The 115343-nt window shown below is 42.2% G+C and carries 94 protein-coding genes (1 of these 94 running past the window's edge); 52 read left to right on the top strand and 42 right to left on the bottom strand.

The window, feature by feature from the left end:
- Positions 1 to 66 precede the first annotated feature (66 nt).
- Positions 67 to 1065: a sphingomyelin phosphodiesterase gene (locus tag C1E24_RS00005; RefSeq protein WP_138477585.1), complete on the bottom strand. Its 999-nt coding sequence runs from the start codon at positions 1063 to 1065 to the stop codon at positions 67 to 69.
- Positions 1066 to 1335: 270 nt separating this feature from the next.
- Here C1E24_RS00005 and C1E24_RS00010 point away from each other — a divergent pair, with 270 nt between their 5' ends.
- The 4 genes from C1E24_RS00010 (at position 1336) to C1E24_RS00025 (ending at position 4470) form a co-directional block, all read left to right on the top strand.
- Positions 1336 to 1776, top strand: coding sequence for a hypothetical protein (locus tag C1E24_RS00010; RefSeq protein ID WP_138477586.1), 441 nt, complete (start codon positions 1336 to 1338; stop codon positions 1774 to 1776).
- Between the two features lie 460 nt (positions 1777 to 2236).
- The gene (locus C1E24_RS00015; protein WP_138477588.1) at positions 2237 to 3214 is read left to right on the top strand and encodes a DUF2971 domain-containing protein; all 978 of its coding nucleotides are present in this window, start codon (positions 2237 to 2239) and stop codon (positions 3212 to 3214) included.
- A gap of 123 nt (positions 3215 to 3337) precedes the next feature.
- A complete protein-coding gene (locus tag C1E24_RS00020; protein ID WP_206078117.1) occupies positions 3338 to 3769 on the top strand; it encodes a TraR/DksA C4-type zinc finger protein in 432 nt (143 codons plus the stop codon).
- A gap of 233 nt (positions 3770 to 4002) precedes the next feature.
- Complete coding sequence (locus C1E24_RS00025; RefSeq protein ID WP_138477590.1) at positions 4003 to 4470, top strand: DUF6841 family protein; 468 nt, start codon at positions 4003 to 4005, stop codon at positions 4468 to 4470.
- Between the two features lie 11 nt (positions 4471 to 4481).
- On the opposite strand, the gene C1E24_RS00030 is transcribed toward C1E24_RS00025, so the two are convergent.
- Complete coding sequence (locus tag C1E24_RS00030; RefSeq protein ID WP_138477592.1) at positions 4482 to 6095, bottom strand: methyl-accepting chemotaxis protein; 1614 nt, start codon at positions 6093 to 6095, stop codon at positions 4482 to 4484.
- A gap of 157 nt (positions 6096 to 6252) precedes the next feature.
- Here C1E24_RS00030 and C1E24_RS00035 point away from each other — a divergent pair, with 157 nt between their 5' ends.
- From C1E24_RS00035 to C1E24_RS00045, 3 genes are read left to right on the top strand one after another with little or no spacing between them, the layout of a single operon-like run.
- Positions 6253 to 7332, top strand: a complete 1080-nt coding sequence (locus tag C1E24_RS00035; protein ID WP_138477594.1) for a porin — start codon at positions 6253 to 6255, stop codon at positions 7330 to 7332.
- A gap of 14 nt (positions 7333 to 7346) precedes the next feature.
- Positions 7347 to 7760 carry a phosphate ABC transporter substrate-binding protein gene (locus C1E24_RS00040; RefSeq protein WP_138477596.1) on the top strand — a complete coding sequence of 138 codons (414 nt, stop codon included), beginning with the start codon at positions 7347 to 7349 and terminating at the stop codon, positions 7758 to 7760.
- A gap of 17 nt (positions 7761 to 7777) precedes the next feature.
- The gene (locus C1E24_RS00045) at positions 7778 to 8968 is read left to right on the top strand and encodes a porin (RefSeq protein ID WP_138477598.1); all 1191 of its coding nucleotides are present in this window, start codon (positions 7778 to 7780) and stop codon (positions 8966 to 8968) included.
- A 404-nt stretch (positions 8969 to 9372) separates the two neighbouring features.
- On the opposite strand, the gene C1E24_RS00050 is transcribed toward C1E24_RS00045, so the two are convergent.
- Positions 9373 to 10248 (bottom strand): TetR/AcrR family transcriptional regulator, encoded by an 876-nt coding sequence (locus tag C1E24_RS00050; RefSeq protein WP_171040701.1) that lies wholly within the window; start codon positions 10246 to 10248, stop codon positions 9373 to 9375.
- Between the two features lie 123 nt (positions 10249 to 10371).
- Here C1E24_RS00050 and C1E24_RS00055 point away from each other — a divergent pair, with 123 nt between their 5' ends.
- From C1E24_RS00055 to C1E24_RS00070, 4 genes are all read left to right on the top strand, one after another.
- Complete coding sequence (locus C1E24_RS00055) at positions 10372 to 12033, top strand: ABC transporter ATP-binding protein (protein ID WP_138477602.1); 1662 nt, start codon at positions 10372 to 10374, stop codon at positions 12031 to 12033.
- 186 nt (positions 12034 to 12219) lie between these two features.
- Complete coding sequence (locus C1E24_RS00060; RefSeq protein WP_431188308.1) at positions 12220 to 13416, top strand: alpha/beta hydrolase-fold protein; 1197 nt, start codon at positions 12220 to 12222, stop codon at positions 13414 to 13416.
- 63 nt (positions 13417 to 13479) lie between these two features.
- On the top strand, positions 13480 to 14262 hold the full coding sequence (locus C1E24_RS00065; RefSeq protein WP_171040703.1) for a substrate-binding periplasmic protein: 783 nt from the start codon (positions 13480 to 13482) through the stop codon (positions 14260 to 14262).
- 81 nt (positions 14263 to 14343) lie between these two features.
- On the top strand, positions 14344 to 14562 hold the full coding sequence (locus C1E24_RS00070) for a TIGR02450 family Trp-rich protein (protein WP_138477606.1): 219 nt from the start codon (positions 14344 to 14346) through the stop codon (positions 14560 to 14562).
- 64 nt (positions 14563 to 14626) lie between these two features.
- Here the strand turns inward: C1E24_RS00070 and C1E24_RS00075 are convergent, their stop codons facing one another.
- Positions 14627 to 14857 carry a helix-turn-helix domain-containing protein gene (locus C1E24_RS00075; protein ID WP_138477608.1) on the bottom strand — a complete coding sequence of 77 codons (231 nt, stop codon included), beginning with the start codon at positions 14855 to 14857 and terminating at the stop codon, positions 14627 to 14629.
- Complete coding sequence (locus C1E24_RS21145) at positions 14854 to 14976, bottom strand: hypothetical protein (protein WP_276609808.1); 123 nt, start codon at positions 14974 to 14976, stop codon at positions 14854 to 14856. Before C1E24_RS21145 ends, C1E24_RS00075 begins: the two co-directional genes overlap by 4 nt.
- Positions 14977 to 15286: 310 nt before the next feature.
- Between C1E24_RS21145 and C1E24_RS00080 the strand changes: the two genes are divergently transcribed.
- Positions 15287 to 16030: a substrate-binding periplasmic protein gene (locus tag C1E24_RS00080; RefSeq protein WP_171040705.1), complete on the top strand. Its 744-nt coding sequence runs from the start codon at positions 15287 to 15289 to the stop codon at positions 16028 to 16030.
- A gap of 145 nt (positions 16031 to 16175) precedes the next feature.
- On the opposite strand, the gene C1E24_RS00085 is transcribed toward C1E24_RS00080, so the two are convergent.
- Complete coding sequence (locus C1E24_RS00085) at positions 16176 to 16790, bottom strand: PKD domain-containing protein (RefSeq protein WP_138477612.1); 615 nt, start codon at positions 16788 to 16790, stop codon at positions 16176 to 16178.
- A gap of 242 nt (positions 16791 to 17032) precedes the next feature.
- On the opposite strand from C1E24_RS00085, the gene C1E24_RS00090 reads away from it, so the two are divergent.
- The 8 genes from C1E24_RS00090 (at position 17033) to C1E24_RS00125 (ending at position 33598) form a co-directional block, all read left to right on the top strand.
- The gene (locus C1E24_RS00090) at positions 17033 to 17674 is read left to right on the top strand and encodes a hypothetical protein (RefSeq protein ID WP_138477614.1); all 642 of its coding nucleotides are present in this window, start codon (positions 17033 to 17035) and stop codon (positions 17672 to 17674) included.
- Positions 17675 to 17696: 22 nt separating this feature from the next.
- Positions 17697 to 19415, top strand: a complete 1719-nt coding sequence (locus C1E24_RS00095) for a hypothetical protein (RefSeq protein ID WP_138477616.1) — start codon at positions 17697 to 17699, stop codon at positions 19413 to 19415.
- 51 nt (positions 19416 to 19466) lie between these two features.
- Positions 19467 to 21518, top strand: a complete 2052-nt coding sequence (locus tag C1E24_RS00100; protein ID WP_138477618.1) for a hypothetical protein — start codon at positions 19467 to 19469, stop codon at positions 21516 to 21518.
- Between the two features lie 2 nt (positions 21519 to 21520).
- Positions 21521 to 22039: a DUF1566 domain-containing protein gene (locus C1E24_RS00105; protein WP_171040707.1), complete on the top strand. Its 519-nt coding sequence runs from the start codon at positions 21521 to 21523 to the stop codon at positions 22037 to 22039.
- 3 nt (positions 22040 to 22042) lie between these two features.
- A complete protein-coding gene (locus tag C1E24_RS00110; protein ID WP_138477622.1) occupies positions 22043 to 23932 on the top strand; it encodes a calcium-binding protein in 1890 nt (629 codons plus the stop codon).
- 50 nt (positions 23933 to 23982) lie between these two features.
- Complete coding sequence (locus tag C1E24_RS21150) at positions 23983 to 27096, top strand: PKD domain-containing protein (RefSeq protein ID WP_138477624.1); 3114 nt, start codon at positions 23983 to 23985, stop codon at positions 27094 to 27096.
- Between the two features lie 29 nt (positions 27097 to 27125).
- Positions 27126 to 29231 carry a Hint domain-containing protein gene (locus C1E24_RS00120; protein ID WP_138477626.1) on the top strand — a complete coding sequence of 702 codons (2106 nt, stop codon included), beginning with the start codon at positions 27126 to 27128 and terminating at the stop codon, positions 29229 to 29231.
- Positions 29232 to 29419: 188 nt separating this feature from the next.
- A complete protein-coding gene (locus C1E24_RS00125) occupies positions 29420 to 33598 on the top strand; it encodes a M4 family metallopeptidase (RefSeq protein ID WP_138477628.1) in 4179 nt (1392 codons plus the stop codon).
- 56 nt (positions 33599 to 33654) lie between these two features.
- On the opposite strand, the gene C1E24_RS00130 is transcribed toward C1E24_RS00125, so the two are convergent.
- Both C1E24_RS00130 and C1E24_RS00135 read right to left on the bottom strand, forming a co-directional pair.
- Positions 33655 to 35775, bottom strand: coding sequence for a methyl-accepting chemotaxis protein (locus C1E24_RS00130; RefSeq protein WP_138477630.1), 2121 nt, complete (start codon positions 35773 to 35775; stop codon positions 33655 to 33657).
- Positions 35776 to 35917: 142 nt separating this feature from the next.
- Entirely contained in the window at positions 35918 to 37624 is a 1707-nt protein-coding gene (locus tag C1E24_RS00135; protein WP_138477632.1) for an alkaline phosphatase D family protein, read from the bottom strand.
- Between the two features lie 419 nt (positions 37625 to 38043).
- On the opposite strand from C1E24_RS00135, the gene C1E24_RS00140 reads away from it, so the two are divergent.
- Positions 38044 to 38958, top strand: a complete 915-nt coding sequence (locus C1E24_RS00140) for a diguanylate cyclase (RefSeq protein WP_138477634.1) — start codon at positions 38044 to 38046, stop codon at positions 38956 to 38958.
- Here C1E24_RS00140 and C1E24_RS00145 read toward each other — a convergent pair.
- Positions 38955 to 39353, bottom strand: a complete 399-nt coding sequence (locus tag C1E24_RS00145) for a YbaN family protein (RefSeq protein WP_138477636.1) — start codon at positions 39351 to 39353, stop codon at positions 38955 to 38957. The genes C1E24_RS00140 and C1E24_RS00145 overlap by 4 nt on opposite strands.
- A 185-nt stretch (positions 39354 to 39538) precedes the next feature.
- Here C1E24_RS00145 and C1E24_RS00150 point away from each other — a divergent pair, with 185 nt between their 5' ends.
- The 4 genes from C1E24_RS00150 to C1E24_RS00165 all read left to right on the top strand — a co-directional run bounded on the left by C1E24_RS00150 (position 39539) and on the right by C1E24_RS00165 (position 45407).
- Positions 39539 to 40390, top strand: coding sequence for a D-hexose-6-phosphate mutarotase (locus C1E24_RS00150; RefSeq protein WP_138477638.1), 852 nt, complete (start codon positions 39539 to 39541; stop codon positions 40388 to 40390).
- A gap of 176 nt (positions 40391 to 40566) precedes the next feature.
- Positions 40567 to 40821 (top strand): hypothetical protein, encoded by a 255-nt coding sequence (locus C1E24_RS00155; RefSeq protein WP_138477640.1) that lies wholly within the window; start codon positions 40567 to 40569, stop codon positions 40819 to 40821.
- Positions 40822 to 40935: 114 nt separating this feature from the next.
- Positions 40936 to 43809 carry a TolB family protein gene (locus C1E24_RS00160; RefSeq protein WP_138477642.1) on the top strand — a complete coding sequence of 958 codons (2874 nt, stop codon included), beginning with the start codon at positions 40936 to 40938 and terminating at the stop codon, positions 43807 to 43809.
- 182 nt (positions 43810 to 43991) lie between these two features.
- On the top strand, positions 43992 to 45407 hold the full coding sequence (locus tag C1E24_RS00165; RefSeq protein WP_138477644.1) for a sensor histidine kinase: 1416 nt from the start codon (positions 43992 to 43994) through the stop codon (positions 45405 to 45407).
- Positions 45408 to 45498: 91 nt separating this feature from the next.
- On the opposite strand, the gene C1E24_RS00170 is transcribed toward C1E24_RS00165, so the two are convergent.
- Positions 45499 to 46665 (bottom strand): tetratricopeptide repeat protein, encoded by a 1167-nt coding sequence (locus tag C1E24_RS00170; protein WP_138477647.1) that lies wholly within the window; start codon positions 46663 to 46665, stop codon positions 45499 to 45501.
- A gap of 199 nt (positions 46666 to 46864) precedes the next feature.
- Between C1E24_RS00170 and C1E24_RS00175 the strand changes: the two genes are divergently transcribed.
- On the top strand, positions 46865 to 47476 hold the full coding sequence (locus tag C1E24_RS00175; RefSeq protein ID WP_138477649.1) for a PQ-loop domain-containing transporter: 612 nt from the start codon (positions 46865 to 46867) through the stop codon (positions 47474 to 47476).
- Positions 47477 to 47494: 18 nt separating this feature from the next.
- On the opposite strand, the gene C1E24_RS00180 is transcribed toward C1E24_RS00175, so the two are convergent.
- The 5 genes from C1E24_RS00180 to C1E24_RS00200 form a co-directional block, all read right to left on the bottom strand.
- Entirely contained in the window at positions 47495 to 48718 is a 1224-nt protein-coding gene (locus tag C1E24_RS00180) for a sensor histidine kinase (RefSeq protein WP_138477651.1), read from the bottom strand.
- Positions 48719 to 48721: 3 nt separating this feature from the next.
- The gene (locus C1E24_RS00185) at positions 48722 to 50050 is read right to left on the bottom strand and encodes a sigma-54-dependent transcriptional regulator (RefSeq protein ID WP_138477653.1); all 1329 of its coding nucleotides are present in this window, start codon (positions 50048 to 50050) and stop codon (positions 48722 to 48724) included.
- A gap of 66 nt (positions 50051 to 50116) precedes the next feature.
- Positions 50117 to 52579, bottom strand: coding sequence for an ABC transporter permease (locus C1E24_RS00190; RefSeq protein WP_138477655.1), 2463 nt, complete (start codon positions 52577 to 52579; stop codon positions 50117 to 50119).
- A complete protein-coding gene (locus C1E24_RS00195; protein ID WP_138477657.1) occupies positions 52576 to 53268 on the bottom strand; it encodes an ABC transporter ATP-binding protein in 693 nt (230 codons plus the stop codon). The genes C1E24_RS00190 and C1E24_RS00195 overlap by 4 nt, the downstream gene beginning before the upstream one ends.
- 9 nt (positions 53269 to 53277) lie before the next feature.
- Positions 53278 to 54534, bottom strand: a complete 1257-nt coding sequence (locus tag C1E24_RS00200) for an HlyD family secretion protein (protein WP_138477659.1) — start codon at positions 54532 to 54534, stop codon at positions 53278 to 53280.
- A gap of 278 nt (positions 54535 to 54812) precedes the next feature.
- Between C1E24_RS00200 and C1E24_RS00205 the strand changes: the two genes are divergently transcribed.
- On the top strand, positions 54813 to 55100 hold the full coding sequence (locus C1E24_RS00205; protein ID WP_138477661.1) for a hypothetical protein: 288 nt from the start codon (positions 54813 to 54815) through the stop codon (positions 55098 to 55100).
- A gap of 254 nt (positions 55101 to 55354) precedes the next feature.
- Here the strand turns inward: C1E24_RS00205 and C1E24_RS00210 are convergent, their stop codons facing one another.
- A complete protein-coding gene (locus C1E24_RS00210; protein WP_138477663.1) occupies positions 55355 to 57871 on the bottom strand; it encodes a zinc-dependent metalloprotease in 2517 nt (838 codons plus the stop codon).
- 281 nt (positions 57872 to 58152) lie between these two features.
- On the opposite strand from C1E24_RS00210, the gene C1E24_RS00215 reads away from it, so the two are divergent.
- The 5 genes from C1E24_RS00215 to C1E24_RS00235 all read left to right on the top strand — a co-directional run bounded on the left by C1E24_RS00215 (position 58153) and on the right by C1E24_RS00235 (position 65824).
- The gene (locus tag C1E24_RS00215) at positions 58153 to 59313 is read left to right on the top strand and encodes an efflux RND transporter periplasmic adaptor subunit (RefSeq protein ID WP_138477665.1); all 1161 of its coding nucleotides are present in this window, start codon (positions 58153 to 58155) and stop codon (positions 59311 to 59313) included.
- 10 nt (positions 59314 to 59323) lie between these two features.
- A complete protein-coding gene (locus C1E24_RS00220; RefSeq protein WP_138477667.1) occupies positions 59324 to 62473 on the top strand; it encodes an efflux RND transporter permease subunit in 3150 nt (1049 codons plus the stop codon).
- 164 nt (positions 62474 to 62637) lie between these two features.
- Positions 62638 to 63189, top strand: a complete 552-nt coding sequence (locus C1E24_RS00225; protein ID WP_138477669.1) for a hypothetical protein — start codon at positions 62638 to 62640, stop codon at positions 63187 to 63189.
- 75 nt (positions 63190 to 63264) lie between these two features.
- Complete coding sequence (locus C1E24_RS00230) at positions 63265 to 65328, top strand: S9 family peptidase (RefSeq protein WP_138477671.1); 2064 nt, start codon at positions 63265 to 63267, stop codon at positions 65326 to 65328.
- Positions 65329 to 65398: 70 nt separating this feature from the next.
- Complete coding sequence (locus C1E24_RS00235; RefSeq protein ID WP_138477673.1) at positions 65399 to 65824, top strand: hypothetical protein; 426 nt, start codon at positions 65399 to 65401, stop codon at positions 65822 to 65824.
- Here C1E24_RS00235 and C1E24_RS00240 read toward each other — a convergent pair.
- Positions 65792 to 66265 (bottom strand): Dps family protein, encoded by a 474-nt coding sequence (locus C1E24_RS00240; protein WP_138477675.1) that lies wholly within the window; start codon positions 66263 to 66265, stop codon positions 65792 to 65794. The genes C1E24_RS00235 and C1E24_RS00240 overlap by 33 nt on opposite strands.
- 296 nt (positions 66266 to 66561) lie before the next feature.
- On the opposite strand from C1E24_RS00240, the gene C1E24_RS00245 reads away from it, so the two are divergent.
- Positions 66562 to 66771: a hypothetical protein gene (locus C1E24_RS00245; protein ID WP_138477677.1), complete on the top strand. Its 210-nt coding sequence runs from the start codon at positions 66562 to 66564 to the stop codon at positions 66769 to 66771.
- Positions 66772 to 66784: 13 nt separating this feature from the next.
- Here C1E24_RS00245 and C1E24_RS00250 read toward each other — a convergent pair whose 3' ends face one another.
- On the bottom strand, positions 66785 to 67390 hold the full coding sequence (locus tag C1E24_RS00250; protein WP_130255403.1) for an alpha/beta hydrolase: 606 nt from the start codon (positions 67388 to 67390) through the stop codon (positions 66785 to 66787).
- Positions 67391 to 67509: 119 nt separating this feature from the next.
- Complete coding sequence (locus C1E24_RS00255; RefSeq protein WP_138477679.1) at positions 67510 to 68046, bottom strand: YaeQ family protein; 537 nt, start codon at positions 68044 to 68046, stop codon at positions 67510 to 67512.
- Between the two features lie 152 nt (positions 68047 to 68198).
- Between C1E24_RS00255 and ylqF the strand changes: the two genes are divergently transcribed.
- Positions 68199 to 69143: a ribosome biogenesis GTPase YlqF gene (gene ylqF / locus C1E24_RS00260; RefSeq protein WP_138477681.1), complete on the top strand. Its 945-nt coding sequence runs from the start codon at positions 68199 to 68201 to the stop codon at positions 69141 to 69143.
- A 622-nt stretch (positions 69144 to 69765) separates the two neighbouring features.
- Here ylqF and C1E24_RS00265 read toward each other — a convergent pair.
- Positions 69766 to 69951, bottom strand: coding sequence for a hypothetical protein (locus tag C1E24_RS00265; protein WP_171040699.1), 186 nt, complete (start codon positions 69949 to 69951; stop codon positions 69766 to 69768).
- Positions 69952 to 70332: 381 nt separating this feature from the next.
- Here C1E24_RS00265 and C1E24_RS00270 point away from each other — a divergent pair, with 381 nt between their 5' ends.
- The 4 genes from C1E24_RS00270 to C1E24_RS00285 all read left to right on the top strand — a co-directional run bounded on the left by C1E24_RS00270 (position 70333) and on the right by C1E24_RS00285 (position 75373).
- Positions 70333 to 71634 carry a GntP family permease gene (locus C1E24_RS00270; RefSeq protein WP_138477685.1) on the top strand — a complete coding sequence of 434 codons (1302 nt, stop codon included), beginning with the start codon at positions 70333 to 70335 and terminating at the stop codon, positions 71632 to 71634.
- Positions 71635 to 71722: 88 nt separating this feature from the next.
- On the top strand, positions 71723 to 72511 hold the full coding sequence (locus C1E24_RS00275) for a TIGR00266 family protein (protein WP_058031343.1): 789 nt from the start codon (positions 71723 to 71725) through the stop codon (positions 72509 to 72511).
- 193 nt (positions 72512 to 72704) lie between these two features.
- Entirely contained in the window at positions 72705 to 74792 is a 2088-nt protein-coding gene (fusA, locus tag C1E24_RS00280; RefSeq protein ID WP_138477687.1) for an elongation factor G, read from the top strand.
- 188 nt (positions 74793 to 74980) lie between these two features.
- Positions 74981 to 75373: a hypothetical protein gene (locus C1E24_RS00285; protein ID WP_138477689.1), complete on the top strand. Its 393-nt coding sequence runs from the start codon at positions 74981 to 74983 to the stop codon at positions 75371 to 75373.
- A 52-nt stretch (positions 75374 to 75425) separates the two neighbouring features.
- Here C1E24_RS00285 and C1E24_RS00290 read toward each other — a convergent pair whose 3' ends face one another.
- The 12 genes from C1E24_RS00290 to C1E24_RS00345 form a co-directional block, all read right to left on the bottom strand.
- Positions 75426 to 78410, bottom strand: coding sequence for an ExeM/NucH family extracellular endonuclease (locus tag C1E24_RS00290; RefSeq protein ID WP_138477895.1), 2985 nt, complete (start codon positions 78408 to 78410; stop codon positions 75426 to 75428).
- A gap of 145 nt (positions 78411 to 78555) precedes the next feature.
- Entirely contained in the window at positions 78556 to 79566 is a 1011-nt protein-coding gene (gene hemB / locus C1E24_RS00295; RefSeq protein ID WP_138477691.1) for a porphobilinogen synthase, read from the bottom strand.
- Positions 79567 to 79575: 9 nt separating this feature from the next.
- Positions 79576 to 81411, bottom strand: a complete 1836-nt coding sequence (locus C1E24_RS00300) for a sensor domain-containing diguanylate cyclase (RefSeq protein WP_138477693.1) — start codon at positions 81409 to 81411, stop codon at positions 79576 to 79578.
- Between the two features lies 1 nt (position 81412).
- The gene (locus tag C1E24_RS00305) at positions 81413 to 82201 is read right to left on the bottom strand and encodes a TatD family hydrolase (RefSeq protein WP_138477695.1); all 789 of its coding nucleotides are present in this window, start codon (positions 82199 to 82201) and stop codon (positions 81413 to 81415) included.
- Positions 82201 to 82695, bottom strand: a complete 495-nt coding sequence (locus C1E24_RS00310) for a hypothetical protein (RefSeq protein WP_138477697.1) — start codon at positions 82693 to 82695, stop codon at positions 82201 to 82203. Before C1E24_RS00310 ends, C1E24_RS00305 begins: the two co-directional genes overlap by 1 nt.
- Complete coding sequence (gene tatC / locus C1E24_RS00315; RefSeq protein WP_138477699.1) at positions 82692 to 83438, bottom strand: twin-arginine translocase subunit TatC; 747 nt, start codon at positions 83436 to 83438, stop codon at positions 82692 to 82694. Before tatC ends, C1E24_RS00310 begins: the two co-directional genes overlap by 4 nt.
- A 12-nt stretch (positions 83439 to 83450) precedes the next feature.
- The gene (gene tatB / locus C1E24_RS00320; RefSeq protein WP_138477701.1) at positions 83451 to 83783 is read right to left on the bottom strand and encodes a Sec-independent protein translocase protein TatB; all 333 of its coding nucleotides are present in this window, start codon (positions 83781 to 83783) and stop codon (positions 83451 to 83453) included.
- Positions 83784 to 83788: 5 nt separating this feature from the next.
- On the bottom strand, positions 83789 to 84019 hold the full coding sequence (gene tatA, locus C1E24_RS00325; protein ID WP_138477702.1) for a Sec-independent protein translocase subunit TatA: 231 nt from the start codon (positions 84017 to 84019) through the stop codon (positions 83789 to 83791).
- A 57-nt stretch (positions 84020 to 84076) separates the two neighbouring features.
- Positions 84077 to 85678 (bottom strand): ubiquinone biosynthesis regulatory protein kinase UbiB, encoded by a 1602-nt coding sequence (ubiB, locus tag C1E24_RS00330; protein WP_138477704.1) that lies wholly within the window; start codon positions 85676 to 85678, stop codon positions 84077 to 84079.
- Positions 85679 to 85688: 10 nt separating this feature from the next.
- Complete coding sequence (locus C1E24_RS00335; RefSeq protein ID WP_138477706.1) at positions 85689 to 86291, bottom strand: ubiquinone biosynthesis accessory factor UbiJ; 603 nt, start codon at positions 86289 to 86291, stop codon at positions 85689 to 85691.
- An 8-nt stretch (positions 86292 to 86299) separates the two neighbouring features.
- Positions 86300 to 87055, bottom strand: coding sequence for a bifunctional demethylmenaquinone methyltransferase/2-methoxy-6-polyprenyl-1,4-benzoquinol methylase UbiE (ubiE, locus tag C1E24_RS00340; RefSeq protein ID WP_138477708.1), 756 nt, complete (start codon positions 87053 to 87055; stop codon positions 86300 to 86302).
- Positions 87056 to 87176: 121 nt separating this feature from the next.
- A complete protein-coding gene (locus C1E24_RS00345; RefSeq protein WP_138477897.1) occupies positions 87177 to 88160 on the bottom strand; it encodes a GGDEF domain-containing protein in 984 nt (327 codons plus the stop codon).
- A 319-nt stretch (positions 88161 to 88479) separates the two neighbouring features.
- On the opposite strand from C1E24_RS00345, the gene C1E24_RS00350 reads away from it, so the two are divergent.
- The gene (locus tag C1E24_RS00350; protein ID WP_138477710.1) at positions 88480 to 90249 is read left to right on the top strand and encodes a DUF885 domain-containing protein; all 1770 of its coding nucleotides are present in this window, start codon (positions 88480 to 88482) and stop codon (positions 90247 to 90249) included.
- A gap of 360 nt (positions 90250 to 90609) precedes the next feature.
- On the top strand, positions 90610 to 92559 hold the full coding sequence (locus C1E24_RS00355; RefSeq protein ID WP_138477712.1) for an alpha/beta hydrolase family protein: 1950 nt from the start codon (positions 90610 to 90612) through the stop codon (positions 92557 to 92559).
- A 69-nt stretch (positions 92560 to 92628) separates the two neighbouring features.
- Here C1E24_RS00355 and speE read toward each other — a convergent pair whose 3' ends face one another.
- The gene (gene speE / locus C1E24_RS00360; RefSeq protein ID WP_138477714.1) at positions 92629 to 93489 is read right to left on the bottom strand and encodes a polyamine aminopropyltransferase; all 861 of its coding nucleotides are present in this window, start codon (positions 93487 to 93489) and stop codon (positions 92629 to 92631) included.
- A gap of 310 nt (positions 93490 to 93799) precedes the next feature.
- On the opposite strand from speE, the gene speA reads away from it, so the two are divergent.
- From speA to C1E24_RS00385, 5 genes are all read left to right on the top strand, one after another.
- Complete coding sequence (speA, locus tag C1E24_RS00365) at positions 93800 to 95680, top strand: biosynthetic arginine decarboxylase (protein WP_138477716.1); 1881 nt, start codon at positions 93800 to 93802, stop codon at positions 95678 to 95680.
- Between the two features lie 112 nt (positions 95681 to 95792).
- Entirely contained in the window at positions 95793 to 96659 is an 867-nt protein-coding gene (locus C1E24_RS00370; protein ID WP_138477718.1) for an acyltransferase, read from the top strand.
- Between the two features lie 30 nt (positions 96660 to 96689).
- Positions 96690 to 97589 carry an acyltransferase gene (locus C1E24_RS00375; protein ID WP_138477899.1) on the top strand — a complete coding sequence of 300 codons (900 nt, stop codon included), beginning with the start codon at positions 96690 to 96692 and terminating at the stop codon, positions 97587 to 97589.
- Positions 97586 to 98761: a mechanosensitive ion channel family protein gene (locus tag C1E24_RS00380; protein ID WP_138477720.1), complete on the top strand. Its 1176-nt coding sequence runs from the start codon at positions 97586 to 97588 to the stop codon at positions 98759 to 98761. The genes C1E24_RS00375 and C1E24_RS00380 overlap by 4 nt, the downstream gene beginning before the upstream one ends.
- A 267-nt stretch (positions 98762 to 99028) precedes the next feature.
- Positions 99029 to 99811: a substrate-binding periplasmic protein gene (locus C1E24_RS00385; protein ID WP_240721906.1), complete on the top strand. Its 783-nt coding sequence runs from the start codon at positions 99029 to 99031 to the stop codon at positions 99809 to 99811.
- Between the two features lie 3 nt (positions 99812 to 99814).
- On the opposite strand, the gene C1E24_RS00390 is transcribed toward C1E24_RS00385, so the two are convergent.
- From C1E24_RS00390 to C1E24_RS00410, 6 genes are all read right to left on the bottom strand, one after another.
- Complete coding sequence (locus tag C1E24_RS00390; protein WP_138477722.1) at positions 99815 to 100180, bottom strand: nuclear transport factor 2 family protein; 366 nt, start codon at positions 100178 to 100180, stop codon at positions 99815 to 99817.
- A gap of 32 nt (positions 100181 to 100212) precedes the next feature.
- Complete coding sequence (locus tag C1E24_RS20875; RefSeq protein WP_171040709.1) at positions 100213 to 100377, bottom strand: hypothetical protein; 165 nt, start codon at positions 100375 to 100377, stop codon at positions 100213 to 100215.
- Positions 100378 to 100419: 42 nt separating this feature from the next.
- Positions 100420 to 100740: a helix-turn-helix domain-containing protein gene (locus tag C1E24_RS00395; protein WP_138477724.1), complete on the bottom strand. Its 321-nt coding sequence runs from the start codon at positions 100738 to 100740 to the stop codon at positions 100420 to 100422.
- A 9-nt stretch (positions 100741 to 100749) separates the two neighbouring features.
- Positions 100750 to 101181, bottom strand: coding sequence for a hypothetical protein (locus tag C1E24_RS00400; RefSeq protein ID WP_138477726.1), 432 nt, complete (start codon positions 101179 to 101181; stop codon positions 100750 to 100752).
- 227 nt (positions 101182 to 101408) lie between these two features.
- On the bottom strand, positions 101409 to 101753 hold the full coding sequence (locus C1E24_RS00405; protein ID WP_138477728.1) for a rhodanese-like domain-containing protein: 345 nt from the start codon (positions 101751 to 101753) through the stop codon (positions 101409 to 101411).
- Positions 101754 to 101757: 4 nt separating this feature from the next.
- On the bottom strand, positions 101758 to 101946 hold the full coding sequence (locus C1E24_RS00410; protein ID WP_138477730.1) for a YgaP family membrane protein: 189 nt from the start codon (positions 101944 to 101946) through the stop codon (positions 101758 to 101760).
- A 127-nt stretch (positions 101947 to 102073) separates the two neighbouring features.
- Between C1E24_RS00410 and C1E24_RS00415 the strand changes: the two genes are divergently transcribed.
- Genes C1E24_RS00415 through C1E24_RS00425 form a run of 3 tightly spaced genes read left to right on the top strand, consistent with a single transcriptional unit; the run spans position 102074 to position 106708 of the window.
- Positions 102074 to 102376: an ArsR/SmtB family transcription factor gene (locus tag C1E24_RS00415; RefSeq protein ID WP_138477732.1), complete on the top strand. Its 303-nt coding sequence runs from the start codon at positions 102074 to 102076 to the stop codon at positions 102374 to 102376.
- Positions 102376 to 105666, top strand: coding sequence for an efflux RND transporter permease subunit (locus C1E24_RS00420; protein WP_138477734.1), 3291 nt, complete (start codon positions 102376 to 102378; stop codon positions 105664 to 105666). The genes C1E24_RS00415 and C1E24_RS00420 overlap by 1 nt, the downstream gene beginning before the upstream one ends.
- On the top strand, positions 105650 to 106708 hold the full coding sequence (locus C1E24_RS00425) for an efflux RND transporter periplasmic adaptor subunit (RefSeq protein ID WP_138477736.1): 1059 nt from the start codon (positions 105650 to 105652) through the stop codon (positions 106706 to 106708). The genes C1E24_RS00420 and C1E24_RS00425 overlap by 17 nt, the downstream gene beginning before the upstream one ends.
- A 67-nt stretch (positions 106709 to 106775) precedes the next feature.
- On the opposite strand, the gene C1E24_RS00430 is transcribed toward C1E24_RS00425, so the two are convergent.
- Positions 106776 to 107453, bottom strand: coding sequence for a nitroreductase family protein (locus tag C1E24_RS00430; protein WP_058031312.1), 678 nt, complete (start codon positions 107451 to 107453; stop codon positions 106776 to 106778).
- Between the two features lie 142 nt (positions 107454 to 107595).
- Here C1E24_RS00430 and C1E24_RS00435 point away from each other — a divergent pair, with 142 nt between their 5' ends.
- The 4 genes from C1E24_RS00435 to C1E24_RS00450 all read left to right on the top strand — a co-directional run bounded on the left by C1E24_RS00435 (position 107596) and on the right by C1E24_RS00450 (position 114178).
- Entirely contained in the window at positions 107596 to 108477 is an 882-nt protein-coding gene (locus C1E24_RS00435) for an ABC transporter ATP-binding protein (RefSeq protein ID WP_138477738.1), read from the top strand.
- Positions 108478 to 108488: 11 nt separating this feature from the next.
- Entirely contained in the window at positions 108489 to 112058 is a 3570-nt protein-coding gene (locus tag C1E24_RS00440) for an ABC transporter permease/M1 family aminopeptidase (protein WP_138477740.1), read from the top strand.
- A 180-nt stretch (positions 112059 to 112238) separates the two neighbouring features.
- Positions 112239 to 112901, top strand: a complete 663-nt coding sequence (locus tag C1E24_RS00445; RefSeq protein WP_138477742.1) for a fumarylacetoacetate hydrolase family protein — start codon at positions 112239 to 112241, stop codon at positions 112899 to 112901.
- A 149-nt stretch (positions 112902 to 113050) separates the two neighbouring features.
- Positions 113051 to 114178: a hypothetical protein gene (locus tag C1E24_RS00450; protein ID WP_138477744.1), complete on the top strand. Its 1128-nt coding sequence runs from the start codon at positions 113051 to 113053 to the stop codon at positions 114176 to 114178.
- Positions 114179 to 114219: 41 nt separating this feature from the next.
- On the opposite strand, the gene C1E24_RS00455 is transcribed toward C1E24_RS00450, so the two are convergent.
- Entirely contained in the window at positions 114220 to 114885 is a 666-nt protein-coding gene (locus tag C1E24_RS00455; RefSeq protein ID WP_138477746.1) for a TorF family putative porin, read from the bottom strand.
- A gap of 242 nt (positions 114886 to 115127) precedes the next feature.
- Positions 115128 to 115343 carry the final stretch of a hypothetical protein gene (locus C1E24_RS00460; protein WP_138477748.1) on the bottom strand. It continues 951 nt past the right edge of the window, so only the last 216 of its 1167 coding nucleotides appear in the window; the start codon falls outside the window, past its right edge; it ends in the stop codon at positions 115128 to 115130.

Below are 115343 nucleotides of genomic sequence, written 5' to 3' on the forward strand. Positions count from 1 at the left end.
TGATTTAGTTGCGCAGAACAAGTGGACAAACAAGGAAGCCATTGAGGGCTTCCCGTTATTATTAAATTAAAATTCAAAGTTAACTTGAACAGGGTAGTGATCAGATAGCTCGTTATAGTAACCATCATGATAGTAACGACCTGAGGGTAGGTTCCAATTTCCGCGAAGGTAACGCCAATAAAAGTCACGCTCAGTTTTGGGGTAACGTACTAACATTTCTGGGGTATTGGTAGGTTGCTTATGATCTGCATGCCAAAGTACATAATCGAGCGTGTCGTTATATTCTAAGCTGTAGTCGAAATAGTAGGCGTTAGCTTTGGTAAACCAGTTGTGTTTTGCAGAGTAAGAGCCAACTTCAGGTGTGTTGAAAATAAGACGGCTGCGAACCACTTCGAGCATATCTGTAATTTCAGATTGCTTGCTCCACTCTACGTTCATATCACCACCGATAATGACCGGCTCAGAAGTGGGAATTTGCTCGCTCTGAATGAAGTCTTGTATTTCTTGTAATTGACCCATTCTCACAATATGTTCAGCTTCTGTGTCGCCATCATGCGTTGCTTGTAAATGTGTGCCAATAAGGTGATAACGTTTGCCATGTTTTTCTATTTCAACATAAGCGAACCCTTTGTTTGCTAAATAGTCCCAACTATCAGTCAGGCTGTTATTAAACACATGGGCTTTTTGCGTAATGATGGGGTACTTAGATAAAATTACCACCCCACCGCGGATCACAAAGGGGCTATTTGAGCAGTTACCCGTTAAGCTTTGCCAACCAGTACCGCTACAGTCTTGGCCAACATTGGGAGTTTGATAAGGGTAAAGTTGAGCGAGTTGCGCTAACGCAGCTTCGGATTCTTTGCTAAACGCTTCACTGGTAAGAATAACATCAGGACTGTCGTTTAATTGAGAGATGACATTTGGTAAACGCTCTGCACGATTTGCTTGATCCCAATCTTGCACGTTCAATTGCATAATATTATAAGCCATCACTTTAAGTGTATCGGCTTTGCTGTGTGCGCTGAGTAAAGCTAAAGCACACACAAAGACACGCAGTAATTTCATTTTGTTCTCCGACAATTTCGGTTGTTTAAGTCCTCCCTGACGTCAGCACAGTCCAATTGCTAAAGTGAATACTCAAATAGAGCAAAAACTTCAGCGCTAAAGTAGTGTTAAAGAATGTCGGTTTAATTGCGTTAAAGTGCCTTTTTTATGAAGCTTTTTTTGTGGTTATGTTGCTGGTTTAAAAATGCTTACATGAAAGTGCGGTTTGATTTATGAAATCGTCTGCGCGGCCGATAAATAGAAACAACTCTCTCGAATTAAGGAAAGCCCATGCGTATCGGCAACGCAATGCCAATTCATCTTAATGCGCCTACCAACGCAAAGGACAAGGATGTTCAAACTGAACAAGTTGAAAAAACGGAAGAGGCCGCAGATAGCCAAGATGAGTCGATCCATATTTCAATGGAAGGTCGAAAAAAACTGCAAGAAGAACCTGAAGACCCTAAAGATAAGCTCCCGCCACACATAAAACAAATGATCGAAGCCATTGAGCGATTGATCGAAATGATTGAAGCTGCTGAAGAAGCACTCGCTAAGGCTAAAGAGGTCGACTATCCCGATGATGAAAGCAAGCGCGATGCATTAGATATGCATCAGAACCAGATTAATAGCCTCGAGTTTGCCCGTCACGATGCCATTAAAGGGTTACAAGAAGCAATGAAAGAGGCCGGAATTTCTGAACCGGGTATCATTGCCGAGTTAATGCGTTAAGGGTTCAAGGGCCTGCATCGGATAACTAAAATGTCGTGTTATTTTTGGATGTCTCCGGTTTTTAGTGGACATTCAAAGTTGCTGCTGAGATTGGTGTGAGTCTGATTTTGCTTAAGCGTAATGTTCAAGTTAGTTTTTCAATTTTGCATTTTGTCGCGTTGGCGACGGCAACCAAGGGGCGGCTGCCGCCGACCGCCCCTTGGAACCCCACGGCGCCCTTCTATCTCACTGATTCCTCAAAGTATGCATTGATATGAACGTAAACGGTGAGAATAGGCCATCCATGGCCTAGCTCACCTTGTAGCGCATCCATGCGCTGACATTACTCATCAATGCATACTTTTCGGGTGAGATCGAAAGGGAACTGGTGGTGCCTGAAAGAAGGGTTTTGTGCTTGTTAGAGTAATAAGTAGTCATTAGTATGCGTATACACCAATAATAGTTTGGAAGGATTAGAAAATTGAATAAAACCAGTCGTTTATTATGCCACTACACTTCAATTGAAGGATTGGCTGGCATTGTAAAAAACAAGCAAATCTGGGCTACTCATCCATATTACTTGAATGATGCAAGTGAATTAAAAGGAGCTTTTAGCTATATTTTTGAAGAAAAAAATGCAGAGCTTCATTCGAGGGTAGAAAGTGATTTAGTAACTCTCTTCAAGCAAGAGCTATTAGCTGAGGGGCAGTTACAATCCTTGGCTAATGATATTCCTCGACAAGCTAGAGCTGAGCTAATAACACGGTCTAACAGAATAATTAAAGAGCTGAAAGATAATATTAGCGAATTTGTTTTTGTAACTTCATTTACAAACTCAAGTGGTATTGACAGTAATTATCACTGGATGACTTATACACCAGAAAGTACAGGTTATTGTTTAGTTTTTGAAGAGTCCTATATTGAGAGCTTGGCTTTTAAAGATACTGAAATGACACTGCAAAGCATTGAATATATTGAAAGTTACCAAGAGTCACTCCAAATAATGGCAGAAAAGATTAGTGAATCTATTTTCCATGAATATAGGACATTAAATAAGTTTACTGAGGGTGAGAGTAAAAAAGTTTATGAGAAAGAAATTGAAAGTATCAGGCTCGAAATGACGAAAGTGATCAATAAATTATTGGCTCTTTATAAACCAGAAGCTTTCAAAGGAGAACTAGAAAGTAGGTTAGTTTCTCTTAAATTGCCAGATAGAGGAATTAATATCTTATCTGATAAAGCATTGCCAGGAATTGAATTCAGATATTCTAACAATGGAACTTTCATACCTTATCAGCCAATACCCATTGATCCAACTAAAATTAAGAAAGTTATTATTCGTTCTGACTCTCACATAGATTTGAAAATTAAAAGTTGTGAGTTATTCCTTCAAAAGGAATTAGGAGAAAATTGTCCAGAGGTTGTAGCAAGTAAGGCGACATTAAGAACTAGTTTGTAACAACTCCCGAAAGCAAAATAATATAAATTAACCTTTTGCTATCTCAAAAACTAAAACCTGCTACATTTGTTATGTTATAACAATTTAAAGTGTCGTGTTGATTTAACAGTCGTGGTGAAGTTTATGGAAACAATGAGTGCAGTGTCTCTTGCTGAGATGGAACAAAAAATTATTAATGCGCCAGAAGATGAGTATATGAATGACGAGCAGCTGGCGTTTTTTAGACTGAAGTTAGTAGAGCTTCACGATACGACGCGCGAGCGTATTCGAGAAGCGAAAGAGCAAATGCTGAATAAACCTGATACTACAGATCCGCTAGATAAAGCGGCTTGGGAAGAGCAATCTAGTTTATTAATTCGTATTGTCGAGCGTGAGCAGCGCTTGTTGCCTAAGATCCAACAATCGCTTGAGCGTATTCGTCATGAAACTTATGGTTTTTGTCTTGAGTCTGGTGAGCCAATTGGCATTCCCCGTTTATTGGCGAGACCAACTGCTGAATACAGCATTGATGTTAAATCAGTGATGGAAATGAAAGAGCACTTACAGAAAGATTAAAGTAGCCTTATAACGATGCCGTGGTGCAATTTTGCACCGCGAATTCTTAAAACCTCTTCACGACGACCCGAACTTCCTTTGCTAACATCAAAGTGTTTGCAACAAGAAGAAAATTTAAAATGCGCTACTTATTTATTATTTATATCAGTGTTTAGGCTTTGTTTTTTGTGTCGAGTGTGAGTGCATATCAAACGCAAAACGAAGCTGAAATTGAGTAGTTGTTTGCCAATTATATGGCGAAATATAACCACTATATTCAGACTGGGGAGTTACAACATGCACCGGGTTTGTACCATCCGCAGGTGATGCTAGTGTCTGATAAGCGGGTACCAAATGTGGTTACGGAGGCGCAGTTGTATAGCCAAATTGAAGTGTTTTTAGACTCACTGAAAAAGCGCGGTGTAAGCAAAGTGAACTGGCAAAAAGTCGACATTCACTTATTAAGTAACAATATGGCCCTTGCCAGCAATGTGGCGATTCGGTACAACAAACAAGGTGAAGTGGTCGATAGAGTGGGCGCGAGTTATACCTTGTCAAAACACGATAAAGGGTGGCGTATTGCTGCATTTTCGGTACACCCAGTTGATAATGCCTTTGTATTTAATTCAATAGTAGCGAGTGAAGATGGAAAGTTAGAGCAGATTGCCTGCTGTACAGGAAAGTGCAAAACATTAATGTTTTGCACTGTTTTATTTCTTTAGCCTAACCTGGATCACAGATTAAATTGTCCGGTTGCATTTTTAAGTTTGTCTGACAATCCATGTAAGTTTGTTGCAACATGGCGAACCTCTTCGAGAGAGTCGAGAGTGGACTGAAATGACGCATGCATATTTGAAACATTATCAACAACGATAGAAGCAACAGATGTTTGCTCTTCAGTTGCTGTGGCAATTTGCGCATTCATTCCATTTATAGCTAGAATTTGCTCTGAAATCTTTCGAACTGAATCACCCGTTTTTTCGGCATTTTCTGAGTTTTGCCTAGCTTTTTCCATCGCAGTATTCATCGCAATGACAGACTCATTTGCCGCAGCAGTTAAAGTATTTAGTAGATCTCTGATCTCGCTTGTGGACTTTGCTGTTCTTGAAGCGAGTTCTCGTACTTCATCTGCAACAACTGCGAACCCCCTTCCTTGCTCTCCTGCTCTAGCAGCTTCAATAGCCGCATTTAATGCAAGTAAGTTGGTTTGTTCCGCAATTGATGTAATCACATTGAGGATCTGTTCCACATTCTGAGTATCGTTGGCTAATTGATCTATGGTTGCTGAAGCTGACTCTATCTCATCTCTCAGCATATTTGATTGCTCTACAGAACTATCGATTTGTTTTGCACTAATCTCAACTTCTTTTTCTGCTCTGGTAGCTGCTTCAGCTGCAGTCGCAGCTGAGTTAGATATTTCACCTACACTTAGCTTCATTTCTTCCATTGATTGACGAACAACTTCAGCATCTTGTGATTGTTTATTGGTTGCACTTTCTGCCTGCTCCATTCCTTGCACTAATCGATTGGAGCTTGTGATTAATGGCTCTACAACAGATACGACATTCTCTACCGAACCTTTGAGAAGGGCAATAAACCCATTGAAGTAATGAGAGACTTGGCCTATTTCGTCATTGCCGCGTACTTTAAGGGTGCTACTTAAACTGCCGCCACCATTTGCGAGCTGTTTTAATGAATTAGCAACTTCTTTTGCTGATTGGCTTATGGCTTGAGCAATGTAAATTGCCAGTAGTGTTGAAAGGATAATCGCCACGGCAATAATACCAAGTGTAAATCGAATAGAAACGCTCGAACGCTCTAAAGTATCGTTTATAAGAAGTTGAAATCTTTGATCGGACTTAGCCTGAAAGTCTTCAAAGTGGCTAACTAACTCCTCATATTTCGCCGTTTTTGATTGTGCTTTTTGCTGGATTTTAGAAAAGTCTATTGTGTCATTAATCATTCCCTCTGCTATTTCTTTAGCTATTAAGTTGTACTCATTTAATAAACTTACATTTTCGGAGCTATTACCCTGAGGCGATAGTATGGAAAGCTTTTTTAAGTTCTGCTCTATTTGGTCGCTTGTTTCTTGTGCTTTGGTTATGAGTTCTTCATCGCCAAATGTCACAGATTGGGTGTAAAGCTCATCCAAGTTTTGCACTAAATACTTGTTAGCAGTCGCATATTTGACGACTTCGTAGCTGACATTAGCTATTTCATTGATTGACTTTTCATTATCAACCATGGTGTTTCTGCTGATCATTAAGATAGCAATGAGTAACACGATTGTTAAAACAGTAATGAGGTGTATTTTTTTATTAATACTTAAGTTGCTGAGATTATTCATTGCCAATCTGATTCCTTCTACTGAATTCATTTTGAATGCAATTGTTAAATGTCTCTTTCTTAATTGTTGCCTATTTTTTCGATAAATCTAGATTTTCTCTATATTTCACTATACTTATTTTGCAATTAATGCAATTCACGTAAATTAGGATTTAACAATGTATAGAAAAGTAATATTAGGTTGTGCATTGTGTTTTAGTGCTCTGCCGAGTTATTCAGAAGTACATATATCAGGCTTCACAAGTATCAATGCGGGTAAAGTACTCAGTGGCTCAGGTGTCCCCCATTATGGAATTAATGAGGCAACCTTTTTAGCTGATTACCCCATAGTTAGCGTTTATAACGAAGATGTTTCGTTTAAACCCGAATCATTATTCGGTCTTCAAGTTAAGGCCGATTTGGGAGAAGGGTTAAGTGCCACTGCGCAAATTGTATCTCGGGGGGCAAATGACTTTGAGACCAAATTTGAGTGGGCCTACCTTTCCTACGAAATCAACGATACATGGACAATTCAGGCCGGGAAGAAACGCTTACCTCTTTTTTATTACTCAGATTTCTATGATGTTGGTTATGCCTATATTTGGATGAGAGCGCCTGCTGATAATTATACCTGGCAAATCTTTAACTATAACGGAGTCAACGTTTTATACAGTGGTGATATTGGAGACTGGTCTTTGACAGGCAATATTTATTATGGCCGAGAAGATGATAAAGAAAACAAGCTGTTATCGGATTTCTTTTTTCAAGAACCAACAAGAGAAATCTGGAAAGATATACTAGGGGGAGTGCTTCAAGGTAGTAATGATTGGTTAGAGTTGAGAGCGACAGTTATGACTTATACCAACCAGCGTTTTCGTTCTGGAGAGCCTGCACTTTGGAATGGCAAAGATGAACGTGATGGTACCTTTTACGGTTTTGCAGCCAACGCAGATTTTGGTGACTTATTTGTATTAAGTGAGCTGAATCGCTTAGATCTAGATGGCAATCTAGATACAGTGATGTTAACACTAGGCTATAGATTTGATTCATTGACTCCTTTTATTTCCTACTCTGCATTTGAACAAAAAGATGGTGATGATGGTGAAGATCACAACACAACGTCTGTCGGCTTGAGATGGGACTTTCACGCTAGTGCAGCATTTAAAATTCAATATGACGAAGTAGAAGATAATTCGACTTCTCTAGCAGTAGCAGGTGATAGTAAAGCTATCACAATCGGTATTGATATGGTGTTTTAATGAGGACTTTAAAAATGAAAAACCTGATTGTTTTAATGGCATTATTACTCGTCTCTTCTTTCGCTGCCAATGCCGGAGTAGACGTAATAGTCCACCCTTCAAATGCTAATGCAATTGACGCTAACACAATAAAGAAAATATTCACTGGTAAGGCTAAATCGTTTGCAGATGGTTCTAAAGCGCTGCCACTTACACAGGGTGATAGTAGTGCAGTGACTTCTGAGTTTAATGAAAAGGTACTTAAAAAGTCCTCTAGCCAGCTAAAAGCTTATTGGTCAAAGTTAGTTTTTACTGGTAAAGGTACGCCCCCAAAAGAAGCGAGCAGTGATGCGGAAGTTTTAAGTCTAGTCGCTAACAATCCTAACCTCATTGGTTTTGTAAAACAGGGAAGTGCAGATGGTAGCGTGAAAGTCATTCAATCCTTTTAAACACAAGGATACATCTTATGAAAAAGGTCTACTTAAGTTTATTAACTTGTATGATATTTATACCATTCTTTTCTCAAGCTGAGGTAAGAATTAATGGCTTTGCGTCAATTTATGGTGGTAAAACGCTTGATAATGATGAATCAATATATGGGTATAGTGATGACATTGACTGGCAGAATGGAAGTTTGTTTGCGGTTCAATTGAGCTCAGATTTATCTGAAGGATTATCTGCTACTGCACAAATATTAGCGCGTGGTAACAATGACTTTAATGCTGAATTTGAATGGGCGTATTTAACTTACAGTATCTCTGATAACGCTCAAATCAGCACTGGTAAAATGAGGATCCCATTTTATCGATATTCGGATTTTTTGGATGTTGGTTATGCGTATAGATGGGCAAAGCCACCTCAGTCAGTTTACAACCTCAATTTTTCAACCTATGAAGGTGTTAGCTATTTATATACAAGTTACCTATCTGAATGGGACAGCAGCTTACAATTAATATATGGTGCTGTGGATACTGAATTTAGTGCGATAACAGACTCAGATAAAGGGCAGTTAAAAGATACTTTTGGGGTTAACTGGTCTTTATCAAATGATTGGTTTACGGCTAGGTTGGCTTATTTAGTCACTGAGACGACGATTGATTTGAGTGGGAGTGCTGAACTCAGTGCATTAATAGGGGGCTTGCAAGCTTATGGTCTAACTGGGCAGAGCAATAATATTGAAGTTATGGAAGATGACTCATATTTTGCGGCTGTAGGTATCGGGATCAATTACGAAAATATCTTGCTTGATGCGGAATATACTGAGTTTGAAATAGACAATAGTATTTTCGCCAAACAACAGCAGTACTATATTTCATTAGGGTATCAGTTTGACTCAGTTACATTGAGTCTGACATATGAAAATAATGATGACGAAAATAGTCGGGATCAGTTTAATCAAGTTCCTAGAGCTATTACTGGTCCCAATGGTATTGAAATACCTGTTGTAGTGCCAAATTCTGAGCCAGCCATTTATCTTCAGGATTTAACAAATTCGGCACTGGCTTCTCAGCGAGCCAGTTCAGATACTTACTCTTTTGCTTTTAAGTATGACTTTCATACTTCGGCTACTTTCAAAGCACAACTAACTAAGTTAGAGGATGATATAACAGGGGTTAATACTGGTTTGCTTATTTTTGGGGTTGATTTAGTTTTTTAAACGGAGTTGTTTTATCAATGGTAAGTAATTGTTGAGGTGATAGCTCTAAAAGCTTAAGTAACCAGACGGTGTAATTTTTAGTGTATAAAAGCCGAGTTGTTTGTTAACTCGGCTTTTTGTTTTTTGACCGAAATTTAATGGTTAAATCTAGGCTATGGTGTAGGTTCATAATTATATTGATGGCTATATAAACTGTTTTTAGTGGTTAAAGCAAAGTTGTCTGTAAAAAAGCTCACCATGTATTTAACCGATTGGATTATCTACTTGATCCGCTGTGCACTCTTCTAAGGAAGTTAAATAGATGCAGTTTGTCAATAAAAGAATAGAGTACCTGAATGTAAGTTAGCTGCTAATAGGCAGCTAACTCTGGCACTGTTAATTAATTTAGCTTGAATATTAGTAGTTTAACCAAGTTGTAGGTCAAGCAATGGCGCGAGTGCATCAAGTTGTTTATTGAGTGCATTAAACTGGCGCAGGTTCGCTAGGAGTGCGCGTTGTAGTGTTTTGTTTGCTGAGCTTTGCTCTAGTTCTTGTTCTAATAAACCGAGCGTGTTGTAAATTTCTTCTTCAATTGCATTATCTTGGCTTTGTGCAAACTGTTTGATCTCTTCGAGTAAATCTTTAATTGCTTGCTGCTGCATAAACTTACTATGCGATGGCAATGGCATCGGAAAGTTCTCTTTAGTCAAAAAAGGAGTGACCGACTGGTCAATTAGATTGTTGGCGATGCTTTTGATATTAAGTTGAATGTATTTTGCACAATGGTTTAGTGAAAACTTGGCTTCGTCGAGTGCTAAAAAGATGGTGTATTCTTGTAATAACGCATTCAACATGGTTGTTACATCAAGCAAATGCGGCTCAATGGGTTGGCCAAAGCTTTGCAAAATAATTTTTTGCTGCGTCATGTGATAGTTCACACGTAATTGCTGCAACATTTCAATGAGCTCTTCATTTAGCGTCATTTCATCGCTGTTTAAAATCGCTTTTAAAAAATCGCGTTCTTTTACGACTTCCCCTAGCTCTAGTTCAATATAGCGTTTGATCAGGTTGTCATTATCTTTATGTGTCGAGTTGAGCAACGCATCAATTATGTTTTGACGCATTTCGTCTGTTTGCAGCAATAATGCTTTAACAATATCGTTTTTGCTTGAAAAGTAAGAATAAATAGAACCTTTCGCAATATTTGCATGCTCTGCAATCTTGGCAATGGTGGTTGCTCTAAAACCATTTTCAATAAATAAGGTTTTAGCTGTCGATAAAATTAAATCGCGTTTTGACACAGTAATTTCCTCAAAGAACTCACCGTATTCTCACACATGATTATAAATATAACAATTAGTCACTTGAAAATGACTGGTTGGTCATTTATATTTTGACCATGATTTCGTTTCAGGAGAGAAGTAATGAGTCAAAGTGGTGGTGAGTTAAAAAACTTATGGCAGATTTTAAAGCCGCATAAGCCAAGCAAGATGCAATTTGCAGTGTTGTCAGTGTTGGTTGTCGTTACAACGGTGCTCGAGTTATTGATCCCATGGTTTTCGAAAAACTTAGTCGACTCTATCTCAGTCGATGGCGTTGCGATGTCGGTATTAATGACACTTCTGGGTATTGTGCTGATTAGTGCTGTGTTTGAAGGGATTTTGACATGGTATGGCGCCAAAACAGGTGAGCGTATATGCACCAGCTTGCGCTATAGTCTTATTGGTAAGTTATTGTTTAGTAAAGTTGAAGCAGCGTCAGATAAACACAGTGCTGAATACGCAACACGCGTTGTTAACGATACCTTAGAAGTTAAAACGGTGCTGGCGACTGATTTTATTAGTTTATTTGCGGGTGCTGTATCACTTGTGGCGGTTGTCGCTATGATGTTTTATCTCGACTGGCGTTTAACTCTGGTTTTATTGGCCTGTGTATTAGTCGGCTTTTTAATTATTTTGCCTTTATCTCTGATGATGAGTGGTATTGGTAAAGCCATTCAAGCTGCTCAAGCAAAGCTCCTGAGTACGTTAACTGAGTGGATGCGTCATCACACTCTGATCAAATCTCATAATGCGCAAAGCCCTTTGCATCAAGAATCAAAAGCATTACTAGAAACCTGTATGGAGCACGAAGTTCGAGGAGCTAAAATCATGGCAATGATCAGCCCGACCATTAACTTGGTGCTGATGATGAGCATGGTCGCGATTTTAGGCTTTTCGAGTTATTGGATGCAGCAAGGTAGCATGACTTTAGGCACAGTTACCGCATTTTTAATGTACTTATTTGGTTTAACTTTTCCGCTTGTGGCACTGGGTGCATTCTTCAGTAATTTATTCAAAGCTGCGGGTACGGCAACTCGATTGCAAGACATCGAACAGTTAGCGCAGGAGCAGCTTCAGCAAGGTGAAAACGTCAGCAGTGCGAGTGAAATTCAAATACAAGCACTGAATTTTGAGCGCGATGAGAAAGTGATTCTAAATAATGTTAGCTATCAATTTGATGGGCCGGGTTTATCAATAGTAACCGGTGAAAGTGGCTCAGGAAAAAGCACCTTGATGTCGCAATTGCTTGGTTTTTATGATGATACAAAGTCAGCGATATTCATTGATGGCAAACGTTTAGATGACATTGATTTATATTCTTTGAGACAAGCAATTGCGTGGGTCGATCAAGAGCCGAAATTATTAAATACCAGCATTAAAGAAAACCTGCTATTAGGTTTGTCTGAGCAACCGAGTGATGATGCAATTGAACAAGCGCTTGGGCAAGTTGGGTTATCGCAATGGTATGAAAAGATTGGTAAAGATCTCGAACAGGCCGTGAGCGAGCGTGCGCAGATTTTCTCTGGAGGTGAAAAGCAGCGATTTGCTATCGCCCGTGCGCTATTGCGCAATGCCAAAGTGTTATTGATGGATGAACCAACATCGGCCTTAGACAAACACAATAGTACAGAAATGATGACTTTGATAAGAGCTATCGCAAAGGAGCGACGTGTCATTATGATCAGCCATAACAATGCTTTTCTACAGCAAGACGACGATCATGTACATATTGCAGAGGGCGCGATTGTAAAGACTGCAGCTTAAGTTCATATACAAGTTAATTTAGATGTGAAAAGCGGTGTGGATAGTGTTATTCAGGCCGCTTTTTGTTTTTTTATTTATTTAAGGTTAGCTCGGCTATTTTTATTAGTTAGGGATTTTTTACTTTCTTTTGTACCCCAAGTGTTGATATGTTGAACGAGTAACCACTTTATTTTTAAAGGATTAGTCGTGCATTTACTTAAACCTTTGGCGCTTTCTCTTAGTTTAGCCTTGTCTTCAATTGTCGTTTCTCCGCTGGCGCTTTCTCAAACTTCGGCAACCGAAGAACGAGCTGATTACACTCAGTTTACTCATGTATTTAAATCGAACATTTTAAACGAAGAACGCACAGTCGTTGTTCAACTACCAAAGAGTTATAAAGTTGAGCCTGATAAAGCCTATCCGGTCATTTACCGTTTAGATGGGGCGGGTAATTTGCCATTGATCACCTCAGTGCTTGAGCGTTTACAAAACGACAATGCCGCTCCAGAAGCCATCATAGTGGCAATAGAAAATACCGACAGAATGAGAGATCTATTTCCGACCGTGAATGAAGAGCCACAAGGTCCTGTTGGGTTAGGGGGAGGAAGTAAAAAGTTTTTAGACTTTTTTGAAAAGGAGCTTATCCCGCTTATCGACGAAAAGTATCGCACCCATGATTATAAAATTATTGGTGGTGCATCGGCTGCAGGGGTATTTGCACTGTATGCGATGACCGAAAAACCAACCCTCTTCCAAGCACATTTAGCTTACAGCCCAGCGGTTTGGTGGAATTATGGCGCTGCCGTTAATCGCACAAAAGCGTTTTTAAAGAAAAACAAAACCCTCGATACTTATCTTTATATGAATATTGGTGAGGAAGCGGGTGTAATGCGTGAGCGTTATGACGATTTGCAGCAGTTTATTAAAGACAATAAACCTTTCAAATTGTCTTACGTGAGTGATGCGTTTGATGGTGTATCTCACAATCTAACGTCTGCGGCAGGGGCGTTTAATGCTTACCATAATCTATTTATGGCTAAGCAAATGCCGTTGAAGAAGCTAACTTACGACATGGCTTCTATTGATGCGTATTACAAGAAGCTCTCTGAGCAATGGGGTGAGCAGATCACACCACCAGATAATGCAGTTAGGCAGTTAGGCTATCACCTAATTGGCATGCGCAATTACGATAAAGCTATTCAGGTATTCGCCCATAATACTAAGCTGCACCCCAACTCTGTCGATGCTTGGTGGGGGTTGTCTTATGGTTATGAGCAAAAAGAAGATAATAAAAAAGCGTTCGAGTTTTTAGAGAAGGCCGTGAAGCTTGCTGATAAGTCATACCCTTATTACGACATGCTTATGAATACACAAACTCGGCTTAAAGCTGCGGCTAACCTTTAGCATTCAAGGCGGTCGTTACAAAGCAAAATGACGATTGCTGGTTATACTCAAAGGATGAGAAGTTTGAGCAAGCAAATAATGAAATTGTGTCTGTTCTTTTATTGCTGTTTAATTGCTTGCTCGGCATTGGCTGAGAGTCCTCGCTTATCGGTGGTGTTTGAACATAACCCGCCATTTCAAACCATTGATGAACACAATAAAGGTCAGGGCCCCATAATTGACTTTGCAGAGCTATTAATTGCTGTCGCAAAAGAAAATGCAGACTTCAGAGCTGAATTTAATGGTAAGCCATGGGCTCGTATTATGGAAAGAGATGCTTACCACCCAAACATTCTTATTCTCTCTATTTCTAAAACACCACAGCGAGTACCAAACTTTATCTGGTTAACGCAGGTTTACACCGGGCAGCAGTATATCTGGAAAGTTAAAGGACGAGTTGACCCAGAGGGTAGGCCATTACAGGTTGCTGTTGAGCGAAACGCCCATAAAATGATGAGTATTAGACACCATTTCGGTGAAGATAATGTACACAAATCTCTCAACTCTGCTCAAGCATTGCATGCATTATTGAAAGGGCGTGTCGATCGCTTTGTCGGCACTGTATTTGCTGTATCAGGGAAATTGGAGTCGCTTGGTCATAATATGAGTGAGCTACAGCGTTTGGCTAAATTTGACGATACGGGATTTGCTAGCCAAGGCTTGTCGTTTGCTCTAACACTTGACTCAGATGAACACATAGAGGAGGCACTGCGTAAAGCGTTGCAAGATCCTAAAGTGGAGCAAGCAAGGGCCAAATTGCAAAAACAGTTTGAAGCGTCGGAGCGCCAGCTTATGGCAGGATATTAAGGCCTTATCGTCTCAGGCTGATCAGTTTGGCTATTTAAAGCGTAAACACACTCATATTCTAGAAAAGCACACCTTAAACTTATGCAACACATGCTAACCCCGCGCAAACTATTAAACAGTAAATGGACCGCCGTTCACCCGCAATCAAAAGAAAAGCATTTTATGGTGACAAGTGTTGAGTTTGATGAAGAAGGTCGCGTGATTGAATGCATCATCGAAGCGGTAATGACCAAGCGCGAAATAGAAATTAACTGGCGCGATCTAAAAAATCCAAAAGTGTGGAAAATGGGTTGGAAATGAGTGAGAGAAAAATAGCGAGTAATCGTCGACTCGCTATTTTACCTAACGTTTGGAGGAGTTAGGGTTAGGCAGTTTGCTGGGCGAGCCGAGAATCTATGTTGGCAATATTTGCCATTAACTGTTCTCTGACTCGCTGCAGGTGTTGTTGTCGCTGTTCAGGGGCTTGCTTGGCAAAACGTAGTGCACTGTATAGGCTGCGCTTTGAGACTTGATATTTGTCGGCGGCTTGTGAAAGGCTCGATTCGCCGATCATCACGCTTAGCATGGCTTCGTGTAAGTCTATTTGTTTACTCATTTTGCTTGCTCCTTGGTGTTTCTATTTACTTGCTTCTCTTCATGGATAGGCCAAATACTCATATTTGCGTACCAATCTAGGTGCCAAATTAACCGCATGGTTTGAATCAAGTTGTGCATATGAAAACCCCTGTAATAACTGCTTTGCTCCTAATGTATAGAAAGAGTTATGCCACAGTTTCAAGTTGTTGATTTTAAATGGCTTGTTGTTTTCTCATAAAGAGCTGGTGCACTATTTTTGTGAGGGGTAAGGTGAGTTTGCACTATTTTGAACGATCTATTCAGTTCGATGCTGGTTCTTGTAATGCATGCAAATTAGCGGATAAAGTGCTCAGTATGTGCCTATCTAGGAGATATTGTCTTTAAGATAGAGGTTATAAATAAAGCTGACTATGCTCTTAATATGGTTGGCTTGCAATGTAGAGCCTTAATGTTGATTTCAAAAAAAGTTAATGTGTTTTATTTGCTTATTGCTTTGTTTTCGCCCGCTTCTTTTGCATGCGAGCAAACATTTCGCGTGAGTGTTGCCGATGCTTGGCCTCCTTTCTCTTTTAAGAAGGGTAATGATTATCAAGGTATAGATATTGAGATCGTCGAAGCTGTCTTTTCTACAGCGGGTTATTGTTGGCAATATGTGAGTTACCCTTCTTCAAAGCGAGCTTTAAAAGAGTTAGAACTTGGCAACGTGGATATGCTATTTGCAGCAACAAAAACGGACGAACGCTCTAAATATGCGCATTTTTCTGTTTCTTATAGAGAAGAAGAAATGATGGTGTTTTCTTTACTAGGAGCTAAAAACGTTGACTACTTTTCGATTAAACATCTATTCGGAGTGAGTCGGGGTAGCGTATATGGCCGAGACTTTGAAGCGTTTAGAACGTTTTGCCCTGACTGTGTAGTGAATACTAATACTGTATCAGAGCGTTTTGGTATGCTCAGATCAAAGCGAATAGATTATGTTATTGAAGAAAGAATAACGGGTATGAATTATATAAAAACCCTCGGGCTAGATGGGATAAAACTTTTGCCTCAAGCGGTTCACTCTGAGGGCTTAAAGTTCATGTTTAGTAAGGCTCATATTAAACCTGAGCAGCTTCATAAAATTGATCAAGCAATACGCTCAAATAAAGAATTAATACAGTCAAAAATCAACTCGACTTACCTGAAAAAGTAAGTTTAGAGGAGTTTGGTAGTACAAAAAATAAACATTTCAAGTAATGAGCATGTCATATTCGGCAAATTTGAATTTTTTTCACTTAGGCTTTTTTCACTAAAAAAGGGCTTTTTAGCCCTTTTAATTATTTTGATATTTAGAATTTTTAGCTTTTTAGCTTACGCCTTAACCCTGTAATGAATAGTGCTGGAAGCACCCAGAAAAGCGATCCTCCCCCTCCATCTGACTGCTTAGTTTTATCTGTGGGTGTGGTTGGCGTTGGGGTTGTATCTGCGACTGAAACTGTATAAGAAAGTGTATCAGTTGTGACCTTTCTACCGTTAAAAAAGCCACTTACAGAGAGTTCAAATGTCCCTGTTTTTTCAGCTGTAAATGAGTAGCGACTACCACTGTGTTCGTTACCTTCCTGAGTGGTCCAAATATAGCTCAGTTGTAACGGTTGTGTTGTTTCTAGCTCTGTTGTAAATGACAGATTTTCACCTACTTTGGCTGTATTTTCGCCTAAAATTATGAATTTTTTAATAGTGGGTGATACGGCATCAACGAGGTGTTGTTTGCTATAACTCAGCTTGTCATTAACAAAAGCTTTCAGTGTGACTTGATAAAAACCAGGGTGTTGATATTCATGATTAGGGTTGGCTTCTGAGCTCGTTGTACCATCACCGAAATCCCATTGGTAAGCCGTAATTTCGTTACTTAAAACTGAGGGGGTGCTGAGTGATAAAATTAGCCCTAAAGCAGTACTCGAAAGTGCGCGCATAATTTCTCCTTTTTCCTTAGAGATGATTTTTTCGTTACTGAAATACCTATTAGATCTTATATCAAAGTTTTCAATAAAACACCAAGTTCGAGCCTGTATATACAAATATTAAAGTTTAATTAAATGTTAACTTTTTTGTTTTTTGAGTGTTGCGAATGGATCTCAAAACCGATAATAATATTTATAGAGCGTCTACTCAGTTATCTGTCATAGGCTCACTTTTGATTCAAGGAATGGTGATTATGAAAGTTATTTTAGGAACGTCAGCGGCGCTCATTGCGGCCGTTGCGCTAGCTATGCTTTTGCCTGAGAAAGCACAGCCACAACTCAATAAAAAGTCTACTGAAGTTATTCAAGATACAGCTATGCCTGATATTCTTGATGATTCTTCATTGTTGATAAAACCTGACTCTACGGCCAGTGAAGCGATTGTGAGATCACAACCTTCTGAGCCAGAAAGTATTTTCTCATGGCCGATAAGGCCACTCGAACAACTCCATGATAAACGTGAGTTGGAAAACGAGTATGCGTTCTTAAAAGAGCGTTTGGAAAGTGCCGAGGCGGTCGATTTGGTTAATAACAATAAATTAACAAGTGAAGATGTCGAAGCACTTCGAAACACCTTTTCACACTTAAATCTGATTACGGAACGTTTGATCGAAATTGAGTCTCAAGAGGCTCACCAAGAGTTCGAGCAACGTTACGGACCTGACGCATTTGCAGATGATATGGCTTTCGTAAAAGAGACCGTAAAACAAGCAATTGCAGAGCGGAAAAATCGTACAGCCAGAGAACGTGAGCTGGCTGAACCAAGGGTTGAAGCAGTAAACGTAGAACAAGATGTTCTACACGTCATAAACCGAGTGGAAAACACTCAAAAATAAAACTTATCTAAGGATGAAAACAGTGAAAAAGACGCTTTTAACTTTGGCGGTACTTTCTGTGCCTGTCACCGCAATGGCGATGCCTAGCCTACGTGATGATTGTCAGTTTAGTAGCCCAATTCAATCAGGTGGTGCTGATATTTTATTCAGCCAAAACTGTAAAACAGCTTACGTTGCGCCGCCAAATACAGGCAAAGTAACTTTATCTGGTTATCATGAAACTCAAGGTACCGAGTTTTGTGGCAATTTAGATAACGCGAAAGCAACCTACGATCAGTCACAAGCGCGTTCAAAAACGTGGCGTGACAAGTCTGAAGCATTGTTGCTTCAGGTTGACCCACTTATAGATGAGAAAATTCAAGCAAACGCGGATTTGTTAGAACTGAAAGGCAACATCGACTATTGGGTGTTTGAAGAGCTTAAAAACAGCTATGAAATGACGCTACTAGCGTATAACGGCCGTTATGACGACTATAAGTTCTGTTTACAAGATGGTTTGTTAACACGAGAAGAGTGTCAACAAAACCTACGTGATACAGTCCAAGCCTACTCTGATGCAAGAACTGAGTATAATCGCTACCGCAGCGATAACCGTGTTGCATTGGCAAAAATCGATGGTCTGAAAGCTGATATTGTTCGTTTAGACGAGCAAATCGTTGCGCTTGAAGAGCGCGTCATTAAGTATGACGACTATGCGATGAACATTGAAAGCCGTGCAACGTACAACTACATTGATCTAGCAAGCATTTATGGTGCAAACGCTAAGATGCTTTATACCCTAGATTACGACAGCTATGTAGACGGTATTCGCGCTCAGAATGCACATATTCCACAGATCACGTCTTGGAAGCAAATGCCATTGGTGGGTGCTGAGTTCTTCACCAATATGAATCCGGACTTCATTAATACAGCTGATCCAAATATGGGTTCACTTAAAGATTTAACGCCTATTCATACTATGAATACAGCACAGAAGCTAATTAGCTTCCGCCCAAAAGGCTTCTCTAGCTTATATGAGTCAATGGATGGTGAAGATAAGTCAACAGAGCCAGGTGCATACATGAATAACATCGACCCTAACGATGTTGATGCATTGGTTTATGGTAGCTTTGGTTCAGCTAGTTCAAACCTTGCAATGAACCTGTTTGGTGCTTGTCCTCTTAAGAAAGAAGGTGTTACAGGCACACAACTAGCGGCTTCGTTTGATTCATATGTGCAAACAGGTTTGCGTTTACAGTGGTTAATCGAAGTACCATTCGGCTATAAAGCACAATACAAAGCACACAACATCTTAAGCCAGTTTTCGTCGAACAAGTCGAGCGGTTTCCTATTCTGGAAAAAGCGCAAGTCTAGCTTCTACGAGTGGGCTAAAAACACGCAAGATCTGAAGATTGAGTTCATCGATCCACCTCTATCACGTTACTGGACTGAAGAAATGGAAGAAACAGTACGTGAGTCAATCATGCGTCGTATTGCATTTGGGGTACTAGATAGTGTTTATCCACGTATTTCAGCTGCACCACTTAATGATGCAGAGCACCAAGCTTGGTCTAAAGGCGCACAACAAATTGGTTGTAGCTTCGGCCCTTACGGCTGTGCAATTGGTTGGGTAGTGGGCACGCTAGATAACCGTAAAAACTACTCTCGTTTTTATAGTGATAAGAGCCGCTACTACACAGAAGAGTCAACCAAAGTGACTTATCTTCCAAAAGAGAAGTACCTGACTTTCTCTGCTCAATAAGCACCATCGCTAGGCCAACTTAGGTTGGCCTTTCCAATAAGGATTAGATATATGTTGCGTTCTATTTCGGCAGCACTGGTGTGTGCAGCCTCAATTTCAGTGCAGGCATTTGAAGTTCAGTTGCCTCAATACATTTCTCCGGGAGAGCAAGTGGTGTTGAGTGCAAGCCCAATTGCCCAATACGACGAGTTTGCATGGCAGTCTTCTAGCTTTCATGCGCAATTGCAAAGTTATGGCGAAAAACAACAGTTTGCTGTGTTAAAACTGCCGAAATATGCCAGCGATACTCAAATCAATATTTATACCTACGCCCTACAAGGATGGAGTTACGAAACAAAGCAGAACTTGATAGAAGTGCGGGCAAACAAGCCAAAACTTCCTAGTTCAATCGCCATTTCAGGTCCGAGTACTTTGCTGTTAGATCAACCCAATGTACTTTCTTTGCAAGGCGTGGCGCCAAATACCCGTATTAGTTGGCAAGCCGTCGATGACAATGGTAGTAATCAAGGCGCAGTACTTCAAAGTGTCTCTGATAATCAGGTGGAATTGAGTTTAGATTCTGCTGTATTTCAAAGTGAAAGCATCAATGTACTAGCGACTTTGAATGTATCTGGGTGGCAATACCAGGTGACTAAGTCATTTAATCTAGATGGGCAGGTCACACAGCCAAACTTAGTCATTAATACACAGAATACTTATCAAGAACATAAAAGTGGTCAGTTATCAGCGCTGGTTGAGCATACCTCGCCAGATGATGAAGTGACCTACCAATGGCGGGTGATTAATAAAGGGCTTGCCGAAGCGGTAACGCTTAGTACGAGTAATCAAGCGCAAACAGACGTGTTAGTTGAAGGCATTGAAAAGGTAAGCAAAGTCACGCTTGCAGTGACAGCTGAAATTAATTCGCTCGATAAAACGGCGTCTTTAACCAAAGAGTTCGATATTACAGTGACGGCGAATAAAGCGCCTAGTCTGAACTTTACGACTTCTAAGCCACAACTGTGGGATGGAGAGTCTATGACGGTGGTGGTTGAAGCGACCGATCCTGAGCAAGATACAACCACGCTGACAGTCGAGAACTTAACGCCTGATTTCATCTCTATTAGCAAGAAAAATACGAACTACTTAGTCAAGGCAAACGCAGTTACAGCTGATGCAATGGGCAGGATTAAACTAACGGTTGAAGATCTATGGGGTAATCGTAGTTCAGAAATATTAGACGTTAAAGTTCGTCGCTTACCTAACATTCACTTTTCTCATAAGCACCGTTTATATGCGAACAGCCCTGGTTTATTAAAGGCAGAGATAGATATTCCTGTAAACCAAGTACAGGCCGTCGAATGGCAGCAAGTGTTGGGTGAGCCTGTGCAATTAAACAAAGTCGCTGAATTTGAAGCGAACTATGTCGCCAATGAAGGGGGGACAGATTTGAGTTTCACTCTTAATTTAACCCTTTCACCAGATGTGGTGGTATCAGCACAAACCCAGATCAACGTTTTAAGCTCCCAGCGATTAAATGACACAGGGGATGTGTCTTACATAGATAAAAATGCACGCTGGACACTGGATAGCCTGCAAAGTTTGGCAGGACTTGATGCGTTAATAGGAAGGGATGCTTCAGAGGTTTTACTTAAGCAAGGAGCTGGACCACAAGGCTTTGACTTTGATTTTCTATCTGGCAGTGGCGCAGTTTTACCGGCCTTTTCAAGTCAAGCAGCTTGTCTTCGAGATAATCACACAGGGTCAGTTTGGTTATTAAAAAATCAGCAAAACGGTGACCTGCAAACGAAGAAAAACTTAGTCGAAATAGCCGCTGATATTACTGCGTTAAATCAAAAGCAGCGTTGTGGTAAGCAGACTTGGCTGTTACCCAGTGCACCACAGTTACTCTCTGTGCTGAGTACAAACCAAAGTGAACATACTTTTTATTGGCTAACAGGATCTGAGCCAGCACTTGGACGCGTGTTTTCACGTCTGCAGCTTTTAAGTTCAACTGAAGACACGGGACAAAACTATATCGTTAATTGGCACCCAAGCACTTTAGCTTCTTCATGGGCAAGCAATCAAAATGCCTACCAATTCTTACTGATGGCGGGAGAGTGAATATGAATAAAGTAATTCTTATGGCGACCCTGCTGGGTACTATGAGCTACTTACCTAACTCTATAGCACAGTGTAATGATGCTTCAGAAGTGGCCAGATATAGCCCTGTTTTGGAACAAACCATTACAGATTATAAATTTGGTTTGATGTGGAGTGCATGCGCAATTAGTCCGACGTCAGGGGAATGTATGTCTGACAGTGAAGTGCGCTCAAGAATGACGGGGCTCAAGGCGGTTCAGTTTGCTGGTGAATCCGTCATAGGGGGTCACACAGATTGGCGTTTACCGAACTTAAAAGAGGCGATGACTCTATTTGGTGGGTGCCAGGATTTTACCTATGCTGCGCCATTACAAATGGGTAAATATCAGCGCCGTATTTGGACTGCAACAACTGACTCAGGTCAGTCTGAGCCCGCATTAAAAACCATCGCGATGGTTAATGGGCAAATAGTGTCATGGCGAGTCTCAAGTAGTGCTGCATCGGTGTTTTTAGTTCGAGATATTAGCCAAGGAGCTCAGTGAACTATGTTTATTACGACTTTATTGAGTCTGGGGCTTTCGGCTGCTCCTGCGCAGCTCAACACTCGACACTTTAGTATGCCAACCAGTTTGCCGGCTTACTTGGCATATAAGGCGACGCTTAATGCAGTCACTGGCACCGACGGTGATGATACTTTACGCGGTACGAATGGCGATGATGACATATCAGGTTTAGCCGGAGACGATAGGTTATTTGGTGGTCAGGGTTTTGATTCCTTGTTTGGTGATGAAGGTAATGATTCTCTTTATGGTGGCAGTGGTGAAGACTACTTACTTGGAGGAAGTGGAGATGACTTACTGCAAGGCGGACAAGACAATGACAACCTTCGAGGCGGGCAAGGTGCTGATAACCTGCTAGGTGAAGAAGGTGATGATGAACTTTATGGCCAAAGTGGAAACGATACCCTATCTGGTGGCCAAGGACGAGATCAACTCTTTGGTGATGAAGGTGAGGACGAATTACGAGGCGGCTCTGAAGATGACACATTAAATGGTGGAGATGCCAATGACCGACTATTTGGTGAAAGCGGCAATGATACTTTAATAGGTGATGGCAGTAGTCATCTCGGGCATGATTACTTAGATGGTGGTGTCGGCAATGATACGCTCAGCGGTGGGGCTGGGAATGACGAGCTATTTGGTCAATCAGGCAATGACACCTTATTTGGTGATGAAGGTAACGACACCTTAAAAGGTGGAGAAGACAATGATGTGCTAAATGGCGGTCGTGGCACAGATTTGCTGTACGGCGAGTTAGGCGATGATGAGCTCTACGGTGAAGATGGCGATGACCAACTCTTTGGCGGAGATGGTGCAGATACACTAGACGGCGGCGATGGAAACGATTTGTTGCAAGCAGGCGATCAAGATGACTGGCTGTTTGGACAAACAGGCCATGACAGACTGTATGGTGGCAAAGGCAATGATATGCTTTTTGGCTATGATGGTGATGATCATTTATACGGCGAAGAAGGTGATGACATCATTGATGGGGGCTGGGGGAACGACACCTTTTACGGCTCTTTAGGCATAGATCAGCTCGAGGGAGCTGAAGGTGACGATTTATTTCTCATTACTAATTTAGGTTATGGTCGTCACACCATTATTGGTGGTTCGGGCCAAGATACCATTCGACTCGCTGATGGTGAGCAGCATTTCACCCAATTACATACCAATATTCAAAGTGTCGAAATCTTACAAGGCAATGCGTTAGATAACCAACTGGTCCCTGCGCAGGGTATTGAGAAAGTTGAAGGTTTAGCCGGTAATGACACGTTAAGTGACAGCGCTGGTAGTGAAGCTCTTTATGGCGGTTTAGGCAATGATGTGTTGCATAGCACAGCAGGGAGTGACGATTTATTTGGTGAACAAGGGAATGACACCTTTTTTATTTCTTCTAGTTTGACGAGTGCATATGGTGGTGAAGGCAATGATGTTTTTTATCTTTCGTCTTCGGTCAATGTAATTGATGGTGGGACAGGGCAGAACCGTATCGAATTACAGAATGTCGCATTTGCTGATCTTAAAGCGAGCGTCAATATACAGTCTATCGTTGGTAATGCACTACCAAATACCCTAAAACATGGTTTATCTTCTACTGAAAAGTTATCGAATGACACTGAAATCGTTATTTCATTAGGTGCAGGAATCGATAGGTTTTTACCTGGGGTGATTGCTGATGATAGGCAAGATCTTACTTACACCCTAAGTTCCCAAACTGATAAAACCATACTCTACACAGGGCAAGTTACTTATCAACTAGACAGTGATGTTGAGTTCATTTTGTTTGAGCAAATCAAACAGGGGTACATCGCCAAATTCTTATTGAATTTGAAAACTAAAAAAATGGCCGTTATCTCTGAGCAACCAATTTAACCCGCATCATTTCTAAAAACTTAGTCAAAACTAACTAAAAGGATATTTTTGTGAAGTACTTAACGACAGTCGTGCTAGGCATACTGGGGGTTAATGCCCCCAGTTTCGCGACACAATATTATGCTGTACCGGCTTTGACCGGCAATGCCAACATGGGTGTTAATTGTATTCATGCACCGCAAACGATAGACAGTTCAGGCGTTGCAACAAAGTGTAAGCAGTTGACCGTACCTAATAACCCTCGTATCGCAGCACAATTTCCGGTGCCGCCAAAACATTACACAGTTGAATTTAATAACCCTGATTCACCTGTATTTAGGGAGTTCAATGGTTATCCAATGGTCATTGAGCACAGCTCAGGAAAGTGCTTCTTGCGAAATGAGTTGGTTAATACGGTTGAGCCGCAGCGTAACGTATTACCTAGTGAGTTCACAAGCTTTGAATATGATTGTCCGACAGGACCTGAAGAAAGCTTTGATACCAGTCGTTTACTTTATCAGTATACGGTAAGTGGCGCATTCCAGCCGCAAAATGATGCGCATTTATTTGCTTCAGTGACGATGCAAATGGCAGCTCATTATTTTGCTGAGCTATATCCTCAGCAAGCTGAGCTATGCCCTGAGTGGGGTGGACAATACTGCTTAAAGCAACTCCAACAACGTGTCGGTTATAGCGTTGAAGGGCAAAAATACTCCAGCGATTGGGATGGCGAGTTTGTAAACCTTGCGGAAGGCGGCAGTGTTGTAGGTCAATTTTCTCATGCCAGCTCCCTCGATATTGTGGCTCATGAGATAGGACATGCACTGCTTTCTTGGAATAGTGAATTGCTTTACCAAGGTGAAGAGCCATCAGCTGTTCAAGAAGCGTTTTCGGATATGACGGCACTTGCTGCGAGAGATTACTATATTCGCCATATTGATGGGGGAGCTGCAAACTCATTCTTGCAAAGCCCTATGGCGCTCGCTTGGCAAAATAGTACGGAGAAAATGTGGTGGATGGGCACAGGCTTTAATTTTAGTGGTAATCCACTCAGATATATTGCTCAGCCTAGATTTGATTTAATCAGTATTGATGATACTCGTGACTTAGCCGAGGCGAATGGTCCGCACCAAAAAGCAGGGGCTTTAAATAAGTTCTTTTATTTACTCGCAACTTCAGAACAATGGAGTGTTGAGCGGGCTTATAAATTGGCACTAAAAGCTGCAAATAACTGCTTCAGAAGAGACAGTGGCATTAATGAATCCGGTCTGTGTTTTCAATCTCAAGCTGACTATGAAGATAAAGCACTCATTGGTGAACTGTTAAGACAAGTAGGTATTGTATCTTGGCAGTCTCAAAACGAACATCTTGCATTTGATATTGAGCGCCAACTAGATGAGCTTCGCTTTTCTGTAACAGATAACCGATTCAGCAATAACCAAGTTAAGCGCTTCAATGTGTCAATTGATGGCGTGCCTTATCTCGCTTGGCAAAAAAATAGTGGGCAAGGTAGCTTTAACAAAGTAAAAATTGGTCGACTATCTGTACCATTGGGGGCTGCGCTCGTTGAGTTAGAAATACAACTATCTAATGGCCAAACCTTATCTGCAGCTCGTCATGTTTATAGCGCTGATCAAGCTCGTTGCCAACCAATGATAATTGGTGATGCAATGACAAACTTACGCGTGAACGCAGAGCAGTTGAATGTAACAAAAGCGTTCGAGCAATTAGCAGTAAATACAGAGTTATATAGCCAAGATTTGCTAACACTTGGTTTTAATACGCACTTAAACAATAAAGTGGTCTCTGTCTTTGCTGATTTAGATAGAGACCGTGTATTTGAAGATGACAACAATAGTAATGAGCTGATTTTTATCCAAGCTGATAGTTCAGAAAGGGCTTCATTTAAGCTTTTAGGTGCAGAGCAAATTAATGAAGGGCCTATGCTACTCAGGGTGCGTATAGATGACAAGCAAAAAGGCGCATGCGAAGTTGCTAATGGCTCACAAGTTGTCGATTTAAAAATTACCCTAAAATCAGGTAGTAATCTTCAAAGCGTTGATTTTTCTTCGCAGCAAGTGAACGACCAAATAACTTTAACTGCACAAGCAACAGGACAAGGCAGCCATACATTTAATTGGTACTTTAACGGTAACCTAGAAGCCGAGAATACAGATACTTTGAACCGCGCTTTTACAGCTGAAACGCTAGTACAGGTAGACTCTCTCCGTGATGGGCAGGTAGTTGCAACGCAACAGAAAAAAGTACAGCCAGTTGCGTCTCTGGACTTAAAAATTCAGTGTGCTGTTGAAGGAACGCAATGTCTGTTTTCAACGCAACACTTACCATTGCCAAACTCAGTCTCAGCAAGGTATTTTTGGCAATTTGGCGATCAGGTCGATACCAAAGATACAAGAACGGATACAAGTAATTTCATCTTTGATTATCAATCCAGTGGTCAATACAACGTAAGTCTGACGGTATATCTAGATAGCCTGAATGCACAGTTTACGACTAGCACAGTCGTGAACATTGAGACTGTAAAACCAGAGGTTGTGTTCAACACCACTGCAGATCCTCAAGATCCGATGCGAATTCTGTTTAGTGTGGAAAACATCGACCTTTATAAAAAGGTATTCTGGTCTGTTGAACAAAAGCGGTACGAGCAAAGTGACCTAACGAGAGACTGGGAATATACCTTTAATGAAGCTGGCACTTACCCTGTGCTACTAACGGTTATATATCCTGATGACACTCCAAAAACGATTCGCAAAGAAATCATAGTTGAGCCAGCAGCGCCTGTTACTCAGCCTAATTTACAAATTCTATCGATACATACAGATGTGATGAGCTCATGGTCCTTCTGGAGTTGTGATACGAACTATGCGCGAGACGTTTTACCTGATTCAGAAATTAAGTCGGCTTGTAACAATGCTCAAATTAACTCTGTGCTCGTCAATACAAACCTTGAAGACATAACGTTACTGAGATCTGATTATTGGGTTGACCGAAATAAAGATGGAATCTTTAGTCAAGATGAAAAGAACACGAATCTCTCTTTTAAGTTTGATGGCAGTCGTGTTCCTGTATGTGTAACGGCATACACCCTCGAACAAGCTGGATCTTCTTCAGCCTGTATTGCCCCTGAAGGGGGTGCAACATTTAACTTTTATATAAATAAATAAGATAACTTTTAAAATTTTAAGGAAAAAAGATGAAATTCAATCTACTGGCTTTGGCCGTTAGCTCGACATTGGCGCTGGGTAGTATCACTACACATGCACAACCAATCGCTCAAGATGCAGTAAAGGTATCACTTGCTTCAAATATGCAACAAGATGGCGTTCAGTATCTTGATCCAGATAGTGCAGAAGCGCGCGCTGAGCTTGCAGAAATGTTTGCTGATGCAGGTTGGACGCCACAAAACAGCCCTCAATTATATAAAGAGTTGCACACCCCTCAAAAATTAGTGAGCAATGACTTGTTCGCAACAGCAAGAACCATGAATACAGCATTCTCTACTCAGAGTGATAAAGAGCTAGAGTCACTGTTTAGCCATTTAGGTTTTAATATCGTGCAAGAAGGGAGCACAAAACTCTTTAAGGTGCGTTTGCTTAACTCCGAGCCTAAGTCGACAAAAATGACTGTCATGACAATCCGTCTCGTGAATGAGAAAGGCGAGCAGATCACGACTAAGCAAACTTCTCGCTTCTTCGGCGATGCTTCAGCTTCGGCATCTAGAAAGCTGATTGGTGGTGAAGCAACATTGGAAAGTGCATATGATTATGTAAAGAGAGCTAAAGCTATTTACGGTGAAGGCACAGCTTACGTGTTGTTCAATGATGGTACTAAGGTCCTGAAAAAGGGCAAAGTGAAGTACGATAGAAATGCTATTTTAGGCATGTTGAGCAAAGAGCTTGGTCGCCCGATGACGAATAAGAATACGCTGGTCAGTGTTAAGCCTTTACCTCCGGTTAAGCCAATCATTATTGGTCCTGTTGAACCAGATCCTGTCTTCTTACGCGCAGAGCAAGCGCATGAGTTTAAATATGCAGAAAAGGAGTCATTTCAAGTCGCAAGTTTCGCAGCAAATAACTTTTTTGATCATGTTGTAAATCATCCAAAAGATTGGAAGAAGGCTGACGGAAGCAATAAGAATGTGTCAGGGCAAGATGGAAAGATCATGGTATGTTTGAACCGTGATTATGGAGATTGTGATTACCCCATGATCCAAGCGGGTGGTGACTATAACAATATTCCACATGTCACAATTCCATTCCAAGGGCAGATCACGTTACCAACTTATATTTCTAAAGTGCTATTTAAAGAAGACGGTGTTTTAGAAAATAACAATGTGCAGCCAACAGATGTCATGATCCAAGGTAAAGATAGCTTTGTTGATAAGCTGTCTAATCATACTAACCATGTCAGAAATAGCTTTAGTCAATACTTTAACATCAACTACACCTTCGATGCTGATACTTGGATGCCAATGTCAGTGCTGTCATGGAATATCCCAAGAGATAAAGGTGTATTTGCGAAACCAGGCATCTTTGAACGTCGTCAAGACGCTTATTGGATCTTAAATATCGCAATAGAAGAAAACTGGATGGGTAGCCCAAGTGATGCTGAATTATACTTTGGTATTTCGGGTGATGATTACAACGCAGAAACAGGCTACAGCTCTTATATTATCGCTTCTACCGAAGCGCCAGCATTACCGCAAAGTGGTGCTGTATATGAACAAGCCCCTCTTCAGTTTTCTTATAGCTGTTTAGCTGAAGGTTCATTAATTCTAATGGCGGATGGCACTTCTGTTGCGATAGAAACTTTAAATATTGGTGACTTGGTTACGGGCGCAAGTGAGTTCTCTCCAAAGAAAAAAGAAACCTTACGCATTGCTGATATTTCTGTGGGCGTTGAGCATTTACCTATGATCCAGCTTACGACTGACGAAGGACAAGTTTTAACTTTAACAGAGTCGCACCCAGTACTGCGTGAAGGCGGACAACCTGTTTGGGCGCTCAATGTAAAAGAAGGCGATAAAATTCAAGTTAATGGTGGCTTAGCGACAGTGACGGGTTATGAACAAGTAGACTATAAAGACAATGTATATAACTTGAAGCTTGAGCGAGTAAATGGCGATTCTGAGCAAGGTGAAAGCTTTGTAATGTTTGCTAACGGCATCTCTGTCGGTGACTTAGCGATGCAATCAGAAAATGAATTTAATACGCATAAAGAGTCTGTCGAAGATGTCTTAAAGCGTTTACCAGTAGAGTGGCACACCGATTACTTAAATAGTTTGAGTACTGATAAGTAAATAAGCCCAGGAGAGTAAAGCCGACTAACGTCGGCTTTTTTCATACTGCGCAACTGCCCAAGTTCTCTGAAAATTACATGCATTATTATGATTTTTCACATTAGATCGTTCATTTTAATCAAAATATGTTAGTTATTAAGGTACATAGTATGTAAACTGGGTGTTATCACTTATAAGGAGATTAATTAGTGAAACGTCATGCTTTGATGGCATTGCTTATGCCGTTGATTTCAACTGCTTCAACCTTTTCTTTTGCAGCAGAAAATACGCACTTCGCCGTACCCGCCATGATGGGTAATGCCAAAATGGGCTTGCTATGTGCTCAGGCGCCAGACCTTCCAAGTCAAGACTGTCAAACTGCTGTGATACCAGATACACCTTTAACACAGGCGCGGTTTCCGTATATCCCTGAGCAGTACAACTTATTTTATCGAGATGAGAATAGCCAGTTGTTTTCTCAATACAGTGGTTATCCATTTATTGTAAAACACGAAAGTGGCATGTGCTCTTTAGAAAACCCGGGAGTGGTTACACGTCAAAACGCTGTGAACTTTCCTGTTTACAGTTACAGTTGTGACGGTGCAGCACAAGAAAGTGCTAACCTCTCTCGTCTCAAATTTAACTACTTCGGACAAGGTGATTTTCAAACCGAAAACGATGTACATTTTTATGCTGGCATTACCATGGACATATTGCATCAGCAGTTTGCCCTTATGTACCCAAATTCAGCAGAAGCATGTTCAGCGGGCGCTGATTATTGTTTAGAGCAACTCAGCGTAATTGTCGATGGAGATACGACTTTTCGCACCAGTAGCTGGGATGGTGAGCATGTTTTGCTAGATAGGGGCATGGCGACAGGCGGCTATTTTTCTCATGGTTCTTCATTAGACATTATTGCTCATGAAACAGGCCATGCAGTACTGACTTGGAACTCTGATATTTCATTTGAGTTCAAGGGAACCGCTGCTATTCAAGAAGCGTTTGCAGATTTAACCGCAGTCCTCGTGCGGAGCGAGTTTTATAAAAGACTTCAGACCGGCGGTGAACAAAATTTTATAGAGTCTGATGCACATCAACAGTTATCGATTGATGGTACTTTTTACTATGCCATGGCTTGGGATAGTTTTATTGGCAACAAAGCGCTGCGTTATCTTTTCTCGCCGATGACAGATGGCGCAAGTATTGATGATTGGCGTGATATAGAAACTGAAACGCCTGGCCCGCATTATCAAGCGGGTATTTTAAATCGCTTCTTCTACCGCCTGTCAATTTCGGATGGCTGGGATATCGCAAAGACATTCCGTTTAACCATGAAGGCTGCGCAGTCATGTTTCACTGAAGATACCAGTTTTGAGCATGCCGCATTCTGCTTGATTGATGTTGCTGATGAGCAAGACAAAGCCAGAGTGTCGGCTAAGTTGCAAGAGGTTGGCTTAATCCCCACAAATAGCTTAGCTAACAACCTCGATTTTTCTATTGAGCGCTTATATACCTCAATTAACTATGTCTTAGCAGAGTCAGAGCAAGCCGAGTTAAGCGCTGTGAATATTAGCCTTAATGAGCAGCCTGTGTATCAGTGGCAAGCGAACTTAAATACACCGTCACAATTCAGCGCAATAAAACAAGCGCAACTTAATTTAGAGTCAGGCGAACATTTACTCTCGATTGAAACGACAAACACACAAGGTCAGACTAAAACAGGTCATCGACTTTTGAGTATTTTTTCAGACCCTCTGTGTAAGCCAGACACCGAGAATGTGCTATCAAATCAGTTAAGCATAAATGGTGAAGACTTTGTTTTGGATCAAGGCTATACGTTCTTGGTGCCACAGAACGCATGGTATCAGCAGGCATTAGGCGAATTTCAATTCCACAACATGCCCACGGATAAAGTAGTATCAGTATTTTATGATTTGAATAGAGATCGTCAGTTTTCAGACGATGAAAATGTACTCAGTGCCACGGAGTTTGATACTGCCATTTCTTTACCTAATGTTGATACTGTGCCCGGCGATATGTTAGTGAGATTACGCATTGATGATTTAGCAGTAAGTGCATGTACAGCGAATGAATTAAGTCAGTCTGTTGGCTTGAAAGTACACATTGAGGCGGGCACACCCAGTACGCCGATAGATTTTAGCTACAAGCAAGTTGAACAAACATTACATCTAACTGTCTTGCCAAGCTATGGTGAGCAAGCTATGTTTCGTTGGATTTTACCTGAGCAAGTTATTGAGCAAACTGACATTAAGTTAGAGCGAGAAGTGAATACACAAGGTGCATATGTTGTATCGCTTGAGCATGTTGAGAATGACCGCGTGCTTAGTAGAGCTGAAAAGCAGATTGAACTGATTGCTGATCCTAATTTGGCTATAACATGCGAAGCGCAAGGTACACAATGTGAGTTTACCGTGAGTCATAATTCATTGTCTGAGGCTGTTGAGTATCAATGGACATTGGCAGGAGAGCAAGTTACTAGGCAAGATGCTCAACCATTCAGTTATGACTTTGAAGCATATGGTGTGTTTAATGTGGCACTCTCTATGATGACGATAGATGGCAGAGCCGAGTTTTCAACCGAATCGCAAATAACTTTGGAAGAGGTATTGCCAGAGTTAGATCTCATTATTGGAAAGCAAGAAAATAATACTATTACTCTGCTAGCAGACAGTGAATTAGGAAAAGGCTTTACTTTAAATTGGCTTATAGATGGTCAGTTGCAATCTAGTCATGAAAAAGAAATAACTCATGACTTTACAACGGCGCAAACAGTTACCTTACAGCTACTAAAATCAGGTGAAGTTGTGAAAGAGGTATCTAAGTTAGTTACGCCAATGACAATGCCGAACCTAACGATCCAGTGTGCGCTAACAGGCACCCAATGTGAATTGTCAGCGTCTCATGATTTGCCAGATAATAACCTTACTTATCAGTGGCAATTAAAGAATGAAACGATTACCAAAACGTCAAAGGACGCATTTCAATATGACTTTGCCGGTTATGGTGAGTTTGCGGTTTCTCTTACTCTTCAGGTGTCCGACTCGAATGCGGAGTTTACCTCAAGTGAGGTCATTAAAATTTTGCCTGAGCTAGGTTTAGTTGTAGGGAAACAAATTAATAGCACTATTACTTTGCTAGCAGACAGTGAATTAGGAGAAGGCTTTACTTTAAATTGGCTTATCGATGGGCAGTTGCAATCTAGTCATGAAAAAGAAATAACTCATGACTTTACAACGGCGCAAACAGTTACCTTACAGCTACTAAAATCAGGTGAAGTTGTGAAAGAGGTATCTAAGTTAGTTACGCCAATGACAATGCCGAACCTAACGATCCAGTGTGCGCTAACAGGCACCCAATGTGAATTGTCAGCGTCTCATGATTTGCCAGATAATAACCTTACTTATCAGTGGCAATTAAAGAATGAAACGATTACCAAAACGTCAAAGGACGCATTTCAATATGACTTTGCCGGTTATGGTGAGTTTGCAGTTTCTCTTACACTTCAGGTACCTGACTTGAATGCGGAGTTTACCTCAAGTGAGGTAGTTCACATTCATGAACCAGAGCCAATTCCTGAAGTGAGTTTTAATGTCTCTCAAATTAATGACACTTTTTTCTTCTCGTTGAATTCGCCATTGCCTACTTTATATGAAGTGACACTTGTGATTGCAGAGCAGGAGTATGTACTAAACGAGGGTAAATTAGACCTCGTATTACCGAATGAGATATCTAGCTATACTTTTATCCTTAGGAAACATGGGCAAGCTATTGATCAGCAAACAGTGAGCTTTATAAGAGAAACAAACCCTAATTTGGACTTTGTATGTGCTGCCGAAGGTCTAACTTGTCAACTAACAGCGACACACAATAGCAACATATCAGTCAAAGCATATGTGTGGTCTTTAGTTGCGCAGAAAGAGTCAATCAGCACTTCTGAGCCTTATTATGAAATACAATTTACTGAGGCTGGAACATACGATGTAATGTTAACTTTGGTAACTGTATCTGGTGCAAAGTTTACACATCATCGCGCAGTCACTGTTGAAGAGCTACCTCATGAAAAGATCAATATTTTGTTTTCTCAGCATAATGCGATATTAAAGCTAGAAGTGAGCAATGAAGATAACTTGGGTGATCAGTATCAACTTGTTTGGTTGTTAAATGGAGAGCAAGTTACTTCACAGCAACTTGAAAAAGAGTTAACAACTCTGGCGACTGATTACATGGTGAAGTTACAGGTATTTATGGCAGGAAAGCTTGTAAAAGAGGTCTCGCAATCTATATATGTTTATGCTGATATAGGTCTTGATTTTACTTGGCAAAGCAACACAGAGAAGCCGCTAAAGTTCTCTTTCTCAAGTCTTTAAAAAATAAAAGGGTCACAATTGAGTGACCCTTTTTAATGAGCGAATGTAGAGAATACTTAAGTTCTAAGTAGCCCTAATTGACTGTTCTTGTGTTCGACCAGTTTCATCAAGTCTTGTGCAGCATCTTCAATCGTGTCAGCCAATTGCGCGAGCTCTGCTGCCGCATCTGAAATCCCTGTCATATTTGCACTTAAGTCTTCGGTTACCGCGCTTTGCTGCTCGGCAGCGGTCGCTATTTGCGTAACTTCATTTGAGATATCATCAAGCGCTTGCACCATTTCACTCATTTGTGCAGCGGCGCTGCCACAATGGGTCATGGCATCACTGGCTTGTACAACTGAGCGCTCAATGATGTCTTCAGACGTTTTGACTTCATTTTGAAGATTATCAATGAGCTGGCTGATTTCATTGGTTGAGTCTTGGGTTTTTGAAGCCAATGATCTGACTTCATCGGCAACAACAGCAAAGCCGCGGCCTTGTTCTCCCGCGCGTGCCGCTTCAATGGCAGCATTTAAAGCCAGCAGGTTGGTTTGCTCTGCGATTGAGCGAATTACATCAAGAATTTGTGTAATGTCGCTACTGCGAATGGCAACCGCATTGATAGACTCTTTGGCACTGGCAATTTGATCAGACATCACCTGTACAGAGTCAGATGCGGCAGAGATGCCGCGCTCACTTTGCTTTACCTTTTCGTTGGTCGCATTGGTTGAAGCAGCTGCATTTTCTGATGAACGGGCGACTTCGCTAGCGGTAGCACTGAGCTCATTGATGGCGGTTACCACACTGTCGATTTCCATATGCTGCATGTTTACTTTGGCTTTAATGTCCTCTGCTGCCTGCGAGGTTTTGGTTGATTGTTGGTAAGAGTTGTTGGCGAGCCCTTTTAAGTCATTCACCATATTTCGCAGTTTCTGTGTGAACAGATTAAAGCCTGTTGCAATGGCGATGAGCTCTTCATGTTGTGTGACATCGAGCTGCACGGTTAAATCGCCATCGTTACTTGCAAGATTCTCTACTCTGTCTTTGATGTTAGTTAGTGGGTCGATAATGGTCTTTAAAATAGCCACAGAAAGGGCCAATGCGATAATCGATGCGATCACCCCAATTAATATCATGCTGGAGCCGACGGTCGCGGTATCTTCAGCTTGCTGCTCTGCTAACTCTTGGGCACTGGCAAGTGCCAGATCTTTCGGTAATTCAATGACCAAGCTCCAAGTTGTATTGGCGACCTTAATTTCAATGGGCATAGTGAAAACGAGGTTACTGCCAATTTCGAGTTGAGTTTGTTGTTTACGGTTGTCCATAATGGTTTTGCCCGCGTTACCCTGCAGAGACTCTGTTAAGGGGCGCGCAAGCTTGTCGTAGTGGCTTGAGCCGACGACTAACCCTATATCGCTGAGAATACTGACTTTGGCTTGACCGTTATAAAGCGATTTAGACACTTCTTCGGTGAGAGTCTGAAAACGTGGCAGGTTTATATCAACCCCGACCAAACCGATAAAGCGACCATTGGCAACCACTGGTACGGTGAGAGAGGTCATTAACTCAGAATTACCGGGTGTGATTTCATACAAGTACGGCTCCATAATACAGGGCTTAAGGTTGTCTTTGGCGCACAAATACCACTCACTTTCTCTAAAGCCAAACTCATTGCGGGCATTAAGGTATTTTTCGCCTGGATCTTCAATTTGGTGTTGCGTGAATTTACCCGGCGCATCACGGGTAATATACACCTCTAAGGAGCCAGCACCTGGGACTGAGTGGGTTTGGCCTGAATTGCTAAATTGACTGTCTTTACCGTCGTAACCGTTGGCTTCGAATTGTGCATAGATTGACGACACCCCTTGGTTTTTTTCTAGTGCACCCAACACCATTAAATATAGGCTTTGTCTTGAAATCGGGTTTTGTTCTGCTGTTTTAGCAATACCGCCAGATAGGCTATAAGGAATTTGATACTCTTTATTGATATAACTGCTGACTTGCTCGGCATACAGCCTTGCTTTCGCGGTCAATCGAGCATTAATTTCACCTAATACAACACCTTGTACACGCTCACTTTGTACCTGATTATTATTGTTGAGCTGAACCCAACTTATCGTGACCAATGAGGCGACAAGCAACACAAGTGTGATGGAAATAAAAGCGATTAGCTTAATCTTAATAGAGCGCTGATTCATATTCCTACCGTTTTAATTATGAGATATTCGTTGCAATTACGAGGTATTACTAAATATAGACAATTTATGACTTTTTGCTGGCAGAGTTGGAGCCAAAAGAAGGAGGAAGATTAGCTAAGTGCCTAATCTTCCTTGTTGAGAGTTATAGCGTCTTCTGGATTAGGTTTTTATTCTCAACCCCAAATACTTGGCTATGTACGTCGCTGATGAAGTGCCATTGACTGTCAACATTATCAGATGTAAATGTCAGTGTCATAAAGCCACGCTGGTGGATGTTGGCAAACTCTAGGTCGTCAACTAAGAGTTCAAGTACCTTGGCAAACTCGCTGACCTGTGACTCTGGCAATTGTAGGTAATACTCTAGACCAGGGGAGCTCACTGATGGTGTCGCAAATTCATAACCACATACATCACCTTGTGCTGTGCATAATTTGCCAGACCAAGCGTTATGGGTATCGCCTGCAAGGGTAACGAGGTTTTTGTTTGCGGCTTTAGCTGTTTGTAATAAGACTTCACGCTCTACAGGGTACCCATCCCATGCATCTAAGTTATATGGTGCGGTAAAACCGATACGCATTTTATCTTGCTCAGTTAAGGTAGGGTCAGATGCTTGAGTGCGTGCTTTTAATTGCGCCAGTTCTGTCATTTGTGAAGCGATCGCAGGGCTTGGGTTAGCCATGGCAACCAGTAACTCTGCTGGAAGCATCATCTTTGTCATCAGTACTTGTTGGCCAAGTACTTGCCATTTGGCATCTGAGGTTTTGATATTGTCAGTCAGCCAAGTTAGCTGCTGAGTTCCAATCAGTTGTTGATCGGGAGAAACCAGGTCTGCTTGGAAACTTGCAGTATCTAACTGCCCCGATGTTGGGTCAAAATAGTTCTGATAATCAAGCGGTTTTACGCGGGCTTCATGACGTGTGTCGAGCATGTAAAGGGATACCAAAGAGCCGAAGTCAAATTTGCGATAAAGACTTTCTGTTTGACCTGTAACGTATGGTCGGATAGGCATCCATTCGTAATAGGCTTTAAGCGCGGCCATCTTTCGCTCTGTAAACATGCCTTCATTATCGTTATGATTTTCAGCCCCATCTAGATAGGCGTCGTTGCAGACTTCGTGGTCGTCCCATACAGCTATGAAGGGTGCTTTTGCATGTAAGGCTTGCAGGCCAGTATCTGTTCTGTAAAGCGCATAACGTTTGCGGTAATCGGCTAGAGAGATGAGCTCGCTTTGGTTATCTTCTGGTAGCATTCGACCAAGCTCAGTCGCTTTGTCAGTGGCGTATCCACCCATGCCATATTCATAAATATAATCGCCCAAATGTAGCACAGCATCTAGGTCTTGCATTTTTGCTGCTTCAGCATAGGCGTGAAAATAACCCGCTGGGTAATTTGCGCATGACATAACCGCCAACTTCACCTGCGATACATCTGTTTCAGGTAAGGTTTTAGTTTCTCCCATTTGTGATGGGCTCTCGTTGGCTTTGAAACGGTAATAGTATCGGGTATTGGCTTTCAGCCCTGTTAAGTCTACTTTCACCGTGTAATCGTTTTTCGCTAATGCAGAAAGTGACTCTTTAAATTCAATATTTTCAAATGTCTTGTCTAGAGATACTTCTAAGCTAACATTGACATTATTAGGTGCACCTTCAGGGGTAACTCGGGTCCACAAAATGACTCTATCACTTAATGGGTCACCACTTGCTACACCGTGATCAAACGCAACGGCAAAGTCATTATAAGATGGACTTGAGTCATTGTGGCCACATCCAGTTAAAGATAAAGATACCGTGGCAGCGCCGACACCAGCTAATGCACTTTTGATAAAATTGCGACGTGAAAGCCCTTTCATGAGTTGTACCTCTTTATTGTTATATTTCAGAAAAGAGGCGATGTTAGAGAAGAGTTATGACATTTTTACGACTGGTCTTACCTTGTAATAAGTTATTCATGCTAGTGTCATATTGTGTCGGTCTAAACTTATTAATATATTGATTTATATAATTTTAAGTTATGTATTTAAGTGTTTGTTTTAACTGAAAGCCGTCGATTAAAATGAGTTTACATATTTAGGCTGAGCGAAAAACCACTTGTTGGGCTAATATTGTTTAGCTAAGTATCTACCTTTTGATATTTAAGTTGTTTTAATTCTGGTCGATAAAAGTAGTAATTGATTGTGCGCTTAGTTGTTGGTGTCATAATTTGTTCAGCTCAGTTAAGTTAAAAGCTGCAAGGTGTACTCCTAGAATTATTAAATGGAAAAGTTAAGTTATGTTTAAAGATGTCAGTGACCTTGCCAGTTGTGAAGTGTTAATTGTTGATGATTCTGAGCTAATGCGCAGGCTACTAGTGGGGTGTCTGCAAGAGATATGTAACGTAAAAACAGTCGAGTCAGCCGAAGAAGCAATTGCCTATTGCCAAGAAGAGCAGCCAGACTTAGTTTTGATGGACTGGGTACTAGAAGGCATGTCAGGGCTTGAAGCCTGTAAAAAAATGCAATCAACACCTAAGTTATCTGAAATCCCGATAGTATTTGTTACCTCTAACGCTAATGAAGAGAGTCAGTTGCAATGTTGGGAAGCGGGCGCTGTAGACTTTGTGCCTAAGCCCATTGTACCGAAAACTCTACAAAACCGTGTAAAGACGCATCTTAAATATAAACTTCAAGCTGATATTTTACGTAACTATTCTTTTATTGATGGCTTAACAGGTATTTATAACCGACGTTTCTTTGATACCGAAGTAGAAAGACTAATAAAGCAGCGTCATCGTGTAGCTCATTCACTTTCTATGATCATGATTGACATCGATTTCTTCAAAAAATATAACGATCATTACGGGCACTTAGCGGGTGACGATGTTCTTAAGCAAGTAGCAGATAAGTTAAAAGAAATCGTCAGAAGACCGCTTGATTCTGTGTGTCGCTATGGCGGTGAGGAGTTCGTGATACTGTTACCTGATACGCCTTTGCAAGGTGCGAAGATTATTGCCAAAACTTTGGTACGAGCTATTGAAGGTATGGCGCTAGAACACAGTCAATCTGAGCATAGTGTAATAACCATTAGTGCGGGCGTTGCATCTGCCACCAAAGCATGTGCCTCCGTTGAATCGCTGATGAAAAGTGCAGATGATGCGCTTTATGACGCAAAAGGTTCCGGTCGTAATACCTATAAGTGCGCAGACTAAATACTGACAGGCGGTGTAGAAGGTTTAGACAAAATATAAATCATCACCGCCACTTCGATACTTGCAACCAGTATTAGCACCCATAGCGCGGGTTGGCTGTATAGCAAAATCATATACCCAAGTAGCATACCTAAACCTGCTCCCCATTTTCCTTTGATAGGAATAACTTGATGATCATGCCAAAGTCTTAATGGCTCACCAAACTTAGGGTGTGTAAGTAGCCAATTGGCGAATTTAGGTGAAGAGCGTGTGAAGCAGGCGAGCGCGAGAATAAAAAAGATGGTGGTTGGCATAACAGGTAAGGCCATACCCACAAAACCAAGACCAACAAAAATGATACCAGCAGCATGCAGCCAAAAGCATTTATTAAAGAGTTTAAGACTACTTTTGCTCATTAATTAATCTCGCCAACATGTAATATTTTAAGCTTATCACAGAGTTATTAGTTTGCGAGTTTTTCAGCAACATTGAAGCATGACGTTTGCGTGAAGATGCTTCATTTGGACGTTTATGTGTTTACTCTGAGTGGGGTTTTTCGGTAATGTAGCTGAGATATCAAAATTTTGAAGTTAGGTGAATTATGGAACTTTCAGCATCAGTTTCTATCCAGCGCACGGAGTCTGGACTCGAGTATTTAAATGTCGACGGTCCGCGTTGTAGTGCTAAAATCTTTTTACAAGGTGCACAACTGACAGAGTTCACGCCTGTTGGCAAAGGCAATTTGATCTGGGTGTCAGAAGATGAAGACTATCTAGAGGGCAAAGCCGTTCGTGGTGGCATTCCTATTTGCTGGCCATGGTTTGGCGTGCACAGCGACCCTGATTGGCCAATTCATGGTGTAGCGCGCAAATTAATGTGGCGTGCAGAAGAAGTACATGAAAGCGATGAAGCCATTGTGATTAAGCTTTCATTACCTATGACTTTGGTTGATGAAACCTACTGGCCGCATAAATCTAAGCTTGAAGTTGAATTTCATTTAACAGAACAGTTAAAAGTGAGCCTCACTAATATTAACCTGGGTGATACTGCATTTACTTTAACTCAAGCACTACATACTTATTTCCCGACACCAAATATTGAAGCGACGACTGTGGATGGCTTACAGGGCTCGAAGTTTATTGAATTTGGCGAAGGCCCATTTGATCAAAATGAAGTTGTTGGTTTCGCTCGTGAAACAGACATGGTGTATACCCAAGCAGCACCGGTTCAAGTTATTAGAACGCCAGACGGAAACATTGAAGTGGGTCGTGAAAGCTCTACTTCTTGCGTGCTTTGGAACCCGTGGATTGAAAAGTCTAAGCGTTTAAGCAACTTTAGAGATGACGAATATAAAACCATGCTGTGTCTAGAAGCGGCAAATGTAATGGATGACGCTGCTACCGTTGAGCCGGGGCAAAGTCATACTTTGACAACGACATTGCGCTGGGTATAAACCCTTTTCATAATAAGTTCTAAATGTGTAAACACATTTCAGAACGAGACAATTAATTTAAAAAAGCTGCATTGCGTGATGTGGCTTTTTTTACAAATCAAAATTGATAATGATTCTTATTTGCATATAATCCACTTTAAGGATGGTGTCTGACACAGTACAAATAAGGAAGGGTGATGATCTTTGTTTTAAGTTTAGCTGTCGTTGCATTAATGATAATGGCGTTAGTCAATATCAGAGCGTACACACCGCTATTTAAATATCTGCATCATATTGCGACTTGGTTAGCCGCGGCAATCATAGCCAGTGCTATGTTTTATATGGGATTAAGTATGTTATTAGCGGTCACAATGTTTGTTGTGGCTGGTGGTATTTTGGCGTTATTTATCACTTTGGCAAAGCCAGAGCAGGGCGAGAATAGCTTTTTCTGAATCCCCTTGGTTTTGGTTACATAACACCATGTTACAATTTCATACGGCTTGCCTACATTCTTAACAATGTGATTCCCTTATGCTTTACGCATATTTGAGAAAGGATCACGGAACATGCATTCAGTTATGAAAAAAGTCGCCCTTGGCTCACTCATGTCTTTGTCGAGTATGAGTTATGCCGCGCCGATGTGGCAAACCATAGAAACCGAACATTTCAATGTGCATTACACGCAAGGACATAAGCGCTGGGCAGAATCTGCCGCACACGAGCTTGAGTTAGTTCGCGATAAAGTACTTGAGCAGCAAAATCGCAGCCTAGGAACCAAAGCCGATGTAGTGGTCTTTGACCCTTATCATGGTGCAAATGGCTTCGCGATACCAAGTACCGATCAACCTCTAATGGCGTTATTTACCACGCCACCGCAATCAGACACCGTGATCTCTAACAGCAGTGGTTGGCAACAGCTATTGATTTTGCATGAGTACATTCATTTGGTGCATTTATCTCAACCTAATCGCAGTTCATGGCGACAAACACTTCGTGATGCATGGGACCCATACGATATCGCGCTTGCGATCATGCCGCGTTGGGTGGCAGAAGGCTATGCCACCTTGATGGAGTCGAAAATGACGGGGCGAGGTCGTTTATTTGATAACTACACTGAAGCCCTCCTCACAGAATTCGCTCGCCAAGGCGCATTATTGCCTTATTCAGCGCTCAATAATGGTAACGACAGTTATTTGAGCGGCTCAATGGCATATTTAATTGGTGTGCGTTACTTGGCATGGCTTGAAAAGAACTACGGTGAGCAGACTTTAGACGCTGTTTGGACACGTATGCAGGCAGTGGAATCTCGTGATTTTGATGAGGCGTTTAAGGGCGTATTTGGCGACCACCCTGCAAAATTATATAAGCGCTTTGTCGCGGAGTACACTTATCTGAGCATGGCTTCTGCGCAAGATTTGCCCGAGTTGGATACTAAGTTATGGCATGACTTTAAGTTTGACGCTAAAAACCTGCGTTTATCGCCGAGCGGTGAATTCATTGCCGTCACTGAGCGTGATAGCAAAGGTCGCACTGAGCTTAATATCTATGCGACCAAAGACAATGAAAAAGCTGAAAAAGACTTTAATGAAAAGCAAAAGGCCTTATTTGCGGCAGATCCTAAAGATGTAGCTGATAATGCGCCTGAGACCTTTGGCCGAGTAAAAAAACATACACTCACGCCAAGTAATTTTTCTGGCATTCGCTATGCGCGTTGGAAAGACGAGAATACTCTGTATTTCGTTGCATCGGTGCAAAAACCAAATGATCAGCATGCAGTACAAGGCGAATTATTTCAGTGGACGCTCGATGATAACCAAGTCACACAGCTAACTGAAGATGTGGGTATTCGTCGCTTTGCGATAGATAAAAACAACAATGCCATCGTGGCTGAAAAAGTACGCTACGGTTATTCACACTTAGTGAATTTAGAGCTCAACAATGGATCTGAAACCGTACTTTCAAGCAACCAGCTTGGTGATACATATGATTATCCTGAGATCTCTGAAAACGGCAATAAACTGGCCTATTTAAAATCAGGGCTGAATCAAAATTGGCAGTTGTATGTGCGAGATATGCAAACACAAAACAACTTTCAAGTACCCACCCCAAAAGGTTATCAATTCTTAACTCAGCCGAGCTGGTCCAAAGACGGTAATACCTTGTTCTACGTAGCCGGTGTAGAGGGGGCGATTAATCTATATGCTTATGACTTTAGCACGCAGCAGTTGTTGCAGTTAAGCCAAGGCCAGCATGTGGTGAGTTTTCCACAGCAATTAAACGACAGTGAATTGCTGTATTTAGGTGTTTCTTCAGAAGGTCCAGATGCTTACACACTGGAGATTAATAATACTGCAAGTTTGGTCACTGAGTTGAGTAACACTAAGCAAGCTCCTAAACTTTCAAATGCAGCTGTTCAACTTGATGATGCCCAGATTTACCAACAGCCATTGCAAAGTAAACCCTATGATAAATGGGAACACAGTGCATCCATGACCTTGGGCTCACAGTACCACAGTGCCAGTACTGAGGTATTACATCTGGGTGTGAAAGGATCTGACTTCCTAGAAGAAATAAGCTGGCATATTGGGCTAAGCAAAAGCTTAGGCGACAGCACTCTAGTTGGTGGTTTTGCCGATGTAAAAATGCAACAAGGTAATACCGCGTGGCAGGCAAAGGCGTTTTCGTTTGAACTAGATACCGCAGCGCAAAGTCGTGGGGCAGAGGTCGTTGCAATGGCACCGCATACGCTGCAACAAACAGGGCTTAGCGCACAGGTTAGCCATAGCTATCGCCAAAATATGCTGTCATTGACTGGCCATGCTGCCGTACATGCGAGTGAACTAGACACAGGCTTAGGAAGCCAAGACGAACGCTGGCTTCGCCTTGGGCTTGAGCAAAGCTGGCAATATGACAAACAGGCATTTGCGATTGGCCAGCAAATTAAAGCCCAGTGGCTAGACGGCAAATCAGGTGAGACGGACTGGCAGGGCTACAATCTCGCTGCGTCAATATTCGGTAAAGCGTTTCATATACCTTTGTATATACAAGCAGAGCAAGTGAAACGAGAAGATACATTATTGAATTTAGGTGGCTTTAGATCGAGCCTCATAGATCAAAATGTCATGGCAAATACTATTTATAAACCAGATTTACCTTTTTTTGCTGGTGTTGCTGAGCGTTATCAAGGTTATGGTGGTGGTGTGGCCATGTCAGAAGGTGCGCCTTGGCTTTACTACCAACAGCACCAATTAGACCACCAAGTGTTTGGGCAAAGCTATGGAGTCAAATGGACCACCTGGTTTAATGGTCGCGATTGGAGCGCAAAATTCGCCCCTGCGGGGATCAGTGATCTACGTATCGACATAGGCTTAAGTCGAGTTGAAAGCGAGCGTTTTGAAAACGAAAACCGCGCATGGCTTGGACTGTGGTTTGATTTGTAGGAGTTAATGACTTGTTGGGTTATTAAAGCAGGCTTCTTTGGTAACCCATCTTATAAGGCTATGTTTTATAAATAGTCAGCTTTTAGTTTTGAGTCATAATTAACATTCCAAAGTTGTTTCCAAAAAAGGGGGCTGCTTGAATTATACTATTGCGATAAAGGAACTAATCTAGCAATAACGGTATGGATAAGTCACTCGAAGCAATATTATTTGAAATTAGCCAAAGCCCAGAAATTGATAGTGGCGATCTTAAAACGGCTGGTAGTTTAATCATTCAAGCATGCTGTAAAGGGTTAGATATATCACGCACCTCTATGTGGTCAGTAGATGAAAGCGGCGCAAAATGTCACCTCCTGATTGATAATGGTGAATTTCAAACATTCGATAACTTCTTTTTGAGCCGCCAAGCATTTCCTATTTACTTCCAGAATCTAGATAACGAGAGGATCATCGCTGCAGCTGATGCGGTGAACGATAAAATCACTTTTGAATTTTCTGAGGTCTATTTAAAACCTCGTAACATTGCTTCTATGCTAGATGTACCAATACGCCGAAAAGGTAAAATGATCGATATCATTTGCTGTGAACATCAAGGTGAGCACCTCAAGCATTGGCAAGATGATGAACTGATATTTGTATCTACTTTGGCTGAGCTGTATGGACGGGCGAACAATGCACACCGTAGTTTGCAATATGAAGAAGCGTTACGCGACCTTAATGCAGAGCTCGACAGTATTGTGAAAAAGCGCACAAAAGAATTAGAAGCCACCATTTTTGAACTTAAGCAAGCGCAAGAAGAGCTCGCCGAAAGTAAAAAACTGGCTGCACTTGGAGAGATGGTCGCTGGCATAGCCCATGAAGTTAATACGCCTTTAGGTGTTGCGATAACCGCGGCGAGTTTATGTGCTGAAAAAATGAGTGCAGTCAGTATAAACCTAGAGAATAAGACATTGACCAGGCCAATGCTAAGTGATTTTCTGAGTGATTCTAGTGACGCGCTCAAAATAGTATTAGCAAACCTTGATAGATCCGCGCATCTAATGAATGATTTTAGAAACGTCTCGGCCAACCAAATTAATCCCACTCGTGAAAAAGTCATAATAGAAGAGTACATTGGGCAAGTATTAAATACGCTTAGCCCTAAGCTGAAAAAACACAAAGTGCAGGTTGAGTATCACATTGCAAGTTGTCACGAACGCTTAACTTACCCCGGCTTACTGGCGCAAGTCATCTCGAATCTTGTAAATAATGCCATTGAACATGCGTTTAAGGCCGATCAGCCAGAGAAAAAGTTAGAAGTGCTAGTCGAAAAATCAATGGACCATATAAATATTCATTTTAATGATAATGGCAAAGGCATTAGTGAGCAGCACTTAGCGCATATATTTAATCCTTTCTTTACTACTAAAAGGCATGACGGTAATACCGGTCTGGGTTTATCAATTTCTTATAATTTACTGAAAAAGCAATTAGGTGGAAGCTTAAGTGTCTCTTCAAAAGAAGGGGTAGGTAGTCAATTTACGATTTCATTACCAGATATATTGTTTAACAGGGGTTGCGCAGAGAATGTGAGTTGTGAACCCCAAACGACCTCTTAAGCATATATGCTTAATTGAACAGTCTTATTTATTATAAGTTTCTTTAAACTCTGCAAGCCCAGCAATTGCTGGGCTTTTTGATTATAGAATACTAAAGCATAAGCTCCAGTGATTTTAATTTCGCTTCGTATATCCCGGTTTTTTCTTGAGAGTCAGACATTTTGATGGCTTTTTCTAAAGCTTCTTTTGCGAGGTCATGATCATTTTGTAGATAGTGGGTCTTGGCTAATTCGAAGTAAGGTTCAGGTAGATAAGGGTGTTGTTCAATGATTTTATTTAGGGTTTTCTTTGCTTTTCCAAAGTGTTTCTTTTCTAAGCTTTGTTTTGCAATTAGCAAGAAATCAAATGGCGTTTTGGCTGCTTTTTCAAGTTCTTCATTAAGTCTTTCAACTAAATCGGTATTACTCTGTTGAGCGGCTAAAAATCGATATGACGCAATGAGATTACTACTTGTTAAATTATGCTGTATAGCAAATTGAAAAAGCTGTTCAGCTGTTTTGGTATCTCCTGCGCGGCGGTGCAAAATGGCTAATAGGTTAATTAGCTCAGGGTTTTTAGGTGTGAACTTTAGAGCTTCATTGATGAGTGAGTAGCTTAAATCAAAGTGTTCATCTATCAGCGCATTTGTAGCCAAGTTAGAATAATACTTAGACAGAAGGCTTGAGTATGTCGCATTGCCAAGATAAAACGTATTTTGTTGGGGGAAATAATCTACAACTGTGCCAGCTCTTAAAATTTGAATCCAATCCTTATCTTTTTCTTCTGAATCTTTGGGGGCATAAAGTTTAGTATTGAAGTGCGTAGAGACAATAAGAAGATCTTGTTCTTTTTTGAAAATAGGATATGTAGATACTTCTCTAAAGCCAGTCTCTACACCTGCGACGTTCGCGTAGGCTTGGGTTAAGATAGCTAGGCTAACACAGTTTCCTTGTTGTTTACTCTGAGACTCGCTTGCAGTTAAGGTCTCTCCGTCATATGAGAAGTAACCCATTGTTCTGTCTAAGTATCTCTCAATAGCTTTGTCAGCTCTGAGCCCTTGAGAAATATATTCATTATACTCGGCCAGAAACTTCGACTTTTCAGCTTTTGGAAGTGCGAATATCTCTTCTTCGCTAGGTACGGATATAAGCTTGAATAAATTAGGGTTTACAAGTGTTAGGGGAGAAGGGGTAGATTCTTTTTCGGGTTTAGGTGCTGGCGTCGTGTTACACCCAGTAAAAATAAAAGTGATGAAAAGAAACATAATTAAATAACGCAAAATACAGCTCCTTGTTATCTGTCAATTTAGCTTTGCACTGCTCAATTTCTATTCTTACCTCGTATGCTTGTATTTGTAAAGTTATTCACTAAAATGCGCGCCCTCTTTCAATTATCAATAAAAACCAGTGTTTTACATCGTGTTTTATTGATGGTTACGCCTTTTTTACTTGTTCACAATATCGTTACAGGAGCCTGCGTTGTTCGACTATTTGCCGATCGTCTCATCCCTCATTTTAGTCTTTAGCTTTTGGCCTCTAATTAATAAAGTACGCCGTAACCGCAGTGTGTCAGGGCTGTCACTGATGATGATGAGTTTTGGTGTGGCACAGAGTAGTTACTTTATTGCTTACAATTTGTTTTTTGACCGCTTGTTTATGGTGTTGCCATTTGTGGTGACCGGTGCTTTGAGTGCGCTGATCTTATATTACTTTGTGCGCTATAACTCAGATGAAAAGCAACGTAGACAGCTGGCGATAATGCTGCTGTGCTCGGTACTGCCTTTTGGGCTGTTATTATTACCCAATACCGATGCGGCAAGTTTGTTAAATGGCCTAACCTATGTGGGTTTAGTGATGAGCTCAGTCAGAGTTATGCCACAAACTTATAAAACGATTAAAAGTGGAGATGTGTCGAACTTGAGTGCTCGCTACTTTTCGCTGCAGTTAATTGCTGGTTTAACCGGGTTGAGTGCAGAGTTACATATGGCGCAAGTGAGTGTGGCGCATGTACTCACGTTTGTGATGATCTTACTGACCAATGCTGCGCAGCTGGCGTGTATTCATTACTATCGTCGCCCGGCACTGGCCTAACCTCCCGCATAATAAAGGTCAAAGTGGCAAGCGTATTGTCACTTTTGCACCGTCTTGGTGGTTACTCAAAGAGAGCTCACCACTATGTCTCTCTATGATGTCTTGGCAGATAGTCAGACCAAGCCCATGTCCTGATGGCTTGGTGGTGTAAAGCGGTGTGAGTGCATTGTTTAAATTGGCAAAACCCGGACCGTTATCGCAGACTGTGATCTGTTGCCAACTGCCTATGACTTGATTTTGTATGGTGACTTTTGCGTCTGACTCGGCCGCTTCTTTGGCATTCTTAATTAAGTTAATCAGCACTTGTTCTATTTGTATTGCATCAGCAATTAAATTACTGGCGCCAGAGTAGTACAGCTCAACATTTTGCTCATCTGCGCACGCTTGAACGACACCTTGTAAATCGAAGTGTTGGGCATGGGGCTCTGGTAACCGACTGAGGCTAGCGTAACTTTTTATAAAGCTCAGCAGTGACTCGCTGCGGTTTTTGACTCGAGTCAGAGCTTGGCGAGTTTGTGACTCAGGCAGTGGATCGTACTCTAATAAAGTCTCAGTCATCGAGCTCATAGGGGTCAGTGAATTAGTGAGCTCGTGAGACAAAATACGAATTAAATCGGCTTGGCTCTGGCGCTTGGCTTTTTGTAATTGCTCACCTATAAACAAAGCGCTTACCAGCGTGTAACCTTGCTCTTTGAGCTTAAATAGCTGTAATTGCCATTGTTGGTTGAAATCAGTATGACAAACATTATTTTGTGTGATCTTAAACCCAGTATCAGCTTGTGACATGCCGGTTAGTAACGGCTGGTTTATTGCTTGATGCATGCTGTGGTTAAAAAAGCACAGCTTTTGATGCTCATCGAATACCGCAATCGGTGTTGGCCAGCTTTGCAGCAGTGAAAAAAATAATGGTTGTTGCTGTGCTTCATCTTGATGAAATAGATTGCTCAGTTGCATGCCGAGTTGCGCGATGGGGGTGCTGTGATCGGTAAAATTTAAACTGAGATTGGTTTGCCCTTGTTGTTTAGCATTCACAAAGGCTTGTAGTTGTTTTATGGGCTCAAACCAAGCTAAATATATGCGGTAGGCCATGTAACTAAACAAGTAAGCTAAGACAGAAAATACGCTGGCAGTGAGTAAAGCATCGCTGCTCCATGTATAAAGTAAAGCACTGCTCAAAGTGAGTAATAGCAGTACACAAGCAGTTAAGAGCGCTTTTACTTTGAAAGTTTGAGTATGTCTCATGGCTTACTCTGGCAAATCGATTTGATATTTTTCTAAGCGACGATAAAGCGCATTACGTGAAATACCCAATACCTTGGCAGAGGCACTGATCTGCGACTCATTCGCAGCAAGCACATCCAGAATACGCTGTTTTTCGAGTGCTTCTAAGGTCATTGCTGGCACTTCAGAGGTTTGCTCTGAATGCGTCGTTTCAATCAACAAGTGGGTATCATCAATGGACTCGTTTTGACAGATAAGCACTGCGCGTTCAAGGGTGTGGCTTAACTCTCTGACGTTGCCCGGCCAGTCATGCGAAAGTAGTCGCTGGCTGGCAGTTTGGTCGAGAGTCGGTCGAGTCTTATTATATTTTTGACTGTATTTATCAATGAAGTATTCGGCAAGAGGCAAAATATCCGCTTGTCTGGCTCGCAGTGGTGGCAAGGTGATAACAAAGGTATTGAGCCGATAATATAAGTCTTGACGAAATTGCTGTTTAGCAATGGCTTGCGGAATATCCTGATTGGTTGCTGCAATTAAGCGCACATCAACTTTGCTTGGCGCACTCGCGCCCAGTGGCGTAAATTGCCCAGTTTCTAATACTTGTAGTAATTTGGGTTGTAAATGAATGGGCAGTGCCCCTATTTCATCCATAAATAAGCTACCCGACTGGGCTTGGCTAAATGCCCCTAAACGGTTTGTCTTGGCATCGGTAAAAGCACCTTTTTGATGACCGAATAGCTCGCTTTCGAACAAGTTATCTGTGATGGCCGCCATATTTAAGTTGATTAAGGGAGCTTGGCGACGGTGGCTGAGTTGGTGAATACGCTGCGCTAGTTGTGACTTTCCTGTGCCGTTTTCACCTAAAATCAGTAAATTTGCGTCTGTTTGTGCCAGTTGGTGAACCAATTGCTCAATTTGCTGCATTTTCTCAGAGTGTGCGATCCAAGCCGAAGCGCTGTCACTTCGCACTTTGGTAGGTTCAATATGTCGAGCGATCTGTGCCAATAAGGCATCTTTACGCCACGGCTTTTCAACAAAGTCTTTTGCGCCGAGTTGCATGCCTTTTACGGCAAGTTCAATGTTTGCCCACGCGGTCATTAAGATGACCGGAATATTCAGTGCGGTAAGCTCCGGCAGTAAGGCGAGGCCTTCTTGGCCTGAAGTGGTATCACGAGAGAAGTTCATATCAAGCAAAATTAAGTCGGGGGTCAGACGCGTTAATACTTGTTGGCAGGCAAATGGGTTTTCGGCTTCAACAACACGGAAACCGGCTTGCTCGAGTAATAAACTGAGCGCGAAACGTATGTCGTCATGATCATCGACAATTAAAATGCAGGGCTTCGATATGGGCATGAATATATGTACTTCTTTCTAGGGCGGCTACCATAGCCGCCCGGTCCTTGATTAAGAGAGTTGGTATTATAACTCTCTTAGTGCGCGCATCGGGTCGGCATTGATAATACGCCAAACAACCCAAGTAATGGCTGAGAGTACGATAGCAAGCAAGGCAAAACCAAACAAGCCCAGTGCCGTCCAAGAAAGTGCTGGCAGACTACTGTGGTTTTGTTGAACCACGCCGTAGCTAATACTTGATAACGCAATGGCAATGCCTGCGGCAATCAGTAATAAAGGCGTGATGCTTTGCAAAGTGCGCTTCAGTAATGATACTCGGGTTGCCCCCGTTGCCATTCTGATGGCCAGTTCAAAACGCTTTAACTCACTAAAGCCAACCGCCATGGCATTTGAGCCGACAAAAGCCAGTAACAAGGTTAATACGCATAAACCTGAAATAAAGTAAAAGCGAATGCGATCTTGCTCGATATGTTTGTCCCAAATTGACGCCAGTGAGTCAAAGTGTAATTGTTTTACCTTTGGATGTGCACTTAACATGGCGGTTTTCAGCTCTGATTGCTTGAAGGTGTGCCCTTCAGGCAACTGCATCATGATGTAAACTCCGGTATTTGCAGTATTTATAATAGGTGCCATTAGGGTTGGGTAGCCTAGCCCTTTGCTGACAAGACTGAAGTGGTCGGCAATCACACCAATGATTTGCAAGGTACCTATTTGTTTGCCAATGGCTGATTCAATCGTACCATCCTGAGATAATTGCAATGCTAAAGGTTCATTAATAATGGCGACTTGCGCTAATGAAGTTTGTTCTTCTGCTGTTATGTTGCGACCCGCTAGTAACTTTAACCCAAACGCGTCGACATAATCTGCGCCAATGTTTTTGTACATATATGTGATTTGTTCGTTAGTATCTTCATCGAAATTCATCGAAATCATCATATTTGAACCAAATGGTTCACTTTGAGAGTCGAGAATTTTGAGTTGAGGTTGAACGTTTTGAGCTGCTGACGATAACTGTGCTTTGATATCTAGAATCTCTAAGTGAAGACGCTGCTCTTCAGCACGTCTTAGCTGTTCTTCTGAAGGTAGTGGGTCACCTTGTCCCTCGAAATCAACTTTTACCATCATGGTATTGCCTGGTGTAAAACCTAAATCGACGTTCACCTTGTTGTAAGTGGCTTCGGCCAAGAGGGCTGTACCTGTCATGATCAATGCGGCTGAGCTTAGTTGTGCGATAAATAAAGCTTTTGTCAGCGGGCTCATTTTGCCAGCATTCACCCCTTTGTTAGAGGTATTGATATGTTGATTCAGCGCCGTCGAGTCGCACTGAAATATGGCAGACAGAGAGAAAACAGCATTGATGATCAAGACAATGAAGATGGCCATACTCACAGTCACAAGATCTAAATTTACCAGTGAAAGCATTTCGATATTGCCACCACTGATGATAGGTAGGGCACGAATAAGCCAAGCACAGGCAAACAGGCCAATGAGTGCAGAGAATAAGAACAGGGGTAGACTTTCTAAAAAGGCAATGATAAATAAGCGCTTTCTCGGAGAGCCGAGGCATAGGTGCGTGGCAAACTCTTGCTCGCGCTGTTGATAGTGAGACAAGAACAAGTTGAATAAGTTTAAGCTCGCCATGAACAGTAATGCAGACACTGAGATAAATAGAAAAACAATCAGTGTGTTTTGATCTTTCATTAAATGTGCGCGATAAAGTTCAACTTTGCTAGATGTGCCCATTTGCTCTAGCATGCCTTTGTAGCTTGCTAATTCAGTTTCGTATTTTGCGAATAAATGCTGCCAAAATTGGGTGAGCATTTCTTCGGTAAATACTTGATTTTGCGTTTTAATGAAGAGTTTATTTGAGCCGCCAAATTGGTTCGACGGGGTATCAGCTAAGTGACTCGCTAAATCAAAGAACTGCCACGTTTGCTGCGAAACGATATCATCCATACTATAAAACGAGCGAAAATCAGCGAATACTCCACGAATAAGCAACTGGTTTCCCTCTAATTCTAATTGTCGACCGACCACATTCGCGCTGCTGGCAAAGGCGTTACGCCACAAGCTCTCAGATATCCACACTGCACCCTCTTGATTACTTAAGCTTGGCATTTCACCAACTAATAATGGCGTATTGGCGATCACCGTTTGAAAGTTATTTGAAGCAGTGAGCTTAGTAATGGCAAGGTTTTGATCGTTGACCTGTACAAAATTGGCGCGGGCATGCAAGGTTGCAACCTCACCAAACTGCTTATAATATTCGGCAAATTCAGCGGCACCGTGGCGGTTAAAAATTGAGATTTTAAAGTCTTCTGAGACTTGAACCTGCCTATCAACATGATAAATATTTTGCTCGTCTTTGATGTCTGGCAAAGGCTTAAAAATTAGATTGCTACTCATAGCAACGACTGTGAGTACGGCGGCTAAGGTTAAACTTAATGTTATTAGCACAGGCAGGGCTAATCTTGGTTTTGTGATCAGCCTTTGCACCCCATGTTTCAGCGCGCGTTGGTAAATACTCATGCTACCGCCTCCTGTTGCTCGACTAAGACTTTGCCATCAAATAAACGAATTTGGCGTTTCGCCATACGACTATAACGTTCGTCGTGTGTCACCATCACAATGGTGGTACCTTGGCGGTTGAGCTCTAATAACAGCTGCATCACGGCATCACCATTTTGACTGTCTAGGTTACCTGTTGGCTCATCCACCAGTAGCAGATCAGGTTCACCCACTAAAGCACGTGCAATCGCAACACGCTGCTGTTGTCCGCCAGAAAGCTGGCTTGGTGTGTGATCTAAGCGACCTGTCATATTAACGGCGGCAAGTTGTTTTTCTACGGCGGATTTAATGTCTTTTTTGCTCGCGCCACGATGTTCAAGGGGCAATGCCACGTTTTCGAATACAGTTAAGCTATCGATCAAATTAAATGACTGGAATACATAGCCAATATGCTTATTTCTGACTTGCGAACGCTGATCGACGTTGAGGGTTTTTGTGTCTATGTCTGCCAACACATACTGACCGTCAGATGCGGTATCAAGTAACCCTAAAATACTGAGTAATGTCGATTTACCACAGCCTGAAGGACCAGAAATAGCAATGAATTCGCCTTCTTGAATGTGTAACGACACATCTTGCAACGCATGCGTGTTTACTTGTCCTTGCTGATAGATTTTGTTGATGTTGTTAATGGTCACTAAAGTTTTCATGTGCGTTCCTTATAGTTTGTCGTTATCAAGCGCAAGCTGACTGAAATTATGCCACTGACTGAGATCAGATGTGATAACTATGTCACCGACTTTTAGGCCTGAGTGAATGAGAAGGTATTGTTCGCTCAGCTCACCAAAGCGAACTTGTGTTTGTGTAAGCTGTGCTTGCTGAGCTGTTTTTTTGTAAAGCGGTTGCGTGCCTAAAGGCGAGAGGCCCGGGCGCTGTGCGATATAGAGCGCATTTTCAAGGTGTTCTAAAAACACTAAGGCATTAACTGGCTGTGCAGGGCGTAAGTTAGCGGGCGCGCCTTCAGTAAAGTGCACTTCGGCAATGATAAAGCCGTTTTCAACCACTGAGCCGAGTTGTTGTACAGTGCCCGAAAATGCCCCTTGTTGATGTTTTAAGTTAACTTGCGCGCCCAGTTGTACGCGTTCAGCAAGACGTTGGGGAATATTAATTCGCGCCATTAACTGAGACTTAGAGCCAACACGTGCCATGGCCTGACCTTGAGATACGCGTTGCCCAAGTTCAATATCGAGCTGCTGTAAAGTACCTTCGATGCCTGCTGTGACGGTGAGGTTTGCCACTTTATTGGCGATGAGTGTCACTTGTTTTTGCTGTTGATTAAGCTGTATTTGTTGTTGCTCAAGTTCAAGTTTGTGCATTTCTTGCTGCTTTTCGAAACGATATTGCGCGAACTGCAATCGTTTCTGCAGTTGCGATAAACGTAGTTCAGCACGTTCTAGTTCTATCTTGGCGGCGATCCCTTGTTGCGCGAGTCTCTGGTTTACATCTACATCGAGCTGTGCAGCCTGAATTTGGCTTTGCATATCGGCCAGATCGGCTTGAAAGTTCAGTTGTTCGTTTTGCTTTTGTAATTTAAATGCCGCGAATTCTGAATGCATACGTTCTAGTTGTGACTGGCTTTCAAAGAGCTGTTGATCAAGGTCTGGATTACTTAACTTCGCGATGATGCTAGTGGGTGTGACCTCTGCACCTGCACGTATAAAGATTTCTGTAACCTGTGCGGTTTCGGGCGCACTGATCAAGCGCTCGTAGCGTGAAGCATATTCTCCGAGCACAGGAATTTTAATATCAAGCGGGCCTTGCTGAACTGTGGCGGTTTCGAGCTCAGCGGTCTTTAAAGTTGGTATTGACGGGCTATTTAGCCAGAAAATTAGCAATGCAAAAGTCATTAAACCCGCGGTTAGCCAAACATATTTATGTTGTTTGGGATTGCGTTGAGTGGTTGTCGAAATATCCATGTAAAACCTGCATATAAGTAACTATGCTAAAGGTTAAGGAAGTCTTGTGCCAAAAATCAAAATCATTAATTATCAATCTCTTGCGGTTTTTTGTGAGTGATTTTTAGGTGGCGTGTGTGCGGTAGCGAACAAGGGTGTTCGATTTCGGGCAACATCTGATTTAATAGTCGGGTATTTACACCTTGTTGCATTTTAAATTGATTATGATTTTCGAATATTGGGACTAACCGCTATATTAGGATGAGTTAAATTATTACCAAGATTGGGGTGAAATGTTCGTGTTGATTAAGACCTTACTTTTTAAATTGTTTAAACAGCAGGCCAGCAAAAAAGTGGCGGGTATTGTAGTTGAAAAAGCGATGCAACAAGGCATGGCATATATGGCGAAACGCGGCGAGCAGACTGAAGATGACACCATGTTGCTTGCTGCGGCGTTAAACAGCTTGGCCAATAAAGGGCTAGAAGATGGCGTTTATCCACTTGAGTGTGGGCAAAAGCGTTTTAATGTGACCATTCGAAGTCAAGGCATAGTGGCTATTCAACCGATCGAAGCCAGTAAAATGTAGTTGTTGAAGCTGCAGATTATTTAGAGCATATAAGTGATACCAACCCTCAATAATACTCAATCATTTTGAGGGACTAAAACTGACGCTAGCTTCGTTAGAAATTTTTTATTTAGAACAACTAAATTGCAAAATTTTCGCCTTGCTATCGAGCAGTTTTCCTTGCCTCAAAATAGATCATTTAATTAAGAGGATTGGTATAAAAAGGCCAGCATAAACTTCGCTGGCCTTTTAACATCACAATGCAAACTGAGTGATTAAGCGTCTAATGCTTTCTCGATTAGGCGCTTAATGTAAGCATGATGTGCTTTAGTCGCTGTGTCAGCGCCCCAAGGTGCACTCATGTCATTAATTTGTTGCAACTGATATAACGCTGCTGCTTTAGCAAGGTTGTCATATCGGCTTGGTTTACCAAGGCCTGCAGCTTTGATTAAGCGATTTACATATTCAACCTGTAGGTTTTGGCTGAATGTGTTTACTTCTTTGCTCTTCACAAAAATGCCAGCAGTTAAATCAGTCATAAAGTCGTTTAACGCGTACTCATTACCGTATAGTGCCGTGTCAGATAAACGCTGTAACACATTTGGGTGTAACAGTTGGTTTAGCACTGACTTTTGCATGCCTAATACCATTTTGTGCGCTTTCGGATCTTCGTTCTTACCATAGTGGTTGAAGCCACGACGCTGTTGCTGCATGAAGTTATACAGAGGCTGCATGTTCGCCAATACGTTTGGTGCAAACACTTTGTCAGCTAGTGCTTGCATCGCTTCTTTTTGGCGCGCCAGCGGTACCGGTGTGAATGGTTTTACATCATCAGCTGTGCCTACTACGTTACGTTCAACATACACGCCACCAATTTGACGAGAGATCACGTCAGCTTGGCGCTTATATTGGCCGAATAGAACATTTGCGGAGGTTAACAGCTGTTGATGTGATTCGCCTTGTACACGTGCTGTATCAGTTAGCTTGCCTAGTAGGCTGTCGATAAGCTCCATGCGGTCAACACCATAAGCCACTGGGTTAGATGATAAGTCACCTATCATCACACGCGGATCAATATGACGACCTGGTGCACGCATATCGTCTGCGTCATTACCAAATGTTAGTTTTGGATCGTTTGAACGAGATAGAATTGCTTCAAGGCGCTTTTCTTCTGCATCAGTTGTGCTTGCTGCAACGCTGTAGCCGTATTCAATTGCCCAATCATCGTAAGGACCCGGACGAGTTTGGAAGATATCGCCTTGTTTTTTACCAAGCGGAGCAATGTTCGCAGGTGCATAATCCATTACGGAACCGGTCACGATACCTTGTGTTAGGTTCTTATCATGTACTTCGTTTTCATCCCAGATGATAGACGACTTCATGTTGTGGTTAAGACCCAGTGTGTGGCCCACTTCGTGTAATATAAGTTGCACAAGGGCTTGGCGAAGCATTTCTTTACGCTCGATATCGCTGCCCGTTGATAGGCTGGCTGTCATCATTTCGCCTTGTAGCTCATGACCTAATGAACAGTTCATCGCATCATGTTCGGCTAAATCGGCATTGCTGTGGCTCATTGCACCTTGGCTGTAAAGTGTGTCGTAGATCCAACGGTTCTTCATAAACACATACTCAAGCATGATATCTGAACCTAAAATCTCACCCGTTAATGGGTGCGCAAGTGCAGGACCGTAACCGCCGAAAGGAGGGCGAGGTGATGATGTCCAACGTAGCACATTGTAGTTAATGTCCCCGGCATCCCACTCTGCATCATCAGGTTGCACTTTTACAACTAATGCGTTTTTGAAACCGATTTTCTCGAATGCACTGTTCCAAGCCAATACGCCGTCACGGACTGTGTCACGCCATTCAACAGGTGTGGTGTTTTCAATCCACCACACAATTGGCTCTACAGGCTCAGATAATTCAGCATTTGGATCTTTTTTCACTAAGTCCCAACGCTTGATCACGTCATTGTAAGGTGTCCAATCAGGTGATGTCATCACATCGAATTGGTTTGTGAAGTAACCAATGCGCGCGTCGTCTTTACGTGGCTGATAATCGTTTTTAGGTAGCGCTACAAAGCTATGTTGAACTTTGACAGACACAGAACGTGGATCTGTTACTGCAGCAGAACCACGCACACTTGGGTTCGGGTTGCTAAACACATAATCAACAACAATGTCTAAGTTGTTTGAATATGGACGCTGTTTGATGATGCGAGATTTCTTGCTATCAAGCTTGCCCACGTTGAAGCGTTTGCTAGCATTTTTATCACCAGCGCGCTTCCAAGGCGATACTTTGTGTAGTGATTCACTTAAGAAGATTTTGTCGGCTTTAAATGCGATCTTACCATCTTCTTGTTTTTCAATTTTTACACTCGCCAGTACCGCTTCACTGATGTTTGCTTCGCTTGCACGTGCTAGCGCAGTGTTTTCTTCAAACTGGTAGCGTGGTGTTTTACTGATGATATCGATGCGGTTGAAATGCTGTCTAAATTCAATCAGTTTAGTTTCGCGGTAGCTACCACGAACATGGCCAGCATCCGTTACACCGTCAACGGTATGTGCAAAATAAACAAAAGGGGTATTTAATTGGCTTTCTTCTAAAACCAATAAGTGCTCACCTGTTTTCTTATCTTGGTAAAGCTCAAATACGCCTTTGAATGCGGTTTTGTTTTCAATCAGACTGGCAATGGTCTTTTCTTTTTTATCTTCTTTTTTCTTATCGGCAGCAATGGCTGCTTGGCTAGCAAAAGTCAGTGCTAGCGCAATTGAAAGGGCAGTTTTTTTCATAAGTACGCTTGTTAATTTTTCTTTGGATTTTTTAGTGTACCGAATATGACTTATAAAGCCATATTGATGCGATTGATGACATAGTTGGGTCAGTTTGAATGTTGTTAAGGTTTTGATTTTTATGGTTTTTGATTTTGTAACATTGTATGTAAAACCAAACACCTGCTATTCATCGTATTAGCTGTAACAGATTCTTACAAATGTCACATTTTTCTTGGTATTAATCTTGTTAGTATAGAAAGTAGAGAAGGCTAGAAAATTTTTTAATAGGTGAAATCGTTATGCAAACGAAGGTACTAAAATGGATATTCCCTGTCGCAGCTATTGTTGTTGGGATGATGGGCGCACAGGGCATCAATGCTTTGGCAAATGAGCCGGATGCAAAGGAGCAGGTAGATACCAGACCTGTTGTTGCTGTAGAAGCGGTTTCAGCACTTGACCATCAAGTTGTCATTAACAGCTATGGTGAAGTTCAACCTTTTGAAAGTACTAGGCTTTCAGCTCAGGTTTCAGGCGAAGTAGTCGCTTGGCACGACAACTTCGTAACCGGTGGCATCGTCGCCAAAGGCGAAGTGTTACTGAGCATTGAAAAAGACAATTATGAAGCGGCTGTCTTGCAAGCAGAGGCAGAAGTAACACGCGCGGAAGCTAAACTTATCGAAGAGCAGGCGCTTGCCGATGTGGCAGCCGATGAAGCAAAACGTTTCCCAAGTAAAAAACACACCGACTTATTCCTTCGTAAACCGCAACTTCTGAGTGCCCAAGCCGCTTTAAAGTCAGCTAAAGCAGCACTCAAGCGTGCACAACGAGATTTAGACAACTGTGATGTAGTTGCGCCTTACGATGCGTTAATTGTTTCTCGTGATGTGGGCTTAGGTCAGTTTGTCAGCATGGGTAGCAGTATTGCACAGCTAAATAATATTGAGCATGCGGAAGTGATCATTCCGGTTGCAGGGTTTGACAGCGCTTTTTTACCAGAACGTATTGAGGGCTTAGATGCGACTATCACTCAGACGGGCTTAAACGGTTTTACCCGCTCTGCAAAAATTCACCGTGATTTAGGTGTGGTTGATAAAGCAACACGTATGGTCAATCTGGTTGTTAGAATTGCAGATCCATATGGATTACAGACGCAGCAGCCACAAGTGAAATTTGGCTCATACGTACAAGTAAACTTTTCTGGTAAAACGTTAAATAGTATCTATCGCTTGCCGCAAGATTTGGTCAATAACAACACAGTATGGTTGTTAAATAGTGAAGGCCAACTTGAATCTCGCAAGGTGCAGGTGATCCGTGAAGAAGGTGAGTACTTCTACGTGAGCACAGGTCTAAAAGACAACGAAAAATTAGTGACTACTTTACCTGAATACCCGCAAACAGGAATGTCAGTAAAAGTTGCTGGTTCAGATTCATCTAAAGCTGAAACCACAGACAAGCTTTAAGGAGTAGCAGATGAGTCAAGTTGAACTTGAAAAGCAAACAGGCTTAATTGCTTGGTTTGCGAAAAACTCGGTGGCGGCCAACTTATTGATGGTTTTCATCATCATTATTGGTTTGTACACCTATAACACCATTCAAAGACAGATGTTTCCGAATGTAGAGATTAACTACATTACGGTTGCGGCAAACTACCCGGGTGCTTCACCGCAAGAAATCGAAGAAAGTATTCTGATGAAGATTGAAGAGGCCTTGAAAGATGTCACTGAAATCAAAGAAGGTGTGTACCGCGCAAACCGAAATGGCGGTAGCGCGACATTAGAAATCGATCCAGACGTTGAACTAACTGACGTGTTAGACAAGGTAAAATTGCGTGTCGATGGTATTGCGACTTTCCCTGCAGCGATGGAACCGGTCACCATTAATCAAATTGAATTTCAGCAACAAGTCATAGAAATGACTTTATCGGCTGATTTACCGTTGACCGAATTAAAGCCGATGGCAAAGCGCATTGAGGATGAGTTATTGCAACTCAACAATGTGTCATTGGTGGACGTGAGTGTCCCTTTAGACGAAATCGCCATTGAGATTAAACCGGATATGCTCCGTCAATATGGCTTAACCATTAATGATGTGGCAAGCACCATTCGTAACTATTCGGCTAACTTTTCAGCAGGTCAGTTACGTACTGACTCAGGCATCATCTCGGTTCGTATTGAAAACCAGTCTTATAATGGCGACGAGTTCCGTCAGCTACCGGTAAAAATAGGTGCGCATGGCGGTAAAGTACTACTGCGAGATATTGCAGAAATCAAAGACGAATTTACCGAAGGTGAGCGTTACTTCAAGCTTAATGGTAAGAACGCTGTATTTATTTCTGTAAAGGCAACCAAAGAGCAAAACATGGTACCGGTTGCCGAGTCGGTTAAGAAGTTCATTGAGTTGAAGAATCAAGAGCTACCAGCGGGTGTTGAGCTTAAATCATTGGTTGATATGACTTATTACTTAAATGGTCGTCTAACCATGATGAAGAGCAACTTATTACAAGGTATGTTCTTAGTGGCCTTAATGCTGTTCTTGTTTTTACGATTTAAGCTAGCAATGTGGGTAACCATCGGTATTCCGGTATGTTTCTTGGGTGCGGTAATGTTAATGCCAGTACTGGGTATTACCATTAATGTGACCTCATTGTTTGCCTTTATCATGGTACTGGGTATCGTCGTTGACGATGCGATCGTAATCGGTGAGAGTGCCTACACAGAGGTAGAGAAAAAAGGCTCAGGTGTTCACAACGTGATTGTGGGTGCAAAACGCGTTGCTACGCCAGCAACCTTTGGTGTACTGACAACTATGGCTGTATTTGCGCCACTCATGTTCTCGACAGGGCCTGAGAGTGCCAACTTCATTAATATCGCCGGTGTAGTTTTGCTGTGTCTGTTCTTTAGCTTGATTGAATCTAAACTGATCTTGCCTGCGCATATCGCTGCGATTAAGTTTAAGCCATTAAAAGAAGATAGCTGGCGTCATAAGTTTAATACTAAGTTCTTTGGTTTTGTGAATGGGCCTTATCGTCGTTTTGTGAAACTCTGTGTAGAGTGGCGCTGGACTGTGTTATGTGCTTTTGTTGGTATGTTCATCGCAAGTATTGCTTTGAGCAGCAGTGGTATGTTGCGTACCTTGTTCTTACCAAAGATCCCACATGATTTCCCAAGTATTAATATCACCATGAATGACAATGTGTCTGATGAACAGACCATTGAGGCGATTAGAAAACTTGAAGCTGTGGTGCTGAATGTAGACAAGCAAATTCAGCAAGAGTATGGCGCATCTATGTTACGTGATGTCATGGTATTTAACCAAGGTCGCACTGAAGGCCGTTTACTTGCGCCACTTGTTGATGAAGAAGACCGTCCGTTTAATACCTTTGAATTAACGCGTCGTTGGCGTGAACAACTGCCTGAAATTGCAGGCATGAAGTCAATCCAAATCGACGATGAAGTGATAAACATGGGTAGTAACGGTGATTTCGGTTACCTATTATTTGGTTCTGACATAGATACGCTGAATGCGGCGGGTCGCCAATTAATCAGCATGCTACAAACTGAAAAAGGCATCTTTGATGTGAGTTCAACCATTGACCCTGCAAGTAAAGAGATCCAGCTAGCGCTTAAACCTGTTGCTTATGAGCTGGGGCTAACTTTACGAGATATTGGTTCTCAAGTAGGTGCAAGCTTCTACGGTGGTGAAGCGCAGCGTGTGATCCGTAACGGTGAAGAAGTTCGTGTAATGGTGCGCTACCCGAAACTGACTCGTGAAGCGTATTCTTCATTAAAACACACCGTGATCAAAACGCCGCAAGGTCGTGAAGTGATGCTAGGTGATGTTGTTGAGATCTCTGAAAAACCGGGTATCAGTTATATTCGTCGTGAAGACGGTTACCGCACTGTGTATGTGTACGGTAACATCGATGAAGAGGTTGTAGAGCCTAATGCTGTTACTAAACGCATTGATGATGAAATATTACCTGAGCTTATTAAGGCATTCCCGTCTGTTAAAACTAAGCTAGGTGGTGCGATTGAAGAGCAGCAAGCACAAACGAATGAGCAAATCGTATTCTTTATTATTGGTATGCTATTAGTTTATATCTTATTGGCAATTCCGCTTAAGAGTTACTCTCAGCCACTGATTGTTATGTCAGTTATTCCGTTTAGCTTGGTCGGTGCGTTATGGGGTCACTTAGCATTTGGCTTAGATTTAAGTCTGATGTCACTTTACGGGATCATTGCCGCAGCGGGGGTTGTTATCAATGACTCGCTGGTAATGACGGATTTTGTAAACCAATCTCGTAAAGCGGGTCATTCATTAAAAGAAGCGGTTATTGAAGCCGGTTGTGCAAGATTCCGTGCGATCACGCTTACATCAATCACAACTTTTGTGGGCGTATTGCCGATCATGTTTGAAACCAGCTTACAGGCAATGTTTGTAATTCCAATGGCCGTGTCTCTGGGCTTTGCCGTTGTATTTGCGACATTAATCACACTATTACTGGTACCGTGTCTGTATATCATACTGACTGATATTCGTAATATATTCGGTAAGGGTGGAAGTTTGATTAAGCGTGCTGGTAATGCGATTAAACCTAAAGGTAAGGTACAAAATATCTAATATCTTATTTTAGAGAGTATCTAGGCCAGCATATGCTGGCCTTTTTTATTTAGAATATGAGTTTATGTACAAAAGTAGTAGTTGTTTTTTATTTTGTAGTTAAAAGGTTGAGTTTGGGGTGTCGCTAGCTATAATTTAGGTTCGTTCTTTATTTTGAGATAGTTATGTTTAGGCGCCCATTGATACTTGATGAATGGCAACAAATATCAGTATTAAAACAGAATCGTCATTTATATGTTGGCGATAATGTTACTGCGCATTTTTTTACTCAAGAAGGTGAAGTCGAAGCGTTTCAGCTCACTTTAGACATTGCTTACAATGCAATGCAAACATCACAGTATTGGACCCGAGAACTGGCAAACCTCATTAATTTTCATCTTCCCCTTGTGAAGGTGGGTAAAAAAGCCTTATTAGGTTGGGAAGTGGGTTACGGAGAGTTGCCTGTCTTTAGCCACCCAAGTAGTGGTATTACCGAGTTCGAACTCAGCTACCAATGTACGGCTAAGCCGAAAGCGCGAAATAGTGAAGCGCACACGCAAAACATCTATCCTCAGCAACCGCAAAACTATCAACCAGGTACCAAAGTATGGCATCCAGCAACAGGGCGTTTCTACAAGTGCAAAGCTTGGCCATTTAGTGAATATTGTCGTGATACCAGCGGTGACTTCGAACCAGGAATTGGCGCTTTGTGGGAAATGGCTTGGGAAGTGTGTTGAGGTATATCGCATTCCCTTTTCAGGTAGTTTGACTATGGTACACTGCTGCTAATTAACTTATTTAAGGAAAGGCAAGTGAGTCAGTCTATTTCAGCCCCAATCGCAAAAAAAATCCCCCATGTTTTAGAGACGCATGCAGAGCAACGCGTCGATAATTATTATTGGATGCGCGACGATAATCGGCAAGACCCAGAAATATTGGCGCACTTAGAGGCTGAAAACGATTACTTAAAAGCGGTAATGGCACCCCATGATGCTTCAAAAGATCAACTGTTTGAAGAAATGAAAGGGCGCATTGTAAAAGACGACAGCTCAGTGCCAGTAAAGGATGGCAAATACTGGTATATGAGTGAAGTGGCGGGTGACAACGAATACGCGTTTCACTATCGAGCAGACAATGCCGAGATGCAAAACAAACAATTGCTGCTGGATGTAAACGAACTTGCTGCGCCTTACGAGTATTATGACATTGGTGACATGGCGGTCAGCCAAAACGATGAGCTGATTGCCTACAGCGAAGATACAGATGGCCGACGTATTTACAAAGTTAAGTTTATCAATTTAAAGAACGGCGAATATCTGTCTGATGAGTTAGAAAATACCGAAGGGCAAGTGGTGTGGGCCAATGACAATCGTACGGTTTTTTATGTAAAAAAAGACCTACAAACCCTACTAGGCTTTCAAGTGTTCAGGCATGTTCTGGGTACCCCTCAATCAGATGACGTACTCGTTTATGAAGAGCAAGATCGTCAGTTTTATATGGGCTTAGGAAAAAGTCGTGACGATAGCCAGATCTATATTTATCTAGCAGCAACTGAAACATCTGAACAGTGGGCGCTAGATGCTAATAACCCTGAGCAGGCATTTGAGTTATTGTGCCCGCGTATAGAAGGCCATGAATTTGGTATTGATAAGTTTGAAGGTCAGTACTTTATTGTTTCAAACCACCAAGCAAAAAACTTTAAGCTCTGTACAGCAAAACTAGAAGATATCGCTAATATAGCAAATTGGCAGACGCAGATTGCACACAGAGACGACGTACTGATTGAAGGGTTAGAGCTTTTCAATAGCCACTATATTGTGACTGAGCGTTGTTTAGGGCAAACGCGTTTTGTTGTGCATGACTATCAGGGCGGCAGTCATACGTTGGCATTTAATGATGCGTGTTATAGTGCGAATATGGGTAATAACCCCGAGCCAGAATCGACAGCCGTGCGCATTCATTATTCAAGTCTGACTACGCCGAGTAGCGTGTATGAATGCGACCTAGCCACAGGTGAAAAGCAGTGCTTAAAGCAGCAGAAAGTACTCGGTGGTTTTTCAGCTGATGACTATGCTTCTGAGCGCTTACACATTACGGCGCGAGATGGCGTTAAAGTGCCAGTCTCTTTGGTATATAAAAAATCATTATTCAAAAAAGATGGCTCTAATCCTATGCTGCAGTATGGTTATGGCGCTTATGGCATCACCATAGACCCAAACTTCTCGAGTAATACCCTGAGTTTATTAGACAGAGGGTTTGTTTATGCCATAGCGCATATTCGCGGCTCTGAAATGTTAGGTCGACAATGGTATGAGCAAGGCAAAAAAGCCCATAAGCAGAATTCATTTAATGACTTTGAAGATGTTACCCGTAGCCTTGTTGAGCAAGGTTATGCTGATCCGCATAAAGTCTTTGCTTCTGGTGGCAGCGCGGGCGGTTTGTTAATGGGGGCAGTGGTAAACCAAGCGCCACAATTGTATTTGGGGGTAGGATGTCATGTGCCGTTTTTAGATGTGCTCACGACCATGCTTGATGAGTCAATCCCGCTGACAACGAATGAGTATGACGAATGGGGTAATCCAAATAACGAAGCCGATTATCACACTATTAAGGCATATTCACCTTATGACAATTTGCAGCCGCAAGCTTACCCACATATTTTGGTTACGACAGGCCTGCATGATTCGCAAGTGCAGTATTGGGAGCCGATGAAGTGGGTGGCGAAATTACGTGAAACTAAAACTACAGACTCTTTATTGTTATTCAGAACGGATATGGGGTCTGGCCATGGCGGTGCAAGTGGTCGTTTTAAGCGCCTTGAGGAAATTGCCTTAGAACAGGCATTTTTTATTAGTCTGCTTGAACAGGCGTCATGATAAGACGCTATACTTTTAAATGTCTAAGATGGGTTGTGACATTCACAGCCTTGTTGTAATAGGGGTGAAGATGAAGTTTAAAGCACACGGTTTATGGCGTGTTCATATTGAAAATACGACGATTTATGTTGCCTTGAAAGGGGGCTTTAACCGTGAAGGTGTGATTGATTTTCAAAGTGATATCATTAAGCGTGTTATGTCAGAGCCGACGCCGTGTGACAGTGCTGTACTTAATTTATCTGAATTTGAAATGGGTACTCCTGATAGCTTAGAAGCAACGAAAGAGTATTTCGAAGGGGTTAAGCAGCGAGGTTACAAGTGGGTTGACTATATTGGCGTTAACCCAATTGCACAATATAACCTAAAGCAGTTGTGGCAAGGGGCAAAAACAGAGATTTGCTTTTACCCCGATGAGCAGGCCTATATAGACGCTAAGCCTGAGCATATTAAGCCTTTAACCGAATTATCCCAGATACGCTTTGAGCATCCACACTAACTTTTCTTGCTCTTTAATATAGTCGCTCATTAGAGCGGCTGTACCTTCATCTTCTGCATCACTTGCAAGGCCTAAAATCTCGCGTTGCTGTTTTAATAATAGCGTGAAGCCATTCAGTAATGTTGTCACCGCTTCATTACCATCAGTGATATTTTTCGCTTCTTGAATTTCAGCTTGCTCTAAGTAATCGCTAAATGCATGTAAGGGCTGACCACCTATGGTTAAGATACGCTCAGCCAACTCATCTACTTTTAGCAGTAATTGGTCATAAATTTCTTCAAATTTTAGGTGTAACTCGAAGAAGTTTTTGCCCTTGATATTCCAATGAAAGCCACGGGCATTCATGTATTGAATTTGGTAATTACTTAATAAGCCATTTAGTTTTACTGCTAGGTCTTTACTTGCTTGTGTTGATAAACCGATATCGCTGAACTGTGTCATGTTATTTACTCCTGTTGTTTGCATGGGTGTAGTATGGGGTATGTGCTTTGATTGGTCTAACGGGATAAAACAATAACTGTAATTCAAAAAAACGATTGACTGGATGCTATTAATCTATGGAATAAAGCTTGCCAACATTAGCTGGTTTGTTTGCTTTTTGACCTGTAAATTGATCTATAACAAGTTGGTGATAAGGGGTATAAATACCAGAAATAGAACTTGATTCAGGTCAATAATCACACAGGCATGACGCGCATAATGGATCTGTAAACAGACAAAAATCAATGGGTGTCATCATGGAATTAAAAACACAATCTCAACATAAAGCAGAAATCACCGTTGTCGTTATCGCGTTACTGGCATTTGTCGTCGGTCTTGTTGGTCATTTAGCAGGTGCGAGCTTCGCAAACTCTGATGCGTTTGGGTATATTGCAGCACCAATCCCACTGATCACAGGGATTATTGCATTTGTGGCTTATAAAATTGCAGAAAAAGGCGATCACTAAGCAAGTGCTTAAGTCACTCAGAGTCAGTTAGAAGTGACAATACATAGTCGGTGACTTTACGTGAATAAATCATACTGGTATGGCTAACATGAAATACTTTGTGTTCTGCCATACCCTGTAGTTTTGTCTCTTCTAATAATACTGTGCCATCAGAGCTACTGCCTTTTTGCAAAATGGGCATCAGCCCCAAAGGTAAATCACCTGCAATGCTGTAAAGCCTTGCCTTGTAAGGCCAATCTTGGTTGTCTGAGACCAAAAACTCCACACTGTTTTTTAAAAAAACATCGAGCCCTTTTTCATGCATTTGCTTGGCAAATATGCTGCCTTTGTGGGGCGTGCCTAAGGTGATAACCTTCTCAACCTGCTCACTGGTTGCTGAGTGGTTATCTAAGTATGCACGCGCAATTAATCCGCCCATTGAGTGGCAAACTAGCGCAGCGCTATCATTGCCAATAAAGTCATCGATTTGAGAGAAGATCTCTGATTTATCTGGGCTAAGGGTATTGTAAGTAAGATTTAAGATCTCAAACTGATGTTTTTTTAGTTTGTTGCACAATGGCTGCATCACGAAGCCAGACATATAGAGCCCATGCAGAACGATGATTTTATGTATTGCCACTGTGCCTCCAATTTAAGTCTTCCCTGTTTCGTCGAGCATACTTTAACAAGCGAAACTGAGTCGGAGCTTAATTAATCGTTGAAAACCAATTAAAGTTCAAGTTTTGCCAATGATGATAACTATTTCCAGATGGTAGGGATAATGTGCACACTTTGTTCTTCATCGCTCACCCAAATTTCACCATCTTGCACTGTCATGGTTAAATTCATACCACGTTTTACCATCGTAGCAAGTTGTGACGTGGCGTCATACGGTAAACTGATAACCGATAAGTTATCGTGGCTATAAAGCTTAGGCTGATTCTTTTGCCACCAAATCTCTTGGTTGTTTTCGCCATAACAATAAAGCACAACATCTTTAGCACGATTACAGGCTTTCTTAACGCGCTTTTCATCAGGCAGACCCAGCTCTATCCAAAGTTCAATCTCTTCATTATAGTTTTTTAGCCAAACTTCAGGTTCATCATCAGCACAAAGCCCTTTGGTGAATTCCAAACGTTCTTGGTAGTGAAGCGCAAATGCTAAAATGCGGATCATCAAGCGCTGTTCATTTTCAGATGGGTGTTGCGCCACCGTTAGAGAGAGAGTTTCGTATACGTGTTTATCCATATCGCTCAAAGCGAGTTGCGCTTTGATGATGGTCGATTTTAAAGCCATTGTCTTCGTTCATGCTAATAAGAATGGCAGCAGTATACATGAGCAAGTATGTTTAAATACGATTTTATCAACGAGGTTGTTTAGTGTTTTTGCTGATTTTTGCGTAAAATAGCGCAATCAATTTTTGTCGAACAGAATTTAGGAGCGCAAGTATGGCCATTCAGTGGTTTCCTGGGCATATGAACAAGGCTCGCAATGAGATTAAAGAGATCATGCCGCAAATGGATGTGATTATCGAAGTTTTAGATGCGAGGATCCCGTATAGCAGTGAAAACCCAATGGTGTCTGCGCTTCGCGGTGATAAGCCGGTCATCAAAATTATGAATAAAGCCGACTTGGCTGATCCTGAGCTGACTAAGCAATGGATGGACTATTTTGAACAAGAAAGTGGTGTAAAAGCCATTGCGTTTGGTCATGATAAAGGTGCCGAAGTTGCTAAGGTCAACGAACTTTGTAAAAAGCTCGCCCCACATAAAGTAGGTGCTGATAAGCAACTAAAAGCCATGATCATGGGTATCCCTAATGTAGGAAAGTCAACTTTAATTAACCACCTTGCAGGTCGTATCGTGGCTAAAACTGGCAATGAACCTGCGGTGACCAAGTCTCAGCAGCGTATTCGTCTAGAAGATGGCATCATGCTGTATGACACACCTGGCATGTTATGGCCGAAAGTTGAAAATGAAAACTCGGGTTATCGTCTAGCGGCGACTGGTGCAGTAAAAGATACGGCGATGAACTACGAAGAAGTCGCCAGCTTTACCGCCGAATACTTGCTGAGTGCTTACCCAGAGTTGTTAAAATCACGCTATAAGATTGATGAGTTGCCAGAGCAAGATTGGGAGTTCGTCGAAATGGCGGGCCGTAAACGTGGTTGTATACGCGGTGGCAACCAAGTTGATACTCACAAGATGTCAGAAATCTTAATCAATGAATTGCGAGATGCCATTATTGGTCGTATCACCATGGAAACACCTATCATGCGTGATGAAGAAGAAATTATGGTTGCTGAGCTGCGCGCTGCGGCTGAAGCGAAAAAAGCGGCAAAAGAGGAAGAGAAAAAACTACGCAGGGCAAGAGCGCGTAAGAACCGCCGCTAATATCTCCTTATATATTGCAGACATAAAAAAAGCCCGTTCAGGGCTTTTTGTGTTTCATATCTACCGTCACCGATATGAGCAATGTAGCAAGTAAAATGTGTTTGGAGAAAAGTGAAGATATCGCGAGGGGCGTTGCGATATCTCACTCCCTACCATGGCTTTAACGTGGCAACACGTGTTTCGGGTCGAGAAACAAATTAGAGTAAAGTTCACCAATCTTAATAAATGCTCGATCATTCTTGCGAGCTAAATACTGTACTAACTTCGTCGAAAACTTTTTATATAGAATAACTATATTACAAATTTTTCTTCTTGTTATTACAGCATTACCCAAAAATGGTTAGCAAGCGCAATAACCGCTCTGGCATTTATGCAATTGGTTTAACAAAGTAAGCCGTCAATCTCGCTTTGTTGAGATTGATTATCAATTAGATTGCCGAGTGTGTCAATAACCTTTTTGAAAATAATTCTCATTTATTTTTGAGTGTCTAAATTCGGGAGTTGCAGGCATAAAAAAAGCCCAATTATGGGCTTTTTGACTTTTCATATCTACCGTCACCGATATGAGCAATGTAGCAAGTAAAATGGGTTTGGCCGCCAACACATGATAACAAGGGGCGCGTTACAGTGTGTTATTGGCCAATGCTGTTAACGTGTGTGCATCACGAATTCTGGGTCGAGAAACAAGATTCAGTAGCGTGCCTTCTTGTTGAGATTGATTATTAGTTAGATCTGGGCGAGTGTCAACAACTTTTTGAAAATAATTCTCATTTAGATCTTTTCTGATGAAAACATGAAACTTAGACATAAAAAAAGCCCAATTAAGGGCTTTTTGACTTTTCATATCTACCGTCACCGATATGAGCAATGTAGCAAGTAAAATAAGTTCGGCCGCCAACTCAGCAAAAAACAGGGGCGTGTTAATTTGAGTTCTTGGCCTACAATGTTAGCGTGTATGCATCACGTATTCTGGGTCGAGAAACAAGATTGTGTATCGTGCTGTCGTCTTGTTGAGATTGATTATTAGTTAGAATTGTAAAGGTGTCAATACTTATTTGAAAATAATTCTCATTTAGTTTTGGGCGAAGTTGTAAGTACGTTTTACATACTGAGCTGTGTACTTTTCAGACTGAATCTCCTAACGTGTGGTTAACTGTTAAATAAAAATAAAAAATGAACAGGTGACACTATGTTGAGTTCAATGGGTCTAGCACTTGCCCTTATTGCTTTAATTGTATTGACGCTTAGGGGTGTGAATTTATTTATTTCTGCTCCTTTGTGTGCTGTGGTTGTGGCGTTATCGAGTGGCCTACCTTTATTCCAAATCAGTGATCAAGCAAGCTTTGTATCGGGTTACATGAGTGGTTTTGCAGGCTTTGTACAAGCTTGGTTTTTGATGTTCTTGCTGGGCTCTTTGTTTGGTAAGTTGATGGAAGACAGTGGCGCGGCAGATGCAGTTGCTCGCTATATTGTTAACAAGCTAGGTATGAAGTATGCGGTGTTGGCTGTTGTACTTGCTTGTGCTTTGCTCACGTATGGTGGCGTGAGTGTTTTCATTGTGGCATTTTCGGTTTATCCCATGGCACTCAGTCTATTTAAAGATGCGAACTTGCCTCGTCGTTTTATTCCTGCGGCATTGGCGTTTGGCTCTGTCACCTTCACCATGACATCGGCAGGCTCCCCTGAAATTCAAAACTGGATCCCAATTAAATACCTAGGTACGTCACCTTATGCTGCATGGCAAGAGAGTTTGGTTATTGCCATATTTATGGCGGGGCTCGGGTATGTATTACTGCAATTTATGATTAAACGTGCCATAGCAAATGGCGAGAAATTTGAGGCGCGAGATAATGACCCTGAAGCAACACGCAACAAGCTACCAAATCCTATTACGGGTGTGATCCCTTTGTTGGTCGTGCTGGCACTGTCTTTTACCTTACATGAAACACTGCAGCAAAATGCCTTAATTGTGGCTTTACTCGGTGGCGTGATCAGTCTATTTATTATCAACTTTAAATACTTTATTAATATTGAAGTTGCGGTGAATCAAGCAACAACAGGCGCTTTAGTTGCAATAGGTAATACGGCAGCTGTTGTTGGCTTTGGCGCAGTGGCTAAGCTAACCCCTGCATTTCAAGATGCCGTTGTTATGATGACGCAGATCCCCGGGCATGAACTGATAGGTGCTGCGATAGCGGTGAGTGTCATTGCCGGTTTAACCGGCTCTGCATCTGGTGGCCAAGCCATTGCTTTACCTTTGGTGGCGCCACATTATATGGACTTGGGTGTTGAGGCTGATGAATTGCACCGCGTAGTGGCTATAAGCTCAGGCGCCATTGATACTTTGCCACATAATGGTTATGTGGTGACAACCATACGTGCGATTTGTGGAGAAAAACATCAAGACGCCTATTGGCCTTTAGCTATGCTCACTGTGGTCGTGCCGTTAATTGGTTTGGCGTTGATCTTAGGGTTATTTATTGTTTTTTAACTTTGCTTACAATTTAAGGCTGTTAAAAGTGGTGTTTTTAAGCGCAAGATAACAGTTACAACCATGTTCAATCTAGAAGGATTACACAATGCGATGTCATGAAATTGATTATGAAATAATCGGCGAGTCAATGCAGATGGTCGAAGTTGAATTAGACCCGCGAGAAACCGTTATCGCGGAAGCTGGCGCAATGAACTATATGGAAAGTGGTATTGAGTTTGAAGCCAAAATGGGTGACGGCTCAGAGCCTGAACAGGGTTTCATGAGTAAGCTGTTCAGTGCAGGTAAGCGGATGATCAGTGGTGAGTCACTATTTATGACACACTTTACGAATAGTGGACATGGTAAAAAGCGCGTCGCATTTGCCGCGCCTTTCCCTGGTTCCATCATACCTTTGGATATGGCTGAGCTTGGCGGTTCTGTTTATCTTCAAAAAGACTCCTTTTTGTGTGCCGCTCTAGGCACCAAAGTCGACATTGCATTCCAACGCAAATTAGGCGCAGGCTTTTTTGGGGGCGAAGGCTTCATTCTTGAGCACTTGCAAGGTGATGGCATGGCCTTTGCGCATGCAGGCGGTACGGTCATCAAAAAGCAACTCAATAATGACACATTGAAATTAGATACAGGCTGTGTGGTTGGTTTCAGTGAAGGTATTGAGTTTGATATTGAGCGCGTTAGTGGTTTAAAAAGTATGTTTTTTGGTGGTGAAGGGCTATTTTTAGCGACTTTATCGGGCACAGGTACTGTGTGGATCCAGAGTTTACCTTTCTCAAGGTTGGCCGACAGAGTGATCCAACATGCACCAAGTCAAGGAGGCAGCCGTCAAGGTGAAGGCTCAGTACTTGGTTCTATTGGCGACATAATTGATGGCGATTAACCTCAGAAACCCTTTTATTTAAGCGCTGTTCGGCCTCATTCGATTTAAATGTATCGAGTGAGGCTTAATTCTTTTCAAGAAAAATCACTTTTTAGCAAATTGTCTGCATTTTAGACGATATCTAGGATGATGTTCACCGAAAGAGGTGGTATACTCCCGCCGAATAATTTTCTACTTTAAATAGAGTAAAACAATGGCAGATTTATCGAAATACAGAAACATTGGTATTTTCGCGCACGTTGATGCGGGTAAAACTACCACCACTGAGCGTATCCTAAAGCTTACTGGTAAAATTCACAAAACTGGTGAGGTTCACGACGGTGAGTCAACTACTGACTTCATGGAACAGGAAGCTGAGCGTGGTATTACAATCCAGTCAGCAGCTGTAACTTGTGAGTGGAAAGGCCACCGTTTAAACGTTATCGATACTCCTGGACACGTTGACTTCACAGTTGAAGTATACCGTTCACTTAAAGTACTTGATGGCGGTATCGGTGTATTCTGTGGTTCTGGTGGTGTTGAGCCACAGTCAGAAACTAACTGGCGTTATGCGAACGAATCAGAAGTTGCACGTTGTATCTTCGTAAACAAACTAGACCGTATGGGTGCTGACTTCTACCGCGTAGTTGGTCAGGTTGAGAAAGTACTTGGTGCTAACCCACTAGTTATGACTCTTCCAATCGGTATCGAAGACCAGTTCACTGGTGTTGTAGATGTACTTACTAAAAAAGCATACATCTGGGACGAGACAGGCCTTCCTGAAAACTACGAAATCACTGACGTTCCAGCTGACATGGTAGACAAAGTTGAAGAATACCATGAGATGCTAGTTGAGTCTGCAGTTGAGCAAGACGACGACCTAATGGAAGCGTACATGGAAGGTGAAGAGCCTTCACTAGAGCAAATCAAAGCTTGTATCCGTAAAGGTACACGTGACCTTGCTTTCTTCCCAACTTTCTGTGGTTCTGCATTCAAAAACAAAGGTATGCAGCTAGTACTAGACGCAGTTGTTGACTACTTACCGTCTCCAACTGAAGTTGATCCACAGCCTCTAACTGACAAAGACACAGGTGAACCTACTGGTGAAGTAGCAACTGTTTCTGCAGAAGAGCCACTAAAAGCGCTTGCGTTCAAAATCATGGACGACCGTTTCGGTGCACTTACGTTCATCCGTATCTACTCTGGTCGCATGAAGAAGGGTGACACTATCCTTAACTCTGCAACTGGTAAAACTGAGCGTATCGGCCGTATGGTTGAGATGCAAGCAGACGAGCGTAACGAACTGACTGAAGCACAAGCGGGTGACATCATCGCGGTTGTTGGTATGAAGAACGTTCAAACTGGTCACACGCTATGTGATCCTAAGCACGAATGTACACTTGAAGCGATGATCTTCCCTGATCCAGTAATTTCTATCGCTGTTGCACCGAAAGATAAAGGTGGTAACGAGAAGATGGGTATCGCGATCGGTAAGATGGTTGCAGAAGATCCGTCATTCCAGGTTGAGACTGACGAAGATTCAGGTGAAACTATCCTTAAAGGTATGGGTGAATTACACCTAGACATCAAGGTAGACATCCTTAAGCGTACTTACGGCGTTGAGCTAGTTGTTGGTCAGCCTCAGGTTGCTTACCGTGAAACTATCACTACAGAGATTGAAGACAGCTACACGCACAAGAAGCAGTCTGGTGGTTCTGGTCAATTCGGTAAGATCGATTACCGCATCAAGCCAGGCGAAGTTGGTTCAGGCTTCAAGTTCTCTTCATCAGTTGTTGGTGGTAACGTTCCTAAGGAATTCTGGCCTGCAGTTGAGAAAGGCTTCGCATCAATGATGCAAGAAGGTGTTCTAGCTGGCTTCCCTGTATTAGACGTTGAAGTTGAACTATTCGACGGTGGTTTCCACGCAGTTGACTCATCAGCAATCGCGTTCGAAATCGCAGCAAAAGGCGCATTCCGTCAGTCTATCCCTAAAGCGGGTGCACAACTTCTTGAACCAATCATGAAAGTTGACGTATTCACGCCAGATGACAACGTAGGTGACGTAATCGGTGACCTTAACCGTCGTCGTGGTATGATCAAAGACCAAGAAGCTGGCGCAATGGGCGTTCGTATCAAGGGTGAAGTACCTCTATCTGAAATGTTCGGATACATTGGTCACCTACGTACTATCACGTCTGGTCGTGGTCAGTTCTCAATGGAATTCGCTCACTATGCACCATGTCCGCAAAACGTTGCTGACACTGTAATCGCAGCTGAGAAAGAGAAAAAAGCAGCTAAGTAATTAGCCCTTTTTATCTGATTTTAAAAACCGCTTGTTTTACAAGCGGTTTTTTTATGCCCGCAATATCTCATTCTATTTTCGTATAAAACATAGTTGAAAAAGGGACACTGGCTAAGTATTATGCCGATTCTTCAAATAGTGTAACTATTTTAGTACCAGCTTTGTGATACGTATAATGGAGTCGTGTTGTGCACACTGTGGATTTAAATTCGAATAAAATATTGCTTCTAATTAGCTTCTCGTTAGGTCTTTTTTGTTTATTGCTCGTCAATTTTGAGCTAGTGACATTACAACCACTTAAGTGGTTGGGTTTAGTTTTGGTGTCATGTAGTGTTATTGTGGCAACGCTTCAGCAAAAAAATAAGCTGTTTGTGCACATTGATAAAGCGGGTATCAGTTATGGTATTGGCTTTACAGTGAGATATATTCACCAAGAGTCTATTGAGTCAATTTCATCTCACACAAGTTTATTTGGAGATGTGCTGACGGTAAGAACTCGAGATAAAAGCGTGGTCCGTTTTTACGCTTGGCAGGTCAGTGAGGCTGATTTGTCAAAAGCAGAGCGTTTACTGGCTTTATAGTTTTTATAAAAAATGCGCCCTAAGGCGCATTTTTTTATGTTGTTAATACAGACTACTTACGGCGACGACGTAAGAAAGCGAACGGTGTCGCAAGCAAGCTTAACCAGGCTAAGCTACCGCTGTCGTCTTCATCAATATCAAGGACATTAACCGTCACTTCAACTGCTTCTGATTGGTTACCAGCAGCATCTTCAGCTTGTACTGTGAATGTGATTGAACTATTCGTTTCAAAATCAAGCTCACCCGCGACCATTAATTTACCTTGTTCGTCGATCTTCACAAGCTCTGTGCCTTCAATCATCAGCTTCGTTACCGCAGTGTTATCACTGAACTCTAACATACCAATCTCTGAGTCCATCTCGGCGTTTTCTTCGATTTGGAAAGTTTGATTAGCAGCAATTACTGGGCTGGTATCATCAATATCAAGGATGTTCAGCGTCACCTCAACCTTGTCAGATACATTACCCGCTGAGTCTTCTGCTTGTACTGTGAATGTGATTACGCTATTCGCTTCGTAATCTAGTTCACCTGCAACCATTAACTTACCTTGCTCGTTGATCTTTACAAGCTCAGTACCTTCAATCATAAACTTAGTAACTGGTGATAAGTCAGCATCGGCATCAGTAAATACTAATGTGCCAATTTCCTTATCCATTTCAGCATTTTCTTCGATTTGGAAAGTTTGACCAGTAGTAATGACAGGGCGAGCATCAACTGTCTTGATTTCGATAACAACCGGGTCGTGATCTGATGAGCGGTATGCATGATCAGCATAGTAACTTGCTAGCTGAGTGTCAGACTTATACTCAGTGTTATAGTCAAATACCGCTGGCTCATCCGCATTAATGTGCCAATCAGTTGCGTCTGTTACTTTCTTCAGAAGGCTAGCAGATGCTACAGCATGGTCTAGGCTACCTAGGCGGCCAGAGAAAGTATAAGAGTATCCGAAGTTATCGCCGTCAACGTGGTTCATTACATTTGCTAGGCCTTTGTCTGCAAATGCTTTAATAGGATCTTCCATCGCATACGCATTCATGTCACCAACAAGAATGATATCTGCATCTTCATTGCCTGTTGGATAAGTCATTAGCCAATCAGCGAACTTATTAGCCCCTTCAGTACGAATTGCATTCCAGCAGCCTTGGCCATCGCCTAAGTCAGCATTATCGCCTTCAGCGCTACGGCAGCTGCCTTTAGATTTTAAGTGTGCGACTGCAACAGTGAACTCTTCGTTCGTATCCAGTTTTCTGAAGCTCTGTGCAATTGGTGGACGGTTGCTATAATCAAATGGTGCGTCAGTTGTAAAGCTTGCCGTGCCAGCCTCTTCAACAACGTCTTTACGATAAATGATCGCTGTTGTGATGTCGTCTGTACCAATCTTTTCTGCATTGAAATTAACGAACGCATAGTCACTGTCAGATTCTGCATTAATTGCCGCAACCAAATCGTCAATTGCACTCAGTTCACCAAACCCATCGTTCTCGACTTCCATTAAACCGATAACATCAGCGTTTAATGCTGTGATAGCAGAAACAAGTTTAGCTTGTTGGCGCTGTAATTCTTCTTCGTTATCTGCACCACGAGGGGTAGGGAAGCCAGCGCCTTCACCATCACCATTGAAGTAGTTTAATACGTTGAAGCTGGCAATACGAAGATCACCTTCACCCTTTAACTCAGGTGCTTCAGTACGCTCATTGCTGCTTACAAACTCAAGATCAACTGTTGGGTGAATACGATACTTGTTGAAGCTATAACCAACAACACCGGTTACGCTATTTACTGTGTCACCTAAGCGTAAGCTGTTGTAAGCACTTAAGCCGTTCTGCGGGTATTTAGGATCAAGGTTTTGTTTTGTAGAGCCATCATCTAGAAGGATTTCTTTTAATTTATTTTGTGCTTCTACCGCATTAGCTGCATCGCCAGGAAGTGCAACTTGCGTACCTTGATAAAGACGCTCTGTACCAAGCGCAACTTCGCCATAGCGGCCTAAACCGTATGTGTTATTTACATAAAGCTGCTGGTCAATGGTAACTAGCATACCTTCAAAGGCTTCTAAATCATCTAACGCGGCTACTGGTAGCGTAAGCGCTGCTGCTGAGATATCAGCTGTATCACAGCTCTCTGCACGAGTTACATTGCCAATCTGCGTCGCACTGTAATACTCTTGCACAGTACCTTCTAAGCGCACAATGTCACCAACTTTTACATCTAACTCTGAGTAGTAAACAAAAATACCTTCAGAGGTCTTTGCATCTGTATCAACATCTTTTTCTAATGATTGAACAAAGAAGCCTTTTAATTGGTCGTCAGTTTGTAGGTCAGCAGTTACGACCGCTTCAATAATAACCACTTGGTCTTTAAGTGGGCTTTCGTCAGCATCACCTTGAATCGCATTAATCGTAGTATATGCGTCGTTACATACAAGCGGCTTAATAGGCTCTGGTGTATCACCACCGTCACCACCATCAGTAGCGCCATGGGCACCTATACCAGAGAAATCATTTTGGTCGAATTGCTCCCACTGTTCACTTGGGTTGAAAGCAGACGTCGCATCTGTTCGGCCTGAAGTGATGCTTGCTTTACGGCGTAGGGTTTTGTTGGCTGTTGTTACACCGCCCTCATCCCACGCTGAACCAGGATCAACACCCAACTGACCAAAACTATCAACAATTGAACCGTCTTTAGTAAGTACTAATGCATCATCACCGTTGAAAAAAGTAATGGTTGATTCTGTATTGGCTTTTGCTTTTAATTCATCAACCGCACTGCTATTTACAATAACGTAGGTTGCGTTTGCTGCGAGTGTGCCGGTTAAAGCTAAGGTGTTATTAGGTGACGCTAGATCACCGTTACCATTTGAATAAAGAGAGATGCTGTAGCCATCTAGTGAGAGTTCAGCACCAGAGGTGTTGTATAACTCTACAGCTTTATTGCTTGAACTGCCTTCTACATATTCAGAGATAATAATATTTGCTTGCGCAGGAGCTGTTGCGGCAGCCACTAATAGAGCAAGGGGTTTTAAGCTTGTTTTAATCATTTTGTTCCCGTGTATATTTTGATTATTAGCTAAATGGGGACATTAGCCTACGCGGGATATGTTACATAAAAATGACAAAATGTTAATCTTTGAGGTAAATAAAGAGCGAAAACTCTATGCTTTCACTCTTTATTAATTGTGGTTTTTATTGCTCTTTTAACCAGATGGCTGCTTGCTTAGCGAAGTAAGTCAGAATGCCATCAGCACCGGCACGCTTAAAGGCCAGTAACGATTCCATAATGCATGGCTTTTCAGCAAGCCAGCCGTTATCAATCGCAGCTTTATGCATGGCGTATTCCCCACTTACTTGATAAGCGAAAGTTGGTACACCAAACTCGTCTTTTACGCGACGTACCACATCTAAGTAAGGCATGCCTGGTTTAACCATCACCATGTCGGCACCTTCTTGCAGGTCTAGTGCAACTTCACGAATGGCTTCGTCTGAATTAGCTGGATCCATTTGGTAGTTCTTTTTATCAGCGCCTTTTAAGTTACCTGCAGAGCCGACTGCATCACGGAACGGACCATAGTAGCTTGAAGCATACTTCGCTGAATACGCCATGATGCGTGTATGGATGTGACCTTCAGCTTCAAGCGCTTCACGAATGGCACCGATGCGGCCATCCATCATATCCGAAGGTGCAACCACATCGGCACCCGCTTCAGCATGTGACAGTGCTTGTTTTACTAAGATCTCTGTGGTGATGTCGTTCATCACATAGCCCGTTTCATCAATGATGCCGTCTTGACCATGTGTCGTGAATGGGTCAAGTGCCACATCGGTGATCACGCCAAGGCTTGGACACTCAGCTTTTAAGGCGCGCACTGTTCGCTGTGCTAATCCTTCAGGGTTATAGGATTCTTCCGCATGGAGTGACTTTTTATCAGCAGGTGTCACTGGGAAGATAGCTATTGCAGGCACTCCTAATTCGACTAGCTCTTTTGCTTCTTCTACGAGCAAGTCGATAGATAACCTTTCGATGCCAGGCATAGATTCAATGGCCTCACGGCGGTTTTTCCCTTCAAGTACAAAAACTGGATAAATCAGGTCATTCACGGTTAACTGATTTTCACTCATCAGGCGACGAGAGAAGTCATCACGACGCATGCGGCGCATACGAGTATAAGGAAATAAATCTAATCCTGATTGAGCCATTCTATTCTCCTAAGGCTGATAGATTCTAACTTGGTTACGGCCTTGCTTTTTAGCTTCATAGAGCGCTTTGTCAGCAAAGTCGGTATAAAGATGTGGTGATTTAGGGTCGATAGCAATGGCACTATAAACGCCAGCGCTGAGCGTCAGATTGACGATTGCTTTATCGAGTTTTAATTGGAATTCGTCAACGGTACTGCGGATCTGCTCGGCAATTTGTTGTGCACCTGCAAGCTCGGTGTTCGGTAGTAACATGACAAATTCTTCGCCGCCATAACGAAAGACTTCATCTGAAGGGCGCTGTAAGTGCGATTTGATGATATCTGCAACGACGCAAATGGCTTTATCGCCACTTAAGTGACCATAGGTATCGTTAATTTTTTTGAAGTGATCTATGTCTAACATCACGACACTTAATGTACTTTGTTCACGCCTTGAGCGCCTTACTTCCATTTGTAGGCGTTTATCGAAATAACGACGATTTTTAATTTTAGTGAGTGGATCTTCGATGTTGATCTGTTCAAGCTCACGGTTTTTATCTTCAAGCTCTCGCAAAGTGACCTGTAATTCGAAGGTGCGTTCATCAACAAGTGCTTCTAAGTCAGCTTGTGTTTGTTCTTGTAGTTTAAGTTTTTCATTAAGCAGAACATCTTGGGCTTGGCTATGGGCCAATTTAGCTTGTTGGGCCTCGACCTCAAGATCTCGTTCAGAAATAAACTGTCTTACCAGGGCAAAACTAAGAATTAAGCTCACAATGAAGTAGCAAAAATAACTGACAGGGGTGCTCAGTTGCGGCCCTGAAAGAAAGCCTAATTCAAAACTGACTTGATGCACTAGTGCAAAAAGCATGAAAGCAAACATGCTAATAAAACAAGGTGAATGCTGTTTGTAAATCACCCATTGGCTAATAAATACCAGCATAAGTGCTGTAATCACCACAAAGCTGAGGGTATAACTTGATGCCAAGGCAACATCAATTGGCAATAGACCTAGAGCAAGTGTGAGTATTGCAATCACAGTATATGTATAGCGCTTAGGTGACGAAAGAAGTACTTCGAGCTTTGGTACTTTGATGTAAGGTTTCAATAAAGGAATTAAGGCGCTACTCGACAGCAGGATCAGCAAAGGCTGTGCGTATTGTTGTAGCCACTGCCAATTGCCATACAAATAGCGATAGCTAAAGCCGTAGAGGTGAATGTTGAGTAACCAAAGTAAACTCACAAATGCTGTCGCATAAAGAAAGTAAGGTTTTTTGGTAAATGAGAACAGCACCAAATGCATCAGTGCTAGAGCAATAATAAAACCGGCAAAAATACCGTAAATCAGATTGAATTTGCTTTTGTACTTTATATATTCAATAGGGTGCCACAGGCTCAAAGGTACATTGATGGCACCCGAGTGTTCAATATTGAGATATAAAATAGCATGCTGTTGTGCTAGAAGCTTGATGGGCACTAGTTGTGCCTCATGCTTTATTGGCCTTTTTACAAGCGGCAGTGCATCGCCTAAGGCGAGTGTGATAATCGAGTTATCCTGCGTGGCAATGTAGGCGGTAACCTTATCGAGTAAGATATTATCGACACTTAATAACAAGTCGATGTCACTCACAGAGAGATTCTTTAGAGAGACTTTAAGCCATAGTGGCTTAGTGGTTTTGCCTAAGTTAAGTGGCTCTGTGGCTTCATCTGTCCAGTTAACGCTTTTTTCAATTAGTTGTTTTAGGTTTTTGCTGTCATCTAACGTATAAGCGTATGGCAATTGTTTTTGATAGCGAAAATCATTGCCTACCTCTAATGCCGAGCTAAAAAATGAGCTGAAGAATAATAAAAATGGCAGCAAGATACGCATATTACTTGTCCCTATCAGACAAAAATAAGCGTTGAAAGTTATTGCGTGTGATCTCTGAAATATGCTCGATTGTTTGCCCTCTCAGTTCAGCTGCGACTTTAGCTATTTCTTGCAAAAAAGCGGGTTCGTTACGGCGAGATTTTGGCTTAGGCTTTAAGCTACGAGGTAGCAGATAAGGCGCATCGGTCTCGAGCAAAAGCCTGTCATCTGGGATCAAAGGCAATAGTTTTTGCAACTGTTCACCACGGCGCTCATCACATAACCAGCCAGTAATACCAATCATTAAACCGAAGTCTAAATAGAACTCTAGCGCGTCTTGTTCTCCGGTAAAGCAATGCAGCACGCCTTTGACTGAAGTGCGCTCTAACTGCGCACGCATGTTATCAAAGGCATCTCTTTCATGAAGGTATACAGGCATATCAAGCTGCTGAGCGAGCAGTAGATGTTGCTCTAAAACTGCATTTTGGCTTTCGCGAGGAGAAAAATCACGATTAAAATCGAGGCCACACTCTCCAATTGCAACCACTTCACGATGTTCGGCCAAGGCGCGGATCTGCGCCACAAAATCTGTTGGTGCATCTTTCGCATCATGAGGATGGATCCCTGCTGTACTCACGAAATCATGCTGCTTGGCAAGCGACAAGCTTTCATGACTAGATTGAAGACAGCAACCAATCAACAACATATTGTCTATGCTGGCATCATTAGCACGTACAAGCATCTCGCCCCTGTCTTTATCGAACTGACTGCTGGTTAAATTGATACCTGCATCGATGAAACGATTATGCATTACTGAATACGTTTAACTTGTATGAGGCGGTTGGTACTTGCTTTTTTCATTCTGAAAGAATCAAAAACACCACGGATGATAATGACTTCATCGCCCTCCTTAGCCGTAAATCGGTCTGAACCCTTTTGCTTCCATATTTGGTCATTGCTCAAAGTGAAAGTACGTTGTCCTCTCGGGTTCTTTGTTATTTTTACAACCGTAGAGCGGATCTCATCTAGCTTTTTAGCCGCGGCTTGTTTGCTTTTCTCTAGCCCAAATTCATTAGCTTTGTTCTGAGGTTTTTCAGCCACTTTTGGTGCTTTAGCTGGTTTATTCTTTTCGGTTTTCGTTACTGATTGAGAAATTTTCTTGCCGGCGATGACTTTGTCATAACACATTAAGCGCTTTAAATCGTTTTCTACTAGGCTGCACGCCTCTAGGGCTTGCACATTAATCTGAGAGGCATAACCAGACGCAGAGAGTAACAAAATCGTTGTCATTAGTATTTTTTTCATAGCTCTTCTTCCTGTTGTTCAGTTGTTTTTTTTGTATAAAAAGCCGCTAATATAAGACCTAACTCAAATAACAATAGCATAGGTAATGCGAGTAAAGTTTGCGATAGAACATCTGGCGGTGTTAAAAACATCGCAACAACAAAAGCACCGACAGCAATATAAGGACGCTTTTCTCGCAAGCTTTGTGTTGTTGTTGCACCACTCCAGCATAACAACATGATAGCCACGGGGATCTCAAATGCGACACCAAAGGCAAAAAATAACTTTAAGATAAAGCTTAAGTAGCTACTGATATCAGGAGAAAGCGTCATCATCTCAGGGCCGACACTTGTAAAGAACCCCAGGATGATTGGCATGACAACGAAATAACAAAAAGCAATACCTGAGTAAAACAGCACAATACTCGACACCAAAATGGGGATCAGCATGCGCTTTTCATGTTGGTAAAGACCGGGGGCGATAAAACTCCACACCTGATGCAAAATGAAAGGGATGGCAGCAAACAAGGATATAAACAAGGTTAACTTAAACGGCGCGAAGAAAGGGGCCGTCACATCAGTTGCAATCATGGTGCTGTTTTCAGGCAGGCTCTGTACAAGCGGATCAGCGACAAAAGCATATATGTCGTTAGCAAAGTAAACTAAGGCAATAAATATCAATAAAATACTGAGTAACGCTTTCATTAAGCGATTACGCAACTCAATTAAATGGCCAATAAACCCGCTTTGAAGCGATTCGGACATAGTGGGTGCTCGTTATTTCTGATTATCGTTTTTCTGTTCAACGGGAGAGTGTTGAACGGGTTGTTTATAGCTGTGTTGCACTGACTCTGCGGCTTTTTTAAGCTCTTCAACTGACTCTTTTAGTGCTGGTGCTAAATCTTCCATATTTTGTTGCTCAGCCTTTTTAAGGTTATTGTGCAACTCATGAATTCGCAGCTCTTCATTGACTTCAGCTTTAACAGAATTAGCCACTGATTTAATGGTTTTAATCCAGCGGCTGACAGTTCTAATTGCGACGGGCAGGCGTTCAGGGCCCAACACAACGAGGCCGACGATTAAGACGACCACTAATTCCCACATACCCATAAGGGTTAAACCTTATCTTTTTGCTTTTCTTCAGCTGCTTGGGTTTGCTGTTGGCTGTTGTCTTTAAGTTGCTCAGGTTTGCTGTTTTGGTCTTCATCAGAAACGGCTTTTTTAAAGCCTTTTACTGCATTACCTAAATCGCCACCAATGCCGCGTAGTTTTTTAGTACCAAACAAAAGCACAATGATCGCTAAAACAATCAAAAGTTGCCAAATACTAATTCCACCTACACCCATAATGACTCCGTATGAAAGATTAAATAAAAGTTGATTATACGCTCAGTGAGCAAAATATCACCCTGTTTTACGCCACGCCGCTAGAAACGCGCCGATTGATGCAATTAAGGTAATGGTGCTCAAGGTTGTCTGTGTTGCTAAAAAGCTGAGACCAGACACAATTAACAAGCTAGAAGCCAGCATTCCCAATAAAATAGGCTTTTGAGAGCTTACTACAGGCTGCACGGTATGCTGCTTTTTTTGTTTCAGATTTTGATAGATTAAATCTGGTAGTTCAGGCATCTTTTCTGCCCAGAATGGTAAGTTAGCATACATTTGTTTCAATACTGAGACAGGGCCCACTTGTTCTTTGACCCAATTTTCTAAGAAAGGTTTCGCTGTTTGCCAAAGATCGAGCTGTGGATAGAGCTGTCGACCTAACCCTTCAACATACAATAAGGTTTTTTGCAGCAATACCAGCTGTGGTTGTACTTCCATATTAAAACGACGTGCCGTGTTAAATAGATTAACCAACACATGGCCAAATGAAATCTCAGCTAGGGGTTTATTGAAAATGGGCTCGCACACCGTACGAATGGCAAACTCAAACTCCTCAACGCAAGTATCGGCGGGCACCCAGCCCGAATCAACATGTAACTGCGCAACTTGGCGATAGTCGCGGTTAAAGAAGGCAATAAAGTTTTCTGCTAAATAGCGCTTGTCTTCTTTATTCAGGGTGCCAACGATGCCGCAGTCGATGCCAATATATTTTGGGTTTTCAGGGTGTTCACGAGAGACAAAGATATTACCAGGGTGCATATCGGCATGGAAAAAGCTGTCTCTGAATACTTGGGTGAAAAAGACTTCAACGCCACGTTCAGCGAGTAATTTTAAATTGGTATTTTGAGCTTCAAGGGCGTCAATATCTGATACAGGAATGCCGTATATGCGTTCCATTACCAGTACATTTTTGCGTGAGTAATCGCTGAATACCTCAGGAATATATAGTGCGTCAGAGTCTAAGAAGTTGCGTCTTAGTTGCAGGGCATTTGCCCCTTCACGTTGCAGGTCGAGTTCATCTAATAAAGTTTTACGATACTCTTTCACTACTTCAACGGGACGAAGACGGCGTGATTCACCAATAAACTTGACGATGACTTTGGCAACTTGCCCCATTAAAGATAAGTCGGCATGAATTTGTTTTTCGATATCAGGGCGAATGACTTTTATGACGACATCCTGAGTACCTGACTCAAGTTCTAGGGTTGCAGTGTGTACTTGGGCAATTGATGCAGACGCCAACGGGGTTTGCTCAAAATTAGCAAAAAGCGCATCGATGCTATTAATCTCTAACGCTTGCTCAATGAGTTCTTGTGCCTTGTGGCCTTCAAACGGCTCTACTTTGTCTTGCAGTAGGGCTAGTTCGCGGGCGATATCATCAGGCAGCAAGTCACGACGTGTAGACAGCATTTGCCCAAACTTGATCCAAACTGGGCCAAGAGACTGTAGGGCTAGGCGAAGGCGATACCCCAGAGGTTTATCTTTATGCTGATTTTGCAGCCAAAATAAGCTATTTCTGGCGGCTTTTGCAAACCAAGGGAATTTGTCTTTCGGTATGAGGTCGTCAAGGCCGTATTGCAGAAGGGTTTTTGTAATATGATACAAACGCGATGCAGACAAAATAGCTCCCTTAGCGATTTAAAAGTTGTTCAATACGTTGTTCGAGTTGCGCAGCATGTTGTTTTATAGCGCGTGTATGTTGTTTAAACTGTTGCAATTCTAATGGGTGAATCGCAACTTTCAGCTCATCTTGCATAAGTTGCGTGAAAGTGCCGACAAAGGTTGTGGCACTGTGACTTAAACACGCTTTGGTTTGTTGGCCTTTTTCGACGATGAGTTGTGCTGGGGCATCTCCGATGTAAGCGGATAGATGTTCAGCCCAATCAATGTCTAACTTGGCAAAAGCACCGCTATATGCCTGTGCTAAGTGCAAGTCACCTTCTAAGTCCAGTTTGTCCTGACGAATAAGTTGTGTCATGACACTGGGATCTTTGAGCTCAGGTAAGGTCTCTAAGTGTGCACTAATCTTACACTCAGCTTGCTCTTGGTAGTTGTTGAACAGCATAAACTGTCTACCAGTGAAAGTGAGCGCATAGGTCGTATGCCAGTCCCTAATCTCGACGGCAAAGGTTTGATGCTTAACCTGATCAAGCGCTAGTTTTAAGCTAGGCTCTTTGTCTAAAAGCAGATTAAGCGCATTTTCAATGGCTGCGCAAGCAAGCGTCGTCAGCATAGTTGTTCCTAGTACTTAAAGCCTCGGTGCAATGCGACGATGCCACCTGTCATATTTTGATACGTTGCTTGTTCGAAGCCCGCGTTTTCCATCATGCCTTTAAGTGTTTCTTGATCTGGGTGCATACGAATAGATTCCGCAAGGTAGCGGTAAGATTCGCTGTCATTGGCAACCAATTTGCCCATGTTTGGCAAAATATTGAAAGAATAGAAATCATATAGCTTCGAAAGCGCTTCATTATCTGTTTTAGAAAATTCTAATACCAGTAAACGACCGCCCGGCTTAAGAATGCGGTACATAGAGCGAAGTGCTGCGTCTTTGTCTGTAACGTTACGTAAACCAAATGCGATGGTGATCACATCAACACTGTTATCTGGGAATGGCAGTGCCTCGGCATTCATTTGCACATATTCAATGTTGCTCACTAAGCCTAAATCACGCAGTTTGTCACGGCCCACTTTTAGCATAGAGTTGTTAATGTCGCCTAAGATAACTTGACCTGTATCGCCAACCAACTGGCTGAACTTTGCCGTTAAGTCACCAGTACCGCCTGCTAGGTCTAAAACGCGATGGCCTTTACGTACACCTGCACAAGCAATGGCTTGGCGTTTCCAAAGGCGGTGAATACCAAACGACATAAGATCGTTCATGATGTCATATTTGGCCGCAACGGAATGGAATACATCGGCAACCATAGAGGCTTTTGCTTCGCGATCAACGGTTTTGTAACCAAAGTCAGTGGTATTGTGTTGCGACTCTTTCATCTTTGCTTCTCTAATTGTTTGGCATTGAATTTTCAAGCCATAGTGTACTTGATTGCGGCTAAGAGGTGCAATTTATAACAGATGAATTTGCGCTTGTTTCTGTAAATTTAGGCTTTGTTTGTTACAGGGCAATAAAGGCGGATTGCCTTAGAGAATGTGCCTTATGTGCTGCATGTGTTGCTTTGCGCGCTAGGGCATTGAAGTTCTCTTCGTCGTTGCGTTTGGCAATGCCGAAAGATAAGTCTACTTTTGGTAGGTTTTTATCACTTTTTGAGCTGACAAATTTAAGCTTTTCTACACCGACGCGGATCTTTTCAGCGATGATATTCGCGGTTTCCGGTTCAATGTCCGACATCAATACGACGAACTCATCTTTTGCAGTGCGACCTGGTAAACCACTTTCAAACACATACTTTTGGATCTTTTTCGCCACACGGTTTAACACGACTTCACTAACTAGGTCACCAAAGTCTTCAGAAAACTCATGCAGGTTATTGATCTGAATGGAGATAGCACACAGAGGTTTATCTTGTGTGATCCACAGTTGCGCTTGTTGATTTAAGTAATGGCGTTTATACAAACCCGTTTGCACATCAATCAGTTGTTCTTTACGAAGCTTAGTAAGTTGCTGTCTAGCCTCACGATGCATTAAGCGGGTTTTCTGAAGTGTTTCTTTGAACTTTTTATGCTGCTGAAGAATAACATCAGTATGCTTGGCCAACTGACTCAATGCATGTTTGGTCTTTGCGATATTATGTTCATCTAGACTGTTGACGCAAACGCTTACTTGCTCTGCAAAATTGGTAATACTACGCTGAGATTGTTGTGCTGAATTAGCAAGGTTTGTTACCACACCATCGACGTTTTTCAGCATGTTTGCTTCCATGTCATGGTTGCGGTTCAGGTGTTCAAAGTATAGCTGTTCGATAAAGATGCTATCAATGTTGTGACCCTGCCTGATGGCATAGTCTAAGGTTTGATTGAGTTCGTTATGAGACTTGCTAATGTAAGTGTAAGCGACTTGGTAATTGAGCGGAGTTGGAGGTAAATGATGCTGCTCTAAGAACACGCAGACCTTAGTCATTTTCTCTTGAGCTACTACCATTGGATCATGAAACATGATGTTACTACCGCATACTAAATCAAACAAAATATTAGCAACCTCCCTATGAAACACTGTGATCCATCACAACTGTCCCAGACTACTTTTTTTCTGGTTTTTTGCAAAGGAAAAAATGCCTCAAAGCAGCAAATATAAAGATAAGAGGGATTTTTTGATTGAAATACGAGCAAAAAGTATGAGTTTCCAACTTGGGAGCAAAGTGAGGACCGAGCTTGCTGTTTGTTTAAGCTGGTCGCAATTTATTGCATCAGTGCTTTTAGAGTCTATAAGGTAGTGATAAATCAGTTACAGGATAAAAAAAGTGAAAAATGTTCGACCAACTCGCTTGTTAAGTGCCTGTGTCCTTTCGGTCACTTTAGCGCTATCGGGCTGCCAACTTACTAGTCAGTCTTTAGACACTCAGTTCACGCAACTAACTCAGCAAATAGAAACTTATCGCGGTGAAATTAGCCCTTATTCTCGCCAAGGTTTAAATGCGGAGTATTTATTGCCAAACTTATCAGCGACCGCGTTGGCAGAGCAAAATAAACAACGAGTCAACTTTTTAGCGCAGTTAGACCGCATTGATGTGTCGCGATTAAGTAGTGAAAATCAAATCAATCACACCATTATTCGTGCTCAGGTGCAGAATAAGGTCGACGAATACCAGTTTAACGCACATTACATGCCGTTGACTTCTGAGTATGGATTTCATTCAAGTCTCTCATTTATGGTTCGGGGCCATGATTTCAGTAAGAAGGCTGGCTTTGAGTTATATCTAAAACGTCTTTCACAAGTCCCTCGATTTTTTCAGCAAAATATTGCTTGGATGAAAGAAGGGATAAAAGTCGGCTTAACTCAGCCACAGGCCGTGCTTGTTGGCTATGAAGAGTCGATTTCTGCTTATATTCCTGAAAATATCGAAGAATCTGAGTTTTTTGCACCATTTAAAGCAAATACTGCGAAATTAAATAATGCTGAATGGCAGGCTTTGCAGGCACAGGCGAAACAAGTCTTGTCAGAGTCGGTTATTCCTGCATACCAGAACTACTTCACATTCTTCACAACGGAATATCGTCCAGCAGCGCGTGAAGAGATTGGTATTAGCAGTACACCGAATGGCAAAGCCTTCTATGCTAATCGCGCTAAGCATTACACCACTACGGATATGACCCCAGAGGCAATCCATGAGCTAGGTTTGCAAGAGGTCGCCAGAATCCGTTCAGAAATGGAGCAAATCATCAAGCAAGTAGGCTTTGAAGGTAGCTTCGCTGAGTTTGTGCACTTCTTACGTACCGATCCGCAGTTTTATGCCACAACGCCAGAACAGCTGTTAAAAGAAGCCTCTTTCATTGCTAAAAAAATGGATGCACAACTGCCTAAGTTGTTCCACACATTGCCACGTCGTCCATACGGTGTTGCCCCAGTACCAGCGAGCATTGCGCCTAAATACACAACGGGCCGTTATTCAGGTGCACGTAAAGACGATGAAGCAGGCTTTTATTGGGTAAATACTTATGCACTTGATAAGCGCCCACTATATGTTTTAGAAGCGTTAACACTGCATGAAGCAGTACCAGGCCATCACTTACAAATCGCTTTAAACGCAGAGCTAGACTACTTACCAAGTTACCGCCGTAATGCCTATATCTCAGCATTTGGTGAAGGTTGGGGCTTATATTCTGAATATTTAGGTCTAGAAGCGGGCTTTTACCAAGACCCATACAGTAACTTTGGTCGTTTAACTTACGAAATGTGGCGCGCAGCGCGTTTAGTGGTTGATACTGGTATGCATATGTTTGGTTGGAGCCGAGATAGAGCAATGAAGTTTATGCAAGATAATACGGCTTTATCGTTACATAACGTAAAAACCGAAACCGATCGCTACATTTCATGGTCAGGGCAGGCATTGTCTTACAAAATTGGTGAGTTGACGATTAAGCGTTTGCGTAAAGAAGCTGAAACGCGCTTAGGTGACAAATTTGATATTCGTGAGTTCCACCACCAAATTCTACGTCACGGTTCAGTACCGCTATTTGTATTAGAAGAACAGATCAATCAATACATAAACGATACATTGGCACAATCTTAGTTATTCACCTTTATATGAAGGCCCTATATTTCTACTAGGGCCTTTTTAATGATGACTTTGTTGTTACACAGCATAGAGTACTTACCTTAATGACTAGTCAGTCCAAAATCTAGTAATTCACAAAGCTATTTAATCTCTTCTAACACCACTAAATTTGAGTTTTAATCCCTCAAAATGATTGAGCATTGGTATTAACTATGAGTGCTTTTCAGGTTTAGCCTAAATGAAGTTTGCTGATGGTTAAGAATAAGCGGTGCTCTACTTCGAAAAAAATGAAATTAATAATGACATATTTGTTTACAATTTGAATACAAAAACTTTAATGGTAAACTGATATTTTTTAAAAGGAATGAATATCAAATGAAAAAAGTAATTTATGGGACATTGATATTACTGTTGTTATTTGGGCAGTCAATCGCTGCAAAGCAAATACCAATAGAGGCATTTAGTGCTGGATCAAAGTATTCCCAAGTTAGGCTCTCGCCGACTGGGGAGTACTTAAGTTTTACTTCTGAAGTAGAGGGCCGAGATAGCCTTGTGGTTATAGAGTTAGCTACTAATAAAATCATTAATCTAGTTAGGTTTAGTGGCAATTCTGAAGTCGGCTACTACGAGTGGGTTAATGATGAGCGTTTAGCACTTCAGAAGTTATATCTAAAAGGTTGGACTGACCATCCTTTATATTATGGCGAGATTTTTGGTATCGATGCAGATGGCTCGGGTGGTAAATACTTGGTTGGTTATCAAGGCGAGATGCAAACAGGCTCTCGTCTGAAAAAAGCGACGCCTTTATACGGCACTTCATACATTTTAGACCCATTAGTCAATGACGAAAAATATATGTTGGTTTACACGATCCCGTGGAGTGCCAGCAAAGAGCCCGCAACCGTTGTTTATAGGGTCAATGTGAAAACGGGTGTGCGAAAAAGAATTACCCGCTCTCCTTCAAGAATGGCCGCCTTCCTAACTGACAATCAAGGACATGTGAGAGTGTCGTTGTCGACAGATGATTACATAAATCAAACCATTCACATTAGAGATAACAATAAAGATGATTGGAGAGAGTTTAAGCTCAATGCAAATCTTACAGACATTAGTCTGCATGCATTTGATGGTAGTGGCAAAAAGATCTACATCACAGCGTCTGAATCGGGAGAAGCAGAGGGCGTTTTTGAATTAAACCTAGGGTCTGGCAAGGTGAAAAAATTACTTCAAGACCAAGAAGTTTCACCTAAGAAATTATGGGTTGATAATGTCAATCATGAGCTTTTTGCTGTAGAGCTAGAGCCCGGTTACCCAACTTATGCCTTTGTTGATAACACGGCAAAAATGACTCAACGTTTAAAAGACTTAATACAGTCTTTGCCAGGCGAGCAAATTCATCTGGTCAGTACAACGGTTGATGCGACTAAGTCTATTGTTCTTGCTCGTAGTGATATTAATCCGGGTACTTACTATTTGTATCATGCTGATAAAAATCAGTTACAGTTTTTATTTAATACAAAGGAAGGTATTGACCATCGTTTGATGGCAGAAACTAAGCCTGTTTCATTTAAAGCGAGAGACGGCCTTGAAATTCATGGTTATCTTACTTTGCCTTTCAATAAAGAAGCTAAAAATCTACCACTAGTAGTAATGCCTCATGGTGGTCCACATGGTCCGAGAGATTGGTGGGGCTTTGACTCAGATGCACAGTTGCTTGCCAATCGTGGCATCGCCGTTTTAAAAGTGAACTTCAGAGGTTCAGGTGGATATGGTCGTGCATTTGAACATGCAGGTCACCAAAAGTGGGGGTCAGCAATTCAGCATGACATCATAGATGCGACTAAGTATGTGATTGAACAAGGCTACGCAGATCCTAAAAATATGTGCATCATGGGCGCCAGTTTTGGTGGCTACTCAGCACTACAAAGTTCGATTATTGAGCCAGATATGTTTAAGTGCGCGATTGGTGTTGTAGGTGTTTATGACCTGCCATTGATGTTTGAAGAGGGTGATGTTGCAGAGCGCAGTTCTGGTCAAAGATATCTAACTCAAGTGTTGGGTACAGATGAAGCAAAGCTTAAAGCTTACTCGCCTTCTTATAATATCGACAAATTAAAAGCACCAGTGCTTATTGTACATGGTGGTGATGACGAGCGAGCGCCGATTGAACAAGCTGAATCTTTGGTTGATGCTTTAAAGAAAGCGAAGCATCCTTATGAATACATGTTATTAGAAAATGAAGGACATGGTTTTTATAAGCCGGAGCATAGAGCCGATTACTACAAGCGTGTATTAGCGTTTCTTGATGAGCACTTAGTGCTTTAATTTCGAATTAGCAAAACACATAAAAAGGCCCGAGTTAATCGGGCTTTTTTATTGCTGCAATGCTGGCTATTACTTTTCGAACGCTCGCTTCATAAAGTTAGGCGTTGCCAATGCGCCATGATGAATACCGACATTGTAATATTCAGTATCGAAAGTTGCAGTTTCTACATCTTGCTCACGGAAACCAGCGAACTGTTCACCTTTACGCGCCATAGTTGCCGACCATAAACCGCTTGGGTAGATTGGTTGTGGGAAAGGCAGTGTTTGTAAATCTGTAAAGCCGACGTCTTTCATTGCATCGCGCATTTCTAATAGCAGTGGCATATGCATCAGTGGAGATTCACTTTGCTGGATCATGATGCCGCCTGGGCGCAGTGCATTTAAACAGCTTGTATAGAAAGCGTGGTTAAATAAACCTTCACCAGGGCCCACAGGATCTGTGCCATCAACAATGATCACATCAATTGACTCTGGTGTCGCTTCACGCATGTACTTGATGCCATCATCAAACATCACAGTTGCACGAGGGTCGTTATTTGACTCACATAATTCAGGGAAATACTTCAGTGACATTTGAGTCACTACTTCGTCTATGTCGATTTGCCTTACTGTTTCAACACCAGGGTGTTTCAGTACTTCACGTAATGTACCGCAGTCACCACCACCAATGATCACGACATTTTTAGGTGCAGAGTGTGAGAATAGCGCTGGGTGGCTCATCATCTCGTGATAAAAGAAGTTTTCACGAGTACTTACCATAGTACAACCATCGATGATCATCAGGTTACCAAAATCAGTTGTTTCAAACATCTCAACTTTTTGGAAAGGAGACTGAATTTCATCAAGCTTTTTATTAATGCGTAAAGAGAACGCACTGCCATCGCGATCACTGATCTCGGTAAACCAACGGTTTGCTTCTAAATTCGACATAAGAATTAAATCACACTGTAAATTGTTAACGGCGCATTTTGCCAGCGCCTGAGTTTATGCTCAATCTTTATTTAATGATGTTGGGGCAGTTTTTTATACTTCAATCTTCCCCTGTGTTTTCCATTTTTAATTTGTGCCGTATTACTGTGAACTGCAACTAAAAACACCTATTTCTATACGTGGTAGCGTTAAAAATAGAGTGTTATCTTATAGCTTAGCTGCAACTGAGCAAAATGAGTAAAAATACAGTCGCAAATGCGCAAACTGCATATTAAAATGCATGTTTTGCTAGTTTGTTTAAGAGGTCGAGATGACTTGGGGTTTAGATACCGCGCGAGCAACATATAACGTAGCCCATTGGAGCGATGGCTATTTCGATATCAACGAGCAGGGTGAGCTGGTTGCATTTCCTGATAAGTGCCAAAGTAAGGCACCGATCTCTTTTACACAATTAACTGAAGAATTTAAAGCACAAGGTTTAACTTTACCTGTGCTGGTTCGTTTCACCGACATTCTGCAAGACAGAGTCGATACCATGACTAATGCGTTTGCAAAAGCATGCGAACATAAAGGGTATCAGGGCGACTACACGTGCGTTTATCCAATAAAAGTAAATCAGCAGCGCTCGGTCGTAAGTAAGCTGCTTGCTCATCCAAGTGGTAAAGTGGGCTTAGAGGCAGGTTCGAAACCTGAGCTGATGGCTATTTTAGGACTTGCAAAACAACCGATTAAAATCGTGTGTAACGGCTACAAAGATAGTGAGTTTTTACGTTTGGCATGTATTGGTCAAGCGCTGGGTCATCACGTAAATATCGTGGTCGAAAAACTGTCTGAATTAACCACTTTATTGAAAGAAATTGATGACTTAGGCATTGAGCCTGCGATTGGTATTCGCATTCGCCTCAATTCGGTTGGTAAAGGCAAATGGCAAAATACCGGTGGCGAAAAAGGCAAGTTCGGTCTTACAGCAGGTCAGGTGCTTGAAGCAGTAGAGATGCTAAAAGCCGCGGGCAAGTTGCACTTAATGCAGTTGGTGCATTTTCATATCGGCTCGCAAATTGCCAATATTCGTGATATTCAACGTGCGCTGATTGAATGTGCCCGCCACTTTGCTGAGCTTTCTAAAATAGGCGTGCCACTTTGCACCGTTGATGTAGGCGGTGGTTTAGGTGTTGACTATGAGGGCTCTGGCTCACGTAGTGCTTGTTCTATGAACTACACGGTTGATGAATATGCGAAGAACGTGGTGTCAGCATTTGCGGATGTATGTGAGCAACATGGCTTAATGCAGCCTGCAATTATCACAGAATCTGGCCGAGCACTGACAGCACATCACGCGGTATTGATCACAGATGTGATTGATGTTGAAACAGCCCCTAATCAGGTTGAAGTAAGTCAACCTGAACCCGATGCGCACGCTATTCTGCAAGAGCTATATGGTGTCTATCAGCAAGTGTCGCCGCGTATGGCACTTGAAAGCTACCATGATGCAATGCATTTATTCAGCGAAGCGCATGGTCAGTATGTGCATGGCTTAGTGAGTATGTTGCAGTGGGCACAAATCGAGCAGCTATACTTTACGATTCTACATAAAGTGCGCAGTGCGTTAGATAGCAAATCGCGTGCGCATCGCGAAGTGTTAGATGACTTAAATGAAAAGCTGGCCGATAAGCTATTTGTTAACTTCTCTTTATTCCAATCGCTGCCAGATGTGTGGGGTATTCAACAGCTATTCCCTGTGATGCCAATTGAAAACTTGCATACGCCATTGACTCAACGCGCAATCATTCAAGATATTACCTGTGACTCTGACGGTCAGATCAGAGAATATGTTGAAGGGACCGGCATCGAAGCGAGTTTGCCAATTCCGCAATATAATACTGGCGACCAATATCATATAGCGATGTTTATGGTCGGCGCATATCAAGAGATCTTAGGTGATTTACATAATTTATTTGGTGATACCGACTCAGTACATGTTGAAATGACCGAAAGCGGTTACCAGTTAACCAATGCCATTAAGGGTGATAGCGTCACTGATGTATTGAAGTTTGTGCATTATGAGCCTAGCTCGCTTGCAGAGAACTTCCAGCAACTAGTATCTGGGCTGACTATTCCTGAGTCGCAAAAACAGCAGTATTTAGCTGAACTACAAGCGGGTCTTGAGGGCTATACGTACTTCGAAGACTAGTGCGAGTTTTAGCCTCCGCTTTTGTGTTTGCGTAAAAAACGGTATTATTCACACGCTATATGGCGATATAAGGTATATCGCCATACTTGTGTTGTGGTAAAGGAAGTCATTCATGTCGTTTTTTCGCAGTATCTTTAGTTTATTATTCTATTGTTTGAACACCTTGTTTTGGTGTGTCCCAATTTTTGCTTTTGGGGTGATCAAGCTGATCCCAATAAAACCACTACAGACCTTATTTGGCGCGTTAGCCAAAGGCTGCGCCAGCAATTGGGTTGCCTGTAATAGCCTTATCCAAAACCTTTTCACTCCTTATAAAATAGAGCTAACTGGGCTAGATACGTTAAAGCGTAAAGACTGGTATCTGGTGATTGCTAATCACCAAAGTTGGGTGGATATCTTAGTGCTGCAACGCGTACTACATAACCGAATTCCATTCTTAAATTTCTTTTTAAAGAAAGAGTTATTGTATGTGCCATTTTTGGGCATCGCTTGGTGGGCGCTGGATTTTCCATTTATGACGCGTAGCAGTAAAAGCCAGTTAAAGAAGAACCCCAAGCTTAAAGGCAAAGATATAGAGACCACGCGCAAAGCCTGTGAAAAATTTAAAACCATGCCAGTGAGCGTAGTTAATTTTGTCGAAGGCACACGTTTTACTACGGATAAGCATACGCGTCAGAAAAGCCCGTTTAAGAATTTACTTAAGCCTAAAGCAGGCGGCATCGCCTTTGTAATGCAAGCTATGGGCGAGCAAATCAATCAAATCGTGAATGTCACCATTCATTATCCAGATGGTATACCGACTTTTATGGATTTTGCCTCAGGTAAAATGAAGCGTGTGCAAGTCCATGTAGAAACACAAGGCGTCGATGACAAACTGATTGGCGACTACAGCGGTGATAATCAGTTTAGAGTGCAGTTTCAAGCGGAGCTTAATACGCTTTGGGAACAAAAAGACGCTCAATTAGAAAAGCTGAAATAGGCTTTGGAGATGCGTGTGCTAGTAAATGTAATGCAATTAATTAGAGGAACAGTTGCTACAGCAGTTTTAGTGCTTAATACCGCATTGTGGGGCACGCTGATCTTTTTACTTGGGCTGGTGAAATTGTTAGTGCCCTTGGCGCTGGTTTCTCATGCGCTGCATGGTTTTTATCAATGCTGGTGTCGTGGCAATTACTTTGCGCTCAAACTCAGTGGCGTGCAGTTTTCGACAGATATCGCACCTCAAGTGAATGCGCAGGGTTGGTATTTACTTGTTGCAAATCATATTAGTTGGTTAGATATCATTGTTCTCACAGCAATCGATGCCTTGCCTGCACCCAAATTTTTCTTAAAAGACGAATTAAAATATGTGCCGCTGATTGGCTCTGGTGCTTGGGCTTTAGGTATGCCATTTATGAAGCGAGCAAGCAAAGCACAAATCGCGAAAAACCCCAAGCTAAAGGGCATGGACGTGGCGCGCACACAAAAAAGCTGTAAGAACTTTAAACATCATCCTACAACAGTGATTAATTTTGCTGAAGGAACGCGTTTTACCACTAAAAAGCATAACAGACAGAGTTCGCCCTTTAAGAATCTCTTGAAGCCAAAAGCAGGCGGCACGGCCTTCGCTCTTCAAGTATTGGCTGAGCAGTTAGATGGCTTGATCAGCACCACTCTTGTTTACCATTCAGACAGCCAGAACATTTTTCAAAGCTTTATGTTAGGCAAATTATCAGCCATTGATGTTAAGCTAGATTTTGTGCCATTAGCGCAAGTACCGCAGGGTGATTATCAACAAGATAAAGCCTATCGCGTCACTTTTCAGCAGTACCTAAACGCACAATGGCAGAAAAAAGACACGCAGATAGATATATTATCAGCTCAGCAAACCAGTAGTAGCGCGACAGAGAAGGAAGCTTCGCAACTATGACAGACATACATTTGACGCAACTGATAGAGCCTTGGTTTGATAGCTCAATGGCGTCACAGTGGTTGACCCATACCGTGGCAAACCTGATTGGTTTATGTGCACTTTGCTTGTTGTACTTAGTGACTCGTCGATTGGTCTTACCTAGTCTACAGAATTTGATTACGCGCTTCTCTCCTAGTCGTATTGGGCAGTTGAGTCCACAACTTAGTAAGCTATCAGGACGTCTTTCGGCACTCATTTGCTGTGTGCTGTTTTTAGGCTTTTTTGAGCGGGTATTTGTTGCACCAGAGTGGCTATTTGCCATTGGCAAAGTGGTGGGGCAAATTCTGTTAGTGATTATTTCGGGTTTGCTGTTTAGTGCCTTTATTAATTTGGGTCATGGCATTTATCAGCAACTGAAGTTTGCCAAAGAAGTGCCGATCCAAGGCCTAGTGCAGGTTGCTAAATTAATCACCTTTATCGTTTGTGCCATTTTATCAATCAGCCTGTTAATTGATAAATCACCAACTTATATTTTGTCGGGTTTTGGTGCCATTGCGGCGGTCACGCTATTGGTTTTTAAAGACACCATTTTAGGCCTAGTGGCGAGCATTCAAATAGCAGCCAATCGTCTGGTGAGCATTGGTGATTGGATCCAGGTCGATGCTTTTGGCGCAGACGGCGAAGTACTTGATTTAGGGTTGAATACCGTACGTGTGCGTAACTGGGATAACACCATAACGACTATCCCTACCTATCAGCTTATCTCAGACTCATTTAAGAATTGGCGTGCGATGCAGCAATCGTCGGGCAGACGGATAAAGCGCCCAATCTATATTGATATGCACAGCTTGCAAACTTGGTCAGAAGAACAGATTACCAGCAAAGCGAACGAATTAGGTTTTGAGATAGACGCAGGTCAACCCCTGAGTAATGTGTCTGTGTTCCGTAAATATGCTGAGCATTATTTAAGAACTCACCCTAAAGTCAGTAAAGAGTGTGTGCTTATGGTACGCTCTTTAGCACCCAGTGAAAAAGGTCTGGGGTTAGAAGTGTATTGCTTTAGTAGCAACACTCAGTGGGTGCCTTATGAACAATTGCAAGCTGAGGTTATCGAGTACTTGGTTGCTAAGTTAGCTGATTTTGAGCTAAGACCTTTCCAAGCAGTCACGGGCCAGTTAAAACTTGACTAACTTAATGCCTTGCTAATACTTATAATTGTTTGAAAGCGGGTGTGTTCTTAAAAATGATTGAATTGACCACTTATTTAAAGAGTCGGTTGATATAATTTTTTAGCATATTGAGTCGTAAAAAAATTGTCATAAAGTGCATAATTTGAACTGTGCATATGGTACAGTGCGCCTGTTGCGCTATACGAAGTAGTATAGTTTTTTTGTGGCATTTGATACGGAGTTAGAAATCACGCAAAGCAATAGGGAGGTGAATAGAGGTAATTTGATTTGACGAAATATACAGCTATCACAGTTTTTTTCTTGTTGTTTGCCCGAGTAGCTTGGGCTGATCACACCATACATGTGGCTATTGACCACGCCCCCCCTTTTAGTGAAATAGATAGTCAAGGTGAAAGCCAAGGCTTGATCATCGATATTGTCTCAGAATTACTGAAAGACGCTCACCCAGACTACAAAATTAAACCCGTCCCATGTCCGTTTTCTCGTTGTGTACGTATGCTTGCCCAAGGGCAGGTTGATGTCATGGGCGGCCTGATTAAAACCAATCGCCGTGAACAAACCATGGCATTTGTGCAACCACCTTACATGGTCTTGTCTTCTTCTTTTGTTTTTTATGCGAATAAAAACAGCGATATTGAAGTGAACAACTTTGATGAGTTACATGGCAAACGTATTGCGGTAATGCGCGGAGGTGCTTATTACAAAGAGTTTGATGAAGATAAAACACTTAATCGAGTGCAAGTGAATTCTGAGCATGTGGCGTTTGATTTACTACTGAAAGGGCGGGTTGATTTAGTGTTGTCGGTTGAAGAAACCGCAGAAGTGGCGATGAGAACATTGAACCAGCCATTTGAGCAATTAAAGAAAGTGAATTATCGCCATACCAACAACATCTATGGTCATATGGCGTTTAGCCAACGCTTTGCAAAAACGCCGTTAGCAATAAAGCTGCAAAGAAAAATGATAAAGCTGGCTAAATCAGGACAACTCAATAAATTGGTTGCCCCATACCAGTTACCGGCTATTCCATCAGCTTTAATCAAAGAGTAACCATCAGCGGCCCATAAAAGTCACGCGTTTAATAAGGCCGTCAATCACCTCATAAGCGGCTATCACGGTTACGCTGCTGTCTATTATATTTGCATCTTCACTGGCTGATTCAGCCAGTTCGTGGTCCACCAAAATATTGCCCTCTACCATGCGTTTTAGTGAACTGGCATTAAGATATTTCAAAGAGGCGAACTTCTGACCATATCGTTCAATCAGCTTATCTTTACCCTGATATTGTAAGCCACCAGGGAAGGCATGAATTTCAACATCATCATGATATGTCGCAGCAAAGGCGTCGATATCACGGTTGTTATAGGCGTCGAGTTGTTTATCAACGATGGCAATGGTAGTCAGCTCAATGTCTGTCATGAGATCCTCAGAATTAAGGTGTCAGGTTTAGGCTAAATGTCTTTTCTCGTTTTTAGTGTACCAGTTACGGCAAACACTAAAGCGGCACACAAAATAATGATGTCAGCATAAAAAGGTGGCGTCTGGATGCTTAGCAAAGTCCCAACCGTAGTCAATAACAAGCTGCTTGTGTAATAGCTCATGATGATTCTGTCCATGATCTACTCCTTTATATATTGATGGTTACTGTACAGGTCTGTTTAAGCAATGAATAAATACAAAATACCTGCGCCCACAAGCCCACCAAGTAGGGCCGCAGCACCTAACATTATTAAATGTAGTTTCATATTTACTGTAGTTTGGTTGCCATTGGTTTCTTCAACATCATCGAGATTGATCAGAAATGACTGCTTTACTTCGAATACTGCACACAAGCTCATCATGGTTTCACGGCTGGCAACGCCTTCTTTTTCAACCCGTTGAATAGTACGAAGGCTCAAGCCACATGCATCTGCCAATGACTGTTGGGTCCAATTTTTGTCATCTCTAAGCTGTTTTATGGTTTTTGGATTTAGTTGCATGACAGTCTCCTAAAGCGAACCGCCAAACCAGCGACCAATGAAGTAACCTACCGCAGCGAAAGCAGCACCAAAGACTAGGCCGTAACAAAAGAAGGTGGCAAATGCCTTCATCATAAGTTTTGGGTTTTGTTCAAATGGTTTTAATGCTTTTCTGCCAACTATTTTTTTACCTTTTAATACCAGGCATTCGGTTTCAGAAGTGAGCATATTGATAACGTCAAAGACAACAGTCCAGTTATCGCCTTCATATTCAAAGTTATGCTTACTTTTATAGCCTAAGTTACGTTTTTCAGAAATCAATTCATCATTGATATAGACATATTCTTTGCCGTTTAAGAAATTGGCTTTACAGGCGATTTGGTTATTCCCATCTTGAAAATAAAGTTCAAAAGGCAGTTTCTTAGGTAGTGTTTTTTCTTCGTTGTTGATGCTATGAGTCATGGTGCATATTCCCTTAGTTGTTTTGATTAAGTTGGGATAAGCATATTAGGTACGCCAGTATAAAGCGCCGACAGCAATATGTCAGTGCCTTTTTTGTCATAAGACAGTGAGTGTCATACTTTCTAACTTGTTAATTTATATAATAATAAAAATATTTTTAAGGAGAGGTGTGACAGTGTGGTGGCAGAGTGAAAGAGCGCTTTGCACAGAGAGCAAAGCGCAAAAGGTTAGAAAATATTGCAAATATCGTCGGCTTTACAGGTGATCACCGTCACATTTTGATAGCCAATGCGAGTTAGTTGCTCTGCGGCAAATACCGCACGGCCGCCTGCAGCGCAATGCACATAAATGGGTTTTGCGGCATCTTTCACGATTTCAGGTAATTTAAATTCTAGTAAACCGCGTGGCACATTGATGGCACCGGTTGCTGCTTTTTGCGCGTGCTCTTGAGGCTCGCGCACATCAACAAGTACGCCTTCATTGTCTTGAATCTCTTGTTTTGCTTGTTCAGCGGTAATGCAGCGCTGGTTAGGACGAACTGTTTTTAATACATCTTGAACAGGAGTCAACATTGAACTATTCCTTAATACCGAGTCGTTTTAAAAAAGTGATCATCGGACACCAAAGCGTGAAAGATGATTGAATTAAATTTATAGCAATAAATACCGTAAACCACACAAAGTTTTCGTGTACGAAATAGGTTAACAGTAAAGAAATTAACACCATAGTGCCGGCAATTAAGCGCAGTAAAGGATGCATAGTCATAGCTCACCTCAGAGATTTAAAAGACTTCCTTTTTATCTTATTAGAAAAACCTAAATTAGCAAGTTCTAATATTAGACTTTTCTAATATATGGTTTATACTTGTTGCAAATCGACCATGGGGACATGTATGCAAATTGAAGATATGGCGCATAACGCAGAGCAAGCAGAGCAATTATTAAAAATGATGGCGAATAAAAACCGCCTGATGATTTTATGCAGCTTGTTGCAAGGTGAAATGAGTGTGACGCAGTTAAATGAATCAGTGCCTTTAGCGCAATCAGCACTTTCTCAGCATTTAGCCGCTCTGAGAAAAGCCGAATGTGTTGCCACACGTCGAGATGCGCAAACAATTTACTATCGTCTTACCGATCCTAAGGTTGAGGCGATTTTGCAGCAGCTTTATCAACTCTTTTGCCAACCGGGTGAATAATGATGGTATTCGACAAAGCCATTTCGGCAAGCTTACAAGGTCGTATTCCCATAGTGATCTTGTTCTTATCGCTGGTAGTGGGGGCTATGGCCTTACAGTTTACACCGCGTGAAGAAGAGCCACAAATTGTGGTGCCAATGCTCGACATTCATGTGCAGGCCCCAAACATAGGTGCCCCTGAAGTCGTGCGTTTGGTCACTGAGCCACTCGAAAAGTTATTACTACAAATCCCCGGTGTTGAGCACGTTTACTCTACTACACAAACAGGGCAAGCGGTTGTGACGCTGCGCTTTCATGTTGGTGAAGACAGAGAAAACGCCATTCTCAATACCTACAGCAAGCTTTATGCACACCAAGAGCAGATGGCACCGGTGATCAGTAATTGGCAGATCAAACCTATTGAAGTGGATGATGTACCAATTTTAATGTTGGGCTTGTACTCACAAGACCCCCGTTTATATGGCGACTACGAACTCACGCGCTTTGCTCAAGAGCTATCCAACCATCTGCAACAAATTCCTAATACCAGTGCCATTGAGGTGATCGCAGGTCGCACCCGTCAAGTGCAAGTCGATTTAGACATCAGTGCGCTGTCAGCACACCAAACCACGCCTTTAGATGTATTACATGCACTGCAAGTGTCGAATCAATTGCAGCAAGTCGGTCATCTGGTTACGGGCAAACAACAAATTCAACTTCAAGCGGGTGATGTACTTCGTGATGTAATGCAAGTGGCGAGTCTGCCGGTGAATGTCGTAAACGGTCAGCAAGTATTATTAAAAGATGTTGCAACAGTCACCGATGGCCCAAGCGAGCCAAATCAATATCAGTGGTTGGCCATTGATGATACTCAGCAAGATTTGCCTCTTGTCACCATTAGCGTTGCCAAGCAAAAAGGCAGTAACGCCGTGGCAGTAGCCGAACAAACACTGGCAAAAATGGCGCAACTTAAAGCCGATTTACTCCCTGCTGAAGTCGATTTCAAAGTACTGCGCAACTATGGCGAAACGGCCAATGAGAAAGTAAATAATCTCACTGCGAGTTTGGCCTTTGCGGTCTTTACTGTGGTGGTATTTGTCGGAGTCTTTCTAGGATGGCGCCCAGCCATTGTGGTCGGCTTAGCTGTGCCTATTTGTTATGGCATTACGCTGGCACTAGATTTTGCCTTTGGATATACCATTAACCGCGTCACCTTATTCGCTTTGATCTTGTCTTTAGGTTTATTGGTTGATGATCCAATCACGGGCGTCGATAACATCAGCCGTTTCTTAAAACATGGTAAGAAATCAGACTCGTCAAGCAAGCGCATTCTTGGTGCGATGAGTGAGATTAAAGTGGCGTTGTTGATGTCGACGTTAACGATCGCCGTTGCGTTTGTGCCGATGGCATTTATCACCGGCATGATGGGCCCTTATATGGCCCCGATGGCTTTTAATGTGCCAGTAAGTGTGGTGGTTTCGACAGTAGTGGCGTTTTTTGTCACACCTTGGCTTGCTAAAAAGCTGCTTAAAGGGCATGAAATCGAAGAGCCAGAAATCGGTGAGGGCAAGAGTCTTTATAGCAAATTAGTGATGCCGCTATTAGACTCGAATAAGAAAGCAAAGTGGTTGCTGTGGTCGGTATTGGTGCTGTTTATGTTGAGTGCTAGTTTACCATTATTTAGGGCGGTGCCGCTTAAGTTGCTGCCGTTTGATAACAAGAATGAAGTGCAAATATTAGTTGAGCTACCAGAGGGGAGTTCGCTGGAGCAAACCAGCTTGGTGGCACGACAAGTACAACAAGCCGCGTGGCAGCTTAACGAAATCACAGCGGTTGCCGCTTATGTCGGTCAACCTTCGAGTATGGACTTTAATGGTATGGTGCGCGGTTATTATCGACGTCATGCCCCGCATCTTGCTGATTTGCGCGTATTACTTAACGATAAAACCGAGCGCGACCATCAATCTCATGGTCTGGTATTGCGTTTACGTCAGGCGCTGGCTGCCTTCAATCAAAATGGCATCAAGGTCAAAGTGGTCGAAGTGCCACCGGGTCCGCCAGTGTTAAACACCTTAGTGGCCGAAGTCATCGCCGACCCATTTGTTGAAGCACAAGTACATCATGAGGCGGCAAATACACTTGCGAAACGTTTAGCAAAAGAGCCCCATGTGGTTGAAGTCGACACCTCTATTGCTGAGCTCGCCCCTTTGGCGCGTTTTGTGACTAATAAAGAAAAAGCCGCGTTATCAGGTATTAGCACTCAAGATATTAGCCAAACCCTACAAATAGCCAGTCAGGGTATGCCTGCGGGTGTGCTGTATACCCCCCATGAAGCCATGCCCGTTCCAGTGCAGCTACAAGTACCCTATGAAGGGCGCAATCAATGGCAGTCTTTGGCGGCCGTGCAGTTAACTGGTCAACAGGCTTTAAGTAAAGTCGCCAATGACTATGGCCTTGATAGTGCGGCACGACCTTTGGTTGCACTGTCTGAACTTGGTCAGTGGCAACAACATCATGTTGAACAGCCGATTATGCGCAAAGATCTGCAAACGGTTGTGTATGTGATGGCGGAGTTAAATGGCCGCACGCCTGCTGAAGTCATCGCCGATGTGGTTGCAGATGAAAATCGCACTGAGGAAAACTACCAACCTTGGCAAACACGCACTTTCTTAAGCTCAGGCGGCACACAAGGGTGGCAAATGCCTACAGACACCAGCTATAGCTTTGGTGGCGAAGGTGAGTGGCGCATTACCGTTGATGTGTTTAGAGATATGGGTATTGCCTTTGCTTTTGCCCTCACGGCGATATTTGTCATATTGCGTATGCAAACGGGCTCGAACCGCTTAGCGCTGATAATTATGTCGGCCATTCCGTTAACCATGATTGGCATTATGCCGGGCTTTTGGGCGCTTAATCAGTTTGGGGAGCGCATGATAGCGGGTGCGCCAGAACCCATTTTATTCACCGCCACGGCCATGATCGGCATGATAGCGCTGGCAGGTATTGTAATTCGTAACTCACTTATTTTAGTTGAGTTTATCAATCAGGCTCGAGCAGAAGGCATGGCATTAAAAGCGGCCTTGATACGGGCAGGTGAAGTGCGTATGCGCCCAGTGCTACTCACCGCAGGCACGACTTTATTGGGGAATGCGGTGATCATACTCGACCCCGTATTTAGCGGACTGGCTTTGGCCATTATGTTTGGCATTATCGCTTCAACGATTTTCTCGTTGTTAGTGGTGCCAGTGGTGTATTTCTTAGTTTTCAAATCAACCGAGCAACAGGGGCAGCAAGATGCAACAAGAAACTAAAATTGCAGGGATCAGTGCGGCGATGGGCGTGTTAGCGATTGCGATTGCGGCCATGGCTGGGGTGTTTAACGAAAAAATGCCCGCGGGCACAAAAGCCCTTGCTGAAGAGTATAATGGTCAAACTCATACCGTGAGTTTGCAAGCTGTAAAAAGCGCTGAAGTCGTCAGCGGCAGCGTCGATGCCAAGTTTAATACGCGCGTGTCGAGTCGTGTGCTGGCACAGCTAAAAACCTTACATGTACGTGCGGGCGATACTGTATCGGCGGGGCAGTTAATCGCCACCCTTGAAGATGCTGACTTAAAAGCACAAGTTCAGCAAGTTAAGGCTCAGCAAAGCGCCAATGACGCCCAGCTTACACAAGCTAAAAAGCAATTAGAGCGCGTGGTTGCGCTAAAAGCCCAAGGGCTTGTGGCACAAAATCAGGTCGATGAATGGCAAACCAAAGTGAACGAGCTAGAAGCGCAGTCGGCGGCTTTGGTTCAGCAGTTTGAAGGCACACAAGTTGCCTTGGGATACACCAAAATTCATGCGCCAATTGATGGCAAAGTGGTAGAGCGCTTACAAGAGCCTGGTACTATGCTAAGCCCAGGTATGGCGATTGTGTCTTTGTATAACCCGACTAAGCTACAAGTTCACACGCCGGTGCGAGAACAACAAGCTGCGTTTTTACGAGTTGGCGATAAGTTAAACGTGTTTGTGCCTGCCGTTGGTCTAACCGAGTATGCGCAAATCAGCGAAATTGTCCCGGTTGCCGATAAACAAGCGCGTCGTTTTGCCATCAAACTTGATATCGGTTTTGCCAAAGAAGTCAAACCGGGCATGTATGCACAAGTCTTTTTGCCGGGTGAAGAGCAAGTCACCATTGTGATCCCTCGTAAACTGGTGAAACGCTATGGGCAATTGACCATGGTTGAAGTGGTTGAGCAAGGACAATTGCAAAAGCGCTATGTTCGGTTAGGTGAAGCCGTAAATAACAGTGACGTGCAAGTACTGGCTGGGTTAGAAGCGGGCGAGAAAATCGCATTGAAGCCTGCGATATAATTGACGGAACGGTTACATAAGAAAAAGCCACATATTTTAATGTGGCCTTTTTCTTAGAGCGCGTTTTTTATAAAAACGTCGCAATCTCTTCGATTGGTTTCTTCACTAAAGCGTGCTCTGGCACGGTCGCATCTTCACTCGGGTAACCCGCAATCAACAACATATAAGGGCGCTCATTATCGCGGTCACGGCCACAAATATCGGTTAAGAAGCTCATCGGTTTTGGCGTGTGAGTCAGTGTTGCTAAGCCCGCATTATGTAATGCTTGAATTAAGAACCCAGTCGCTAAACCCACAGACTCATGCACATAGTAGTTGGTGTTCTTATCTTCAGTGTGAATACCACCTTTCTTTTGACTGAACACGGCAATTAACCAAGGTGCGTGCTCAAGGTACGGTTTTTGTGCATCTGTGCCTAATGGCTTTAGGGCATCTAGCCATTCTTCACCTGCTCGACCTTCATAAAAAGAGCGCTCTAGATCTTCCGCTGCTTGGCGAATTTGCTTTTTGACATCGGCTGAGTGGATGGCAACAAAATGCCAAGGCTGGTGATTGGCACCACTTGGCGCTGTGCCTGCGGTTTTAATACAGGCTTCGATGATTTCTTTTGGTACAGGACGGTCACTAAAACTGCGAATTGAGTGGCGACGCTTACAGTTGTCTAAAAAGCTTTCAGCGCGGCTCAGCATCTCGTCTTGTGGGTATTCAATAAAGTCGCTTAGCGGTCGGTTTGCATGGTCTTGCATGTTCATCCCCTTGATATTCTTAATTGTCGCTAGTGTTTCAGTGTTTACAAATTATTGCAATTGTTAGCAGGGTATTAATTGTACCTTTAATGTAAAGCTGCTATAACAGCGTTGCTTATTTGTTCAATAAAAGGGAATGTAAATGCTTAAAATAACTGGGCTTTCAAAAACATATGACAATGGCGTTCACGCGTTACGCGGGGTGAATTTAGATATTCCAAAAGGTATGTATGGATTACTGGGGCCAAATGGCGCAGGTAAGTCTTCACTTATGCGTACAATTGCAACATTACAATCCGCTGACTCGGGCAGTATTGAGTTTGATGGGATTAACGTACTCGAACAGCCAAAGGCGTTGCGTGAGCGTTTAGGGTATTTACCACAAGACTTCGGTGTTTATCCACGCGTCAGTGCCTATGACTTACTTGATCATATGGCAGTGCTAAAAGGCTTAAATAATAAAGCAGAACGTAAAGAAGCGGTTGAAGGCTTACTGGCCCAAACCAATTTATATGACCACCGTAAAAATGCTGTAAGTGGCTTCTCTGGTGGTATGCGTCAGCGTTTTGGTATTGCGCAAGCACTACTTGGCGACCCTGACTTACTTATTGTCGACGAACCAACCGCGGGTCTTGACCCAGAAGAGCGTAACCGATTCCACAATCTATTAGTGGGTTTAGGTGAAAGTAAGGTCATTATCTTATCGACGCACATAGTAGAAGATGTGTCTGAGCTGTGCCCAAATATGGCGGTATTGGCAAGTGGTCAAATCTTGCTTGAAGGTAACCCGATTGATTTAACCGAGCAGCTACAAGGTAAGATCTGGCGTAAGTCGGTGAGCCTAGCTGAAGCAAAAGAGTTAGAAGCCGTCTTACCGGTTATTTCTAAACGCTTATTTGCAGGTAATACTTTGCTGAATGTATTTGCTGATGAAGCACCAGAAGGTTTTAATGCCGTGCCTGCTGATTTAGAAGATGTGTATTTCTCGACATTGCATCAACACCGCAATAGCCAAGCTGCATAAGGAGTAGGCGAATGCTATTTAAAATGATGCAATTTGAGCTGCGCTATTTTATGCGCCAGCCCTCTTTTTATGTCACGTCTTTGATTATATTTTTACTGACCTTTTTTGCTTCGGTATCAGATTCGGTGCAAATTGGAGGAAGCAGTAATGTCAACGTGAACTCGCCATTTGCGATTTTGCAAATTGTTGCCAACATGGCGATTTTTTCTATCTTTTTGGTTGTGAATTTTGTCGGCAGCGCCGCGATTAGAGATGACCAAAGTAAGCTAAATGAACTGGTTTTGAGTAAGCCACTTAGTTTAGTGCAATATCGTTTAGGCCGATTTTTAGGTGCTTATCTTGTCACCATGATGGTGTTCTCAACGTGTTTATTGGGTATTTGGATTGGCTCAGGCTTAGGTAGTTTAATGGGCTGGTTAGATGCAGAAATGCTGGGTCCGAATAAACTCGAGTACTATTTATCTCCGCTGTTTTATATTGCCGTGCCTTCACTATTCTTCGTATCTAGCTTATTTGTATTAGTCGCGCAAAAATTTAGAAGTATGGTCGCCATGTACTTAGTCGCTGTTGCACTCGTGGTTGGCTATATTGTAGCTAACAGTATTTTCTCTGATATTGAATACCGTGCCGTTGCAGCTTATGTAGATATGTTTGGTTTATCTGCTATTTCAGTACAAGCTGAGTATTGGACTATTGCTGACAGAAACACCATGACCATAGGGTTATATGATGAACTACTCTATAACCGTTTGATCTGGCTAGGTGTAACTGTATTAAGTTTAGCGACTCTGGTACTTAATACATCACATTTCTTACCACAAAAGCAAAAAGTGAAAAGCAAAGTCAAAGGTGAAGGCCAGCAAGCAGCAGCACTGGCTCATCGTATTGATTATAAATCTAGCGCAGGCAGTGCTTGGTCTCATTTCTTAATGCGAACAGTATTTGAAGTGAAGCAAGTAGTGCGTAGCTACTCGTTCCTCGTATTACTTATATTATCTGTGTCTATGCTAGTACCGGGCTTAGTTGGCTCATTTGGTATGTATGGAACAGATACTTGGCCTGTGACATTCAGAATGGTAGAGCAAATTCAAGGCAGCTTTGGCCTATTGATGATCATTGTCTTGGTTTACTATTGTGCTGAACTTGTATGGCATGACCGCGATGCAAAAGTGAGTGAGATCGTTGACTCTTATCCAGTGGCGAACTGGGTGTTTTGGGGCTCTAAATATATAGCGCTTGTCTCGGTGTTGGTGTTGCTGTGTGTATTTGGATCTGTACTGACTATCCTATACCAACTGATATCAGGTATGGCGACCATTGAGCTGTCGCAATATGTTATTCGTCTAGGTTACTTATTTGTTCTTGGCTTTGCCCTGCAAGGTACCTTGGCTTTCTTATTACAGGTTGTCAGCCCGAGTAAATATGTCGGTATGGGACTATTTTTACTCTACTATATAGGCTCACTCGTGATGGCAAGCTTTGGCTTTGAGCATAATATGTGGCGATTTGGTGAGACCCCAAGTGCTCCTTACTCAGACATCAACGGCTATGGCCACTTTTTAACTGCAATCCATTGGTACAACTTATATTGGTTAGGTTTAAGTGTGATCTTCGCCGCATTGAGTTTTGCACTTTGGCCGCGTGGTGCAGGGCAAACCCTAAAAGCACGATTTGCTCAGTTGAACTATCAGTTAGGTAATGCAGGTAAGGTTGCGATAGCTGCGGGTGCACTATTATTTGTGGGCAGTGGTAGCTATATCTATTACAACACACAAGTGCTTAATTCATTTATTACGCAAGATGCGCGCGAAGATCTTTCAGAGCAGTATGAACGTGAGTTTGTGCAATTCAAAGATGCGCCTGTACCAACGACACTAGATGTAAAGCTTGATGCAGAGATTTTCCCGAAAACACGTCGTATTGAAGCAACGGTTGCTTTAGAAGTCGAAAACAAGAGCAAAGAAGTCATAGAGCGTTTCTTGGTGAATAAGCCTTCGCACACACTTGAATGGTCTGTTGAAATGTCAGGTGCAACACTGGGTGAATTTGATGAAAACTATTATCACGCATGGATGAATTTATCTGAGCCTATGTTGCCAGGTGAGCGTCGCGTGATCACTATGTCTGTTGTGCGTCAAACACTGGGGTTTGTTGATAGGGGCAGTGATACCACTTTGGTTCACAATGGTACCTTCATTAACAATAGTGAGCTATTCCCAACCTTTGGTTATGCTCAACAAAAGCAAATTTTTGATAAAAACGAGCGCCGTAAACGCGGACTTGAGCCTGTAAAGCGTGGCAATAAAATCGAAGAAACGCAGTACCATAATCAACCTTTGTTTGCTGAAAACTTTGTCACCTTCGCAGCCCGTGTCACGACCGATGAGTCGCAAGTGGCCATGGTGCCGGGTTACCTGCAGTCGAAAGAAACCAAAGATGGTCGTACAACTTATGTGTATGAGATGGATGCACCTATGCTGCATTTCTACACCATGCTGTCGATGGAACTTGAAGTAAAACGTGAAGAGTACAAAGGCATTGCGCTTGAGGTTTATTATCATAAAGATCATGCTTGGAACGTAGATACCATGCTTGAGTCTACCAAAGATTCAATCGACTATTTCTCAAGAGAGTTTGGCCCTTATCAGCATAAGCAAATGCGCATTATTGAGTTCCCTCGTTACCGCTCGTTTGCTCAGAGTTTTGCTAATACCGTTCCTTACTCAGAAGAGATCGGCTTCTTAACCGACACTCGTAACCCTGAGAATATTAATGTGCCTTATTACGTCACAGCTCATGAACTCGCGCATCAGTGGTGGGCGCATCAGGTGATTGGTGCAAATGTTGAAGGGTCAAATATTCTGTCTGAAATGCTGTCTCAATACGCGGCCATTATGGTGATGAAAGAGAAGTATGGTGAGCATAATCTACGTAAGTTCTTAAAGTATGAGTTAGATAGATACCTACGTGGTCGTACGACAGAGTCGCACGAAGAACTAACGTTAGCTAGAACGGCGGGTCAGCAGCATATTCATTACAACAAAGGTTCTGTTGTAATGATGGCATTACATGATTTGCTGGGTGAAGCACGTTTGAATAAAGCGCTACGCAACTTTATTGATGACTATCGCTTCAGAAGTGATGTTTTCCCGACCACACTCGATTTCATTGCTTACTTGAAGTCAGATGCAACGACACAAGAGCAAGCTTTCATCGAAGACCAATTTAACTCGATTACTTTATATGAGTTAAAACTGACTGACGTTGAAATTGAAGAGGGAACATCAGAGGGTGAACTTCATACTATTACACTTACCGTGAAAGCGGCGAAGAAGCATGCTGATGGTGAAGGTAACGAAGAAGATGTACCTCTTGAGCAAATGATAGATATTGCCCTGTTCAAAGCCGATCCTGATGACATCAATGAAGGCGAGAATGTGATGTATCTACAAAAGCACAGTATTACGACGGGTGATAATGTGATCAAACTGAAAGTAAAAGACTTACCTAAGTTTGCGGGTATTGACCCATTTGTAAAACTGATCGACAAAGAAGCAGCCGATAATATTAAGTCGCTGTAATTTGTATGAGCTAACTGATTTATAGCTCAAGTAAATCATTAAAGGCCTCTCTCAAAGAGGCCTTTTGTTTTTCAAAATATAAATTTGGTGAATACTTAAGGTTCAATAAATAAAGCTTATAAATAACCCTGTTATGTTAATCTTTGCGCGAAAATAACAGGTATCAAATAAGGAGCATGTATGTATCAACATCAATGGCACACAGGCGAGTCAATAAACCTACCGAAGGGTAAGATAGTATGTATAGGGCGCAACTACGCCGCGCATGCACAAGAGTTGAATAACCCTATTCCGAGCCGGCCAATTCTGTTCATTAAACCCAGCACCTGTTTGCAGCCATTCAAAGAGATTACGCTCGCTAAACGCTTAGGTGAACATCACTACGAAGCTGAACTAGCCCTGTTAATTGGCGAAACGATTTCATACGGCGATCAAGATGTGCTAACAAAAATTGCCGGAGTTGGGCTCGCCCTCGACTTAACCTTACGTGATGTGCAGAGTGAGCTTAAAAGTAAAGGCCACCCTTGGGAGCGCGCCAAAGCTTACGATGGCAGCTGCCCTGTTACACCATTTTACCCGCTAGAATCGCCGACTGAACTCGCTAGCGCTGAATATAAGTATTGGCAGAATGGTGATTTACAGCAGCATGGCAAAACTGAACTCATGCTATTTAACATCGAACGTTTACTCACAGAGATCAGCGAAAGCTTTACCCTGATGCCGGGCGACATTGTGTTAACGGGAACACCTGAAGGAGTAGGAGTATTGAATGAGGGTGATGATCTAAAATTACAGTATCAGGAGCAGGCGCCTTTAAATGCTAGGGTTGTTTTGAAACCTTGAGTATATGCAAAGACTGATTTCAAAGACATAGAATATCTTTAAAGTTTTAAGGTCGCACTAGCTTTTTTGTTTTCAATTTAGTAACATCAATATTTTTTTTCAATAAAAACATTAACAATCTAAGAATTAAAAATATATAAGGAATATATATGAAACTTCAAATCTTTGCAGGTTTGTCATTGTTAGTTTCTAGTTTCATGGCGATAGGCCAAGATAACGATACAAAATTAATAATGTGTAAAGACTGTTCATACTCAGAATCTAAGAAATTAGCTAAAAAATACGCGCCTTCATTTCAGTGTTATAACAATAATCCAAATGGCCCAATGACTCCTGACACTCAGGCATGTTACTCATCGCCTAGGAAGGTGATTATTGCTGACGCGAACGGCAATAATCATCATGCTTTTACAGTTCGCCACTACAATCAGGGCACGGCATGGCTTGAATTAGCCATTGAAAGTGCTCGACTCAACACAACAGATTATGAAGCGATCCGTCGAGTTAACGTAACCGCAGACAATTTAGAAAAGCTGGCGTCTGAACTTGAGAATGAATTAAAGGGAGTACCTTTAACAAGTAAAGACTTCGTTATTTTCTCTTCTCACCCTCAATACTTTAGCTCTTATAGTCAAAACACAGGTAGCTGTCCTGCATATATCTCTGATGCATTCGATGCAGTTTATGATGGTAAAACAGCTACTCGCTTATCTGAAGCGGTTAATAAAAAAATCAACCGTGAAAGTAAAGATCCAGGTAAAGCGTTTATGGTGAAAAGAATGAATAGCGAAGGCTTTTCAGTTGAGGTAACTGGGGTTAGTTACTCTGGCTCTTGGAAAGATGTTGTCCGTGTTTTTAATACTGAAATTGATTTGCAGCAAAGAGATTCAGATGTCCCAGTTTCAGACTTACCTGGTTATAAAGTTGTATATGGCTTAACTTGGAATGATAGATGGGGAGCAATCGAGGTTGATATTAATCCAATTTTAACTGTTCTTGGTGGAGTTTCATTAAGTAATTACGGTAAAGCAGGCAAAATTCATAACTTAGATCCATGTGTAGAAAAAGAGTTTGATAAGTACTTAAGAAATGAAGTAACAAACTCTAATAACACTTCACCAGGTGGTGGTATTGCGCCTGGTGGAGGCCCTGGCGCTGGCGGAGGGAATCCTTGGCCAGGTGGCGGAGGTGGTGATGGTTGGGATAACCAACAATGTGAAAAGCATTACTACTGGAAAGATGGCACATTGGCCTTTACGGTTCTTGTACCTTGCTAATCAAATAATTAAGGGAGCTACTAGCTCCCTTTTTCTTAATATTACAAAGAAAAATCCATCGCATAGCTGACGTATGCTTTCATATCGTCATCGGCGTCTAAATCAGTTTTGATCACGCCAAAAGTAAAGCCATCTTTGCTTAGGCTAAAACCGTAATCCATATAGTTATCTTCTGAATACCACTCAGTCACTGTGTCACCGCTTGAGCGACCTAAATGTAAGCCAAGTTCAGTGTCATTGAATACATTAAATGCGGCGTTCAGCTCAATATACAGCATGTCTTCTTCAGCGGTTGAACCGCTTTGCGCATTACTTAGGTAGCTGATCTTCGCACTTAATACGTCATAGCTGACTTCGCCATAAAGCTCGCCAAAGTCGATGCTGCCTTCGGCATCTGGGTAAGCGTAATAGACATAGCCCATATCGTAGCCAATATCACCTGCAGAGCCACTGAAGCCCGCATAAAAATCCATCTCGTAGCTTTCTTTGCCACCAAAGTCGATATTTGATACCCAAGTACCAGCATAAAAACCAGAATCATTGCCGTAATCAATGCCACCCGATACGGCTGCACCATCAGCAGATTGCGTAATACCACGCCAGAAGTAGTTTGAGCTTGCTGCAATGTTTGCGGTGACTTCAGCATAACTTGCAGTAGAAGTTGCGAGTAATAGTGAGCTAAGTAAGAGAGAGGTTGTCTTTTTCATCTTCATTCCTATGTGCGCTAAATTTTCCTAATCTTAAAAGCAATGCCTGCACCACTTTTTATGTGTCTATATTAATATAGTTTACTATTTGATTATTAATGTTTTTTTATAAATGATAGTTTTTGATTAGAAAATTTATGCACAGTTTTAGTGCGAAAGGAATAATGTTTTGCACGATATTTGCGCATATCGTGCAATGGGGAATATTTATTTCTTTGTGCTTAACCTTATATATTTACAGGTTAACCAAAGATCGCGCGCATTAAGCCAATGGTCTCGTCTACGCTGCGGCCTTTTTCAACCTCTGCGATGATTGAGTCACGCTTATCGCGAATATGATCAGGAATGCTCTCATCAGCAAGTGCGCGATCAACCAATACCTCAGCAGACTCTTTACCACGACGAACGGTTTTAGTGCCACCGCTGCGGCTACTACGTACAGGCTTATTTAATAACTT

Origin of the sequence: Pseudoalteromonas phenolica, from assembly GCF_005876835.1 — a bacterium.
Taxonomy (GTDB): Bacteria; Pseudomonadota; Gammaproteobacteria; order Enterobacterales; family Alteromonadaceae; genus Pseudoalteromonas; species Pseudoalteromonas phenolica_B.

Bases quoted from the DNA above. Each gene is read 5' to 3' on its own strand.
- C1E24_RS00130 (WP_138477630.1), bottom strand. From the start codon at position 35,775: ATGAATCAGCGCTCTATTAAGATTAAGCTAATCGCTTTTATTTCCATC.
- C1E24_RS00035 (WP_138477594.1), top strand. From the start codon at position 6,253: ATGTATAGAAAAGTAATATTAGGTTGTGCATTGTGTTTTAGTGCTCTG.
- C1E24_RS00380 (WP_138477720.1), top strand. From the start codon at position 97,586: ATGACAGACATACATTTGACGCAACTGATAGAGCCTTGGTTTGATAGC.
- C1E24_RS00140 (WP_138477634.1), top strand. From the start codon at position 38,044: ATGTTTAAAGATGTCAGTGACCTTGCCAGTTGTGAAGTGTTAATTGTT.
- C1E24_RS00045 (WP_138477598.1), top strand. From the start codon at position 7,778: ATGAAAAAGGTCTACTTAAGTTTATTAACTTGTATGATATTTATACCA.
- C1E24_RS00155 (WP_138477640.1), top strand. From the start codon at position 40,567: ATGATCTTTGTTTTAAGTTTAGCTGTCGTTGCATTAATGATAATGGCG.
- C1E24_RS00270 (WP_138477685.1), top strand. From the start codon at position 70,333: ATGTTGAGTTCAATGGGTCTAGCACTTGCCCTTATTGCTTTAATTGTA.
- ylqF (WP_138477681.1), top strand. From the start codon at position 68,199: ATGGCCATTCAGTGGTTTCCTGGGCATATGAACAAGGCTCGCAATGAG.
- C1E24_RS00210 (WP_138477663.1), bottom strand. From the start codon at position 57,871: ATGAAAAAAACTGCCCTTTCAATTGCGCTAGCACTGACTTTTGCTAGC.
- C1E24_RS00245 (WP_138477677.1), top strand. From the start codon at position 66,562: ATGGAATTAAAAACACAATCTCAACATAAAGCAGAAATCACCGTTGTC.
- C1E24_RS00020 (WP_206078117.1), top strand. From the start codon at position 3,338: ATGGAAACAATGAGTGCAGTGTCTCTTGCTGAGATGGAACAAAAAATT.
- C1E24_RS21145 (WP_276609808.1), bottom strand. From the start codon at position 14,976: ATGCACAACTTGATTCAAACCATGCGGTTAATTTGGCACCTAGATTGG.
- C1E24_RS00450 (WP_138477744.1), top strand. From the start codon at position 113,051: ATGAAACTTCAAATCTTTGCAGGTTTGTCATTGTTAGTTTCTAGTTTC.
- C1E24_RS00200 (WP_138477659.1), bottom strand. From the start codon at position 54,534: ATGGATATTTCGACAACCACTCAACGCAATCCCAAACAACATAAATAT.
- C1E24_RS00355 (WP_138477712.1), top strand. From the start codon at position 90,610: ATGAAAAAAGTAATTTATGGGACATTGATATTACTGTTGTTATTTGGG.
- C1E24_RS00150 (WP_138477638.1), top strand. From the start codon at position 39,539: ATGGAACTTTCAGCATCAGTTTCTATCCAGCGCACGGAGTCTGGACTC.
- C1E24_RS00135 (WP_138477632.1), bottom strand. From the start codon at position 37,624: ATGAAAGGGCTTTCACGTCGCAATTTTATCAAAAGTGCATTAGCTGGT.
- fusA (WP_138477687.1), top strand. From the start codon at position 72,705: ATGGCAGATTTATCGAAATACAGAAACATTGGTATTTTCGCGCACGTT.
- C1E24_RS00455 (WP_138477746.1), bottom strand. From the start codon at position 114,885: ATGAAAAAGACAACCTCTCTCTTACTTAGCTCACTATTACTCGCAACT.
- C1E24_RS00165 (WP_138477644.1), top strand. From the start codon at position 43,992: ATGGATAAGTCACTCGAAGCAATATTATTTGAAATTAGCCAAAGCCCA.
- C1E24_RS00075 (WP_138477608.1), bottom strand. From the start codon at position 14,857: ATGAGTAAACAAATAGACTTACACGAAGCCATGCTAAGCGTGATGATC.
- C1E24_RS00220 (WP_138477667.1), top strand. From the start codon at position 59,324: ATGAGTCAAGTTGAACTTGAAAAGCAAACAGGCTTAATTGCTTGGTTT.
- C1E24_RS20875 (WP_171040709.1), bottom strand. From the start codon at position 100,377: ATGGACAGAATCATCATGAGCTATTACACAAGCAGCTTGTTATTGACT.
- C1E24_RS00430 (WP_058031312.1), bottom strand. From the start codon at position 107,453: ATGCAAGACCATGCAAACCGACCGCTAAGCGACTTTATTGAATACCCA.
- C1E24_RS00420 (WP_138477734.1), top strand. From the start codon at position 102,376: ATGATGGTATTCGACAAAGCCATTTCGGCAAGCTTACAAGGTCGTATT.
- C1E24_RS00290 (WP_138477895.1), bottom strand. From the start codon at position 78,410: ATGATTAAAACAAGCTTAAAACCCCTTGCTCTATTAGTGGCTGCCGCA.
- C1E24_RS00105 (WP_171040707.1), top strand. From the start codon at position 21,521: ATGAATAAAGTAATTCTTATGGCGACCCTGCTGGGTACTATGAGCTAC.
- C1E24_RS00415 (WP_138477732.1), top strand. From the start codon at position 102,074: ATGCAAATTGAAGATATGGCGCATAACGCAGAGCAAGCAGAGCAATTA.
- C1E24_RS00345 (WP_138477897.1), bottom strand. From the start codon at position 88,160: ATGGTAGTAGCTCAAGAGAAAATGACTAAGGTCTGCGTGTTCTTAGAG.
- C1E24_RS00445 (WP_138477742.1), top strand. From the start codon at position 112,239: ATGTATCAACATCAATGGCACACAGGCGAGTCAATAAACCTACCGAAG.
- tatC (WP_138477699.1), bottom strand. From the start codon at position 83,438: ATGTCCGAATCGCTTCAAAGCGGGTTTATTGGCCATTTAATTGAGTTG.
- C1E24_RS00055 (WP_138477602.1), top strand. From the start codon at position 10,372: ATGAGTCAAAGTGGTGGTGAGTTAAAAAACTTATGGCAGATTTTAAAG.
- C1E24_RS00265 (WP_171040699.1), bottom strand. From the start codon at position 69,951: ATGTCTAAGTTTCATGTTTTCATCAGAAAAGATCTAAATGAGAATTAT.
- speE (WP_138477714.1), bottom strand. From the start codon at position 93,489: ATGTCGAATTTAGAAGCAAACCGTTGGTTTACCGAGATCAGTGATCGC.
- C1E24_RS00400 (WP_138477726.1), bottom strand. From the start codon at position 101,181: ATGACTCATAGCATCAACAACGAAGAAAAAACACTACCTAAGAAACTG.
- C1E24_RS00410 (WP_138477730.1), bottom strand. From the start codon at position 101,946: ATGACTATGCATCCTTTACTGCGCTTAATTGCCGGCACTATGGTGTTA.
- C1E24_RS00425 (WP_138477736.1), top strand. From the start codon at position 105,650: ATGCAACAAGAAACTAAAATTGCAGGGATCAGTGCGGCGATGGGCGTG.
- C1E24_RS00190 (WP_138477655.1), bottom strand. From the start codon at position 52,579: ATGAGTATTTACCAACGCGCGCTGAAACATGGGGTGCAAAGGCTGATC.
- C1E24_RS00235 (WP_138477673.1), top strand. From the start codon at position 65,399: ATGAAGTTTAAAGCACACGGTTTATGGCGTGTTCATATTGAAAATACG.
- C1E24_RS00405 (WP_138477728.1), bottom strand. From the start codon at position 101,753: ATGTTGACTCCTGTTCAAGATGTATTAAAAACAGTTCGTCCTAACCAG.
- C1E24_RS00375 (WP_138477899.1), top strand. From the start codon at position 96,690: ATGCAATTAATTAGAGGAACAGTTGCTACAGCAGTTTTAGTGCTTAAT.
- C1E24_RS00225 (WP_138477669.1), top strand. From the start codon at position 62,638: ATGTTTAGGCGCCCATTGATACTTGATGAATGGCAACAAATATCAGTA.
- C1E24_RS00160 (WP_138477642.1), top strand. From the start codon at position 40,936: ATGCATTCAGTTATGAAAAAAGTCGCCCTTGGCTCACTCATGTCTTTG.
- speA (WP_138477716.1), top strand. From the start codon at position 93,800: ATGACTTGGGGTTTAGATACCGCGCGAGCAACATATAACGTAGCCCAT.
- C1E24_RS00440 (WP_138477740.1), top strand. From the start codon at position 108,489: ATGCTATTTAAAATGATGCAATTTGAGCTGCGCTATTTTATGCGCCAG.
- C1E24_RS00080 (WP_171040705.1), top strand. From the start codon at position 15,287: ATGTTGATTTCAAAAAAAGTTAATGTGTTTTATTTGCTTATTGCTTTG.
- C1E24_RS00025 (WP_138477590.1), top strand. From the start codon at position 4,003: ATGGCGAAATATAACCACTATATTCAGACTGGGGAGTTACAACATGCA.
- C1E24_RS00030 (WP_138477592.1), bottom strand. From the start codon at position 6,095: ATGAATAATCTCAGCAACTTAAGTATTAATAAAAAAATACACCTCATT.
- C1E24_RS00300 (WP_138477693.1), bottom strand. From the start codon at position 81,411: ATGCGTATCTTGCTGCCATTTTTATTATTCTTCAGCTCATTTTTTAGC.
- C1E24_RS00070 (WP_138477606.1), top strand. From the start codon at position 14,344: ATGCAACACATGCTAACCCCGCGCAAACTATTAAACAGTAAATGGACC.
- C1E24_RS00100 (WP_138477618.1), top strand. From the start codon at position 19,467: ATGTTGCGTTCTATTTCGGCAGCACTGGTGTGTGCAGCCTCAATTTCA.
- C1E24_RS00275 (WP_058031343.1), top strand. From the start codon at position 71,723: ATGCGATGTCATGAAATTGATTATGAAATAATCGGCGAGTCAATGCAG.
- C1E24_RS00110 (WP_138477622.1), top strand. From the start codon at position 22,043: ATGTTTATTACGACTTTATTGAGTCTGGGGCTTTCGGCTGCTCCTGCG.
- C1E24_RS00090 (WP_138477614.1), top strand. From the start codon at position 17,033: ATGAAAGTTATTTTAGGAACGTCAGCGGCGCTCATTGCGGCCGTTGCG.
- tatB (WP_138477701.1), bottom strand. From the start codon at position 83,783: ATGGGTATGTGGGAATTAGTGGTCGTCTTAATCGTCGGCCTCGTTGTG.
- C1E24_RS00310 (WP_138477697.1), bottom strand. From the start codon at position 82,695: ATGAAAAAAATACTAATGACAACGATTTTGTTACTCTCTGCGTCTGGT.
- C1E24_RS00120 (WP_138477626.1), top strand. From the start codon at position 27,126: ATGAAATTCAATCTACTGGCTTTGGCCGTTAGCTCGACATTGGCGCTG.
- C1E24_RS00215 (WP_138477665.1), top strand. From the start codon at position 58,153: ATGCAAACGAAGGTACTAAAATGGATATTCCCTGTCGCAGCTATTGTT.
- ubiE (WP_138477708.1), bottom strand. From the start codon at position 87,055: ATGAAAGAGTCGCAACACAATACCACTGACTTTGGTTACAAAACCGTT.
- C1E24_RS00005 (WP_138477585.1), bottom strand. From the start codon at position 1,065: ATGAAATTACTGCGTGTCTTTGTGTGTGCTTTAGCTTTACTCAGCGCA.
- C1E24_RS00040 (WP_138477596.1), top strand. From the start codon at position 7,347: ATGAAAAACCTGATTGTTTTAATGGCATTATTACTCGTCTCTTCTTTC.
- C1E24_RS00305 (WP_138477695.1), bottom strand. From the start codon at position 82,201: ATGCATAATCGTTTCATCGATGCAGGTATCAATTTAACCAGCAGTCAG.
- C1E24_RS00335 (WP_138477706.1), bottom strand. From the start codon at position 86,291: ATGCTGACGACGCTTGCTTGCGCAGCCATTGAAAATGCGCTTAATCTG.
- C1E24_RS00240 (WP_138477675.1), bottom strand. From the start codon at position 66,265: ATGACACAGTTCAGCGATATCGGTTTATCAACACAAGCAAGTAAAGAC.
- tatA (WP_138477702.1), bottom strand. From the start codon at position 84,019: ATGGGTGTAGGTGGAATTAGTATTTGGCAACTTTTGATTGTTTTAGCG.
- C1E24_RS00145 (WP_138477636.1), bottom strand. From the start codon at position 39,353: ATGAGCAAAAGTAGTCTTAAACTCTTTAATAAATGCTTTTGGCTGCAT.
- hemB (WP_138477691.1), bottom strand. From the start codon at position 79,566: ATGGCTCAATCAGGATTAGATTTATTTCCTTATACTCGTATGCGCCGC.
- C1E24_RS00195 (WP_138477657.1), bottom strand. From the start codon at position 53,268: ATGAAAACTTTAGTGACCATTAACAACATCAACAAAATCTATCAGCAA.
- C1E24_RS00395 (WP_138477724.1), bottom strand. From the start codon at position 100,740: ATGCAACTAAATCCAAAAACCATAAAACAGCTTAGAGATGACAAAAAT.
- C1E24_RS00185 (WP_138477653.1), bottom strand. From the start codon at position 50,050: ATGCCCATATCGAAGCCCTGCATTTTAATTGTCGATGATCATGACGAC.
- C1E24_RS00370 (WP_138477718.1), top strand. From the start codon at position 95,793: ATGTCGTTTTTTCGCAGTATCTTTAGTTTATTATTCTATTGTTTGAAC.
- C1E24_RS00010 (WP_138477586.1), top strand. From the start codon at position 1,336: ATGCGTATCGGCAACGCAATGCCAATTCATCTTAATGCGCCTACCAAC.
- C1E24_RS00180 (WP_138477651.1), bottom strand. From the start codon at position 48,718: ATGAGACATACTCAAACTTTCAAAGTAAAAGCGCTCTTAACTGCTTGT.
- C1E24_RS00085 (WP_138477612.1), bottom strand. From the start codon at position 16,790: ATGCGCGCACTTTCGAGTACTGCTTTAGGGCTAATTTTATCACTCAGC.
- C1E24_RS00390 (WP_138477722.1), bottom strand. From the start codon at position 100,180: ATGACAGACATTGAGCTGACTACCATTGCCATCGTTGATAAACAACTC.
- C1E24_RS00255 (WP_138477679.1), bottom strand. From the start codon at position 68,046: ATGGCTTTAAAATCGACCATCATCAAAGCGCAACTCGCTTTGAGCGAT.
- C1E24_RS00435 (WP_138477738.1), top strand. From the start codon at position 107,596: ATGCTTAAAATAACTGGGCTTTCAAAAACATATGACAATGGCGTTCAC.